We start from the raw sequence: 112,579 nt of genomic DNA, 5'->3' as shown, positions 1-112,579 counted from the left end.
CGTCCCGCCGACGAGCAGGAGGACGAAGAACACCACGGCGAGCGGGATGCGCGCCACTGTGATGGCGTTGGGGAGCTGCCGAGGGATCGCCATCAGTCGCGTCCCGTCAGGCCCCAGGCGTCTTCGTCGCCCTCCGCTTCGACGACCGGCAGGCCGTCGTACTGCGCCTCCAACGGATCCCGTTCGGCCTGCGGCACCGCCGCGGCGGCGGGCGCAGCCGGAGCCGCCGGAGCCGACGGAACGTCTTCGCCGCGGAGCTTCGCCATGACCTGCGGCAACTGCTCGGGGGTCGCGAGCACATCGCGCGCCTTCGAGCCCTCCGAGGGGCCGACGACTTCACGGGACTCGAGGAGATCCATCAGGCGTCCGGCCTTGGCGAAGCCGACCCGCAGCTTGCGCTGCAGCATCGACGTGGATCCGAACTGCGAGGAGACGATGAGCTCGGCCGCCGCGAGCAGGAGCTCGAGGTCGTCGCCGATGTCCTCGTCGACCTCCTTCTTCTTCGCCGGCTCCATCGCCTCCTGGACGTCGGCACGGTACTCGGGACGCGCCTGACGCGTGACGTGCTTGACGACCGCGTCGATCTCCTTCTCGTCGACCCACGCACCCTGCAGTCGGAACGGCTTCGACGAGCCCATGGGCGAGAAGAGCGCGTCACCCTGGCCGATGAGCTTGTCGGCGCCGGGGCTGTCGAGGATCACGCGGCTGTCGGTGACGCTCGTGACCGCGAACGCGAGACGGGACGGCACGTTCGCCTTGATGAGGCCCGTGACGACGTCGACGCTCGGGCGCTGCGTGGCGAGCACCAGGTGGATACCGGAGGCGCGAGCGAGCTGCGTGATGCGGACGATCGAGTCCTCGACGTCGCGCGGGGCGACCATCATGAGGTCCGCGAGCTCGTCGACGACGACGAGGAGGTACGGGTACGGCTTGAGAACCCGTTCGCTGCCCGGGGGCACCTCCACCTCCCCCGCACGCACGGCGCGGTTGAAGTCGTCGATGTGGCGGAAGCCGAACGACGCGAGGTCGTCGTACCGCATGTCCATCTCCTTCACGACCCATTGCAGCGCCTCGGCGGCTTTCTTCGGGTTCGTGATGATGGGAGTGATCAGGTGCGGGACACCGGCGTAGCTCGTCAGCTCGACACGCTTCGGGTCGATGAGGACCATGCGCACGTCGGACGGGCGCGCCCGCATGAGGAGGCTCGTGATCATCGAGTTCACGAAGCTGGACTTTCCGGACCCCGTCGAGCCCGCCACCAGGAGGTGCGGCATCTTCGCGAGGTTGGCGACGACGAAGTTGCCGCCGACGTCCTTGCCGACGCCGATCGTGAGCGGGTGCGTGCTCTTCTGCGCGGCCGCGGAACGCAGCACGTCGCCGAGAGCGACCGTCTCGCGGTCGGTGTTCGGGATCTCGATGCCGATCGCGCTCTTGCCGGGGATCGGCGAGAGGATGCGGACGTCGTTGGAGGCGACCGCGTAGGCGAAGTTGTTGCTGAGCTGGAGGATCTTCTCGACCTTGACGCCGTGGCCGACCTCGACCTCGTACTGCGTGACCGTCGGACCACGGGAGAACCCGGTGACCTTGGCGTCGACCTTGAACTGGTCGAGGACGCTCGTGATCTGCTCGACGATGCGGTCGTTCGCCTCGGACCGCGCGACCGAGGGCGGACCCTCGGACAGCACGCCCGGCGACGGAAGGATGTACGGGGCCACCGGCGCCTGCGGGCCGCGGTCGCCCGGGCCCTCCGTGCCGAAGCCGTCGAGTCCGGGGAGCTCCGGCATCTCGCCGGTGTCGGACTCATCGTCCAGCAGCGCGGTCGTCTGCTGCTCCGCCAGCGCGTCGGTCACCGAGCGCACGTCGCTGAGCACTTCGGTCGCCGCGTCGTACGGGTTCGCCACCGTCACGGCCTGGTCGTACGCCGGGGTGGCCTCGGTCGTGGACAACAGCGCGGTGATGTCGTCCGAGGCGAGAGTCCCCTCGTCGGGGTCTTCCTCGCGACCGGTCTTGTTGCGCCGCCACCAGGGCAGGACGTCCGGATCGTCGACCTTGTCTGCCTCGTCGACCGCGTCCGCAGCGTCCTTCGCCGGCTTCTGCGGGCGCTCGGCGTCGAACATCCACGCGTAGAGGTCTCCCAGGCGCGCACCGATGCGGTTCGGCGGGGTCTTCGTGAGGATGAGGATGCTCAGGGCGGCGAGCAGCCCGAGGATGATGTAGGCCGGGATGTCGGTCAGGTACGTCAGGGGCTGCCCCACGAGCCATCCGAGCAGACCACCCGACTCGCTCAGCGCGGGCATGCCCTGATTCGGGTGGGGGCGAGGGCCGGCGACGTGGAAGATGCCCGCCAGAGCGAGCACGAACATCCCGAAGCCGATGCCGATGCGTCCGTTGTCGTGCACGGACGACGGGTGCCGGAAGAGCCATCCCGCCAGGAAGAGCAGCAGCACCGGCATGATGAAGGCCACCCGACCGACGAAGAGCCCCACCGAGTAGGCGCTGATGTTCGCCGCGACCTCGTTGCCGATGAAGAACCACTCGTTGACGGCGCCGAGCGCCGCCAGGATCACCAGCAGGAACGGGAAGCCGTCTCTGCGGTCGTCCTTCTGCAGCGTCTCCGGCCCGAAGGCCCGGAAGAGTCCGCCGACGCCGTGCGCGAGCCCGTTCCAGGCGCGCGCGGCGACGGGCGGCTTGTCCGCCTCGTCGATGTACTTCTTCGGAGCGGGCTGCGCCTTCGGAGCCGCCTGCCGCTTGGGGCGCGACGGGGCGCTCGTCGAGGCGCGCTCGGTCTTGGTGCTGCTCCTGGCCATGCCTCCACGGTACGACCCGAGACCGACATCTCCGCGTCACCACGCGGAAATCGACGATCACGGCGCGCGAGGGCGCGCCGTGATCCGAGGGTCAGGCCTCGATGACGAGAGGGACGATCATCGGACGACGACGCAGCTTCTGGTTCACCCAGCGGCCGATCGTGCGACGCACCACCTGCGACAGCGCGTGCGTGTCGCGCACGCCGTTGCCGGACGCCTCCTTCAGGGCGGCGACGATCTTCGGAGCGACGTCGTCGAAGACCGCGTCGTCCTCGGCCACACCGCGGGCATGGATCTCCGGACCGGAGATGATGCGCCCGGTGGCGGCGTCCACCACGACGATGACCGAGATGAACCCCTCCTCACCGAGGATGCGGCGGTCCTTGAGGTCGGCGTCGGTGATCTCGCCGACGGTCGAGCCGTCGACGTAGACGAACCCGAGGTCGAGCTGCCCGGCCACCCGGGCGACTCCGTCCTTCAGGTCGATCACGGTGCCGTTGGAGGCGATGATCGTGTTCTGCTCGGGGATCCCGGTGTCCTGGGCGAGCTTGGCGTTGGCGATCAGGTGCCGGTACTCCCCGTGGACAGGGAGGACGTTCTTCGGCTTGAGGATGTTGTAGCAGTAGAGCAGCTCGCCGGCCGCGGCGTGCCCCGACACGTGCACGCGCGCGTTGGCCTTGTGCACGACGTTGGCGCCCAGCTTCGTGAGCCCGTCGATGACGCGGTAGACGGCATTCTCGTTGCCCGGGATGAGGCTCGACGCCAGGATCACGGTGTCGCCCTCGCTCACCTCGATGGCGTGGTCCATGTTGGCCATCCGGCTCAGCACGGCCATCGGCTCGCCCTGCGAACCGGTCGACATGTAGACGATCTGCTCGTCCGGGAGGTCGCGTGCCTTCTTGAAGTCGATCAGCACGCCCGCCGGCACCTTGAGGTAGCCGAGCTGCTCCGCGATCGTCATGTTGCGGACCATGCTGCGGCCGAGGAAAGCCACCCGACGTCCGTGCGCGTGCGCGGCGTCGATGACCTGCTGCACGCGGTGCACGTGGCTGGAGAAGCTCGCGACGATCACGCGCCGCGGAGCCTTGCCGATGACCTGGTCGAGGACCGGGCCGATGGAGCGCTCCGTGGGCGTGAAGCCGGGGACGTCGGCGTTGGTGGAGTCGACGAGGAAGAGATCGACGCCCTCCTCCCCCAGGCGCGAGAACGCGCGCAGATCGGTGATGCGGCCGTCCAGGGGCAACTGGTCCATCTTGAAGTCGCCGGTGGCCAGAGCCATGCCGGCGGGGGTGCGGATCGCGACCGCCAGCGCGTCCGGGATGGAGTGGTTCACCGCGACGAACTCGAGGTCGAACGGTCCGACCTTCTCCTGCTGACCTTCCTTCACGGTCAAGGTGAAGGCCTTGATGCGGTGCTCCTTCAGCTTCGCCTCGACGAGGGCGAGCGTGAGTCCGGAGCCGATCAGCGGGATGTCGCTCTTCAGCCGCAGCAGGTACGGAACGGCCCCGATGTGGTCTTCGTGCCCGTGCGTCAGCACCACGCCCACGATGTCATCGAGACGATCGCGGATCGGCTCGAAGTCGGGGAGGATCAGGTCGACACCCGGCTGGTGCTCCTCCGGGAAGAGCACCCCGCAGTCCACGATCAGGATCTTGCCCGCGTACTCGAACACGGTCATGTTGCGACCGATCTCCCCCAGGCCGCCGATCGGGATGACCCGGAGCGTCCCTTCGTCGAGAGCGGACGGTTCGGCCAGGGGAATGGACATGCTGTCTCCTCAGTCGGACACTCCACGCGTCCGTTCGTTCATGGTGACGCGGCTCAGCGCGTCGTGCCGTGCACCTTCGGCAGGGCGCCGCCCGCGGCCGCGTTGCGGTCAGGCCGGAAGTTCGAGAAGTCCGCCCCCGGCACGCCGCTGACGAGATCGAGCTCGTCCTCGATGAGGGCGGCCTCCCACTCCTCCGGGCCGACGAGGGGAAGGCGGACACGCGGGCTGGAGATGCGACCCAACCCGTGCAGGATGTACTTCGCGGCGACCGTGCCGGGGACGTGCGTCATGACGGCCCGGACCAGCGGCTCCAGTCGCTTGTGCTCGGCCGTCGCGGTGGCGAGGTCGCCCCGGTTCACCGCATCGATGATGGTCCGGTACGGAGCGGCGGCGACGTTCGCCGTCACGCCGATGAGGCCGGTCGCCCCGATCGACAGATGCGGCAGCACGTTCGCGTCGTCACCGGAGAAGTACATGAGGTCGGTCTGGTTGAGCACACGGCTCACCTCGGAGAAGTCGCCCTTGGCGTCCTTCACCGCGAGGATGTTCGGGTGCTTCGCGAGCCGGAGGATCGTCTCGTACTTGATCGGGACACCGGTCCGCCCGGGGATGTCGTACAGGATGACCGGCAGGTCGGTCGCATCGGCGACGAGCCGGAAGTGCGTGAGGATACCCGCCTGCGTCGGCTTGTTGTAGTACGGCGTGACGATCATGATGCCGTCGGCACCGGCCTTCTCGCTGGCCTTGTACAGCTCGATGGCGTGCGCGGTCTCGTTCGATCCGCCGCCGGTGATGATCTTCGCGCGGCCTGCGGAGACGGACTTGCCGACCTCGACGAGCTTGAGCTTCTCCGGGTCCGTCAGGGTCGAGGTCTCGCCGGTCGTTCCCGTCACGACGATGCCGTCCGCGCCTGCGGTGATCACGTCATCGATGTGCTTCTCGACGGCGGGCCAGTCGACTTCGCCGTCGGCCGTCATCGGAGTGACGAGCGCGACGAGAACCTGTCCGAAGGGGTTGCCCGAGTGCGTCATGCGTCCAGCGTATCGGGTCGGATGCCGCTGCCGCGGACGCGTCCGCGTGCTACTGCTCCGTCGGCCGTAAGCTCGCACGATGGGTTGGATCACGCACGCCTCGCGCACGACCTACGAGAACGCCTGGATCCGCGTGCGTGAGGATGACGTCACCGGGCCGGGCGGCCCGGGCGTCTACGGCGTGATGACGGTCAAGAACCCCGCGGTGTTCATCGTCGCGATGGACGCCGAGGACCGGGTGTGCCTGGTGACCGTCGACCGCTACACGGTGGGACCGTCCGTCGAGGTCCCCGCCGGCGGTACCGACGGCGAGGACCCGCGTGCCGCCGCGGAACGGGAGCTCCGGGAGGAGTCCGGGTACCGTGCGCACCGGTGGGAGCACCTCGGCAGCACGCACGCGCTCGACGGCATCGCGGAGGCCACGGAGCACGTCTTCCTGGCGCGGGAGATCGAGCGCATCGACGACGCGGCCGACAGCCGCGCGGAAGAGGGCATCGACACCGTCGAGTGGGTCGCGTTCGGGGACGTCCTCCGGATGATCGCCGACGGTCGGATCACCGACGGGGAGACGATCGCCGCGATCGCTCTCGCAGGGATCCGCCTCGGTCGATTCCGCTGACCGGAAGCGTCAGACCCGGCCCCGACGCGCGACAGCCGCAGTGAGGGATCGGGGCAGCACCTTCGTCACGGCGACGACGGCCTTGTAACGCAGCGAGGGGATGGACACGGCCTTACCGCGCGCCGCGTCGCGGAGCCCCTCGCGCACGACGTCTCGGGCATCGAGCCACAGGAACGGCGGCACGCCCTCCTCGCCCACCGCGAGACCCATCCGCTCGTGGAAGGACGTGTGCGTGAAACCGGGGCAGAGCGCCGTGACGCTCACGCCGTCCGGACCGTAGGCCGCGTTCGCCCATCGGCTGAAATCGATGAGCCAGGCCTTGCAGGCGGAGTACGTCGACCGCGAGATGAAACCGGCCACCGAGGCGACGTTGATGATCCGACCGCCCCGCCCCCGCATGGTCTGCAGGGCCGCGTGCATCAGGCGCATGGAGGCCTCGACGTGCACACGCAGATGCCGCACCTCGTCCTCGATGTCGTTGTCGGCGAACTGCAGCGGCAGCCCGAACCCGGCGTTGTTCACGAGCAGGTCGATCGGGTCGTCCCGATCACGGAGCCGAGCCGCGACGAGCTCGACGCCGGCCTCCTCGGACAGATCGGCCGGGAGCACCTCGACGGCCACTCCCCACTCGCCGCGCAACTCCGCCGCGAGAGCCGAGAGCGGTTCCTCCGAGCGGGCCACGAGCACGAGGTCGGCGCGTCGACGTGCCAGCTGACGGGCGAACTCGGCGCCCAGCCCCGCGCTGGCTCCGGTGATCAGTGCGGTGGGCATCAGCGCTCGTACCTCAGGAAGCGATACCGGACGCCGGTGCGGGACGTCTGCCAGTCCCCCTCGTCCACCACGCGCCACCCGGTCTTCGGCGGAGCGAACGTGTCGCCGTCGACCGTGAGGTCGAGCTCCGTGACCTCGAGCCGGTCGGCGTCGGCGATCACCTGACGGAAGATCTCCGCACCGCCGATGATCCACACCTTCTCCTGGCCGCGCACGGCCTCGGACACCGTGGCCGCACGGCGGGCGCCCTCCGCCGTCCAGTCCTGCTGTCGGGTCACGACGATGTTGTCGCGACCGGGCAGGGGACGGAATCTCTTGGGCAGCGAGTCCCAGGTCTTGCGCCCCATGACGACCGGCGCGCCCTGGGTGGTCTCCTTGAAGTGCGCCAGGTCCTCCGGCACGTACCAGGGCATGCCGCCCTCGGCGCCGATCACGCCTCCGGCGGCCTCCGCCCAGATGAGCCCCACCCAGGTCATACCGCCACCGCCGCCCTGATCGGTGCGTGGTGCTGGTAATCCTCGACGACGAAGTCGTCGAACCGATAGTCGAAGATCGAGTCCGGCTTCCGCGCGAACCGCAGCGTCGGATACGGGTAGGCCTCTCGTGTGAGCTGCTCGCGCACCTGCTCGACGTGGTTGTCGTAGACGTGGCAGTCCCCGCCGGTCCACACGAAGTCGCCCGGCTCCAGCCCCACCTGCTGCGCGATCATCATCGTCAGCAGCGCGTAGGAGGCGATGTTGAAGGGGACGCCGAGGAACATGTCCGCGCTGCGCTGGTAGAGCTGGCAGGAGAGCTTTCCGTCGGCGACGTAGAACTGGAACAGTGCGTGGCACGGTGCGAGGGCCATGTCCGGGATGTCCGCGGGATTCCAGGCGGAGACGAGGAGGCGCCGCGAGTCGGGTGAGCGCCGGATCTGCTCGATGACCTCGGTCAGCTGATCGATGCTGCCGCCGTCGGGAGTCGGCCAGGACCGCCACTGGACGCCGTACACCGGGCCGAGGTCGCCCTCCTCGTCCGCCCACTCGTCCCAGATCGAGACGCCGTTCTCCTGCAGCCAGCGGACGTTGGAGTCGCCGCGCAGGAACCAGAGCAGCTCGTACGCGATGGACTTGAAGTGCACGCGCTTCGTGGTGATGAGGGGGAAGCCCTGCGCGAGATCGAAGCGGATCTGTCGCCCGAACACGCTCGTGGTCCCGGTCCCGGTGCGATCGCTCTTGTGCGTGCCCGTCTCGAGCACGTCGCGGAGCAGGTCTTCGTACGGAGTCGGGACAGCGGCGCTCATGGTTGTCAGGATACCCGCCCCGCTCCCGGCGGGGGCGGTGGTCGTCACGCGATCCGCACGTCACGTACCGAAACATCGCGACGCTCCCGCGGCCGCGGATCTAGCCTCGAGGGATGTCCCCCGCGCTCGCTCTCGCCGCTCTGGCCGCGCTGCTGGTGCTCGCCACCGTGGTCGGGCTCGTGCTCCGCGGGAGAGAGGGCCGCCGCCGCGACGGCGGCGACCTGCGGTTCGATCCCGCTGATGCGGAGGGCGCGGCGCTGGGGGCCACGGCGACGCTCGTGCAGTTCAGCACGGAGACATGCGCCCGCTGCCCCCAGGTGCGTCGTCTTCTCGGCTCCTATGCGTCCGCGGACGCCGGCCTCGCGCACATCGAGATCGATCTCACGCACCGCCCGGATCTCTCGGCGCGCTACCGTGTGCTGCAGACACCGACCACCTTCGTGCTCGACACCACCGGGCGCGTCAGGGCCCGGTTCGCGGGCATACCCGCTCGGGAGAGCCTGACCCACGCCGTCGCCGCCGTCTCAGACCCCGTCTGGAGCAGATGATGACCCCTCCCCCCGGAATCGATCCGCGCGGGCCCCGCTTCGCCGCCGGGATCACCGCGCTCCTGCTCGCCATCGCGACGTTCCTGGCCCTCATCGGGATCTCCACCGCGCGGACCCCCGATCGCTGGTTCGCGCTCACGGCGTCGTCGGAGTTCGCGTTCATCGGAGGAGGCGGCTGGGCGGTCTCCGCCGCGGGGCCCGTCGCGCGCGTGCTCGACCCTGGCTTCCTCCTGGCCACGCTGATCGCGCTCCTGTTCCTCTGGGGCGTCGTCTCTCCCACCACCGCGCCCTGGGGCGTCCTCTACCGCCGCCTCGTCCGTCCGCGCCTCGCGCCGCCCGCAGAGCTGGAGGATCCCCGTCCCCCGCGGTTCGCCCAGGGCGTGGGTCTCGTCGTCGTGGGACTCGGCCTCCTGCTCCACCTCGCCGGGGTGCCGTGGGCCCTTCCGATCGCCACCGCCGCGGCGTTCCTCGCCGCCTTCCTCAACGCCGTGTTCGGACTGTGCCTCGGATGCCAGCTCTACCTCCTGCTGCAGCGCGTCGGGCTCACCGGACGACCGCGCCGCGCCGCCTGACGCCGGTTCCCGAAGGCCCGGTCGCTCGGTAGGCTGGCGACCAAGCGACGCCGCTCCCCCGGTGGCGTCAGAACCGGAGGAACCATGCCCGTCACCAGTGAAGCCGCCGCCACCTGGACCGGATCGCTCACGGAGGGTTCCGGCACGGTCGCCTTCTCCTCCTCACATCTGGGGACGTTCCCGATCGACTGGAAGTCCCGCAGCGAGGGCAGCGACACGACCACGACGCCGGAGGAGCTCATCGCCGCGGCCCATGCCTCCTGCTTCAGCATGGCGCTCTCGCACGCACTCGCCGAGAACGGCACCGCACCGGAGCGCGTCGACACCAGCGCCTCGGTCACCTTCAAGCCGGGCGTCGGCATCACCGGCAGCCACCTCAACGTCAACGCGACGGTGCCGGGTCTGACCGCGGAGAAGTTCCAGGAGATCGCCGAGGGGGCGAAGACCGGATGCCCGGTGTCCCAGGCTCTCGCGGGGATCGAGATCACGCTCGAGGCGACGCTCGCCTGAGCCGCGTGGACGTCAGGCGCGGGAGAGGCTGATCGCCTGTCGGATGCTCGCCCTGGCGTCCTTGCGGCGTCCCGCCGCATCCTGCACGACGCCGAGGCGATAGCGCGCCCGCCAGTCGGTCGGCGCCGCCTCCGCCTCCGCCGTGTAGCGCGCGACGAGCGCATCGGCATCCTTGCGGGCGATGCGTCCGCTGGGCGTGAGCTCGGTCTCCACGGGCGGCATGCCGCCCTCAGCGTCGAGCAGGCGCCCCAGCCGGTCGGCGCCGAAGCCGAAGAGCATCTCGCGCACCAGCGCCCACCCGCCCACGGGTGCGAGCACGAGGAGCGTGATGCCCATCCCGATGGAGACCGGCGTCCCCACGGCGAGGAACATGACGGCGAGCCAGCCGGCCACGACGAGGTAGAGCAGGAGGGCCGCGGCCATCAGCCCGACCCCGATCCGGGACATCACGAGCGGATGCCGATGTCGAGCATGTTCTCCAGGCCCACCACGACGCCGGTGGCGGTGGCCGTATAGGGCACGGCCAGGCGGATCCCCGGCGCATACGCCAGGGCCGGGTCGGTGGTGTCATGCGTGAAGGTCAGCGACTCCCCCGGTCCGGAGAGGATCACCTCCTGCTTGGCGATCACCCCGGGACGGCGGAGCGAGTGGATGGGCACGCTGCCCACCTGCTGTCCCCGCGCGCGCTGGTCTGCATGCGGCGCACTCACCGGACCCTGGGTCGCACGCGCGGCGGCGATGAGCTCCGCCGTGCGGACGGCTGTCCCGCTGGGCGAGTCCACCTTCGTATCGCGGTGCGCCTCGACGATCTCCGCCGAGCCGAAGTAGGGCGCGGCGGCCGCCGCGAGGGCCGAGCCGAGAACGGAGCCGAGGGAGAAGTTCGGGATGAACACCGCTCCGGTGTCGGCGGCCTCGACGAGCGGACGGACGAGGGCGATCCGCTCCGCCGACCAGCCGGAGGTGGCGACGAGGACGTTCAGCCCGTGCTCCACGGCCGTGCGCACCACGTCGATGCTGACCTGCGGCGTGGAGGCGTCGATCACGAGGTCGGCGCCTGCGAGCTCCGAGAGGTCACTCGCCGACGTCAGGACGCGGCTCACCTCGAAGCCGTCCAGCTCAGCGATCACGGCGCCGATGATCGTTCCGAGCTTTCCGGTCCCGCCGACGAGGGCTACCTTCGTGGTCATACGTCCAGTCTATTTCCGGGCGTCGGCCGGGGGACGCGGCGCGCGGAGGCGTCGATCAGACCAGCAGCGCGTCCGGGATCCCCGTCCGCAGCTCCATCGGTAGATGGCCGGTGTCGTTGTGCGTGAGCAGGGTCCACGGCCGTCCCTGCTTCTGTGCGATCACCGTCAACCCGCAGTGCGACTGGTTCAGGGTCATCCAGCGCCAGTCCGGTGCGGCGAGGACCTCACGCACGAACCACGAGATCACGAAGTTGTGGGTGATGAGCACCTCGTGCACGTCGCCGGTCTTCCGCACGAGGAACTCGTTGACGGCATCCGACATCTGCGCGCGGCCCGCCTCGATCTCCGCCTCGGTCACGGAGCCGAAGAAGGGCTCGAACACCGCCGGCGTCTCCTCCGTCATCCCCGTCGGCACGCAGTCGAAGAGCAGAGCGGAGGGCTCCGGATCCACGGACGGGAGTCGGCCGGCGATCGCTCTCGCCGTCTCCGCGGCCCTCAGGAGCGGCGAGTGCCAGACGGCGTCGAGCGGGAGGCCGGACAGGCGGTCCGCGATGAGCTCCGCCTGCCGCTGACCGCGCGGGGAGAGCGGTCCGTCGGCGAGGCCGTGCTCGGCATCCTGATGTTCACCGTGTCTGACCAGATATATGTAGTGCGTCACAACTCGCTCGCTCGCCTCATCGCCAGCATCCGCCGGTCTTCCTCTTCCACCCTATGTCACGGGCGCCGCGAGCTCAGGCGCCCGCGCGGGTGAGGTCGGCGACCTGCACCCGGGACAGCGTGACCCCCGCGCCCTGCATCAGCTCGTCGACGTGGTCGGTCGCGAACGTGTTCACGATCGGCGCGGCGACCGTGCGCTGTGCGAGCAGCCATGCGATGGACACGGCCGCGACAGGCACGGCGAGCTCCGCCGCGACCTGATCCAGCGCACGCAGCACCTTGGTCCCGCGGCGGTTGAGGTGACCCCGCAGCTGCTCGCCGCGGACGCCGCGCGATGCGAGGGCCTTCGTCCGGTGACGGCCGGACAGGAATCCGTGCTCCAGAGCGTGGGACGGCGTCACGGCGAGGTTCTGCGCGCCGGCGACGAGCCGCAGGTCGCCCTCGAACGGCTGCCGGCGGACGAGGTTGTACGGCGTGTCGATCACCGTGATGCGCGGATATCCCGCCGACGCGAGGATCCGCGCCTCGACGAGCCTCTCCGGCGTGAAGCCGTACGCGCCGAGCGCCCCGATCTTCCCCGCCTCGACGAGCCACTCGACCGTGGCCAGGGTGTCCTCGAGGTTGGTCGTCGCATCCAGCGTGGCGTCCAGGTACAGCACGTCGATGCGCTCGACGCCGAGCCGGGTCAGCGACCCCTCGACGGCACGGACGAGGTTGACCGATCCCAGGCCGGGGTTGTCGGCGTGGGCTCCGATGCGCACGCTCAGGACGACGCGCTCGCGCTGGTCCCGCGACCGCAGCCACTGCCCGAGGATGTGCTCGCTCCGCCCGCCGGAGAACCCGTCCGCGGTATGGATGGCGTTGCCGCCGAACTCCACGTAGCGGTCGAGGATGCCGTGGCTCGTCTCGAGATCGACGTTCCATCCGAACTCCGCGGCGCCGAGCATGAGCGGGAACGTCTCGTACCCGGTCTCGCCGAGGGCGGCGCGGATGGACTCCCCCACGCCGGGCCCGACGATGGGGATGGGAGCGGAGGGGTGGTCCTCGTGCTCCTGCGGGGCGCGTTCAGCAGGTGTTCCTGCGCCTACGCTGAACAACCGCATACTCTCACCCCCGCCGTGATCGGCCGGAGCCGATCGACATCACTGCTTCGCTGGCACCCCCCGGTGCGTACTTCGAGGGTATGCGACGTGCGCGAACGTCCCGACCAATCCGGGGAACGGCGCGCAAACTTCCCATAACGTTTCGATCACGGCACAGACGACGGAACCCGGGCCTCTCCGACGGAGAGACCCGGGTTCCGTGTCATCCGTGTCTTACTCGGCGGCGTCCTCGGCCGGAGCCTCGTCCGCAGCGGGCGCATCGTCGAGCACGGGCTCGAGCGACAGCTTGCCGCGATCGTCGATCTTCGTGATCTTCACGAGGATCTTCTGGCCGACGGAGAGCACGTCCTCGACGTTCTCCACACGCTTGCCACCGGCGAGCTTGCGCACCTCGGTGACGTGCAGCAGACCGTCCTTGCCCGGCAGCAGCGAGATGAAGGCGCCGAAGGTGGCGATCTTCACGACGGTGCCGAGGAACTGCTCGCCGACCTCCGGGTTGGTCGGGTTGGCGATCGCGTTGACCTGGGCACGGGCGGCCTCGGCCGAGGGGCCGTCGGTCGCGCCGATGTAGACGGTGCCGTCCTCCTCGATGGAGATCTGCGCGCCGGTCTCGTCCTGGATCGCGTTGATCGTCTTGCCCTTCGGGCCGATCAGCTCGCCGATCTTGTCGACCGGGATCTGGACGCTGATGACGCGCGGCGCGGTGGGTGCCATCTCGTCGGGAGCGTCGATCGCGGCGTTCAGGACGTTGAGGATCGTCAGACGAGCGTCCTTGGCCTGGGTCAGCGCGCCCGCGAGCACCGACGACGGGATGCCGTCGAGCTTCGTGTCGAGCTGGATGGCGGTGACGAACTCGCTCGTGCCGGCGACCTTGAAGTCCATGTCGCCGAGCGCGTCCTCCGCACCCAGGATGTCGGTCAGCGCCGCGTACCGCGTCTCCCCGTTGACCTCGTCGGAGACGAGGCCCATCGCGATGCCGGCGACGGGGGCGCGCAGCGGCACACCCGCGTTGAGGAGCGAGAGGGTCGACGCGCAGACGGAGCCCATCGAGGTGGAGCCGTTGGAGCTCAGCGCCTCGGACACCTGACGGATCGCGTACGGGAACTCCTCGCGGCTCGGCAGAACCGGCACCAGTGCGCGCTCGGCGAGGAAGCCGTGCCCGATCTCGCGACGCTTCGGCGAACCCACGCGGCCGGTCTCACCGGTCGAGTAGGGCGGGAAGTTGTAGTGGTGCATGTAGCGCTTGCTGGTCGTGGGCGACAGCGAGTCGATCTGCTGCTCCATCTTGAGCATGTTCAGCGTGGTGACACCCATGATCTGGGTCTCGCCGCGCTGGAAGATCGCGGAGCCGTGCACGCGCGGGATGACCTGCACCTCGGCGTCGAGCGGACGGATGTCCGCCAGCCCGCGGCCGTCGATGCGGGTGCCCTCGGTGAGGATGCGACCACGGACGATCTTCTTCGTGACGGACTTGTACGCCGCGGAGAACTCCAGCGGGGCCGCGGCCGGGAGCGAACCCGCCTCGGTGGCCTCGATGAGCTCGGCCTTGACGCGGTCCTTGATCGCGTCGTCGGCGTTCTGGCGCTCGGTCTTGTCGGCGATCTGGTAGACGTCGCTCAGCTCGGCGAACGCGCGCTCGGACACGAAGTCGTAGACCTCGTCGCTGTATGCGGGGAAGACCGGGTAGACGCCCGGCTCCTTCGACGCGGTGGCGGCGAGCTCGGCCTGGGCCTTGACGAGCTGGGCGATGAACGGCTTCGAGGCCTCGAGGCCCTGGGCCACGATGGTCTCGTCGGGCTTGGTGGCACCGGCCTTGATCAGGTTCCAGCTGCCCTCGGTCGCCTCGGCCTCGACCATCATGATCGCGACGTCCTCGGAGCCGTCGGCCTTGGTGACCACGCGGCCGGCGACGATGAGGTCGAACACGGCCTCGGAGACCTGCTCGGCGGTCGGGAACGCGACCCACTGGTCCTCGTGCTGACCGTGACCGGGGATGAACGCGAGGCGCACACCGGCGACGGGACCCGAGAACGGCAGACCCGAGATCTGGGTGGACGCGGACGCGGCGTTGATCGCGAGGGCGTCGTAGAACTCGCCCGGCGCGATCGAGAGGACCGTGATGACGATCTGGACCTCGTTGCGCAGGCCGTCGACGAACGACGGGCGCAGCGGACGGTCGATCAGACGGCAGACCAGGATCGCCTCGGTCGAGGGACGACCCTCGCGACGGAAGAACGAGCCGGGGATCTTGCCGGCGGCGTAGGAGCGCTCCTCGACGTCGACCGTCAGCGGGAAGAAGTCGAAGCCCTCTCGCGGGTGCTTGCCCGCGCTCGTGGCCGACAGGAGCATGGTCTCGTCGTCCAGGTAGGCGGCGACGGCGCCCTGAGCCTGCTGCGCGAGGCGGCCGGTCTCGAAGCGGATGGTGCGGGTGCCGAAGCGGCCGTTGTCGAGAACGGCCTCGGTGGCGGTGATTTCAGGACCTTCCAAGAGGTCTCTCCTTCTTTGTTTAGACTCGCGAATCCGTGTGACGCGCGAGCGTGTTCAAAGGAGCGGAACGGAAGGGTTCGGGCGCGCGGGCATTCCCGCGAATCTCGCCTGCGCTGGCCACCAGTAGAAAGCCACCCGACGTGCGCCGAGGAACCCACCACAGGGGACCAGCTTCTCCGCCGATCGCTCCATGAGTCGATGTGAAATTGTCGGGTGACCGGAGTCACCCTCGACCACACTACCAGCGTGTCCGTCAAGACCCGAGGGTTCCGCGCGCGGCGCGGTCCCGACACCCGACCGTCACCAGGCGTTCACCGTGCGTGCGCCGGAGCGAGAGACGGCTCGGCTGTGCTGGGCGCATGCGGATGTCAGTGATCGGATGCGGGTATCTGGGAGCGGTGCACGCTGCGGCGATGGCCTCGCTCGGTCACGATGTCGTGGGGATCGACGTGGACGAGGGCAAGGTCGCCGACCTCACCGCGGGTGCCGCGCCCTTCTTCGAGCCCGGCCTCGCCGAGCTCCTCGAGGACGGGGTGCGGTCAGGGCGGTTGCGCTTCGCCGCTGATCCGGCGGCCGCTGCCGGGGCGGAGGTGCACTTCCTCGCGGTCGGTACCCCGCAGTCCGCCTCCGGGCCCGCGGCCGACCTCCGCTTCGTCGACGCGGCGATCGACGGGCTGCTCCCCCACCTGCGACCGGGGGCGGTGGTGGCCGGGAAGTCGACGGTCCCCGTGGGCACCGCAGCCCGTCTCGCCCGTCGGATCGCGGAGACCGGCGCGACGCTCGCCTGGAACCCCGAGTTCCTCCGGGAGGGCTGGGCCGTCCACGACACCCTCCGCCCCGACCGTCTGGTGGCCGGCGTCGAGGACACCCCGCAGGGCGCCGCCGCCGTCGACCTGCTCCGCCGCGTGTACGCCGCGGCGATCGACGCGGGCGCGCCCTTCCTCGTCACCGACCTGGCCACCGCGGAGCTCGTGAAGGGCGCCGCCAACGCGTTCCTCGCGACGAAGATCTCGTTCATCAACGCCATGGCCGAGATCGCCGAGGCGGCCGGAGCGGACGTCACCCTCCTCGCCGAAGCACTCGGACACGACTCGCGCATCGGCCGTCGCTACCTCGGCTCGGGAATCGGGTTCGGGGGCGGCTGCCTGCCCAAGGACATCCGCGCGTTCGCGGCGCGCGCCGAGGAGCTCGGACGCGGGGAGGCCGTCGGGTTCCTGCACGAGGTGGACGCCATCAACCTCCGCCGACGGGATCGGGCGGTGCGCCTCGTGGTGGATGCGCTCGGCGGCCTCGTCTTCGGGCGGAGGATCGCCGTCCTCGGTGCGGCCTTCAAGCCCTTCAGCGACGACGTCCGCGACTCCCCCGCCCTGGAGATCGCCGTGCGGCTGCGGGGGCTGGGGGCCGATGTCGTGGTGACGGATCCCGCGGCGATCGAGAACGCCCGCGAACGGCATCCGCAACTCGGGTACGCCTCGTCCAGGGACGAGGCCCTGCGGGACGCGGATGCGGTCGTCGTCGTCACGGAGTGGGACGAGTACCGCCGGGAGCTCCGTCCGCAGCACGCCGGCGGGCTCGTGCGGGGCCGCATCGTGATCGACGGGCGGAACTGTCTGGATGCCGACGCGTGGCGGGCTGCCGGCTGGACCTACCTCGGGATGGGACGACGCTGAGGCCCCGTCGGTCAGACCACGCTCGCGTCCTGCCGCACGGTGGAGCGTCCGAGGTAGACGTAGTCGTCGTGCTTGGCCCGACGCCCGTCCCCCGCCGCGCGGCCGTGGAGTCGTCGCCACACCCACGGGAGCGCGTACTGCCGCCACCAGGCCGCGCGTCCGATCGGCTCGTTCTCGTGCAACGCCGCATCCAGCGCTCCCAGCGCGTCGGCGTGCGGCACCCCGAGCACCTCCGCGACGCGATAGGCGAGCACGCGGTGCCCCCGACTGCCGAGATGCACGAGGTCCTCGCCCCAGTGCTGTCGCTCCCCCAGCGCCGGGAGCAGATCGGTGTCGATGAGGATCGCACCGGTCCGCGCCGCGACCCCGGCGAGCGCCGTGGCGAAGGCGGAGAAGCGCCGCGTGTACAGCGCCGCCGCGCGACGGGCCGGCAGGAACGGCGTGACCAGGATCACGTCCGCACCGGTCGCGCGCAGCCGCCGCACCGCGGTCTCCAGACTCGCGGCGAGCGCGGGCACGTCGACGCGGTGCCTCACGAGATCGTTGGCACCCACCAGGACGGTGACCAGGTCGGGGCGGAGTTCGCGCGCCCGCTCCAGCTGCGGTCCGCACACGTCGGACACCCGCTTCGACCGGATCGCGAGGTTCGCGTAGTGGATGCCTCCCCGCGCGGCGAGGAGCAGCGCGAGCCGGTCCGCCCACCCGCGGAGCGCCCCGTCGGGTCCGGGATCGCAGAGCCCCTCGGTCACCGAGTCGCCGAGGGCGACGATCCGTCGCCAGCGGCGCGAGGGGGCGGGCGGGGCCGGCTCCGGCCGGACGAGGCGGCGAGCGCGCAGCCGACGGTCCACGGCGTGCAGCGTCCGCGCCTCCTCGAAGTGATCCAGGAGCTGATCGCCGAGGTGCGCCCAGCTCCGGCCCTGCACCGCGCTCCAGCCCGCCTCCCCGAACGCACGACGCCGGCGCTCGTCTCCGGCGAGATCGGTCACGCGACGGCGGAGGTCTGCGAGGTCTCCTGGTCGGTACAGCCATCCGTCGACGCCGGGTCGGACGAGATCGAGCGGGCCTCCTCTGCCTGTGGCGACCACGGGGACACCGCTCGCATGGGCCTCCTGGAGTGTCTGCCCGAAGGTCTCGCTCTCCCCCGGATGCACGAAGACGTCGAAGGAGGCCAGCGCCGCGGCGAGCGCCTCCCCGTCGAGCCGCCCGAGGAAGAGGGCGTCGGGAAGCTGCTCCTGCAACCGCTCCCGCCGGGGGCCGTCTCCGACGATGACGAGACGCGCGCCGGGGATGCCGTGCAGTGCGGCGAGATCCTCCACCTGCTTCTCGGGGGCGAGGCGTCCGACGTAGCCGATGACGATCTCGGCTCCCCACTCCGCCCGGAGCGCGTCGCTGCGCCGCGAGGGGTGGAAGAGCTCGGCGTCCACACCCCGCCCCCAGGACCGGATGCGGTCGATGCCGAGCCGACTCAGCTGCAGTGCCGACTCGGTGGACGGCGCGAGCGTGAGTGTCGCCCTCCGGTGCAGTCGGGCGATGTGGGCATGGGCGATCCCTGTCGTCACCGCGACGCGATACCTCTCCGTGTACGCGGCCACGTCGGTCTGGTATGCCGCGACCGTTCCGACACCCCCGCGTTCTGCAGCGAGCAGGCCCCGCCACCCGAGCGCGAACGGCGACGCGAGGTGGACGACGTCGGGACGGAAGCGGTGGAGCTCCGCGCCGATCCTCCGGGTGGTCGCCGCGCCCACGCGGACGTCCCGGTACCCCGGGAGCGGGACGCTGGGAATCGCCGTGACGGGCGCGCCGTGCAGCTCCGCCGGGATTCCGATCGCGGCCGGAGCGAGCACACAGGACTCATGCCCTCGGCGCTCCAGGTGACGGAGGATCTGCATCACGGATCCGGTCACACCGTTCATGTGCGGAAGGAAGGACTCGGTAACGATCGCGACTCTCACACCCTCAGGATGGCGGCGATCCCCGTCCCCGCCGAGGGGAATCGGCGTCGGGCACCGGATGTTCACCGGATGCTGGATCACGGGTCACCGGCTATCCGCGCGTTGGTTCCCGTTCACCGCCCCGGGGCAGAGTGACGCCCGTGTCGACAGACCTGCTCGCTGACGTCCTCGCCAGCCCCTGGAGCCTGGCCGCGATGAGCCTGCTCGTGCTCGGTGACGCGTTCTTCGTCATCATCCCCGGGGAGATCGCCGTGACCGCCCTCGGCGCCGTGGCGGTGACCACCGGAACGCCCGCGCTCTGGATGGTGGTGCTCTGCGCTGCGGGGGCAGCGGTGCTCGGCGACGCCTGTTGCTATCTGATCGGTCGTGTCGTCGGCACCGAGCGCTGGGGCTGGATGCGAGGGCACCGCGTCCGGCAGGCCCTCGCCTGGGCACGCCATCGGCTGGACCACGGCACGGCCACGGTGCTGTTCACCGCGCGCTTCGTGCCGTTCGCCCGGCTCGCCGTCAACCTCGTGGCGGGCGCCTCCCGCATCCATCCCCCTCGCTACCTGGTACTCGTGACCCTGGCCGCGCTCGGGTGGGCGGGCTACCAGGCCGCCGTCGGAGCGATGGTCGCCGCAGTACTGCCCGGGGGCCCTCTCGTCGCCGTCCCGGTGTCGGTGGCACTCGCCGTCGCCCTGGGGCTCGGGCTCGACCGACTCACACGGAGGCGGGAGCGGTGACCCTCGCCGCCCGTCCGGCCGTGCTCTAGGCTCGGGAGCATGAGCACCGAAGAAGGCGCCGGCTCCTCCTCCGAGGACATGAAGCGCAAATTCAAGGAAGCGCTCGAGAAGAAGAACGCGCACCACCGGCAGGGCGAGGCTCACCTCGACGGCGATTCCGCCGTGCACGCGGCCCACGCCCCGCAGACGCGGCGCGAGTTCCGACGCAAGAGCGGTTGATCGCGAGGATGCGGGAGCCGGTCTCCTGCTCCCGCATCCCCCTCCGCAGACACGAACGTGCCCCGCGCCGGAAGGCAGGGGGCACGTCGCTGTCAGGCCGCCGTTCGGGTCACTCTCCGGCGAGACCGCCGAGCATGTGACCGAAGGAGCGTCCCTCACCCAGGTAGGTGGCGGGGTCGTACGGGTCGACGACCGCGGCGGCATCCCGGCGCGCGACGGCCTCGGCGAGTTCCCTCGCCCCCTTCTCGACCCGCTTCGCCAGCGGCGCGACGTCGTCCCCCGCGCCGCCCCAGTCGCTCGACGCCGCGAAGACGCCCGTCGAGACGGCCTCGGCATGCAGGTAGGCGAACAGCGGTCGGATCGCGTAGTCGATCGCGAGCGAGTGCCGCGGTGTCCCCGCGTTCGCCCCGATCAGCACCGGCTTGCCGGTGAGCGCGTCCGGGTCGAGCACGTCGATGAACGACTTGAACAGCCCGGAGTAGCTCGTCGAGAAGATCGGGGTGACCGCGATCAGCGCGTCGGCCGAGACGACGGTGTTGATCGCCGTCTCGAGTGCGGGGGGCGCGAAGCCGGTGAGCATGTTGTTCGTGATGTCGTGCGCATGGTCGCGCAGCTCGATCACGTCGACGGTGGCCTCGATGTCGCGCTCCGCGAGCGCCTTCACGGTCTCCGCGGCCAGCCGGTCGGCGAGCATCCGGGTGGACGACGGGTTCGACAGCCCCGCCGAGACGACGGCGATGCGACGCGTGGTCATGTCAGGCCTCCTTCCGGCCGAGTCCGAAGGCGGCACCCGCGGGCGCCGGCGTGTCCTGGTAGGGCGAGTCCCCGGTGAGGTTGTCTCCGCGGTTCGCACCGGGGCGCGCCTGCCGCGTGGGCCCGTCGCCGTACGTCGCCTGCACGCGCGCGGCGTGGGTCGGCGCGTCGGGCACCGTGGACGGGCGGTCCTTCGCGAGCTCCTTGCGGAGCACCGGCACGACCTCGGAGCCGAGGATGTCGAGCTGCTCGAGGACCGTCTTCAACGGCAGACCCGCGTGGTCGATGAGGAACAGCTGGCGCTGGTAGTCGCCGTAGTGCTCGCGCATCGCCGCGTACCGGTCGATCACCTGCTGCGGCGATCCCACCGTCAGCGGGGTCATCTCGGTGAAGTCCTCCATGCTGGGGCCGTGACCGTAGACCGGGGCGTTGTCGAAGTACGGGCGGAACTGGTTCACCGCGTCCTGCGACTTGGCGGCCATGAACACCTGGCCGCCGAGACCGACGATCGCCTGCTCCCGCGTGCCGTGCCCGTAGTGCTCGAAGCGCTGACGGTACAGCTCGATGAGCCGCTGGTAGTGCTCCTTCGGCCAGAAGATGTTGTTCGCGAAGAAGCCGTCGCCGTAGTAGGCGGCCTGCTCCGCGATCTCCGGGGTGCGGATGGAGCCGTGCCACACGAACGGGGCGATGCCGTCGAGCGGACGGGGTGTCGAGGTGAAGCCCTGCAGCGGGGTGCGGAACTTGCCCTCCCAGTCGACGACGTCCTCACGCCACAGCTTGTGCAGCAGCGCGTAGTTCTCGATCGCGAGCGGAAGGCCCTGACGGATGTCCTGCCCGAACCACGGGTACACCGGGCCGGTGTTGCCGCGGCCCAGCATGAGGTCCATGCGGCCGTCCGAGACGTGCTGCAGCATCGCGTACTCCTCGGCGATGCGCACCGGGTCGTTCGTCGTGATCAGCGTGGTCGAGGTCGAGACGATGAGGCGTTCCGTCTGGGCGGCGAGCGCGGCGAGGAACGTCGTGGGGCTCGACGACCAGAACGGCGGGTTGTGGTGCTCGCCGATGGCGAAGACGTCGAGGCCCACCTCCTCGGCGTGGGTGGCGATGGCCAGCGTCGCCTTGATCCGCTCCTGCTCGCTGGGGGTGACTCCCGTGGTGGGGTCGCGGGTGATGTCGCTGACCGACATGATGCCGAACTGCATCGCCTGCGCGCCTGACTGCTCGCTCATGATTGCTCCGTGTTCTCCGAATCGGATGCTCGACATCCGGTTCTATTCATTTGAATGTAATTGGGTCAACGCGTGCAGGGCAACTTTATTCCCGGCCGGTAGCCTCGGAGAATGAGCACCACCGGAGTCGGGACGACGGGGCCCCACACAGGGCCGGTCGCCCGCAAACGCCGACGCGTGCCCTTCTGGGACAACGCGCGATACGCCTGCATCGTCCTCGTGGTGTTGGGTCATGCCATCCAGCGCCTCAGCTACGACTCGGACATCGCCTTCGCCTTCTATCTGGCGCTCTACGCGTTCCACATGCCGGCGTTCGCCATCATCTCGGGCTACTTCTCCAAGTCGGGCTCCCCCACCCGGACGCAGATGGCCCGCGTCATCACCGACATCATCCTGCCCTACGTCATCTTCGAGGCGCTCTGGACGCTCACGAAGTGGCTCGTGGAGGGAGAGACCACCCCGAATCCGACCCAGCCCAGCTGGACGCTCTGGTTCCTGCTCGCGCTCGGGATCTTCCGTCTCGTCCTCCCCTACCTCGCGCTGCTGCGTTGGCCGCTGCTGTGGACGATCGTGATCTCCATCGGCGCCGGCTACCTGCCGAACGTCGACAGCACGTTCTCGCTCTCCCGGACCCTGGGGCTGCTGCCGTTCTTCACCCTGGGCTGGTGGCTCCGGGAGCGGAACGTCGTCGACCGCCTCCGCCTCCTTGACGTCCGCCCGTGGTGGAGCCGCGTCCTCGCGCTCGTCGTCCTCGGCTCGGCCGGATGGGCGGCGTGGAACTGGCTGCCGCTGTGGCAGGCAGTCGACCTGCGGCACTGGCTGTTCTACGAAGACTCCTACGTCGACCTCGTCGGCGATCAGTGGTGGGCCGGCGGCATCCGCATCCTGCTCATGCTGCTGGCGGTCGTGCTGTGCGCCGCCTTCTTCGCCCTCATCCCGCGCGGAGCGTACTGGTGGACCACGTTCGGCCAGTACACGATGTACGTCTACCTCCTGCACTCCTTCGTGCTCTACCCGTTCCGCGAGAGCGGCGTGCTGCGCGACCTCGAGCCGACCTGGTTCTGGCTCCCTGCGGTCACGGCGCTGTCGGTGGTCCTCGCGCTGCTGCTCGCGACCAAGCCCGTGCGGCGGGTGTTCCGTCCGCTCGTGGAGCCGCGGCCGCGGTGGCTGTTCGCCGACCCCGAGCTCGCCTCGCGGGAAGGCCGCCGGAACGATCCGACCGGTTCCCGGCGTCCGCGATGACAGCCACCCACCCCGCATCCGAAGTCCGGGACCGGCTCGTCGCCATCGCCGACTCCCAGGGGTTCGCCGCGCACGGGCTTCACGTGCGCATCGGCGACGACACCGCGGGTCACCGCTGGACACCCGACGTCCGGGAGGACGTGCACTCGATCGCGAAGGGCGTCTGCGTGCTGGCCGCCGCGCTCGCCGCCGACGACGGACTGATCCGCCTGGACGACACCGTCGCCACCCTCCTGCCGGACCACGAACTCGGCGAGGGTGTCGCTCACATCACCCTGCGTCACCTGCTGTCGATGTCGAGCGGCATCGACCTGCCGTGGTCCGAGACGCTGATGACGGACTGGCCGGATCTGGCCCGGGAGTTCCTGCGACGGCCATCACGCGGCCGCGTGTTCCAGTACTCCAACGCGAGCACCTACACCGCCATGACCGCCCTCGCGACCCGGGTGGGCGATGTCGGCGACTACCTCTCGACCCGCCTGTTCGCCCCGCTCGGCATCGAGGACGTGGCGTGGTCCCGCTGCCCGAACGGCCGCATCGAGGCGGGGGGTGGCCTGCCGCTCCGCACCGAGGAGGTCGCGCGCCTGGGGCTGCTCATCCGCGATCGTGGGTCCTGGCAGGGACGTCGACTCGTCGCCCCGGAGTGGATCGACGCCATGCACGAGGACGGCGTCATCGCGGGCGTCAACCCGGGCTACGACCGCTATGCGCTCGCGGGCTGGCAGGGTCCGGGACGAGCGTGGCGGCTGCACGGGGCCCACGGCCAGCTGCTGCTCTTCCTCGACGACGCGGTGGTGACGGTGACCGCTCACGATCACGCCGGAGCGGATGCGTTCGCCGCGGACGCCGTCGCCGTCCTCGAAGACGTCGCCGCCGGCTGAGTGCTCAGGCGAACAGCTCCGCCCCCACGTACGAGCCCGGTCGCGCTCCCGGGGGGATGGCCCAGATGCCTGAGCCCACGTGACGGATGTACTCGTTGAGACGATCGGTCGACAGCCGGCGTTGCAGGCTGATGAACTGGGCGGGATCACGCTGGTAGGACAGGAAGAACAGCCCGGCGTCGAGTCGCCCGAGGGCGTTGTTGCCGTCGACGTAGTTGTAGCCGCGGCGCAGGATGCGGATGCCGTCGTTCTGCTCCGGATGCGCGAGCCGGACGTGACTGTTCGCATCGATCTTCGTGCCGCGGAAGTCAGGCGCCGTGAACTCGTCGCCTCCGGAGAGCGGCGCCCCGACCCCCTTGTCCCGTCCGATGATCGTGTCCTGCTCGGAGAGGCGCACCCGGTCCCAGGTCTCGATGAGCATGGCGATCTTCCGGGCGACCAGATACGAACCGCCGGCCATCCAGGACGGCTCGTCACCCTCGGCGACCCAGACGTGCTCGGCGAGCGCCGCGGTGTCGTCGGCGAGGACGTTGGCCGTGCCGTCCTTGAAGCCGAAGAGGTTCCGGGGCGTGGCCTGGCTTGCCGTCGTGCGCGAGGTCTTGCCGAATCCGAGCTGTGACCAGCGCAGGCGCGCCCGTCCGAACGCGATGCGGCTGAGGTTGCGGATCGCGTGCACGGCGACCTGGGGGTCGTCGGCACAGGCCTGGATGCACAGGTCGCCGTGCGACGCCGCGGGATCGAGGTCGTCCCCGAGGAAGGCGGGGAGGCGTTCCAGGCCGGGCGGGCGCCGCGCTGCGAGACCGTAGCGATCGCCGTCCTCGTTCTCGAACAGCCCCGGACCGAACCCGAACGTGAGGGTCAGGCCCGCGGCGGGGAGCCCCAGCGCCTCCCCCGTGTCATCCGGGGGCGATTCGGCGGGGCCGTTCACCGCGCCGCTCGCACTCACCTCCAGCCCCTGCGTCATCCGCGCCGCGGCGTACGACCAGTCCTGCAACAGGGAGATGAGATCGTCCCGGTCGGTGCGGGGCATCATGTCGAAGCTCGCGAAGTGCAGGTGGTCCTGCACCGGCGTCGTGACGCCGGCCTGGTACGCGCCGAAGAACTCGTACCGCGACTCGGCGTCCTCGGCGGCGCGCGCACGCCCGAGCGCCATGCCTCCGGCCGTCCCGGCCCCCAGGCCGACGGCCAGCCCCGCGACGCCACCGCCGACGGCCAGCCCGAGCAGCCCTCGGCGGCTGAGACCACCGCCGGAGGGCTCCGACGGCAGGGCCGCCGGCGCCTCCCGGGGGACGGATTCCGACTCGTTCACGTCCGTGCTCCTCCGTGTGCCGTCGTCAGTCGAGCACCGTGCCGGTGAGCTGCGAGAGCGGCTCGGCGAGCGCGTTGATGAGGTCGGTGAACTCCCGCTTGTCCGCTTCGGTCAGCTCGCCGTAGCCGACGAAACCCTTCGTGAGCGAGCCGTGCGCGGCGAGGGACTCCTCGAGGTCGGTGTATCCGGTCTCGATCTCGGAGACGAGGGCCTCGCCGTCGTCGCCCTGCGCCGCGGCGAAGTCCTGCACCAGTGAGAAGGCCATCTTGGATCCCTCGACGTTCGCGGCGAAGTCGAAGAGATCCGTGCCGGACCACCAGTCCTCCTCACCGGAGATCTTGCCGGTGGCCACCTCGTCGAGCAGTGCGATCGCGCCGTTCGAGATGCCGCCGATCCCCTGGTCGTCCAACGCGGTGGTGAAGTCGTCCGAGTGCACGTAGTCGTACAGCTCCTGCACGTCGGCCAGGAGCAGGTCGCCGTAATCGGCGCGCTCCGCGGGCGTGGACGGCGTCCAGTCCTGCCATGCCGGGGTCTCTCCGTCGGCGTTCAGCGCGTCCTTCGCCGGCACCCAGAGGTCCTTCTCGATGCGGTGGAATCCGGTCCAGTCCAGGCCCTCCGCCACCGCATCGACCTCTCGGTAGTCGATCCGCGGGTCGAGGTCTCCGAGCGCCTCGGCGACGGGCTCGATGCGCTCGTAGAACGCCCTCGTCTGGGGGAAGAGCGTGCGGGCGGTCTCGTCGTCGCCGGACTCATAGGCGGCCACGAGGTCTTCCACGGCCGGCACGAGCTGCCCGACCTGGTCCTTCACGAACGCCCCGTAGAGATCGACGGCCTTCTGCTTCTGCTCGGCGTCGGGGCCGTCCACCGCCACGCGGTCTCCGGTCACCGTGAACGCCGCCCGACCGACACCGTCGCCGACCATGCCCGGCTTGCAGAGCGTGAAGTACTCGCCCGGCTGGGCGACCACCGTGAGGGTGCGGGACGCGGCCGGGGCGATGTTCTCGACTTCGCCGACGATCCGCAGTCCGTCCTCCGCCAGCAGGTAGAACTCGGAGACCTGGTCGGTGTCGTTCTTCACATCGAACGTCAGCGTCCCGCTCTTCGCGGTGGACGCGGAGACGGCGCAGTCCGTGGCGGTGGACGAGACGTCGAACGCCGCCGTCGCCTGGCTATCGCTCTTCGCGACGCAGCCGCTGAGGAGGAGGACGGCGGTACCCGCGGCGGCTGCCGCAGCGAGGACCCGGTGCGAGGTGATCATGCTGCTCCTTGCTGTGTGAGGGAGGACGTCGGGGTGGCGGCGGAGGCACCGCGCATCGAAGGGCGTGCCGAGCGAAGGCCGCGGAGGTAGAGCCCGCCCACGACGAGGAGGTAGAGGCCCCAGGCGAGCACCTGCAGCCACGTCATGGCGGGCATGAAGCCGACCGTGGCCTGCAGGACGGAGGCCAGCGCGCCGCCGGGAGCGATCGCCGCCGACGCGTCGAACGCCCAGCCGAACGGGAAGCCGGCCCCGCCCACGGCGACGGCGCCGGTGACCGGGTCGAGCGGAGCGGCGGCGGTGAACGGGCCGGGAAGCGCGCCGGCCTCCTGCAGATCCATCAGCGCGTAGGCGAGGACGCCTGCCGCGACGATCACGAGGAAGCCGCCCGTCCAGGCGAAGAAGCGCCGCAGGTCCAGGCGCAGCGCCCCGCGGGAGATGAGCCAGCCGAGCACGACGGCCACGGAGAGTCCCAGGAGCGCGCCGACGAGGGCCGAGGGGGCGTCGCCGAAGGACTGCACCATCGACCACAGCAGCAGCGTGGTCTCGATCCCCTCGCGGGCGACGGAGACGAAGCCGATCGCGATGAGCGCCCAGAGACCACCCACCGTCAGCGCGCGATCGATGCCGCCCTCCAGAGTCGCCTTCATGGTGCGGCCGGCGCGCTGCATCCAGAAGATCATCCACGTCACCATCGCCACCGCGACGAGGGACAACCCGCCGCCGATCAGCTCCTGGGCCTGGAACGTCAGTTCGTAGGCTCCGAAGGTCAGGATCGCGCCGATGCCCAGAGCGAGGGCGAGCGCGAGACCGACCCCGGCCCACATCTTGGGCAGCGCGTCCCGCCGACCGAGACGGCGGAGGTAGGCGACGAGGATGCCGACGACGAGCGCGGCTTCGAGACCCTCGCGGAGTCCGATGAGGAAGGTGGCGAGCACGGGAGACACTCTCTGACTGACGACTGAGGTAAGGCATCCCTTACCACCGAGACTCTAGCACCGCGACCGGCGCCGCCCCGACACCACCGCCGGAGGTAATGGAGTGCAACAGAGCGTCCTCCGGCCACATCCCCGACATAGCCTCGGTCCATGGCTGAACTCTCGCTCCCCATCCTCGACCTGTCCCAGCTCGACGACGGCCCCGAGGCCGCGGCGCGCTTCCGCGACGACCTCCGCGCGGCCACTCACGACGTCGGCTTCTTCTACCTCACCGGCACTGGGATCTCACCGGAACTCGAGGCGCGGCTGCACCAGGCGGCCCTCGACTTCTTCGCCCTGCCGGAGGAGGACAAGCTCGCGATCGAGAACGTCAACAGCCCGCACTTCCGCGGCTACACCCGGATCGGCGGGGAACGGACGCAGGGCAAGGTCGACTGGCGCGAGCAGATCGACATCGGCCCCGAGCGCGAGCCGGTGGACGACGGCCCCGCCTTCAACCGCCTCATCGGCCCCAACCTCTGGCCGGCCGCCCAGCCCGAGCTGAAGCAGGTCGTCACCGAGTGGCACGACGCCCTGACGGAGATCGCCCGCAAGCTCCTGCGCGCCTGGGCCCTCACTCTCGGGGCCGAGGAGACCTACTTCGACGAGACGTTCCGCGATCCGTCGACCCTGATCAAGATCGTGCGGTACCCGGGCACGAACGAGCCGGAACCGCAGCAGGGCGTCGGCGCGCACAAGGACTCCGGGGTGCTGACGCTGCTCTGGGTCGAGCCCGGCAAGGGCGGGCTCCAGGTCGAGCGTGACGGCGAGTGGGTGTCGGCTCCCCCGGTGCCCGGCGCCTTCGTCGTCAACATCGGCGAGCTGCTCGAGTACGCCACCGGCGGCTACCTCAAGGCGACGAACCATCGGGTGATCTCGCCGCGGGCGCCCGAGGAGCGCATCTCGATCCCGTTCTTCTTCAACCCCGCCCTCGACCAGCAGCTGCCGTTGCTCGAGCTCCCCGCCGACCTCGCCGCCGAGGCCACCGGAATCACCGAGGACCCGAGCAATCCGATCCACGCGACCTACGGCGAGAACGCCATGAAGTCGCGACTGCGCGCGCACCCCGACGTGGCGGCCATCCACCACCCTGATCTGGTCCGGACGCCCGCCTGACAGGCTCCGCGACGCGTCATCCCGGACATGACGAAGGCCGCCCCACACCGTGGGGCGGCCTTCTCAAGAATGTTCTGCGCGATTGAACGCTGGGTCCGTGGTGCCTTATCGACGAAGACCAAGGCGTGCGATCAGCGAGCGGTACCGCTCGATGTCGACGCTCTGGAGGTAGCCGAGCAGACGACGGCGCTGACCCACGAGCAGGAACAGACCACGACGCGAGTGGTGGTCGTGCTTGTGCTCCTTCAGGTGCTCGGTGAGGTCCTTGATGCGCTGTGTCAGCATCGCGGCCTGCACCTCGGGGGATCCGGTGTCACCGGGGTGCGTCGCGTACTCTTCGATGATCGCCTTCTTGACGTCTGCTTCCAGTGCCATAGATTCGATCCCCTCTCTGCTTGTTGCGCGGCGCCCGACGCCTGATGCGTGAGCTCTCTTTATCCGCGGCCGATCGAACGGCAACCTGACGAGTCTACCAGCCCGAACGACCACGGCGGGACACGGGGTCCGGACCGGGGTCCACCGGTCAACTAGGCTCGGGATGTGCAGAAGAAGATCGCCCTGTGAGCTCCCGACGCGGCCATCTGATCGACCTCACCCCGCTGAAGGCGAGCCCGGCCTTCGCCCGGATGTGGATCGGCTCGACGCTCGCCGGCATCGGCGGTCAGCTCACCATCGTGACCGTGATGCTGCACGTGTTCGAACTGACCGAGAGCACGTTCGCCGTCTCGATGATCGCCGTCGCCGGCCTTCTCCCGATGATCCTCGCCGGTCTGTACGGCGGCATGCTCGCCGACGCGTTCGACCGCCGGCGGGTCGCGCTGATCGCGGCCACCGTGACGTTCGCCTCCACCGCGCTCCTCGCCGCGCTCACGTGGACGGGGACGGAGACGATCTGGTGGCTGTACGCGCTGAGCATCGTGAATTCGGCGGCGAACTCCGTCGGCATGGCCACCCGGACGGCGATCGTCCCCCGGCTCATCCCCCGCCGCATGCTCGCCGCCGCGTCCGCGCTCAACGGCGTCGCCTTCGGACTCACGGTCATGGCCGGCCCCGCGCTGGCCGGACTCCTCGTGGCCCTCACCGGGTACGGCTGGACGTACACGATCGACGTCGTGCTCATGCTGTCGATGTTCCTCGGACTGTGGACCCTCCCCGCCCTGCGCCCCGAAGGCGACACCGTGCGCCCCGGCTTCGCCTCACTCGTCGACGGCTGGCGCTTCCTCCGACGGGCGGGCAACATCCGGATGCAGTACGTCATGGACATCATCGCGATGACCTTCGGGCAGCCCCTCGTGCTCTTCCCGGCGCTGGGCGCCGTGATCCTCGGCGGCGGGGCGTTCACGACCGGCATCCTCACGGCCGCGGTCGCCGTCGGCACCTTCTCCTCGAGCCTGTTCTCCGGCCGCGTGGTGCAGTACCGGTGGCACGGTCGTGGGATCGCCCGTGCCATCGAGGCCTACGGCGCCGCGATCGCCCTGTTCGGCGTCGTCCTCCTGATCGGCGCGCTCTCCGCGACGCCCGCCGGTGAGGACCGGCCGCACGTCCTGCTCATCGTCGCTGCCTGCGTGGCGCTCGCGCTCTCCGGCGCCTCGGACAACATCAGCTCGATCTATCGGAACACCATGATGCAGGCCGCGGTGCCCGACGCCATGCGCGGACGCCTGCAGGGGCTCTTCGTCGTCGTGGTGACCGGCGGCCCCCGCGTCGGCGCCCTCTACGCCGGGACCCTCGCGACGCTGACGTCGCTGTGGTTCCCCCCGCTGCTCGGCGGCATCCTCGTGATCGTCCTCGTCGCCCTCCTCGCCCGTCGGCACCCGCGGTTCCGCGCCTACGACGCAGAGAACCCCGAGCCCTGACGGGCCCGGGGTTCGGAGAGGTCTGCGCGCGTCAGTCCTGCTGCAGCGCACCCTGGAGGTCGAGCGTGATCGTGACGTCCTTGCCGACGAGCACACCGCCGGTCTCCAGCGCGGCGTTCCAGGTGAGGCCGAAGTCCTCGCGGTTGATGACCGTCTTGGCGGAGGCACCGGCCTTGTAGTTGCCCCACGGGTCGCTGCCGAAGCCGCCGAAGTCGAGCTCGAAGGTGACGGGCTTGGTGATGCCGCGGATGGTGAGGTCGCCGTCCACGAGGAAGTCGCCGCCCTCGACGCGCGCGCCGGTCGAGACGAAGTCCATGGTCGGGAAGTTCTCGGTGTCGAAGAAGTCGGCGGAGCGGAGGTGCTGGTCACGGCCCTCGTCCTTCGTGTCGACGGAGGTCACGTCGACCGAGGCTTCGACCTTGGCGTCGAGGGGGTTCTCCGGGGCCACGAGCGTCGCGCTCTTCACGCCGAAGGTGCCGCGCACCTTCGAGATCATCATGTGGCGGACGCTGAAGGTCACCTCGCTGTGGGACGGGTCCAGGACCCAGGTGCCGGGGCGGTAACCGGGGATGTCGATGCTGCTCATGGTTGCTCCTCAGGAGACGTCGGCCGCGGCGGCGGCGAAGGGATGGCACCGCGATCGTCCGCGGCACCCTTCCCACAACATACATTCACTCGCATGTATTCCCGTGTCGAGCAGAAAGTCCGGAGACGTCGAAAGCGCCCCACACCACAGGGGGGCGGGGCGCTTTCGAACGAGGATGTCAGCCGACGGCGACGAGATCGATGATGAAGATCAGCGTCTTGCCGGAGAGGAAGTGTCCTCCCCCGGCCGGGCCGTAGGCGAGGTGCGGCGGGATGATCAGCTCGCGGCGGCCGCCGACCTTCATGCCGGGGATGCCGTCCTGCCAGCCCTGGATCAGGCCGCGGAGCGGGAACTGGATGGTCTCGCCGCGACCCCACGACGAGTCGAACTCCTCGCCGGACTCGAACTCCACGCCGGCGTAGTGGACGGTCACGGTGTCGCCGGGCTTGGCCTCGGCACCGTCACCCTCGATGATGTCGCGGATGACCAGTTCTGCGGGGGCAGGGCCGGTCGGGGCGTCGAACTCGGGCTTTGTGCGATCAGTCATGGCTCCATCCAACCCGACCGTCGCGCGCCCGGTCAACGCGACCGCACCTGCTCACAGCGAACACCTCGTCGAGCCGCCGTGGCTGCCCGTCACGGAGACCCTTGACACATCCCCGGGGCCGGGTGCACCCTGGTGGCAGATCAACTCAGCGCCCGGGAGACATGCAGGCATCGCCGCAGCACCGGGCGCTGAGTCTGTCTCCGGGCGTGCCGCTCAGTAGGCCAGCAGCGCGGCTCGTGCCGCCCTCGTTCGGATCAGCAGGGCACGCTCGTCCTCGACCGCGAGCGGGTCGCGACCGGTGATCGCCCGCTGGCGGACAGCCGCCAGCGCCGTCGCGTCCTTGATGAACTCACGCATCAGCGGCCGGCGGTCGCCGCGCAGCTGCGCCGCCCACGCCAGCCCGACCTTGCGCCCGGCGGGCGTGGCGAGCATCGTGACCTCCTCCGGCGTGAACCAGCCGGCGGCGGCGTACTCGGCCAGGCGCGCCCGCGTGAGCCGCGCCTCCTCTCGCCGCAGCGCGACGATCCCGAGGATGAAGCCGATGAACAGCGGCACCTGCAGGGTGAAGTAGAGCCCGAAGAAGTCGGCGAAGGTGGCCGAGCCGTTCCACAGGCCGTGCAGGAGGATCGCCCCGACCATGCCGAGCAGGCCTGCGCCGGCGGCCGCTCCCGCGGAAGCGTGCCGGCGAGCCACGAGGCCGATCGCGAACCCGGTCAGCGAGGTGAACATCGCGTGGGCGAACGGCGACAGCACCGCGCGCACGATGAAGGTCACGCCGAGCTGCTCTCCGCCGCCCTCGATCAGGCTGATGGCGAAGTACTGGATGTTCTCGGTGAACGCGAAGCCCGCGCCGACGAGCGCCCCGTACACGACGCCGTCCACCGGACCGTCGAAGGAGCGCCGCGCGAGCAGGAAGATGAGGAAGACCCCGAGGCCCTTCCAGAACTCCTCGACGATGGGAGCCTGGACCACCGCGGAGAACTCCTCGGAGCGGATGTCGAACAGCATCGTGAGGCCGATGTCGACGAGGAGCGTGAGGCCGACCGCGGCCACGGCACCCCAGGCGATGGCGAACGCCACGAGACGCTTGGGCTCCGGCTCCCACCGGTCGATCATGCGCACCCCGAGGAAGACGATCGTGAGCGGGATCAACGCCAGGACGAGCCCGATCACCGACGCGGTCGGTCCGAGCGCCCAGCCGAAGTAGCCGATGAGCGCCAGGAGGAGGAACCCGAGGAAGCCGAACAGCCACAGCGAGATCGTCCGGCCCTTCTTGTTCGGCACCGGGAGAGCCGGCAGCGACTCCGCGGGCGACGGCGCGACGGGAGCCGGCGGCGTGTAGGGCGTCGGCTGCGCGAGGGCCGACGCATAGCCGGGCTGCTGTCCGAACGACGGCGGCAGATACGGCGACTGCGCGTACTGCGCGGCGGAGTACGCACTCGGCTGCGCGGGCGGCGCGGACGGCGGCGTGTACCGGGCGGGCTGCTGGGGGTCGGACGGTCCTCCGAAGGTCATGCTCAAAGCTTATGGGGCACAAGCATCCGCGCCGGGCTCTGGGGGCTTCCTCCACCCGACCGGCCGCACGCACCCGGTAGCGTAGAACCATGCGGTTCGCTCACCTGCGCCGTCCAGACTCCTCCCAGGCGGTTCTCGCCGTGGTGGAGGACTCGGACGCCATCCTCGTCTCCGATCTCCTGTCCGACGCGCCTGCCACCCTGCAGCAGCTGATCGAGCGAGGAGACGCCGGACTCGACGAGCTCCGCGCCGCCCTGCGCGACGGCACGGCCCCGCGCCACCCGCTGACCGGCTGGGGGTTCGCCTCCGCCGTGATCGCGCCGCCGGCCGTGCTCGCCGTCGGCCTCAACTACGCCGCGCACTCCAGCGAGCTCGGACTCAAGACCGACGCCGCACCGACTGTGTTCACGCTGTGGCCGAACTCGCTGACCGGTCACGACCAGACCACGTCCTGGCCCCGGAGTCTCAGCGAGGCCGTCGACTACGAGGCCGAGCTGGGCGTGCTCATCGGCACCCCCGCGAAGGACGTCCCGGAAGCCGATGCCCTGACGCACGTGTGGGGCTACACGGTGGTCAACGACATCACCGCGCGGAACATCCAGTTCTCCGAGGCGCAGTGGTCCCGCTGCAAGTCGTTCGACGGCTTCACCCCCACCGGGCCCTTCGCGGTGACCGCCGACGAGATCGCCGACCCGCAGGACCTCCACATCTGGACCGTCGTGGACGGACACACCGTGCAGGACGCCAGCACCGACCAGATGGTGCGCTCGGTGGCGAAGCTCATCGCCCACCTCTCCCAGTCGCTCACCCTGCTCCCCGGCACCCTGATCTCCACGGGCAGCCCCGGCGGTGCCGGCTACTCGCGCGACCCGCAGATCTTCCTCCGCGACCGCTCGACCGTCACGGTCGGCATCGACGGGATCGGCGAGCTCACGACGCACTGCCGCATCCTCGACTGACCCGGATACGCGAAGGGGACGGGAGCTTCGAGCTCCCGTCCCCTTCGCATATCCGGCCGACGCTCAGATCTGGATGAGGTCGTCCGGGGTGACGATCGGGATGGCCGCCGTGACCGCCTCCAGACCCGAGAGACGGGCGGGAGAGAGCTGCTTGGTGACCTCGTCGCGCGACATGAGTCCGGCCTCGACCACCAGGTCGGCGACGTTGCGGTTGGTCAGCAGGGCCGTCTTGGCCAGGGCGGCGGCCGCCGCGTAGCCGATGAAGGGCGTGAGCGCCGTGATGACGCCGACCGACGCGCCGACCATCGCGCCCAGACGGTCACGGTTGGCGGTGATGCCCTCGACACAGTTCACGCGCAGCGTCCACATGGCCTGACGCATCCAGGTGATCGACTGGAAGATCGAGTGCGCGATGACGGGCTCGAAGGCGTTGAGCTGGAGCTGACCGCCCTCGACGGCCATGGTCACGGTCATGTCGGCGCCGACGACCGCGAACGCCACCTGGTTCACGACCTCCGGGATCACCGGGTTGACCTTGCCCGGCATGATGCTGGAGCCGGCCTGCCGTGCGGGAAGGTTGATCTCGCCCAGGCCCGCCTGCGGACCCGACGACAGCAGGCGCAGGTCGTTGCAGATCTTCGAGAGCTTGATGGCGTTCCGCTTGAGCGACGAGGAGAACGACATGAAGGCGCCCGTGTCGCTCGTGGACTCGACGAGGTCGGTCGCCGTCTCGAGGTCGAGCCCGGTGATCTCGCGCAGGTGCTTCAGCACCGCCGGCGCGTAGTCGGGGTGGGTCGTGATGCCGGTGCCGATCGCGGTCGCGCCCATGTTGATCTCGAACATGAGCGAGGCGTTCTCGGTGAGGCGGCTGTGGTCCTCGCCCAGGGTCGTGGCGAAGCCGTGGAACTCCTGACCGAGCGTCATGGGCACGGCGTCCTGGAGCTGGGTGCGGCCGACCTTGAGGATGTCGTGGAACTCCCCCGCCTTGCCGAGGAACGCCACGCGCAGGGCGTCCAGCTCGTCGAGCAGCGAACGCAGCGTCAGCGAGAGGCCGATCTTGACCGCGGTCGGGTAGACGTCGTTGGTCGACTGGCTGCGGTTCGTGTGGTCGATCGGAGAGAGGAAGGCGTAGTCGCCCTTCTCGCGTCCGGCCATCTCCAGCGCGATGTTGGTGATGACCTCGTTCGCGTTCATGTTCGTCGACGTGCCGGCGCCGCCCTGGATGACGCCGACCGTGAACTGGTCGTGGAACTCGCCGTCGATGACGCGCTGCGCCGCGCGGTCGATGAGGTCGGCCCGCTCGGCGTCGAGGACGCCGATCTCCTTGTTGGCCCTGGCGCTGGCCTGCTTCACCATCGCGAGGGCGATCACCAGTTCGGGATAGACCGAGATGGGGCGCTTCGTGATCGGGAAGTTCGCATCGGCGCGGGCGGTGTGGATCCCCCAGTACGCGTCGGCGGGAATCTCCATGCTCCCCAGCGAATCGGTCTCGGTGCGGGTATGGGCGGGCGCGGCAGAAGCCATGTCACATCCTCGTGGGTCGTGGCGAACGGAAAAGTGGGGGATGCGACCAGTCTACGCCGGTCCCTGCGGGGTTTTCCGGGAGAACACCTCCAGGCGCTCCTCCGGGGCCAGCGCCGCCATCCGCGCGATCCACTCCTCCGAGAAGTAGTCGTCGGTCGGCGCGTCGACCACGGGGACGACCGTGTGCGTGAGGGTCTCCGGCCGCACGTGCACGAGCTGGAACGCCTGGGCGGCGTCCATGCCGTTCACCTCCGCCGCCGGACGGGCGACGTTCATCGTGTAGCAGGTGGCGGATGCCACGCTCACCGGGACACCGGCGAAAAGACCGTGTGCGGAGTAATGCAGGTGGCCGGCGAGGATGCCGCGCACGTCGGTGCCGCGGATGACGGCGGCGAGCTCGTCCTGATGACGGAGCTCGAGGATGTCGAACAGCGGCAGATGGCTGGGCAGCGGCGGGTGATGCATAGCCAGGATCGTGCCGTGCGGCGCGGGCTCCGCGAGGACGTCGGCCAGCCACGCGAGCTGCGCCGGGTCGAGGTCGCCGTGGTGCCATCCCGGGACGCTCGTGTCGAGGGCCACGAGCCGCAGCCCGTCGATATCCCAGACCCCGGTGACCGGCTCTTCGGTGGGCTCGCCGTCGAGGAGCGCTTCGCGCAGCGCCGGGCGCTCGTCGTGGTTGCCCGCGACCCAGACCACGGGAGCGCCGAGCTCGGCGGCGACCGGCTCGATCGCGGCCCGGAGCCGGCGGTACGCATCCGGCTCGCCGAGGTCGGCGAGGTCCCCGGTGATCACGATGGCGGCGGGAGCGGGATGCACGGCGCGGATCGCCTCGAGCGTCCGCGCGAACGTGCGCTCGACGTCGTACCGTCCCCCCAGCGCGGCACCGCCGGCCAGGAAGTGCGGGTCACTGACATGGATCAGGACATGGGACGCGGGGGCGTACCGGCCGAAGACCGGGGGCGTTCCGTTGAGTGCGGACATGCCCTCAGCCTAGGGGCGGGCGCCGACGCTCCCCCTTGGCGCGCCGGACGCTCAGTGGCCGACGACGATGAGCAGGATGCCGGCGATGACCGCGGCCCCGCAGAGCACGAAGCAGCCGTAGGCGCCCACGAGGGCGAGGGTCTTCTGCCCTTCGGTGAGCGGGCTCTTCCTCGCTGCCTTCGCCGCCTGCTTCGCGGCCCGCTTGAGCTCCTTCTCGGAGATCACCGTGATGGCATCGGTGAACTCCGCGGGGCTGACCACGGGCGCCCGTCCGCTGCGCACGAGCAGACGCAGACCCAGGGCGTAGAAGGTGACGATGGCAGCGGCGCCGATGAGCGCGGCAGCGAACACCTGCAGGAAAGCGATCCAGTCGATCGTGACGTTCATGCCGAGTCCCCGTTCTGAGACGCGTCGGACGAGGAGACGCTGCCGGTCTTCGCGGCCTTCGCGTCGGCCTTGGCCTTGGCCTTCTTCTTCGCCTTGTCCCTGGCCTCGGCCTTCGCCTTCTCCTTGGCCTCGGCGCGGGCCTTCGCCTCCGCCTTCGCCTGGGCGATGCGCTGCTGGCGACGCGTGGGCGGCGGTGTATCCGGGACCTCGACCGCGAGGTGGGACTCGGCGACGTCGCTCATGGCGTTGGCCGGCGTGACGGCGTTGCGCCGGGAACGCATGTACAGCCCGAGGATGATCACCACGGCGAGCACGGCATCGATGGCCACACCCCAGGGACCGAGCCAGACGACGAGCAGCGCCGCCAGGGCGCCGACCCCTCCGGCCGCGGGCAGGGTCAGCAGCCAGCCGACGCCGATGCGACCGGCCGTCCGCCAGCGGACCGTCGAGCCGCGGCGACCGAGACCCGATCCGATGACCGATCCCGAGGCCACCTGCGTGGTGGAGAGGGCGAAGCCGAGGGCGCTGGAGGCGAGGATCGTGGCCGCCGTGGAGCTCTCGGCCGCGAAGCCCTGAGCCGGCTTCACGTCGGTCAGGCCCTTGCCCAGCGTACGGATGATGCGCCAGCCGCCGAGATACGTGCCGAGGGCGATCGTGAACGCACAGGCGACGATGACCCAGAGCTCGGGCTCGTGGTGCGCACCGGACTGCCAGCCGATCGTGATCATCGCGAGGGTGATGACGCCCATCGTCTTCTGTGCGTCGTTGGTGCCGTGGGCGAGCGCGACGAGGGACGAAGTGAAGATCTGACCCCAGCGGAAGCCGTCGCGCCCGTCGGGCTTGCCGTCGTAGCGCCGGGTGATCGAGTAGGCGATCTTCGTCGCGACGTACGCGATGATCCCGGCGGTGATCGGGGCGATGAGAGCGGGGAGGACGATCTTCGACAGAACGGCGCCGAAATCGATGCCGCCGAGGCCGGCGCCCACGAGCGTCGCACCGATCAGACCACCGAAGAGGGCGTGGGAGGAGCTGGACGGGAGGCCGAGCAGCCAGGTCAGCATGTTCCAGGTGATCGCGCCGATGAGTCCGGCGAAGATCAGCGAGAGGAACAACTCCGCCCCTGCGGCGATGATGGCATCCTCCTGGATGATGCCGCCGGAGATGGTCTTGGACACCTCCGTCGACAGGAAGGCGCCGACGAGGTTCAGCAGGGCGGCCAGGAGCACCGCGGTCTTGGGCTTGAGCGCTCCGGTCGCGATGGGCGTCGCCATCGCGTTCGCGGTGTCGTGAAACCCGTTCGTGAAATCGAAGAAGAGTGCCAGCGCGATGACGAGCACGACGATGAGGGCTGCGGTTTCCACCGTTCGCTTTCGGTCTTGAGGAAGAGGGAGATGTCGACGGGATCGACGTGACGAACGAAGAGTTCACCGTGGGTTTGACTTCCGTTTACCGGCCCCGGTAAATCCTGCCACCGTCCCCCCTGCCGGTCAACTCGACCTGGGATAGCGTGGGACGGTGACTGATGCCCCGATCGCCGCCCGCCGTTCCACCCTCCGCACGCACCACGGCGACACGGTCGACGACCCGTACGAGTGGCTGCGAGCCAAGGACTCCCCCGAGGTCATCGCGCACCTGGAGGCGGAGAACGCGCACACCGAAGCCGAGACCGCACACCTGGCCGATCTGCGGGAGACGCTGTTCCAGGAGATCAAGGGCCGGGTCCAGGAGACCGACCTCTCCGTGCCGACGCGACGCGGAGACTGGTGGTACTACAGCCGCACCGAGGAAGGCGCGCAGTACGGCATACACTGCCGCGCCGCCGCTCTCGAAGGCGACTGGACGCCCCCGCGGCTCGAGCCGGGGGTGCCGGTGCCCGGCGAGGTCGTCCTGCTGGACGGCAACGCCGAGGCGGAGGGGCACGAGTTCTTCTCGCTCGGCGCGTTGGACACCTCCGACGATGCGACGAAGCTGCTGTGGTCGACCGATTTCGAGGGCGACGAGCTCTACACCGTACGTGTGCGCGACCTGGAGAGGGGCGTCACCCTCGACGACGAGATCCCGAACACCGGGGGCGCGTTCTTCACCCCGGACGGCACCGGGATCCTCTACACGACCCGCGACGACGCCTGGCGTCCGGACACTCTGTGGCTGCACCGGCTCGGGACCCCGGTGTCGGACGACATCATGCTCTTCCACGAGCCCGACGAGAAGTTCTGGCTCGGCGCCGGGATCACGCGCAGCCGTCGCTACCTCGTGATCGGCGTGGGGTCCAGCATCACGAGCGAGGAGTACCTCGTCGACCTCGCGGGCGACATCACCGCGAAGCCGCGCACGGTGTGGCCGCGGCGGGAGGGCGTGGAGTACTCGCTCGAGCACGCGGTCGTGGACGGCGAGGACCGCCTGCTCATCCTGCACAACGACGACGCCCTCGACTTCGAGCTCGTCTCCGTGGCGGCGGACGACCCGCAGGGCGAGCGCCGCGTCGTCGTCGCGCATCAGCCGGGACGACGACTGCTCGGCGTGGACGCGTTCCGCGACTTCGCTACGGTCGAGTACCGCAGCGAGGGCCTCGAACGGGTCGGGCTCCTCGACTACGCGACGGACGCCGTGGAGGAGCTGCGGTTCGACGAGCCCCTCTACTCGGCGGGCGTCAGCGGCAACCCCGAGTGGCACTCCCCCTTCCTGCGTCTGGGCTACACGTCGTTCGTCACCCCAGGCACGGTCTACGAGCTCGACCTCGCGACGCGGGAGCTCGTCCTCCGCAAGCAGGTGACGGTGCTCGGCGACTACGACCCCGCCGACTACGGGCAGCGGCGGGAATGGGCCACCGCGGAGGACGGCACGCGCGTGCCGATCTCCCTCGTCTGGAAGCGCTCCTTCGGAGAGCCCGGTGCGACCGCACGTCCCGTCCACCTCTACGGCTACGGCTCGTACGAGCACTCGATCGACCCCGGCTTCTCCGTCGCCCGGCTCTCGGAGCTGGACCGCGGGGTCGTCTTCGCCGTGGCGCACGTGCGCGGCGGCGGCGAGATGGGCCGGCAGTGGTACGAGGAGGGCAAGCTCCTGCACAAGCGGAACACCTTCACGGACTTCGTCGCCTGCGCCCGGCACCTCGTCGACGAGGGCACCACGACCCCGGCCCAGCTCGTCGCGGAGGGCGGCAGCGCGGGTGGTCTGCTGATGGGCGCGGTCGCCAACCTCGCCCCGGAGCTGTTCGCCGGGATCCTCGCGGGTGTGCCGTTCGTCGACGCGTTGACCACGATCCTCGACCCCTCGCTCCCCCTCACGGTGATCGAGTGGGACGAGTGGGGCGACCCGCTGCACGACCCGGAGGTGTACGCGTACATGAAGTCGTACACGCCGTACGAGAACGTGCGCGACGGCGTGGAGTACCCGCGGATCCTCGCGGTGACCTCGCTGAACGACACCCGCGTGCTCTACGTGGAGCCCGCCAAGTGGGTCGCCCGGCTGCGGGAGGCCGGCGCGGAGGACGTGCTGCTCAAGTGCGAGATGGTCGCCGGGCACGGCGGCGTGAGCGGACGGTACAACTCCTGGCGCGAGCGGGCGTTCGAGCTCGCCTGGCTCCTGGACACCCTCCACCTCGCCTGACGGCATCAGGCCCTCGCGCGGTATCAGGCGCGAGTGACTCTCGCTGCCTGGTCTCGCGCGGAAGCCTGTGGGACCACATGCGACGACTGATCCTGCACAGGGCGAGGATCTCGCGAGCTGATTCCCCATCCCGGGTGAGGCGATGGAGAGTGCGGCGCGAGCGCTCAGGGTGGAGGGGTGGGACGCACGAGGGTCGAGGGCTGGATTCGAGAGCAGGGCGGATCGGCGCATTCGTCGCGGGTACGTGAGGGGGGTTTCACCGAGCACCAGATGCGTCGCGCGGTGCAGGAAGGCACGCTCGAGCGCGTGCGCCGGTCGTGGCTCCTCGTCCCCGATGTCGATGCGCGGCGCCGGGCGGCTGCTTCGGTCGGCGGGAGAGTCACCTGTGTGAGCGCTGCGGCTCTCGCCGGATGGTGGGATGTCGGGCCCACGAACGTGCATGTCGCCCTCCCCCGCACTGCCTCTCGGTTCGATCGCGCCGGCGTGGAGGTGCACTGTGCGCAGGGGCCTGTGCCCGTGCATCCGCGAGCGGCGGTCGACCCCGTCCTGGATGTCCTCTTCCAGGTCGCGCGATGTCGGCCGCCGGTCGAGGCCCGCGCGATCTGGGAGTCCGCCATCCGCCACGGAGCGGTGGAGCTGGATACGCTCGCGCGGGTGCGGTGGCGGTGCCTCGCCGCTGACCGCCTCGCTCGAACCGTCCGCGGCCGGTCGGACTCCGGTCCCGAGACGGTCTTCGTCGAACGGATGCGCGCGATCGGCATCGACGTGCGACAGCAGGTGTGGGTGGACGGCCATCCGCTCGACGGTGTCATCGGCGAACGGCTCGCCGTCCAGATCGACGGCTTCCGCCACCACAGCGCCGCGGGCGATCGGCGGCGAGACCTCGCAGCGGACGCGAGGCTCGTGCTCCGCGGCTACACCGTCTTGCGCTTCGATTACCACCAGGTCATGGTCGACGACAGTCATGTCGAGGACACCGTCCTGGCCGCGCTCGCGCAGGGGCTCCATCGCGCAAGCCATCGGGCGACGGGTCGGTAGCAGACCCGAGCGCAAGCCCAGGCCCTCGCGCGAGAACAGGAATGGAAGACAGCACGATGCCTGAACCCTCGCGAGGGCCTGACACCGCGCGAGGCAGTGAGAACAGGCGAGCGGACGGGCACAGGCACTCGCGCGAGAACAGGCAAGAAAGACAGCAAGATGCCTGAAGCGGCGCGAGAGCCTGAAGCCGGGCGGAGGTCAGCCGAAGAGGGCGGCGGCCTCGTCGTAGCGGTAGCGGGGCACGGTGTTCAGCTCACCGAGAGCATCGGCGAACGGGACGCGGACGATGTCGGTGCCCTGCATCGCGACCATCTGCCCCCAGGCGCCGTCGACGATCGCGTCCGCGGCGTGCAGGCCCAGCCGGGTCGCGAGGACGCGATCGAACGCCGACGGCGAGCCGCCGCGCTGGATGTGCCCGAGGATCGTGGCACGCGTCTCGATGCCCGTGATCCGCTCGATCTCGGGGGCGAGCAGGTCGCCGATGCCGCCGAGCCGCGGGCGGTTGAACGCATCCAGACCCTTGTCGCTGTAGGCCTCGTCCATACCGGCGAGCTTGAAGCCCTCGGAGACGACGACGAGCGGCGCGCGACCGCGATCGTGGGCGCTCGTGACCAGAGCGGTGATCTCGTCCAGCGACATCGGCACCTCGGGGATGCAGATGACGTGCGCGCCCGCGGCCATTCCGGCGTGGAGCGCGATCCAGCCGACGTGACGGCCCATGACCTCGGCGACCATGCAGCGCTGGTGGGAGTCTCCCGTGGTGCGGAGCCGGTCCATGGCGTCCGTGGCGATGTTCACGGCCGTATCGAAGCCGAACGAATAGTCCGTGGCACGGAGGTCGTTGTCGATCGTCTTCGGAACGCCGAGCACCTTGATGCCGTCCTTCGCGAGGCGGTCCGCCGCGGCGAGGGTGCCTTCGCCGCCGATCGCGACGATGCCGTCGATCTTGTGCCCGTAGAGAGTCTTCGCGATGTTGTCGGCGCCTCCGCGCTCCCCCTCGTAGGGGTTGGTGCGGCTGGTGCCGAGGATGGTGCCGCCTACCTTGGACAGGCCCTTCACCTCATGCCGCGTCAGGGGCATGAAGTCCCCCTCGACGACGCCGCGCCATCCGTCGCGGATGCCGACGAACTCGAGGTCGTAGGTGGTGGTGCCCTTGAGCACGATGCCGCGGATGACCGCGTTGAGTCCGGGGCAGTCGCCGCCGCTCGTCAGGATGCCGATCTTCATGCTGCTGCCTTCGGAGGTCGAGGGATGGGGGTGCGGCGACAGTGCCTGCGATCGACACTAGCGCGCCGCCCCCTCACGTGGCCATTCGAGCGCGTCGAAAATCGGGGATCTTGACGGCTGCGGCGAGCGATCACGCCGAACTTCGCGTTCCGGCAGGATAAGGCCTCGGAATCGCCGTTAAGAACCCGTGTTCTTGACGGCGTCTCAGCGCCCGCCCAGAGCCTCGCGCAGAAGATGCGTGAGCGCCGCCAGCTGCACCGACTCGCTCCCCGTCTCCTCCGTCGCCTCGCCGTCCAGAGCGCGGGCCGCGAGGCCCTGCTTCTGGTCGATGAGCTCCGCGATCTTCGTGTCGATCGTGTGGGCGGCGATGATCCGCCACGCCGTGACCGGCTCGTCCTGCCCGATGCGGTGCACGCGGTCGATGGCCTGCGTCTGCTCGGCCGCCGTCCACGACAGCTCCGCGAGGACGACGTTCGACGCCGCCTGCAGGTTGAGCCCGACGCCGGCCGCCGTGAGCGAGCACACCGCGATGCCGACCTCGGGGTCGCCGTTGAAGTCGTCGATGGCCTGCTGCCGCGCCGTGTTCGTCTGGTCACCGCGGATGGATACCGCGCGGATGCCGGCCGAGGCGAAGTGCGCCTCCGCCTGGTCCATGACGTCGATGTGCTTCGCGAAGAACACGACCTTGCCGACCGACCGCTGCAGCTGTGCGGCGTAGTCGGCCGCGAGGAGGGCCTTCGCCTGACCGATGCGGCGCACCATGGTGAAGACGTTGTCTCCCCCGGTACCGGCGGCCTTCGACTCCTCGAGCTCGTTCTGCGCCACGAGCCGGACGATGTCGTCGTCGATCTCTCCGGGCGCGAGACCGCGGTCGCCGCGTGCCTCGATGATGCGGCGGTAGCGGGCGGCCAGACGCTCTCCCAGTTCGCGCTCGGCCTGGCGGATGCTGCGACCGAACTCGTCGTCGAGCTGCACCGGCAGATCGGCGACCAGCTTGTCGGGCAGGTCGGCGGCGACATCCTTCTTCTTGCGCCGCACGATGCCCATCGAGATCACCGCGTCGCGGGCCTCCGGGTAGAAGGCCTTGTCCGCCGGCGTGAGCCCCGTCGCGTCGAGCTTCTCCATGAGCTCCGGTCCGGGCTTCTCCCCGTTCGTCCAGCCGAGGAAACGCCAGATGGCGTCGAAGTCCTCGACGTCGTTGATGAGCGGGGTACCCGTGAGGGCGAGCATGAGCGGATCGTGCCCCGGGGTGCGCTCGCGCACCTGTGCCGCGAGCGACAGCACGTTCTGCGAACGCTGCGACGAGAGGTTCTTGATGAAGTGCGCCTCGTCGACGACCATGCCGCGCAGGCCGATCGACGCGAGCCAGGACATGTGACGGTCGAGGATCTCGTAGTTCACGATGAACACGTCGGCGAAGGCGTCGATGTCGTCACCGTCGCCCTGGATGACCGTGGCACGACGCTGCGGCGTCCACCGCTCGACCTCGCGCGCCCAGTTCATCTTCACGACGTTGGGCACCACGACGAGCAGCGGATAGGCGCCGGCGACCGAGGCCGCGAGCACCGACTGCGCCGTCTTGCCGAGGCCCGGCTCGTCGGCGAGCAGGAAGCTGCGGTGCCCGGCGCGCACAGCCTCGAGGAAACGGGACTGGTGCACCATGATCTCGCGGCCCTTGGGCGAGATGTGGTCGAACTCCGGGGCCGGCGGAAGCTCCATCGAGGCCGCGGCACCGCCCGCGCCGGTCTCGAAGGCCTTGTACAGCGGCCCCATGAGCTCCCAGCCGTCGAGGCGGCGGCGGGGCGTGCTGGCCGGTCGCGGGGTCAGGTCGGGCGCGAGGAACGGGTTGGCGAGCTGACGGGCCTCCACCGAGGGCGGGGTGACCTGACGCTCCGCGATGGCCGCGGGCACCACGGGCGTCTGCACGGGCGCCGGGTCGGCGATGATGAGCTCCTCCGGCGGGAGCTCCGCGCCGGACTCGAGCAGCCAGTCGCGACGCATCCGCTTCGCGACGGGCGACGTGGCCTGGTCTGCTTCGAGCAGCTGGATGAGCGACGTGTCCCGTGCGGCCGTCTTCGCGAGGATCGTCGCGACGCCGTCGAGGCGCTTGAGCAGCTCGGCGCGGGCCGCGTCGGTGATCTCGGAATCGGCCTTCACGCGGGCGCGCTCCTCGCGCACCAGGAAGGCGATCACCTGGAACTTCGTGCGGTTCGTGGGGCCCAGCTTGCCGCGCTGGGACTTCGCCTCGATCTCGCGCACCTTGCGCGCGAGGATCGGGATGAGCGGTGCCTCGTCGTCGCGACGGGACGTCTTCTTACGCCGCGGGGCGGCGGTTGCCGTGGTCGGCATGCTCCTCCTGAGCCTGAAGGGCTCCGGCGCCTCCGGGGAGCCGCGAGCCGTTCTCGTCGTCCGCGTGTGGCGTGAGCCAGGACCGTGCGGACTGTGGATCGGTGTTCCCTCCGGAGCACGCGATGAGTGCGGGACCGGCGGGAGCCTGATCCCATTCTATGTCATCGCGAGCACCGGCCGCGGAAACACGGCGCCGTCGTGTTACGCGGACACGTCCAGAATGGTCGCGGCCTGCGTGACGTCGGCGGCCATCTGCGTCATCAGCTTCTCGATGCCCTCGAAGGCGACCATGCCGCGCAGCCGCTCGACGAACTCGACCGTCACGTCGTGACCGTAGAGATCGAGTCCGGTCTCCCCCAGCACGTGCGCCTCGACCTGCCGCACGAGCACGTCATCGAAGGTGGGGTTCGTGCCCACCGAGATCGCCGACGGGTGCCGGATGCCCGTGTCGTGGTCGACGAGCCACCCCGCGTAGACGCCGTCCGCCGGCACGAACGCATCGACGATCGTGGAGAGGTTCGCGGTCGGGAAGCCGAGCTCTCGTCCGCGCTTCAGGCCGTGGACCACCACGCCGCGCACGTCGGGATATCGGCCGAGAGCGCGAGTCGCCTCCGCGACGTCACCGGCCATCAGGAGCTCGCGGATCCAGCTCGACGAGACGCGACGGCTGGACCCCGGGAGGTAGACGTCGTCGACGACCTCGACGGTGAAGCCGTACCGGGGGCCGAGCTCCCGCAACAGGTCGGGGGTGCCCGCGCCTCGGTGCCCGAAGCGGAAGTCGGCGCCCACGAGGATGGTGGACACGTGCAGCGCGCCGACGAGGATATCGGCGACGAAGTCCTCCGCACCGACGGCCGCGAGCGTCTCGTCGAAGGTCAGCACGAGCGTCGCGTCGAGCCCGAGCTCGCCCAGGAGCTCCAGCTTGCGGTCGACGGTCACGACGTTCTCGGGGCACCGGTCGGGGCGGATCACAGCGAGAGGGTTACGGTCGAACGTCACCGCGACGGCCCGGCTCCCCGACGCCGCGGCGGCCTCTTCCAGGCGACGGATGACGGCGCGGTGCCCCTCGTGCACGCCGTCGAACTTCCCGATGGCGACGGTGCTGGGACCGTAGTTCTCCGGCACCTCGTCCGGACTCCGGAACACGATCACGCGGCGACCTCGACCGGTCGCGCGGCGTCGACGGGCCGGTGCGTGCGCAGCCACCAGATGCCGAAGATCGGGAGGACCAGGGGGATGAAGAGGTAGCCGCGGCCGAACAGCGACCACACGGTCTCGTGCTGGAACAGGTCGGGCAGGACGAGGCTGAGCACGCCGACGACCAGCACACCGGTGAGCTCGAAGACGATCGCCACCCACGCGACGGTGTACCAGCCGCGACGACGCGCGAAGACGAGCGCGAGCGTCGCCAGGACGTACACGACCGCGGCGAGCGCCGAGAGGCTGTAGGCCACCGGGGCCTCGTCGAAGCGACGGACGATCTGCACGAAGCTGCGCCCGGTGGCCGCCAGCGCCATCACGGCGTAGACGATCACCAGGACACGACCGATGCCGGTCATCCGAGTGGAGGGGGCGGTGGAGCTCATAGCGCATTCCATCCTAGAGCCGGGCGAGCCGCCCGGCGTCCGCGCCGGCTGGCGCTCAGACGACCTGGACTGTCCAGATCACCTGCATGCGCCACAGCATGATCGCGATCGCGAGGGCGGCCACACCGAGCACGACGGTGCTCCACCGGCTGCGTTCCATCAGCGCCCAGAGCACGGCGCCGATCGGAAGCAGGGCCGCCGAGACGAGGTACACCCAGAGCTCCAGCAGGTCGCCGGTGGGCGGGTTCCCCGCGAGCGGCGCGACGATGGCGACGACGATCTGCACGATCAGCAGCACCTCGACGAGAGCCAGCGCGCCGACGGAGAAGTCGCTGGGGCGACGGCCGGCGAACCCCGCGCCGAGGCAGAAGAGCCCGGCGGCGATGGCGATGACGATCTGCACGATCGTGAACCACAGGATCATCGGGAGGCCTCCGGCATGTTCATGGCGCTCTTCACATCGGCACCGCGCTTCTCGACGATCCCCACCAGGCCGCCGTCGTCTTCGATGGCGGCCGCGAGCGGGCCGTCCAGCCGCGCAGCGGCGCCCGCCACTCGCTTGCCGTGCCGCAGATCGCGTGCCTCCTCCGCCGAGACGCGGAGGACGGGGAGGACGCGGCCGGCGGCCTCCCCGGGGGTGAGCACGGGAGCGCCCTCGAGGGCGTCGATCGTCACGGCGTCGCGCACGTCGAACGGGCCGACGCGGGTGCGGCGGAGGGCGGTCAGGTGGCCGCCGACGCCGAGGGCGGCGCCCAGGTCGCGGGCCAGCGAGCGGATGTAGGTTCCGGACGAGCAGTCCACGACGACATCGAGGTCGATCGCGTGATCGTCGCGACGTCGCGCGATGACGTCGAACCGGGACACGACGACGTCTCGCGGCTGGAGGACCACCTCCTCCCCCGCACGGACGCGGTCGTAGGCGCGGCGGCCGTCGACCTTGATCGCCGAGACCGCGCTCGGGACCTGGGAGATCGCGCCCGTCAGAGCGGCCACTCCGGCATCGATAGCCGCATCCGCGATCGCCGCGAGGGCGCTCTCATCCGCGCGGTGGAGGGTCTCGCCCTCCGCGTCATCCGTCGAGGTGACGGCACCGAGCCGGATGGTCGCCTCGTAGGTCTTGTCCGCGCCCACGATGTAGGTGAGGAGGCGGGTCGCGCCCTCGATGCCGATGACGAGCAGTCCGGTGGCCATCGGGTCGAGGGTACCGGCGTGACCGACCTTGCGGGTGCCGAAGGCCCGACGAGTGCGGGCGACGACGTCGTGACTGGTCAGCCCGCCGGGCTTGTCGACGAGGAGGATGCCGGGGGTCGCCATCCCTCCAGCCTACCGAGGCAGGGAGCGGTGCCCGCTCGCCTAGGCTGGAGGGATGGCCGCGCCCGCACCGTCCCCCGCGACGATGACGCCCCTGCTCGGTTGGTACGCCTCCGCGGCGCGCGACCTTCCCTGGCGCCGTCCGGACTTCCATGCCGCCTTCGGCGCCTGGGGCGTCCTGGTGAGCGAGTTCATGCTGCAGCAGACGCCCGTGACCCGCGTGATCCCGCACCTCGACGCGTGGTTAGCGCGCTGGCCGACACCCCTGGCGATGGCGGCCGCGTCCACTGCGGACGTCGTCCAGCAGTGGGCGAACCTCGGCTATCCGCGGCGTGCCCTGTGGCTGCACCGTGCGGCCGTCGAGGTGGTCGAGCGCCACGGCGGCGTCGTGCCGCGTGACGTCGACGCCCTCCTCGCCCTCTCCGGGATCGGCGACTACACCGCCCGTGCCGTGGCCGTGTTCGCGTACGGCGACCGTCATCCCGTCGTCGACACCAACACCCGGCGCGTGCTGGCCAGGGCGGTCGAGGGACGAGCGCAACCGGGGTCCCCGTCCCGCCGCGACCTTGCGCTCATGGCGGCGCTGCTGCCCGCGGACCCCGCAGAGGCCGCCGTCCTGAACGCCGCGGCTATGGAGCTCGGCGCGACGATCTGCACGTCCCGTGCGCCCCGATGCGAACGCTGCCCGCTGGCGGACGGGTGTGCGTGGCTCGCGGCCGGCCGACCCGACACCGGGGATGAGCGACGACGACAGGCCGCGTACGAGGGTTCGGACCGCCAGGCCCGCGGCGCCGTGCTCCGGCTCCTGCGCGCCGCCGCCCCCGCCGCAGTCCCGCTTACCGCCGTCCTCCCGGACTGGCCCGACGTGCGTCAGCGGGATCGTGCGATCGACTCCCTCATCGCCGACGGGCTCGCGGAAGCCGACGGGGAGGGCCTCTCCCTGCCGCGGTGAGCGCGCCTCAGAGGTACTGTTCGGTCCTGTGCGCGAGCACCGTCAGCTCGACGCGATTGCGGACGTCCAGCTTCGCGAACACGCGTCCGAGGTGCACCTCGACCGTCCGGACGGAGATCGACAGGCGCTCCGCGATCGCGCGGTTCCCCGTGCCTTCGACGGCGAGCATGGCCACCTCCAGTTCCCGCGGTGTCAGCCGCTGCGCCCAGGCGCTCCTGCATCCACGCAGACCATCGGCCCCTTCCGCCACGCTCATCGACTCCTCGAGCCGTTCCCGACGTCGCCGCATCGCACGCTCCCAGGCGCGCGCGCCCGCGACCTCGAACAGCCGCTCGGCGTGCGCGAGGTGCGCGTGTGCCGAGGCCGCGTCTCCGTGCAGACCGGATCGGGCCCCGAGCAGCGCCTCGACCCGCCCCCGGGCGAACGGGGATCGGAGCTGGCTCGCCGCCACTCGCAGCGCTTCCTGGTCCGTGCACCACGTACCGCCTGAGGTCCCCACGACCGCCTGGCGCAACGCCGCGGCGAGTTCGCTCTCTGGCGGACGCACGGTTGCCGGTCGGTGTCTCCCCGATGAGCAGAGCAAGACCTCGGCGACTCCGGGCACCGCGAACAACGGCTGCGGGGCACCGCGGTCCCGCCACAGGCCCATGGCGCCGACGGCCGCCTCGAAGGAGCCGTCCAGGTACGCCTCGACGGCTCTGTCGACCAGGACGTCCAGCTCGACGGCAGGAGGGAGCACGTCGGTGAGAGCGCGCGCGATCGGTCCCAGGGCGCCGAGGACGGCCAGGTCGAGCCGTCGTGCCAGCACGACGCCGAGACCGGCGAACGGGATCGCGACGGGGAGCTCGACCGCCGCGTGCCTGAGCAGTCCCCTGGCCGGACCGATGTCTCCCCGCCAGACGAGGAGCAGCACCTCGGTGACAGCGCGGTAGGCCCGCACCACGGGACTGCTCTCGAACCCGGGAAAGAGCGGATCGCGCTCCGCCCCGGGAAGTCCTCCCGTCCGCAGCAGCCGCAGGCCCTCGTCGATGTCGCCCGCGCATGCCGTGTGCAGCGCCGCCGCTACGCCGCCGAGACCCCCGAGGCCCGCGGTCCCGCTCGCCGGCATGACGTCGCTGGCGAGGAGTGCGCATAGCCCCGCCACGGCATCGCGCAGCGGACGGTCCGTCCTCGCGTGGGAGGTTCCACGGACCTCGGCGAGCCAGCGCCGCTCCGCCCCGCGGTCGCGACGTTCCGCGCACAGGATCGCGACGAGTCCCGCGGATCGCTCCCACGCCGCGGCGTCGACCGCGGAGCCGGAGGCGAGCCGCCGCGGATCGACGGCGGGAACGAAGCCGTGCCGAAGGGTGCGGGCGGCGAGGTAGGGGCCGAGCGCCCGTGCCCGTCGATGCTCCGCGGCGCCCGGGAAGAGACCGCTCAGCCACGCCTCGGCATCCGCGGCGTGGCCGCAGGCGAGCGCCGCGCAGCCGGCGAGCACCCGGGCCTCCTCGCTGACGGCGCCGGTCGCGTGCGCGGCGGCCTCGCCGGCCAGGAGCAGCGCGCGCTCGGTGCGCCCCGCTTCGGCCGCGACACGGGCCCGGGCCGTCAGGACCGCTGCGGACCGACGATCCCTCACGGCGCACGACCGCGCGCGATGCCACGCCGCGCTACTCCGGTCCCCGCGTGCGACCGCGGCGTGAGCCAGCCGGGTGTGCACGCGCGCGACCTCCGCCGCCGACGCTGCCGCGTACACCTCCGCGGCCACGCGCGGGTCGGTGAGCCGGATGGAGCCCGCGTGGATCGTCAGATGCGGCGCGGCGGCGCTGGCCAGGATCTCCTCCACGCTGCGTCCGTCGGCCGCGAGGATCGGATCCAGCTCCTCTTCGAGTGCCAGCACCACCGTGAGCAGGAGTGACCGGTCGGCGCTCGCCAGCCTGCGGATGCCGGCATGGACCGCCGTGGACGGCAGCGGCCACGGGATCCGACTCAGTCCGCGGCGCTGCTCCGGTGTGAGGCGGGCCGCGACGGCGAGCACGCCATCGGCATCGCCAGGCAGCGCGGCGGCCAGCTGCGCCGCCACGTGCGGCGCGCAGCACAGATTCCGCCGTCGAAGCTCATCCAGCAGCGGCTCCACGACGACAGGCGCGACGAAGAGCCCCGCGGGCGTACTCGTCGCCTGAATGTCGATCCCCCCAGATCCACCGGTTGTCCCGCCGCGGACCTGAGGGTATCAGACGGGATCAGTCCTCGTCGTCGTCCGACCGGTAGGGGTCGGCTTCGCCGGCGTGGGTCGCGGACGAGGCCAGCTTGGCCACCTCCGCGTCGCGCTCCTGCGCCTCGCGCAGCAGAGCGGTGATGTGGTCGGCGTTCTCCGGGAGCGCGTCCGGGATGAACTCGAGCGTAGGGACGAGTCGAGTGCTGAGCTGTCGTCCGACCTCGCTGCGCAGCATGCCGGTCGCAGAGGTGAGCGCGGCACCGCTGGCGAGGCGCTCCTCTTCCGTGCCGAGCACCGTGTAGAACACGGACGCGTGCTGCAGATCGCCGCTCACGCGGACGTCGGTGATGGTCACGAAGCCCAGACGCGGGTCGCGCAGCCCCTTCTCCAAGCGCTCGGCGAGGATCACGCGGATACGATCCGCGAGTCGGGCCTGTCGTTCACCAGCCATTGTTCCTTCTCCCACCTCTGTGCATCGCGGCTCCCAGCGAACCGCGGAGGCGGCTGCCCCCTCCCCCGTCACGGGAGGAGGAGGCAGCCGCCGCAGTCGTGCGGATCAGCCGCGCGGCTTCTCCACCATCTCGGTCGTCTCGATCTCGTCGCCGACCTGGATGTCGTTGTACTTCCCGAGGCCGATACCGGCCTCGTAGTCCGTCCGCACCTCGGTGACGTCGTCCTTGAACCGGCGCAGCGACTCGATGGCCAGACCATCGGCGATGACGACGCCGTCGCGGATGACGCGGGCCTTCGCGTTCCGCGTGATCGTCCCGGACCGGACGATGACACCCGCGATGTTGCCGAACTTCGAGGAGCGGAACACCTCGCGGATCTCGGCGACACCCGACTGGACCTCTTCGTACTCCGGCTTGAGCATGCCCTTGAGCGAGCTCTCGATCTCCTCGATCGCGTTGTAGATGACGGAGTAGAAGCGGATGTCCACACCCTCACGCTGGGCGCGCTCGCGCGCCTTCGTGTCAGGGCGGACGTTGAAGCCCACGATGATCGCGTTGTCGATCGTCGCCAGGTTCACGTCGGACTCGGTGATCGCACCGACACCGCGGTGGATGATGCGCAGCTGCACCGAGTCGTCGACCTCGATCTTGAGGAGCGACTCCTCCAGCGCCTCGACGGCACCGGAGACGTCACCCTTGATGATGAGGTTGAGCGACTCGACCTTGCCCTCTTCGAGAGCACGGGTGAAGTCCTCGAGCGAGATGCGCTTGCGGGCCTTGGCCAGCTGGGCGTTGCGCTCGACGGCTTCGCGCTTCTCCGCGATCTGACGGGCCATGCGGTCTTCCTCGGTCACGATGAAGACGTCGCCGGCGCGCGGCACGGAGTTCAGACCCTGCACCTGGACCGGACGAGACGGTGCGGCCGCCTCGACGATCTCGCCGTTCTCGTCGATCATCGCGCGGACGCGGCCATAAGCGGTGCCCGCCACGATCGCATCGCCGACCCGGAGGGTTCCGGACTGGATCAGCACCGTCGCGACCGAACCGCGGCCCTTGTCGAGCTTCGCCTCGATGGCGACACCGCGAGCGGCCTTGTTCGGGTTGGCGGTCAGGTCGAGACCGGCGTCCGCCGTGAGCAGCACCGCGTCCAGGAGCTCCTGGATACCGGTGTTCGCCCGGGCCGACACGTCGACGAACATGACGTCGCCACCGTACTCCTCGGCCACCAGACCGTACTCGGTGAGCTGCTGACGCACCTTGGCCGGGTTGGCCTCAGGCTTGTCGACCTTGTTCACCGCGACCACGATCGGCACGTTCGCCGCCTGAGCGTGGTTCAGCGCCTCGACCGTCTGCGGCATGATGCCGTCGTCGGCCGCGACCACCAGGATCGCCAGGTCGGTGACCTGCGCACCACGGGCACGCATGGCGGTGAACGCCTCGTGACCGGGGGTGTCGATGAACGTGATCGCCCGCTCGATGCCCTCGTGCTCGGTCCAGACCTGGTAGGCACCGATGTGCTGGGTGATGCCGCCGGCCTCACCCTCGATGACGTTGGTCTGACGGATCGCGTCGAGAAGGCGGGTCTTACCGTGGTCCACGTGACCCATGACGGTGACCACCGGGGGACGGATCTCGAGGTCGTCCTCGCTCTCCTCCTCCAGCTCCTTCTCGAGGTCGAGACCGAAGCCCTCGAGGAGCTCCTTGTCCTCGTCCTCGGGCGAGACCATCTGGACCTTGTAGCCCAGCTCCTCACCGAGGACCTCGAACGTGGCCTCATCCAGCGACTCGGTGGCCGTGGCCATCTCGCCGAGGTTGAAGAGGATCGTGACGAGGGTGCCCGGCTGCACGGTGTAGCCGGTCAGGGACTCGATCTTGTCGGCGAAGTCCGCGATGGACGCGCCGCGACGCATGCGGATGATCTCCCCGTTGCCGCGGGTGACGTTGACGCCACCGACGACCGGGGCGCTCCGCATCTCGAACTCTTGCCGCTTCGCCCGCCGCGACTTGCGCTGCTTGCTCTTGCCGCCGCCCTTACCGAAGGCGCCTGCGGTACCACCGCCGGGACCGCGGCCACGGCCACCGCCGCCACCGGGACGGCCGGCGAAACCACCGCCGGGACGGGGACCTGCACCGGGACCGCCACCACCGCCGGGACGACCGGGGCCGCCCGTACGCTGCTGGAACGGAGCACCGGGACGTCCACCCTGACCGCCGCGGGGTGCACCGGGTCGCGGCGAGCCGGGACGAGGGGCACCCGGGCGCGGAGCGCCGGGACGGGGCGCCTGCGGGCGCGGGATGTTCCCGGGGGTCGGCCGCTGGCCCATCCCCTGCGCCGAGGCGAAGGGGTTGTTGCCGGGACGAGGACCGGCGGGACGCTGGCCCATGCCCTGAGCGGACGAGAACGGGTTGTTGCCGGGGCGGGGCGCGCCGGGCTTCGGCGCGTTGCCGTCACCCGAGGACGGTGCGGCCGGAGCCGGAGCCGACGGCTTCGCGGGCGCCGACGGCGCCGGAGCCTTCTCCGCCGCGGGGGCGGGCGCCGGGCTCGGGGCGGGTGCGGCCGGAGCGGCAGGACCCGGCTTGGGGCCGGGCTTCGGACCGGGGGTGGGCGCCGAGGACTTCGGTGCCGGCTTCGCGGCGGGCTTCGCCGCAGCGGGCTCGGAGGCCGCCTTGAGGGACGGGTCGGCCTCGATCGCGGCACGCAGCTTGCGCGCCACCGGGGGCTCGACCGTCGAGGACGGGCTCTTCACGAACTCGCCGAGTTCCTTGAGCTTCGCAAGTGCGACCTTGCTGTCGACGCCGAGTTCGGCGGCGATCTCATGTACGCGTGGTTTACCAGCCACAATTCTCCTGTCTGGGTCGGTCTGCCCAGACAGGGCAGACCACTAGTCGCGGACGGGTCTCATTTCGAGCCGTTCACTTTGTTTCCATAGCTGTTCAGCCTTTGTTTCTTGGTGGGTGCTGTTCGAAGATCCGTGTATCCAGCTGAGTGGTCACACGCAGTGCTCTTCCGAAAGCGCGACGCCGCAGAGCAGCTTCCATGCACTCGGGTGTCGGATGCACCCACGCGCCACGCCCCGGCAGGACAGCACGCTCATCGGGGACGAGGGTGTCGTTCTGGGCAACCACCCTGAGCAGAGTGGAGCGGGGAGCACGCGTGCGGCAACCGACGCACGTTCGTACGGGTTCCATCTTACACCTGCGTTCCGTCCGTCCTCGCCGCCACCGGGCGTGGCGTCGAGGACGGACAGGGATCAGTCGAGGACGCTGTCCGGCTGGATGTCGATCTTGGCGCCGGTGAGCTTGGCGGCCAGACGTGCGTTCTGACCCTCCTTGCCGATGGCGAGCGACAGCTGGTAATCCGGCACGAGGGCACGGACGGCCTTGGTGCTCGCGTCGAGGACGAACGAGCTCGTGACCTTGGCGGGCGACAGTGCGTGCGCCACGAACGTGGGCAGGTCGGCGTCGTAGTCGACGATGTCGATCTTCTCCCCCGCCAGCTCCTCCGTGACGGCCCGCACACGGCGCCCCATCTCGCCGATGCACGCGCCCTTCGCGTTGATCGCCGGGTCGTTCGCCTTGACCGCGATCTTGGTCCGGTGGCCCGCCTCGCGGGCGAGCGCCACGATCTCGACGAGCCCCGCGGCGATCTCCGGCACCTCGAGCGCGAACAGCTTGCGGACGAGCCCGGGATGCGTGCGCGAGACCGTGATCTGCGGACCCTTGAGCCCCTTGGCGACGCTGGTGACGTAGACGCGCAGCCGGGACCCGTGCGTGTACTCCTCGCCGGGCACCTGCTCCTCGGGCGGGAGGATCGCCTCGACGGAGCCGAGGTCGACGTGGATCATGCGCGGGTTCGGCCCCTGCTGGATCACGCCGGCGACGATGTCGCCCTCCTTGCCCTTGAACTCCCCGAGGACGGCGTCGTCCGCGATGTCCCGGAGGCGCTGGCTGATGACCTGCTTGGCGGCGAATGCGGCGATGCGCCCGAAGTCGTCCGGCGTCGCCTCCTCTTCGCCGATGATCGCGCCCTCGTCGTCGCGGACGACCTGGAGGACGGCGACGTGGCCGGTCTTGCGGTCGAGGTGCACGCGGACACCCTCGGGCGTGGCACCGTCGGGCGAGACGTGCTTGGAGTATGCGGTCAGGATCGCCTGCTCGATGATCGAGACGAGCTCGTCGAACGGGATCGCCTTCTCCTTCTCGATCCCTCGCAGCAGACTCAGTTCGATGTCCATGACGGCCTCCCTATTCAGCTCTCGTCGCGCCCGAATGCACGCGCGACATCCGTACAACGATACCGTGTGCCGCACCCCCGGGCCATCCAGTCCTCGCGGAGACAGGCCATCGCGCGACAGCAGGCGCTCACCGCGAGAACAGCCTGAACCCGCGTGGGAGCCTGTTGCGGGGGTCAGAGCTTCGGCGCGGACGGGAGCGCGTTGAGGGCGGCGATGAGCCGGAAGAGGTTGCCCACCTGACGCTGGTCCAGGTGCAAGGCGAGGCGCGGGAGGTCGAGCCGGTCGTCGTCGGCGACCTCCGGGGACCGGGGAGCCGTGCGCTCGATCCGCCCGGTCGACAGGAGTGCGGCGAAGGCGGTGTTGAGCTCCTCGATCTCGGCGTCCGTCGGCTCGGCCTTGAGTCGCAGCACGAGCGTGTCCCCCACCCACCGCAGCGAGTCGTAGTTGCGCCAGAACCCGGTGATCTCGGCGCGGGCCTCCTCGACCGAGTCGGTGATGACGACGCGATCGAAGTCCCCCGGGGAGATCACCCCCATCGGGGCGAGGTGCTCGTCGACGAAGCGCCGCATGCCCTGCCAGAATGATCCGCCCTTCTCATCGAGCAGCACGATCGGCGTCGGCTCGGCCTTCCCGGTCTGCTGCAGGGTGAGCAGCTCGAACATCTCGTCGAGCGTGCCGAACCCGCCGGGCAGGCAGATGAAGCCGCTCGATTCCTTGATGAGCATGAGCTTGCGGGTGAAGAAGTACTTCATCGCGACGACCTGATCGCTTCCCGCGACGAGGCTGTTCGCCTTCTCCTCGAAGGGGAGCCGGATGGAGACGCCGAGCGACAGCGCCGGCCCCGCCCCCTCGGCGGCGGCCTGCATGATCCCGGGGCCGGCGCCCGTGACGACCATCCAGCCGTCGCTCGCGAGCGCCGCGGCGACATCCCGCGCCTGCAGGTACAGCGGGTCGTCGTGGCGGGTGCGCGCGGAGCCGAAGACGGTCACCTTCGGCACCCCGCGGAACGGAGCGAAGAGGCGGAAGGCATCGCGCATCTCGGCCAGCGCGGCGGAGGCGATCTTGAGGTCGAGGCGGTCGGTGTCGTCCTCACCGAGGAGCAGCGCCGTGCGGAGCATCCGCATCACGAGCCGGCGGTCCGAGGACACCCCCGCTTCGTCCAGCACATGGTTGATCTCGTCGCTCAGAGCGGCCGGCAGCGGTTCCTCGGTCATGTCCCCAGCGTCCCACGCGGCACCCGGCCGGCGGGACGCAACGCCGAGGATCCGCACCCCCGCGCTCCGCAGCACGGGCAGGACACGGTGTCAACGCCCGTGCCCTCGGTCGGCGATGACGCCACGATGGCGACATGACAGAGATCACCGGACCCGAGGCCCTCGCCCGCATCAAAGAGCTCGTGGAGGACATCGACTTCACCATGCTCACCACCACCGACCCGGACGGGAACCTCGTCAGCCGGCCGATGTCGACCAGGCAGATGGACGACGCCGGTGCCATCTGGTTTTTCACGGCGGAGGACACGGAGAAGGTCGAGGAGGCGCGCCGTCACCACGATGTCGGTCTCGCCTACTGCGACGCCAAGGGCATGCGCTACGTGTCCGTCGCCGGCACCGCCGAGATCGTCCACGATCGCGCGAAGATGGAGGAGCTCTACTCCCCCTCCCTCGACATCTGGTTCGAGGACGGGCTGGACACCCCCGGCATCGCCCTGCTCACGGTGACCCCGGTCGTCGCCGAGTTCTGGGAACCGGCGAAGGGCAAGGTGGCGATGGCCGCCGGGGCGCTCAAGGCGCTGGTGACCCGAGACACCCCGGACGACGACATCATGAACCACGGCCGCGTCACCTGCTGAGCGACCGGGAGCGCGGGGTCAGCGTGTGGCGGAGAGCCGCTCCACGGCCTCGGCGACCGAGACCGCCTCGCGCTCGCCCGTGCGACGGTCCCAGAATTCGACCTGGCCGTCGGCGGCACCGCGACCGACGATCACGATCTTCGGGACCCCGACGAGCTCGGCGTCGCCGAACTTGACCCCCGGCGACACCTTCGGACGGTCGTCGTACAGCACGTCGAGCCCAGCGGCCTCGAGCTGAACCGAGAGGTCTTCCGCGACGTCGAAGGCGACCTGGTCGCGACCGGCGGCGACGACCTGCACGTCGAACGGCGCGACCGAGGCCGGCCAGATCAGGCCCTTGTCGTCGTTGTTCAGCTCCGCGATGATCGCCAGGATCCGCGTGACGCCGATGCCGTACGACCCCATGGTGACCGTGACGAGCTTGCCGTTCTCGTTGAGGACCTTGAGGCCGAGCGCCTCCGCGTACTTCCGTCCGAGCTGGAAGACATGACCGATCTCCATGCCGCGGGCGAGCTCGACCGGACCGGAGCCGTCGGGCGCCGGGTCGCCGGGACGCACGTTCGCGATCTCCACGATGCCGTCCGCCTCGAAGTCGCGTCCGGCGACGACCGAGTGCGCGTGCTTCTGGTCGATGTTCGCGCCGGTGATCCAGCTCGTGCCCTCGCTCACGCGGGGGTCGACGAGGTAGCGGATGCCGGTCGCGGACTCCTCGCCGAGCACGGCACCCGTGGGCGACCACGGACCGATGTAGCCCTTCACCAGGAGCGGGTTGTTCTCGAAGTCCTCGGCGGTGGCGGTCTCGACCTCGGCCGGCGCGAAGGCCACCTCTGCGCGCTTCTCGTCCACCTCGCGGTCGCCGGGGATGCCGACGATCACGAGCTCGCGGGTGCCGTCGAGGTGCTTCAGGGCGAGGACGACGTTCTTGAGCGTGTCGGCCGCGGTGTACTCGCCGTCGAGCTCGCGGTTGCAGTGCGCCACGAGCGTCTCGATGGTCGGCGTGTCCGGAGAGTCGAAGATCACGGGGGCGCCGTCGGCGTCGAACGGGACCGGAGCCGGGACGGGCGTGGTGAAGGCCTCGACGTTGGCCGCGTAGCCGCCGGCGCTGCGGACGAACGTGTCCTCGCCCACGGGGGTCGGGTGCAGGAACTCCTCGCTGCGCGAACCGCCCATGGCCCCCGCGTCGGCCTGCACGATCGCGTACTCGAGGCCCAGCCGCTGGAAGATGCGCTCGTACGCGTCCCGCTGCGCCTGGTAGCTCGCGTCCAGCCCCTCGTCGGAGGCGTCGAAGGAGTAGGCGTCCTTCATCGTGAACTCGCGACCGCGGAGGAGCCCGGCGCGCGGCCGGGCCTCGTCGCGGTACTTGTCCTGGATCTGGAAGATCGTCAGCGGCAGGTCCTTGTACGACGAGTACAGGTCCTTCACGAGCAGCGTGAACGCCTCCTCGTGCGTCGGCGCGAGCAGGTAGTCCCCGCCCTTGCGGTCCTGGAGGCGGAACAGCAGATCGCCGTACTCGTCCCAGCGCCCGGTGGCCTCGTACGCCTCCCGCGGCATCAGCGCGGGGAAGTGCACCTCCTGCGCACCCGCGGCGGCCATCTCCTCGCGGATGACGGTCTCGATCTTCGCCTTGACGCGCAGGCCGAGCGGCAGCCACGCGAAGATGCCCGCCGCCTGCGGTCGGATGTACCCGGCGCGGATCAGCAGCTTGTGACTGGTGACCTCGGCACCGGCAGGATCTTCGCGGAGCGTACGGAGGAAGAAGTTCGAAAGACGAGTGACCACGGCTCAAGTGTAGTGAGCCGTGGTCACCCTCCTCGTCGCTCAGTTGAGGGCCGGGAGTCCCTGCGGCACGACGCCGCCGCCGTAGAGGCTCTCGGCGAGCTCCTGCAGAGCCGTGAGCGCCACGCGCTGCGGCAGCGGGCCATAGGAGATGCGGGCCACGCCGAGCTTCTCGTACTCGGAGGCGGCGAGCGCGCCGGGGATGCCGATCACGCTGACCTTGCGCTCTCCGATGCCCTCGACGAGCTGTCGAGTGACGTTCGCGTCAAGGATGCCAGGGACGAACACCGCGGTGGCACCCGCATCGAGGAACGCACGCCCGCGCTGGATCGCGTCCGCGACGCTCTCCTCCACGGGGCGCGACCCGGCACGCACGAACGCATCGGTGCGGGCGTTGAGGGCGAACGGCACGCCCTCGGCCTCCGCAGCCTTCACGATCGCCTCGACGACGGCGACCGATTCGTCGAGCGGCTTGAGGCGGTCCTCGACGTTCGCGCCGACGACGCCGGCCGCGATCGCGAGCCGGGTGGTCTCCCCCGCGTCGCCGTAGCCGTCGTCCAGGTCGGCGGTGACGGGGACGGACACGGCCGCCGCGATCCGTCCGACCATGTCGATCATGACGTCGCGCGGGGTGTCGCCGTCGTCGTAGCCGAACGACGCCGCGATGCCGTGACCGGCGGTGGCGATCGCCTTCGTCTCCGGCAGCGCGGCGACGGCGCGTGCGGAGACGACATCCCACACGTTCACCACGCGGAGGATCTCCGGGGCGTCATAGAGTCCGACGAGGGTCTGGGCCTTGGCAGCAGTGGTCATGTCCCCACGCTAGCGGCCGGTGCGGGCACGCGGGCCGGCTGCAGCGGATCGTCCCGGTGCTCGACCTAGGCTGGCGGCATGCCCCAGCGCCGCTCGCATGTCGCCCCCTCCGCCGCCCAGACCGAGCTCGCCGCGGCGCTCTCCGCGCTGCGGGAGGCCCTGGACACGCCGACCGCGTTTCCCGCCGACGTGCTCGCGAAGGCGGAAGCGGCCTCGGCGACGACCCCGGAGCTCGACCTCACGGACATCGCGTTCGCGACCCTCGACCCGGCGGGCGCCCGTGACCTCGACCAGGCCTTCCACCTCGACCGGGACGGCGACGGCTATCGGGTGCGGTACGCCATCGCGGACGTGCCCGGGTTCGTCGTACCGGGAGGCGCCGTGGACGCGGAGGCGCGCCGGCGGGGACAGACGCTGTACGCCGCGGACGGCACGATCCCGCTGCATCCGCCGGTGCTGAGCGAGGACCGCGCCTCCCTGCTCCCCGATGTCAACCGTCCCGCTCTCGTGTGGACGTTCACGCTGGATGCCGCGGGCACCGTGACTGACTTCCGGTTGGAGCGCGCCCTCATCCGGTCCCGCGCGCAGCTCGACTACGTCTCCACGCAAGACGCCCTGGACCGGGGCGACGGCGGTCTCGCGGCCCTGCTGCCGGAGATCGGCGCCCTCCGCCTCGAGCAGGAGCGCCGCCGCGGGGGCGCCAGCCTCAACGTCCCGGACGAGGAGGTCGTGCGCACCGACGACGGCTCCTATGCGATCGAGCGCCGCAGCCCGCTGCCCGTCGAGGAGTGGAACGCGCAGCTCTCGCTCATGACCGGGATGGCGGCCGCGGCGCTCATGATCGACGCGGGCGTCGGTATCCTCCGCACGATGCCGGAACCCGACGAGGCGGCGTTCGCGGCCTTCCGCCACCAGACGGAGGCGCTCGGGCGCCCGTGGATCACGGGCACCTACGGCGAGTATCTGCGGGGGCTCGACCGCTCCGACCCGATGACCCTTCCCGTGCTGGAAGCCGCCGCGTCGCTGTTCCGCGGAGCCGGGTACCTCGTGTTCGACGGGGAGCCGCCCGCCGACGCCGTGCAGGCCGCGATCGGAGCCCCTTACGCGCACGCGACCGCGCCGCTCCGCCGGCTCGTCGACCGCTGGGTCCTCACCATCTGCCTCGCCGTCTCGACAGGGCAGCCCGTGCCGGAGTGGGTGCGTTCCTCGCTCGGAGACCTCCCCGCGCTCATGCAGGACTCCGGCCGACGGGCGTCGCAGCTGGACGCGGACACCGTGAACCGCGTCGAGGCCGCACTGCTCACTCCCCTGGTGGGACAGACGGTCGAGGCGACGGTCATCGAGCTCCGGGGCGAGCGGGCTGCCGTCCAGATCGCGGAGCCTGCAGTGACGACGACCGCGCCGGTGACCCCCGACACGAGACCCGGGGACGTGGTCTCGCTGCACGTCGTGCGCGTGGACATCGCGACGGGCGAGATCGAGCTCGCTGTCTGACTCCGCCGGATCAGGCGAGGACGCCGGATGAGGCGCTTCCCGGCACGAGAGCCTGTGCCGCCGCGATCGCCTGATCCCGGCCGGATACCCTGTCGAGATGGATCAGGCCGAGCGCATCGAGCGCTTCCTCGTGGAGCGGTATCCGCGCTCACGCATCGCGATCGTCGCCGGGAGCACCGCCCGCGGCGAGCGCACGCACACGAGCGACATCGACCTCCTGCTCATCGACGACGACCTGTTCGCCGACGACGCCCAGGTGAGCGAGGCCGCCACCTTCGAGTTCGAGGGCGAGACCTTCGAGGTGTTCGCCTACACGGCGGCAGGGTTCGAGACATGGGCGAACCGCGGCATTGCACAGCACCGGCCCGTCATCGTGCACATGCTCGTGGAGGGCGTGCCGGTGCGCTCCGGAACCGGGCTCGACGACCTGCGGGCCCGGTGGGGCGCCGTGCTCGCCGCCGGCCCCGTCCTGGAGGAGACGGAGTCGCGGATCCGGCGGTACGTGATCACCGATCTCCTCGACGACCTGGGCGACGCGACGGATCCTCTCGAACAGCGCGTGGTCGCAGGCCTGCTGTTCGAGCGCATGGCGGAGCTGATGCTGCTGACTGACGCGCGGTGGATCGGATCCGGGAAATGGCTCCCCCGACGTCTGCGCGCGTGGAATCCCGAGCGCGCGGATCGGCTCAGCACTCCACTGCTCGCCGGAGACATCGCCGGGTTCGCGGCGCGGGTCGGCGAGGAACTGGAACTCGCAGGTGGTCGGGTGCAGGCGGGGTTCGTGCGCTGACCTCATCGCGGGAACAGGCAGTCACGCGACAACAGGCGACACCGGGCGCTGGCGCCTGTCCTCGCGCGAACGCCTGAGCCGGGCGAGGGCTCAGGAGGCGGGAGTCGCGGTCGTCGTCATCACGAGGAGCTGGGGGTCGGACAGCTCCAGAGCCACCGTGATGGCGGCGAACGCCGCGAGGGAACGGACATGTGTGCCGCCGCAGAGGATCACGGCCTCGCCCTGGGGGAGGTCGCAGTGCCAGCGCCGTCGGTCGACGATGGTCGGCCCGTCCACCTCGATACGGCTCGCGGCAGCCGCGGAGACCCACGCGGCGAGCTGCGCGTTGATGCGCTGCTCGCGGTCCGCCAGCGTGGCCGCGAACGTCTCCGTGTCGAAGCCCGCACGGCGCAGACTCTTACCCAGGCGGTACTCGTCGACCGCACCGTCCTCGTGGATGCGGCTGGACTGGTTCGCGCGTCCCTCGAAGTCCGGATTTCCCAACGCATCGTCCCCCGGGTCCTTGCGCCAGAGGTCGGCGACCGCGAGGTCCAGGGCGAGGGAGGCGAGGTGGCACGCGGTGTGACCGCGGCTGAGGCCGACGCGATGCTCCTCGTCGACCGAGAGCACCACGCGAGCCCCCTCTGCGAGCCACGCCGGCGCCGCGCCCTCCAGCCGGTGAGCGACCAGCCACGTCCACCCCTCGGTCCCGCGCTTGACAGGAATCTCGCTGCCCACTGCGAACTCGCCGTCGTCCGATACCGCAGCCATGAGCGCCTCGGTCACGCGGACGGATCCGCCCTCGCCGGAGATCGCGCCGGTGTCGCCTGGCTGATCGGGCCAGGTGTGATCGACGGGGTGGAACGGGGTGGCGTCGACGACGATCACCGTCCCGTCCGCGTCGTCCGCCACGCGGGTCACGACGGCGTCTCCGCGGAGGGTGCCGTCCGGGAAGGTGACGATCGTGGGCGTGGTCATGGGTCTCCTCGGAAAGGGGCGGCGGAGCCGACGGGGCACCGGGTGTCAGTGGGACGGCGGGATCGTGAAGCTGACGAGCCGGTCGCCGTCGACGACGAAGATCCCCTCGGACTCGCCGTTGAAGACGCGACTGCGCCAGCCGAAGCGGATGCGCGTCGTGTCGCCGTCCGTGGCGGCCGAGAGCACGTTCATCCGCGCCCCGGCGCCGATCGCATCGCTGTCCGCCCAGCCGCGCACGCCGTCGGCACCGGTCTTCACGGTGCCCCAATCGTTCACGAAGCCGTCCGGCGTGAACGCGGCGACGAAGGCCTCGGTGTCTCCGGCGTTGATCGCGTCGATCATGGCCTGGACCGGTGCGGGCAGGAGGAAGTCGGGCATGGCGCTCCTCGGCTCAGGCGGTGACGACCTGGGCGGTGCCGAGCGGAGCGTCCGGTCCCATCTCGGCGGCGATGCGGTTCGCCTCCTCGATGAGGGTGGCGACGATGTCGGCCTCCGGGACGGTCTTGATGACCTCGCCCTTGACGAAGATCTGGCCCTTGCCGTTGCCGGATGCGACACCGAGGTCGGCCTCGCGTGCCTCACCCGGGCCGTTCACGACGCAGCCCATGACCGCGACGCGCAGCGGCACCGTCATCTCCTTGAGCCCCTCGGTGACGTCTTCCGCGAGCGTGTACACGTCGACCTGAGCCCGACCGCACGAGGGGCACGAGACGATCTCGAGCTTGCGCTCTCGGAGGTTGAGGGACTGGAGGATCTGGTGACCGACCTTGACCTCCTCGGCCGGCGGGGCGGACAGTGACACGCGGATGGTGTCGCCGATGCCCTCTCCCAGCAGGATGCCGAAGGCGGTCGCGCTCTTGATCGTGCCCTGGAAGGCCGGGCCTGCCTCGGTCACGCCGAGGTGCAACGGCCAGTCGCCCCGCTCGGCGAGCTGACGGTAGGCCTTGACCATGACGACCGGGTCGTTGTGCTTGACCGAGATCTTGAAGTCGTGGAAGTCGTGTTCCTCGAACAGCGACGCCTCCCAGACCGCGCTCTCGACGAGGGCCTCCGGCGTGGCCTTGCCGTACTTCTCGAGCAGGCGACGGTCGAGCGATCCCGCGTTCACGCCGATGCGGAGCGAGACGCCCGCGTCCTTGGCGGCCTTGGAGATCTCGCCGACCTGGTCGTCGAACTTGCGGATGTTCCCCGGGTTGACGCGCACGGCCGCGCACCCGGCGTCGATCGCCTGGAAGACGTACTTCGGCTGGAAATGGATGTCGGCGATGACCGGGATCTGGCTCTTCTTCGCGATGATGTGCAGCACATCGGCGTCGTCCTGCGAGGGAACGGCGACGCGCACGATCTCGCAGCCCGAGGCGGTGAGCTCCGCGATCTGCTGCAGCGTCCCGTTGATGTCGGTCGTCTTCGTCGTCGTCATCGACTGCACGCTGACGGGCGCATCGCCGCCGACGAGCACCTTGCCCACCTTGATCTGGCGGGACTTGCGACGCGGGGCGAGGACTTCGGGGACCTTCGGCATCCCAAGATTCACTGCTGGCACGATCCCAGCCTACGCCGCCAGGATGCAGAAGGGCTGGATGCGGGCGCTTACGCTGAGGGCATGGCGGTCATCCTCCTCACCGGCTTCGATCCGTTCGACGGCGCGGCCCGCAATCCCTCGACGGAGGCTGTGGAGACGGTCGCCACCGGATACGACGGCCCTCACGACCTGGTCGTCGCGACGCTGCCGGTGTCGTTCGCCCGATCGGCCGCGCTCCTGCGGGAGCGGATCGCCCAGCACTCCCCCGACGCGGTCGTGTGCACGGGTCTCGCCGGCGGAAGCGATCGGATCGCGGTCGAGCGGGTCGGGCTGAACCTGATCGACGCGCGGATCCCCGACAACGACGGCGCGCAGCCGGTGGACCAGCGCAGCGATCCGGACGGTCCGGCCGCCCGATTCGCCACCCTCCCCGTGAAGCGCCTCGTGCGCCTGCTCGCCGATGCGGGTCTCCCCGCACGCCTCTCGCTCTCCGCGGGCTCGTACGTGTGCAACCACGTGCTGTACACGGCGCTCTCCGCCGTTCCCGCGCCCGTGCCCGCCGGCTTCGTTCATCTGCCCTGGTCCCGCAGCACCGCGCCGGCCGGCGCTCCGCACCTGGACTACGAGGAGATCGCCCGCGGCGTGCGTCTGCTCGTGGATCACTGCCTCGACGACGAAGAAGCGGGAACCGGCGGCTCTCTCTGGTGACGTCACGCCGCCCGGCCGGCAGGGCGGGGTGTGGTAGTTTCGCCCCAATGATCGCGCACATCACCTGGTGGCCCGCCTCCTAGGCGGTGTGTTCGCGTTCCCTCGAATCCAGACCGCCTCCGGGGCGGTCTTTTCGTTGCGCCGAGCCGGAGCCCTCGCACAGGAGACATCGATGACCCTCTCTCGCCTCGACGAGCTCAGCGCCGATCCCACCGCGTCCTTCGTGCTGATCGCCCGGGACGGCACGGACACCGTGGAGCTGCTCACCGGCGACGTGACCGACGTCAAGCTGCTCGCCGACATCCCGCTGACCGTCGACGGAGAGCCGCGGGAGGTGTTCGCGCTCGTCCCGTATCGACAGGTCCGCGAGCGCGGCTTCGTGGCTCAGGACGACGGCGCCGCGCTGCGCTGCCTCGTCGTGGCGGAGCACCTCCACCTGCCGACCGCCGCCGTGCTCGACGCGCTCCCCTCGTCCCCGGTCCCCCTGCGTGACGAGGGCTTCGACATCGCGGACGAGGAGTACGCCGCGATCGTGGAGACGGTGATCGCCGACGAGATCGGCCGCGGCGAGGGCGCGAACTTCGTCATCCGCCGCGACTTCACCGCGACCGTCGACACCGATGAGCGCACCGCGGCGCTCACCTGGTTCCGAGCGCTCCTCGCCCACGAGCGCGGCGCGTATTGGACGTTCGCGGTCGTCACCCCCGGTCATATCGCGGTCGGCGCGAGCCCCGAGGCGCACGTCGTGGCCCGCGGTGGCATCGTCACCATGAATCCCATCTCGGGCACGTTCCGGCATCCGGCGGGCGGCGCGACCAAGGAGACGCTCACCGACTTCCTCACGTCGACCAAGGAGACCGAGGAGCTGTTCATGGTCGTCGACGAGGAGCTCAAGATGATGAGCGCCGTCTGCGCCGACGGCGGACGCATCACGGGTCCGCATCTGAAGGAGATGTCGCGGCTGACGCACACGGAGTACATGCTGCGCGGCCGGAGCGGGCTGGACCCGCGGGACATCCTCCGCGAGACGATGTTCGCCCCGACCGTCACCGGCTCCCCCATGCAGAACGCCTGCGCCGTGATCCGGCGGCACGAGCGCAAACCCCGGGGCTACTACTCCGGGGTGGCCGCGCTGTTCACCCCCAACGGCGACGGCGGTCACGACCTCGATGCCCCGATCCTCATCCGCACGGTGTACCTGCAGGACGGCGCGCTGAGCGTTCCGGTCGGCGCGACCCTCGTCCGGCACTCGGATCCGCACGGCGAGGTCTCCGAGACCCACGGCAAGGCCGCCGGGGTCCTGGGGGCCATCGGCGCGATCGACCGGGATCGTGTGGCCGAGGCGAGGAGCGACGCCGACGCCCCCGGTGAGTCCCGGCGTCTCGCGGACGACCCGGACGTCGCCGCGCTGCTCTCCTCGCGCAACGCCCGCCTCGCCGAGTTCTGGCTGAACCCGCAGGGCGAGGACTTCACCGGTCCGTTCTCCGGCCGCTCCGCCCTCGTCGTCGACGCCGAGGACCGCTTCACGACGATGCTCGCGCATCAGCTGCGGCACCTCGGGCTCGACGTGACCATCGCCTCCTGGGACGCAGTGGACGACGAGGCGGTCGAGACGGCCGATCTCGTCGTCGCCGGCCCCGGCCCCGGCGACCCCCGCGACGGCGCGAGCCCGCGCATCGCCCGGATGCGCGAGGTCGTGGCGGCCCGCCTGCAGGCGCATTCGCCGTTGCTCGCGGTCTGCCTGAGCCACCAGATCCTGGCGGACCGGATGGGGATCGCGTTGACGCCTCTCGACGCTCCGCACCAAGGGCTGCAGAAGGCCGTGCCGGTGTTCGGCGAGGACGCCTCGATCGGGTTCTACAACACCTTCACTGCGCGGGTCGACCCCGGAGTGACCACGGTGGGCACCGCCGAGGTCTCCGCCGATCCGGTGACCGGGGACGTCTACGCGCTTCGCGGCGACGGCTTCGCATCGGTGCAGGGCCACCTCGAATCGATCCTGTCCCGCGACGGCATCCGCACGCTGGAGCGTCTGGCCGCGCACGCCCTGGCCTGAGGCCGGGCTTCCGACAGCTCAGCCCAGGAGCTTGACCGGGTTGAACAGGTCGGCCACGAGCAGGAGCGCGCCCATCGCGATCAGCAGCGTCGCGACGACGACGGTCAGCGGCACGAGCTTGGTGGCGTCGACCGGCGCCGGCGGCGGCCGCCGGAAGAGCTTCGCCCACGCCCGCTTGACCCCCTCCCACAGCGCGACGACGATGTGCCCGCCGTCGAGCGGCAGCAGCGGGATGAGGTTGAAGACGAAGAGCGCGACGTTGAGCGAGCCGAGAAGGCCGAGCAGCACGGCGAACCGGTTGAGCACCGGGGCGTCCGTCGCGGCCACCTCGCCCGCGAGACGCCCGACGCCGACGACGCTCAGCGGTCCGTTCGGATCGCGTTCCCCTCCCGTCACGAGCGAGACCCCGACGTCCCACAGCCGCACCGGCAGCGTGACGATCAGCGAGCCGACCCGGGCGACGGTGTCCGCCGCCAGCTGGGGTCCGGCGGTCAGCGGCTGCTGTACGTAGCCCATCTGCGCGATCATCCCCGCGTAGCCGACCTCCTTCACGACGGGATCGCCGTCGTCGTCGAGCACCGGCTGCCCGCTCGCATCCGTGAGGGTGCGCTCCGCGGCGATGGGCGTGAGGGTCAGCGTCCGCTCGGAGCCGTCCCGGCGCACGACGAGGGCGAGGGGATCGCCCGGTGAGGCCTGGACGATGGCGGTGGCCTCGGCGAAGGTCGACACCGGCTTCCCGTCGATCGACACGAGGACGTCGCCGGGCTGCACATCGGCCGCAGCGGCCGGAGACTCCGGATCATCGGCCCCGCACTCGGTCGCCGTCGACGACGCGGGAACCACGCACTCGTTCACCGCCGCGACCGTCGTGGTGCCCTGCTGCACACCGATCCCGCTGACGAGGACGGTGAAGATGACCACGGCCAGCAGGAGATTCATGAGCGGCCCGCCGAGCATCACGATCACGCGCTTCCACACCGGCAGCTTGTAGAAGACCCGGTCCTCCGCGCCTTCCGCGATCGTCTCGTCGTTGGCTGAGCGCGCGTCCTGGATGAGCGTGCGGAACGCCCCGGATGCCGGCCCGCTGTCCTTCGATGACGGATACATGCCCGACATCGAGATGAAGCCGCCGAGGGGCAGCAGCTTGAAACCGTACTCCGTCTCGCCGATCCGCTTCGACCACAGGCGCGGCCCGAAGCCGATCATGTACTGGCCGACACGCACGCCGAAGAGCTTCGCGGGGACGAGGTGGCCGACCTCGTGCAGACCGATCGAGAGGCCGAGGCCGATCAGCATGAACACGATGCCGCCCAGATAGAGCAGGAATTCCACAGGCCAACGCTACTGCCCGCCGCCTAGGAATCCGCCCGGCTCGCGCAGCGTCGCTAGGCTGGCACGATGACGTCCCGGCAGCTGCGCTTCCTCCGCGCCGCCGCCGTGTCCGCGATCGCCACGCTCCTCGCGGCCGTCTCCCACACGCTCGCCGGCGGCGCCGCCCCGCACCCGCTGCTCATCGCCGCCGTCGCCGCGCTCTTCGTGCCCCTCTCCGCCGCCGTGGTCGGCGAGCGGTCGTCGCGCGCGCGGGTCGCGGTGGCCGTGGTCCTGGCGCAGGGCGCGTTCCACCTGCTCTTCCAGCTTCTGGGCGCCCCCACCGCCGGAGACGCCCCCGGCCTCGGCGCCCACTCCCACCACCTCGACCTGAGCGCACTCGGCTCGCTGTCACCGGCCCCAGGGCCGGGAGCGCTGATGCTGTCGGCCCACCTCGTCGCCGCCCTGCCGACGACGCTGCTGCTGTGGCATGGCGAGAGCGTGCTGCGCACGATCGCCCGCTGGTTCCAGGCCGCCCTCCGACGCACGGCGACGCCCGCCTCCACGCCTCCGGCACCCCCGCGTCCGCTGCGCTCCGCCCTCCTCCCTCCGCTCGACGTCGCGACGACCGCCGTGGTCTCGCGACGCGGTCCTCCGCTGCTCGTCGGCGGCTGAGCCGTCCCTTGATCCGGCCGTCGCCGTTCGACGGCCCTTCCTTCCGGGCTGCGCTGTTCCGGCGCGCCCGCACACGAGCATCTGGAGACCCCATGTCGAACACCACCATCCGTCCCCGTCGTCCGCGCCGCACCCTTCTCGGAGCCACCGGCATCGTCGGCGGACTGGCCCTCGCCCTCGCCGTCCCCGCGATGGCCGGGGCGCACGTCAGCGTCAGCCCCGACGAGCTCGCCGCGGGCGACCACGGCGTGCTGACCTTCTCGTTCTCGCACGGCTGCGGCACCTCGCCCACCACGGCCCTGCGCATCACCATGCCGGACGGCCTCGCCTCGGTCGCCCCGACGCTCGACGGCGACTGGACCATCCAGGTCGAGCGCGGCGACGACGGTCTCGTGAGCGCCGTCACGTACACCGCCCTCACCCCTGTGCCGACCGACCTGCGCGGCGCCGTGAGCATGTCGGTGGGCCTGGACGAGGACACGCCCGAGACGCTCGCCTTCCCGGTGGTCCAGCAGTGCGTGGACGGCGCGACCGAGTGGACGCAGCTCGCCGAGAAGGGTGAGGACGCGCACGACCTCGACTCCCCCGCGCCTGTCGTGACGGTCACCGACGGCACCGCGGACGGTCACGGCACGAGCGCCGCGCCGCAGCCCGCGACTGCTGATGACGGCGACGACGCGCTGGGCATCGCCCTGGGCGCCGGCGGCCTCCTCGCTGGCGTCGCGGCGCTCGTGGTCGCGGTGCTGGCGTTCCGCCGCCGCGCCTGACCCTCGGTCCGCCGCGCCCGGCTCCGGCGCGCGGCGGACCGACCCGCCCGAGCCGACACCGCCGTCGTGAGAACATGGAGACGACATGTCGATGGAACAACAGCCGACCCTGCCCCCCGTGCTCCGCCCGGCGAACCCGCCCCGGCGCGAGCTGTCCGAACTCGCCTCCCTGTTCGCCCGCTCCGTGCGTGGCGACGTGGAGGGCGTCGCTCTCAGTGGCATCACCCTCGCCACGGCGGACCTGCGTCCCGGCGAGGCGTTCGTCGCGATCCGCGGCGTGAACCGCCACGGCGCGGAGTTCGCGAAGACCGCCGCCGAGAAGGGAGCGGTCGCGGTGATCACGGACCAGGCGGGTGCCGACATCGCCGCGGACGCCGGCCTCCCGATCCTCATCGTCGACGATCCCCGCGGCGTGCTCGGCGCGCTGAGCGCCTGGGTGTACGGCACGGGCGCGGAGGACCCGCTCCCCCTCCTGTTCGCGACCACCGGGACGAACGGCAAGACGAGCGTCTCGCATCTCCTCGAGGGCATCCTCGACCAGATGGGCGTCGTCACCGGGCTCTCCTCCACCGCCGAACGACACATCGCGGGTGAGGTCATCGTCTCGCGGCTCACCACCCCCGAGGCCTCCGAGATGCACGCCCTCCTCGCGCTCATGCGCGAGCGCGAGGTCGAAGCGGTCGCGGTCGAGGTCAGCGCCCAGGCCCTGTCCCGGCACCGCGTCGACGGCATCCGATTCGACGTCGCGGGGTTCACCAACCTCAGCCACGACCACCTCGACGACTACGCCGACATGGAGGAGTACTTCGAGGCGAAGCTGCCTCTCTTCCGCCCCGACCGTGCCGTGCGCGGCGTCGTCTGCCTCGACTCCTCCTCCGGCGCCCTGGTCGTCGCACGCTCCGAGATCCCCGTCGTCACCGTCGGGACACCCTCCATCGCGGCCGACGCCGATGCTGCGGCGCAGGCCGACTGGGTGGTCGCCATCGACGACGAGCGGACGACCGGCACGACGTTCACGATGACGGGACCGGCCGGCACGCTCACCACGACCGTCCCGGTGATCGGTCCGCACATGGCGGCGAACGCGGCGCTCGCGATCGTCATGCTGCTCGAAGGCGGCTATGCCTGGGATCGCATCGTCGAAGCCCTGCAGCGCGACGGCGGCATCCACGCCTATCTGCCAGGGCGCACGCAGCTCGTCTCGGGCGCGCGGGGGCCGGCCGTCTTCGTCGACTTCGGCCACTCGCCTGATGCTTTCGAGAAGACCCTGGCGGCCGTGCGACGGGTGACTCCCGGCAAGGTGCTCATGCTCTTCGGGGCCGACGGGGACCGCGACGCCAGCAAGCGCTTCGACATGGCCCGCACCGCGGTGGAAGGCAGCGACATCCTCGTCGTGACCGATCACCACCCGCGGTTCGAGGACCCGGCGTCGATCCGCGCGACGCTCGTCGAGGGCGCCCGTCGCGCCCGTCCTGGCGCCGAGATCCACGAGTACTCCCCGCCGGAGGCCGCGATCGTCGCCGCCGTCGGACTCGTCGGCGACGGCGACGCGATCCTCTGGGCCGGCCCCGGCCACCAGGACTACCGCGACATCCGCGGAGTGCGGACGCCGTACTCCGCCCGCGAGCTCTCCCGGCGTGCGTTGAAGGCCGCCGGCTGGCCGGTGCCGGAGCCGCGCTGGCCCGTGCCGTACCCGGACGAGGACTGAGCCCGCGCCGCGTCAGGCGGCGGCGATGAGCTGGTCGGCCTTCCGCCGCGCCCAGTCCTCGGCCGCCGCGAGCGATTCCACGGTCAGCGCGTCCGGAGCGTCGTGCGCGTCGACGACCCGCTGCACGGTGTCGACGATGCCGAGGAAGGGCAGGCGCCCTTCGTGGAACGCGTCCACGGCCTGCTCGTTGGCGGCGTTGTAGACCGCGGGGAAGGTTCCTCCGGCCCTCCCGACCGCCTTCGCGAGCGTCACCGCGGGGAAGGCGATGTCGTCGAGCGGCTCGAACGTCCACGACGTGGCGGTGGTCCAGTCCAGTGGGCGGCCCACACCACCCACCCGGTCTGGCCAGTCGAGGCCCAGCGAGATGGGCAGACGCATGTCCGGCGGAGAGGCCTGCGCGATGGTGGATCCGTCGATGAACTCCACCATGGAATGGACGATCGATTGCGGGTGCACGACGACGTCGATGTCGTCGTAGGGCACGTCGAACAGCAGGTGCGCCTCGATGACCTCGAGGCCCTTGTTGACCAGGGTGGCGGAGTTCGTGGTGACCGTGCGTCCCATGTTCCACGTCGGGTGCGCGAGCGCTTCCTGCGGCGTGACAGCGCTGAGCTCGTCGCGCGACTTCCCGCGGAAGGGCCCGCCCGAGGCAGTGACCACCAGCCGACGGATCTCGTCGTGCGTACCGGAACGCAGGGCCTGCGCGAGAGCGGAGTGCTCGGAGTCCACGGGCACGATCTGACCGGGGGCTGCGGCGGCCAGCACGAGATCGCCGCCGACGATCAGCGACTCCTTGTTCGCCAGGGCGAGCGTCCGCCCCTCCTCCAGCGCAGCCAGCGTCGATCCCAGACCGATCGAGCCTGTGATCGCGTTCAGCACCACATCGGCTTCGACGTCGCGGACCAACTGCTCCGCCTCCGCCGCGCCGAGAGCGGTGTGCTCCACCTGGAACTGCGCCGCCTGCTCAGCCACCATCGCCGCGTTCGACCCGGCGGCGAGACCGACGACCTCGAAGCGTCGAGGATTGGCACGGATCACATCCAGCGCCTGGGTGCCGATGGAACCGGTGGAGCCGAGGATGATGACGCGACGCATGACGCCAGCCTAGGACACGTGCCGGCGCCGTCCGGGACGGCGGCTACTGCTGCGGCTGGACCGGAGTCGTGGCGAGGATGTCGACGACGAACACGAGGCTCTCGTCCTGCAGCTCGTGCCCCTCGCTCGCACCGTAGCCATCGGACGGCGGCATGACGACGAGAACCTGCGAACCGACCTTCTGACCCTCGAGCGCCTTCTGGAACCCGGCGACGACTCCCGTGGTCTGGAACTGCGCCGGGGCGGCGTCGCGGCTCCAGCTGGAGTCGAACTCCTCGCCGTCGGACCACTTCACGCCGAGGTACTGGACGACCACGAGGTCGCCGGACGCGACCGTCGCACCGTCGCCCTGCTTGAGGACGGAGACCTTCGTCTCGGTCGGCGCGTCGCCGTCCGGGATCGTGACGGTCGGCTTGCCGTCGTCGTCGAGCTCGACCTCGGGCATGCCGGCGGTCGGCTCGACGGGCTCACCGGTCGCGACCTCGGGGAGTCGGTCGACGGCCTCCGCGTAGACGACGATGTTGCTCTGCCCCTCACCGAGCGCGCTGCCGGGGATGGCGAGGACGACGCGGGATCCGACCGGCTCGCACTCCAGCGCGGCGACGAACAGCGACGACTGGTTCGGGTCGAGGAGCACGGGGAGCGTGCCGTCCTCGCCGCGCGCCGACGAGTCGACCACGTCGCCGCTGGCGGCATCGACGATCTGGTACTGGACGGAGACGAGGTCGTTCGCCGCGAGGTCATCCCCGTCGCCCTCGGACACGACGGTCCGCTCGACGTTCGCGAACTCCGCATCGGCGGGAACCGTGATCTTGGCGTCGAGACCCTCGCCGTCCACCTCGATGCCGTCGGAGGTGTCGCCGGCCTTCGCGTTCACGAGGCACTGGCTCGAGCCGGAGGCGTCCGGGGAGGAGGTGCTCTGCGGATCGCCGTTCCCGGAGCAGCCCGCCAGCAGCAGGGTCGCCGCAGCGACGGTGGACAGGACGAGCAGCGGACGGGTGCGCACAGGAAGACCTCACGATCGCGGGCGGGAGCTTCCATCCTGCCTCATCGCCCTTTGCTCGCGCTGGGAAGCGGCGGCGCGAGTCTTCATTCCCATGTCGGCATGGATCCGGGAGTAGCCTGCTCTGATGAGCTCTGAGCAGTCCGTGGACCCCGAAACCCCCTCAGAGGACTCCCCGAAGCCCCGGCACGCCGGCTTCACCTACACCCTGGGCCGCAGCCTCATCGCCCCGCTCGCCCGGCTCGTCTACCGGCCGCACATCGAAGGACGCGAGCACGTCCCGACCACCGGCCCGGTGATCTTCGCCAGCAACCACCTGTCGTTCATCGACTCCATCGCCATCCCCGTGGCGGCCCCGCGTCCCGTGCACTTCCTCGCCAAGTCGAGCTACTTCGAGGGCACGGGCCTGAAGGGCTGGGCGTCCAAGACGTTCTTCGAGGCGATCGGTGCGATCCCGGTCCGCCGCGGCGCCGGCCAGGCGGCTCTCGACGCTCTCGACCTGCAGCGTCAGCTCCTCGACGAGGGTCTCGCCGTCGCGCTGTACCCCGAGGGCACCCGCTCCACCGACGGCCGGCTGTACAAGGGCCGCACGGGCGTTGCGTTCCTCGCCCTGCAGACGGGCGCCCCCGTCGTCCCCGTGGGACTCATCGGCACAGACAAGGTGATGCCGGTCGGCGCCAAGATGCCCACGCTGTCCGAGCGGATCACCGTGCGCTTCGGGGAGCCCCTGGATCTGTCCTCGCACGGACCGGCCACGAGCGGCCGCGCGCGCCGACTCGCGACCGACGAGATCATGGCCGCGATCCATGCCCTCTCCGGTCAGGAGCTCGCGGGCACCTACAACGAGGCGCCGGCACAGAACACGATCGAGAAGATCAAGCAGGCGCTCCCGCACGAGCGCCGCTGAGCGACCCGTTCAGCCGGCGGCCGTCACCGTCGCCTCGTGCCGGACGGGGAAGTTGACCGAGTTGGCGATGAAGCACCACTCGTTCGCCTGGGCGTGCGCCCGCTCGGCCGCCTCGATCATCGACGGCTCGGCGACGACGACCTCGGGTCGCAGCAGCACCTCGACGAAGGACCCGCCGCCGGCGCCGTTCTCACGCATCACGCCGCTCGCGGTGTCGCGATAGGACACGACCACCACGCCGGCCGTCACGCACGCGTGCAGATAGGACAGCAGGTGGCACTCCGAGAGCGAGGCCAGCAGGAGGTCCTCCGGATTCCAGCGCGACGGATCGCCGCGGAAGGGCTTGTCGGACGACGCGAGCAGCTCGGGCTTCCCCTCGACCTCGATCGTGACGTCACGGCGGTAGTCGCGGTAACCGCTCGTGCCGGACCCGGTGTTGCCGGTCCAGGTGGAGGTGAGGGCGTAGCGGTGCTCGCCGAGGGGCCGGGGAGTCGTCTGCTCTGGCATGCGCCCAGTCTGCCAGGCGGCGCCGACACCCGGGCTCTGTGCTCGACGGAGGCGAGCCGCACCCGCCGGTAGAGTTGTCGGGTGCTGGAGACTCTCACCGTTCAGGATTCCGTCGAACTCGCCGTCGTGGAGCGGAGCGGCTTCATCGAGTCGCGTCATGCCGGGGCGGCTGTCGTGCTGTCGCCCGAGGGCGAGGTGGTCGCGCGGCATGGGAACGCGGAGGCGTTGATCCTCCCCCGCTCCAGCCTGAAGCCCCTGCAGGCGGTCGCCTGCCTCACGGCGGGCGCGGTGCTCGAGGGCGAGCAGCTGGCTCTGTCCACCGCCAGCCATTCCGGAACCGACCGGCACGCCGAGGTCGTGCGCGAGATGCTCACCGCCGGCGGCCTCAACGAGGACGACCTCGCGTGTCCTCCCGCGTGGCCGAGCGACTCCGCGACCCGCGACGAGATGGTGCGGGAACACGGCCAGGAGGCGCGCGTCCGGATGAACTGCTCCGGCAAGCACGCCGCCATGCTCCGCGCCTGCATCGCGACCGGCTGGCCGACCGACGGCTACCTCGACCCGGCGCACCCGCTCCAGGCTCACATCCGCGACGTCATCGAGCGGCTGACCGGAGAGAAGATGGCCCACACCGCGATCGACGGCTGCGGCGCCCCGGTGTACGCCCTCACCCTCACGGGCCTGGCCCGTGCCATCCATCGCATCGGAACCGCTTCCGAGCGCTCCCCCTTCGCACTGCACCGCGTGGCCGGCTCTCTGGTGAAGGCGGTACGTGAGAACCCCTGGACCATCGACGGCCCCGGGCGCCCCGACACGATCGCGATCGAACGCCTCGGCGTCTTCGCCAAGGGCGGCGCGGAGGGCGTCATGGTGATGGTGGCTCCGAACGGGACGACGGTCGCGCTCAAGATGCTGGACGGCGGCGCTCGCGCGTCGACCATCGTCGCCGCGACTCTGCTGGCGCGTGCCGGCGGCCTCAGCGAGGCCGACGTGACCGCGCTGGCCGAGGCCCTGCCGCTCGCGGTGCTCGGTGGCGGCTCCCGCGTCGGCGTCATCCGGCCGGGCGCGGGTATCTGACCGCACATCGGCGGCACGGGACCCGTGTACCGCGGTCGGGTGGTCAGCGACGCCCCAGAGCATCGATGACCACACGCCGGGGTGCGCGGTCGCCGATCACGGACCACGCGCGTCCGGCGTCGGGTCGGGCGTACGGCGGGCGAGCGCGGATGCCGACGAGCTGACGCAGCTCGCTGGGCCGCTCCGCCCGGATGAGCACCTCCCCGTGCGACCGCACCCGCTGCCACAGCGCCCAGTGACGTTGCCAGCCCTCGGCATCGGCGACGAGCACGAGCGGCTTGCCGTTCCCACCCGTCTCGGGACCCGCGGCCTGCACGTCCCACTCCGGGTGCGCCGAGGCCAGCGTCTCGACGACCGACGCCGCGCCCGGGGTGACCAACGCCGTCACCTCCCCGGCCGGCGCCCAGGCCGGCACCCCCTCTCGAAGCGTGTGCACCGGCCGCACGGGCATGCGCTCGGTATCGACCCACGCGAACTGCATCTCCCGCTCCTCGAGCACTGCCCGCCCCGGCGGACGGTCGCGTCGGAAGGCCGCCAGCTCGCCACCGGCGGCGAGGTGCTCGACCCGGGTGGGCATCCGGAGCACCGCCCGTCGCGGAAGCGCATCGAACACGCGCGCCAGGGGGCCCACGGCCCGACTCGCCGCCAGCACCCAGGTGACGGCCACCTTCGACCGCACGAGGTGCTCCCAGCGCTGGACGAAGTCCTGACCGTCTTCGAGAGGCAGCGCCGCATGGAGAGCGTCGAGGTCGTCGGCGAGCACGACGTCGGACGGAGCGGCGTCCCCCTCCGTCCACGCGAGGAGCTGATCGACGGCGCTCTCGAGGTCATCAGGGAACCACGTGCATTGCGAATACTGCGCGGCGATCACGCGCAGCGCTGCCGTCCTGCCGGTCCCCGGAGCGCCGAGCACGGCGATGCCGCGCTCGCGCCCCGGACGCAGGACCTCCAGCGGCTGTGCCTGGTGGTCGGGGTCGTCGGCGCGTCCGAGCACGATCAGGGGCCCCTCCTCGGTTCTCCTGTCGCCCGTCCTCGACCCGGCTCGCAGCGTCCCGAGCGGCAGGCACGTGGGGAGGGCCGGGCGCCACGGCGGTGCGGACGGGGTCGTTCCGGACCATCGCTCCTCGATGCGACGGATGTGCTCGTCATCCGCGAGCGCTGTGCGCACGGGGTGGGGCTCCTCGTCCTGGGGGCGTCGGAGCAGCGCCCGACCGCGCCCGTCCGCGCCTCCGGGCAGATCCGCCGCTCCCCCGGTCCCGATCACCGCTCGGCTGTCGGCGGCCTCCGCGACGCGGAGGCTGATCCGCAGCGGGCAGTTCGTCGCAAGAGCGTCACGGATGACGCCGGCGGCACGCTGGGTGCCCAGGATCAGGTGCATGCCCAGCGCACGCCCCCGCGCCGCGACATCGGTGAAGACCGCCGCCAGCTCCGCGTGATCCTGTAGCAAGGCGGCGAACTCGTCGACGACGATGACCAGACGGGGCAGGTCGGTCTCGCGCACGTCCCGGGCGCCCATCGCGGCAAGGGCTGCCTCGCGACGCCGCATCTCGGCGGCGAGGCTGGCGACCCCGCGTCGCGCCTCCGTCTCGTCGAGGTCGGTGATGACACCGACCACCTGCGGCAGACCGCGCAACCGGTCGAAAGCCGTTCCTCCTTTGAAGTCCGCGAGGAGGAAGCTCACCCGGTCAGGGCCGTGTCCCGCGCAGACCGCGACGACCCAGCTGACGAGGAGCTCGCTCTTGCCCGTGCCCGTCATCCCCGTCACGATGGCATGCGGACCGTCCTCGACGATGTCGGCTCCCACGGGCGCGCCATCCCTCCCGGTGCCCAGCGCGACGCGGAGGCCCGGCCCCGCCGGCGGCTGCGGAAGGTCTCGCAGGGCTGTCGCGGTGACGGCGGGTCCCTCCCCGTCCCCCGCGCCGCACAGCTCCGCCGCGGCCGATGCCTGGGCGGACGAGAGGAACTCCACGGCGAGGTCGGCCTGGCCGTCCGCCGTCCGCAGCGTGGCCGCGCCCGGTTCCTCGATGTCGATCACCGTCGTGATGCCCTCCGGGACCTCGGCGCCGGACGGAACGGTCCAGATCACGGCATCCGCACCTGCCCCCGCCCCGCCGGCCGAACCGGAGGCGAGAGCGAGACGGAATCCGCCGCGTCGGGCCCGCTGCGCATGCGGAAGCGCTCGGAGCGCCCGGTCGCACCCCTCGTCGCCGACGAGGGACAGCACGCTCGGCGAGAAGCGCAGGCAGAGCTGGATCACGAGAGCGCGAGCTGCGGCCTGCACGAGCGGCTCCCGGCCGCGGAGACACACCCCGCGGCCGAGGGCGACGACCCACGGCGCGTCCTCCAACACCGCGCAGCGGCGGCGGAAGGACTGAGCACGGGCGTCGTCACCGCCTTCGCAACGCACCCCGCTCGCCCGGGATCCGCGTCCCACCACGAGCGAGGTGTCGTCGCCCGGTGGTCGGGCATCCCGCAACGGTCGGTCGCGGATGCAGGATGCCGCATCCGGATGACGGCGCTCCACCTGCGCCCGCTCCTGCGCGTGGCGACGATGCAACTCGGCCTCGATGTCGGCCCACGCGGTGCTCACCCTGAGCGCGTCGGCCTTCCGTTCCCGGCGGCGCCCCCGGGCCGTGTCGAGGAGAGAAGCGCCCAGCATCAGGGGACCGAGAGCCGCGAACCACAGCGCGTGCACCGCCCCCGTGGTGATCCAGAGCGCGAGGCCGGCCGCCACGGGGACGACCGCGGCGACGAGGGGAAGCGGGCGGCGGCGGAGCGGTGCCGATGCGGACGGCAGGAGGAGGGGCGAAGGGTCCATGCCCCCAGTGCATCCCGCCCCCGGTGCCGATGCGGCCTCTCCACAGGCTGCGCGGCGCTACTCCGCGGAGTCGTCGGATGGGGAGGAGGAGTCGTCGGGTTCGTCGACCTGCAGGACGATCACCGTGACGTTGTCGCGGCCCCCGTTGTCGAGTGCCGCGGCGAGCATCGCGTCGACGCTCTCGGCCGGGTCGGCGTGGGCCCGGAGGAAGTGCTGGATGCCATAGTCCGTGAGCTCTTTCGTGAGACCGTCGGAGCAGATGACGAACCGGTCTCCCGGGCGCACGTCGATGGTGATGTAGTCCGGCGCCGTGAGTTCGCTCGCGCCCACGGCACGGGTGATCACGTTGCTGTAGGGGTGTCCCTCGGCTTCTTCCGGGCTGAGCTTGCCGGCGGCGATGAGCTCCTGCACGACGGAGTGATCGGTCGTGACCTGCAGCAGCCGATCGTCGCGCAGGAGGTAGACGCGGGAATCGCCGATGTTCAGCGCCACCCAGTGCGGTTCGCCGTCGCGCTCTTCCAGGTACACACCGGTGAGCGTGGTACCCGTGCCCTCATCGGTGGTGTCGGGGTGCCCGGCGATGTCGTCCACGGCGAGAGCGAGCGCCTTCTCGATCGAAGACGGAGAGACCTCGTCGGCGTCCACCACCGCACGCAGTCGGGTGACCGTGCTCTGACTGGCGATCTCGCCACCGGCGTGGCCACCCATGCCGTCCGCGACGATGAACAGCGGGTACTCGGCGAGCAGAGCGTCCTGATTCGTCTCCCGGCGTCGCCCCTGGTCGGTGACCCCGGCCCAGGACAGCAGCAACGGACGATGCGCAACCGTGACGGTGTGCGTCTTGGTCTCAGCCACGAACTGCCTCCGATGGACCTGCGGCGAATGGGGCGGGCGCAGGATACTCACACATCGTAGTGGAACTCGCTCTCCTGCTCCGCACCGGCGTCTCTGTGAACGGGGCGCGGGACGAAAGGAGGAGAGTGAACGGCCCTCCGGTGCGACGAGTCCATGCCTCCACGTTAGCGGCATGTCGGGGCGTGCCGGCACCACGGACGCGAAGAACCCCCGGTCCGGAGACCGGGGGTTCTTCCACCGTCGTCACGCAGGAGGCTGCGTGGGATCGTTCGGCGTGGTCGGCGGAGCCGGAGGCGCCGCGGGCGGAGCCGTCGGAGGCGCGGGAGGCGTGGTGGGCGGAGCCGCGGGCGGAGCCGGCGGAGTGGTGGGCGGCACCGGAGGGATCGGCGCTCCCGTCGCCGGAGCGGTCGGCGCGGCCGGCGGTGCGTAGCCCGGAGCGGCGGGCGGGGTGTACGGCTGCGTCGGAGGCGCGTACCCCTGCGGAGGGGTGCCGTAGCCCTGCGGAGCACCGTACCCCTGGGGCGCGCCGTAGCCCTGCTGCGGCGCGGCCGCGGCGGGCTGGACGGGGATGCCGTCCCAGACCGTGCGGTCGCCGAGGAAGCCGTTGCCCGCCCAGGACGCCGGCTGGATGTTCGGGTTCCAGCGCGACTTGTCGAAGGCGTTGATGCCGAGCCAGACGACGGCGAGGAAGACGTAGAGGACGACCCAGACGGCGTCCTTCTGGAGCTTGAGACCGACGCGCCACGCGGCGATGGCCGAGAGCACCCCGAGGGCGAGCGAGAACAGGAAGCCGATGCCGATCCAGCTCAGCAGCGCGGCACCCGCGATGCCGTAGAGGACCAGCCACGGGCTCAGGTCGCCGAGCTTGAAGAAGATCATGGAGTTGTAGACCGGCACCCAGGCGCGCCAGTTCCCCTGGACTCCGGCCTTCTGGAAGATCTTCATGTAGAAGAGCGACACCAGGACGTATCCGGCGACCGCGATCAGCAGAATGACGAAGAAGTAGGCGAAGAGCAGGCCGAGATAGCCCGCTCCGTAGTCGTCGTAACCCATGAGGCTCACATTCTCTGGTCAGGGGAGACGGCTTTCGTCCCCCACCACGAGACTCCCCGCCTCGCATTGGACATGGTAGCGGTGCACTCAGGGGGCAGCAACGACCGCCGGAGGCGATTCGCCGGGCTCGGGGCGACCGTCAGTCGGCGACGACCAGCTCGACCTCGCCGGGCACCGCACCGTCCCGGAGCACGAAGTCATGCGCCTGGGCCCACCGCTGCAGGGCGCGAAGCGAACCCAGCCGCGGACGCTCCTCCGCCAGCGCCCGCACGAGCAGGCCCTTGCTCTTCTTGTTGAAGTGGTTCAGGGCTCTCCCCTGCTCCGTGACGACCCGCACGTACGCCGACGACACCGCGCTCGGAACCGGACCGAGCGCCGCGTAGGCCTCGCTGCGCAGATCGAGGACGAACGCCGGGGCGTCGGCCGCGATCGCCGCCGTCGTCGGATCGGCCCAGTGGCGGCGGAGCGGCGCCACTCCGGGCAGCGCCGTGCCGGCGGCGAGCCGATACGTCGGAATCCCGTCCAAGGCGGCGACGGGGCCGAACGGGGCGCTGTGGATCCACACATGGGCATCCAGCCAGCGCCGAGACGCGGTGGACAGCGACGCCGCGTCGAGGGCGTCGAACAGCACCCCGGTGTAGCGGTCCACCGCGGGCATCGTGGAGGAGGTCCGCAGGGCCCGGTTGTGCGCGACGTCTCCCCGCTGCCGCTCGCTGAGCTTGAGCACCCGCCGGGCGGCGTCCTCGTCGTCCGCGAGAGCGACGAGGGCGTCGATCACGGCATCCCGTTGGGGGGCGAGGCCGGGAAGAGCCAGCGCCGACACGTCCAGCGGCCCGCCGTCACCGCCCTCGCGCTTGGTCTCGGACGGCGGAAGCAGGATCTTCATAGCACCTCGGGGAAAAGAGACGCGTCCGCCTCGGCACCCGGGCAGGGTGTCGAGGCGGACGCGATGTACAGGAGTGTCAGGAGATGAGTGCCGCGTTGCCGGCCACGATCGTCAAGACGTCGCCCTCCATGGAGAGGAATCCGTCCTGCGCGTTCGCCAGCACCTTGGCGCCATCCGTCTGGGTGATCCGGACCTGGCCCTCGGCGAGGATGGCCAGCACCGGCTCGTGACCGGACATGAAGCCGATCTCGCCCTCGACGGTCTTGGCGACCACGAGGCTCGCCTCTCCCGTCCAGACCTCCGCGTCGGCGGAGACGAGGCTGACGTGCAGCGCCATGGTCAGGCGTTCTCCTTCTGGATCTGCGCCCAGCGCTCCTCCACGTCGGAGATGCCACCGACGTTGAAGAAGGCCTGCTCGGCGACGTGGTCGAAGTCACCGCGGGTGATCGCATCGAACGACTCGATGGTCTCCTTCAGCGGCACGGTCGAGCCCTCGACGCCCGTGAACTTCTTCGCCATGTAGGTGTTCTGCGAGAGGAACTGCTGGATGCGACGTGCACGCGACACGACGATCTTGTCTTCCTCGGAGAGCTCGTCGACACCGAGGATGGCGATGATCTCCTGCAGCTCCTTGTTCTTCTGGAGGATCTGCTTGACCGTGGTGGCCACGCGGTAGTGGTCCTCGCCCAAGTAGCGGGGGTCCATGATGCGGGACGTCGAGGTCAGCGGGTCGATGGCCGGGTACAGACCCTTCGACGCGATCTCACGCGAGAGCTCGGTCGTCGCGTCGAGGTGCGCGAAGGTCGTGGCCGGAGCCGGGTCGGTGTAGTCGTCGGCCGGCACGTAGATCGCCTGCAGCGAGGTGATCGAGTGACCGCGCGTCGAGGTGATGCGCTCCTGGAGGAGGCCCATCTCGTCGGCGAGGTTCGGCTGGTACCCCACGGCGGAGGGCATGCGGCCCAGCAGCGTGGAGACCTCGGAACCTGCCTGCGTGAAGCGGAAGATGTTGTCGATGAAGAGCAGCACGTCCTGCTTCTGCACGTCACGGAAGTACTCCGCCATCGTCAGAGCCGACAGGGCGACGCGCAGACGCGTCCCCGGCGGCTCGTCCATCTGGCCGAAGACGAGGGCGGTCTTGTCGAAGACGCCCGCCTCCTCCATCTCGTGGATGAGGTCGTTGCCCTCACGGGTGCGCTCACCGACACCGGCGAACACCGACACACCACCGTGGTCCTGCGCGACGCGCTGGATCATCTCCTGGATGAGGACGGTCTTGCCGACGCCGGCACCACCGAAGAGACCGATCTTTCCACCCTGCACGTACGGGGTGAGGAGGTCGATCGACTTGATGCCCGTCTCGAACATCGTGGTCTTCGACTCGAGCTGGTCGAAGTTCGGGGCCTTGCGGTGGATGGGCCAGCGCTCCGTGACCTCGATGGTCTCACCGGGCTCGCCGTTGAGGACCTCGCCGATCACGTTGAAGACCTTGCCCTTGGTGATGTCACCGACGGGGACCGAGATGGCCTCACCGGTGTCACGCACCTCCTGACCGCGGACGATGCCGTCGGTCGGCTTCAGGGCGATGGCGCGGACCAGGTCGTCGCCGAGGTGCTGCGCGACCTCGAGCGTGATCTCGGTGGACTCCTCGCCGATCGTGATCGTCGTCTTCAGCGCGTTGTAGATGTCGGGGATCGAGTCGTGCGGGAACTCGATGTCGACAACCGGACCGTTGACGCGGGCGACGCGCCCGACGACCGCGGTCGCCGGCTGCTCAGCCGTGGCGGTGGTGGTCATTTCTTCGTCTCTTTCCTGAGGGTCTGTCAGCTCGATGCGAGAGCGTCGGCGCCACCGACGATCTCGGCGATCTGCTGGGTGATCTCGGCCTGACGCGCGTTGTTGCGCAGGCGGGTGTAGTCGGTGATGAGCTTGTCGGCGTTGTCGCTGGCCGACTTCATCGCCTTCTGCGTCGCGGCCTGCTTGGCGGCGGACGACTGCAGGAGGGCGTTGAAGACGCGGCTCTGGATGTACACCGGCAGGATCGCGTCGAGCACCGTCTCGGCGTCGGGCTCGAACTCGTACAGCGGGTAGACGGTGCTGCCCGCCTCCGAGTCGTCGGCCTCCGCGATCTCCAGCGGCAGCAGGCGCACGGACTCCGGCGACTGCGTCATCATGCTGACGAAGCGGTTGTACACGAGGTGGATCTCGTCGACGCCGCCGTCCTCTCCCCCACGGTTGAAGGCCTCGAGAAGCGTCTGCGAGATCTCCTCCGCCGTGTGGAATGAGGGGGTGTCGGTGTCGCCGGTCCACTCTGCAGCGGCCTCGATACGACGGAACTGGAAGTACCCGACGGCCTTGCGGCCCACGAGGTAGAACACCGGCTCCTTGCCCTGCTCGCGCAGGAGCTCCGCGACCTCGAGACCCTCACGGAGGATCTGCGAGTTGAAGGCTCCGGCGAGGCCGCGGTCCGACGAGAAGATCACGACCGCGGAGCGGCGGATCGTCTCGGGCTCGCGGGTGAGCGGGTGGTCGACGTTCGAGTGCGTCGCGACGGCGGACACAGCCCTCGTCACGGCCCGCGCGAAGGGGGTGGACGCCTTGACGCGTGCCATCGCCTTCTGGATGCGCGAAGCCGCGATGAGTTCCATCGCCTTCGTGATCTTCTTGGTCGTCTGAGCAGAAGAGATCTTCTGCTTGTAGACCCTGAGTTGAGCGCCCATGAATCAGTACCTCACGCGATTACGCGCGACGACCCTTGACGATCTTCTCCTGGTTGACGTCCTCGGCCTCGGCCGCAGCGTGCTCCTCGTGACCAGGGGCGCCGATGGCGTGGCCCTTGCCGCCCTGGAACTCCAGGAGGAAGTTGTCGGTCTGCTTGTCGAGCTCGGCGACGGTGGCGTCGTCCAGCACGTTCGTCTCCCGAAGCGTGTCGAGCACCTTGGTGTTGCGACGCAGGTAGTCGAGCAGCTCGCGCTCGAAGCGGAGCACGTCCTCGACCTCGATCGAGTCGAGCTTGCCGTTGGTGCCGGCCCAGATCGAGACGACCTGCTCCTCCACCGGGTACGGCGAGTACTGCGGCTGCTTGAGCAGCTCGGTCAGACGGGCACCGCGCGAGAGCTGACGGCGCGACGCGGCGTCGAGGTCCGAGGCGAACATCGCGAACGCCTCGAGCGAGCGGTACTGCGCCAGCTCCAGCTTCAACGTTCCGGAGACCTTCTTGATCGACTTCACCTGGGCGTCACCACCGACACGCGACACCGAGATACCCACGTCGACCGCGGGACGCTGGTTGGCGTTGAAGAGGTCGGACTGGAGGAAGATCTGGCCGTCGGTGATCGAGATCACGTTGGTCGGGATGTACGCCGAGACGTCGTTCGCCTTGGTCTCGATGATCGGGAGACCCGTCATCGAGCCGGCACCGAGCTCGTCGGACAGCTTCGCGCACCGCTCGAGCAGACGCGAGTGCAGGTAGAAGACGTCGCCAGGGTAGGCCTCGCGGCCCGGCGGGCGGCGGAGCAGCAGGGAGACGGCACGGTAGGCCTCGGCCTGCTTCGACAGGTCGTCGAAGATGATCAGGACGTGCTTGCCGCCGTACATCCAGTGCTGGCCGATGGCCGAACCGGTGTACGGAGCGAGGTACTTGAAGCCGGCGGGGTCGGACGCCGGAGCCGCCACGATGGTGGTGTACTCCAGAGCGCCGGCCTCTTCGAGCGCGCCCTTCACCGAAGCGATGGTCGAGCCCTTCTGACCGATGGCGACGTAGATGCAGCGGACCTGCTTGTTGACGTCGCCGGACTCCCAGTTGGCCTTCTGGTTGATGATCGTGTCGATCGCGATGGCCGTCTTGCCGGTCTGACGGTCGCCGATGATGAGCTGGCGCTGGCCGCGGCCGACCGGGATCATCGCGTCGATGGCCTTGATACCGGTCTGCATGGGCTCGTGGACCGACTTGCGCTGCATGACGCCGGGGGCCTGGAGCTCGAGCTCGCGGACTCCCTCGGTCGCGATCGCGCCGAGGCCGTCGATCGGGTTGCCGAGCGGGTCGACGACGCGGCCGAGGTAGCCGTCACCGACCGGGACGGAGAGGACCTCACCCGTGCGGGTGACTTCCTGACCGGCCTCGATGCCGGTGAAGTCGCCGAGGACGACGACGCCGATCTCGTGCTCGTCGAGGTTCAGCGCGAGACCCTTGGTGCCGTCGGCGAAGGTCACGAGCTCGTTCGCCATGACGCCGGGAAGTCCCTCGACGTGAGCGATGCCGTCGGCGGCGTCGATGACGGTGCCGACCTCGGTCGCCGCGGCCCCGGTGGGCTCGTACGCGGCGGCGAAATCCTTCAGCGCGTCACGGATGACGTCGGGGCTGATCGATAGTTCTGCCATTGTCTTCCCTTTGTATCTGGGTGCGCGGTTCCCCGCGCGAAGTCGTGTTAGCCCGCGAGCTTCTGGCGAAGGTCGGCGAGTCGTGCGGAGATGCTGCCGTCGATGACGTCATCGGCGATCTGCACGCGCAGGCCTCCGACGACGGTGGGGTCGATGACGACATTGAGGGACACCTGGCCGCCGTATCGCTGCGAGAGCGTCTGGCCGAGTCGCGTGCGCTGGGCGTCGCTGAGCTCGGTCGCGGTGTGCACCGTGGCCACGAGGCGGCCGCGCTGGCTCGAGACGATGCGCATCGCCCGGCTCAGCAGCTGCCGCACCCGGCGCTCGCGCGGCTGACGCACGAGGGACGTGACGATGAGGGCCGTCGGAGCGCTGGCGGAGGCGTCGGCGAGGAGACGCTCGACCAGGGTGGCCTTCGCGTCCTCTCCCCCGAGCCGGCTGCCGAGAGCGAGTTCGAGCTCCGGGTTCGCCGCGATCACGCGCGAGAAGCCGAAGAGCTCTCCCTCGATGTCCGCGCCGGGCTCGGCGATGGTCGCCGCCCGGATCGCGAGCTCTTCGAGGCCGTCGATCAGCTCGGACGCGTTCGACCAGCGCTCGGCGACCGCGGTGCGCAGGATGCCCTGCGTCGCGGAGCCGTACTGCCCGAACACGGCGGACACGACGTTCTGCCGCGCCGTGGCCGGAGCCGAGGGGTCAGCCAGCGCGCCGCTCAGCTGAGACGATTCGCCCACGGCCCGCGCGGCCGCGAACAGCTCGCGCGCGGTCTCGAGGGTGATGTCCTTCGCTGCGGCAAGCGCCTGAGTGGATGCCGCGAGTGCCTGAGCGGTCGCGCTGCCCATTACGACTGCCCGCCCGGTACCTGAGCCTGTCGAAGGTCGGATGCTTCGAGATCGGCGAGGAAGCGGTCGACCACGGCGGCCGCGCGAGCGTCGTCGGAGAGCGTCTCGCCGACCACGCCGCCGGCGAGGTCGAGAGCGAGCGAGCCGACCTCGCTGCGCAGCGAGACGAGAGCCGTCTGGCGCTCGGCCTCGATCTGCGTGTGCGCGGTGGCGGTCAGACGCGCGGCCTCGCTGGCTGCGGTCTCCTTCGCCTCGGCGATGATCTTCTTGCCGTCCTCACGGGCGGCCTCACGGATCTCACCGGCCTCGGTGCGTGCCTCGGCGAGCTGCCGGGTGTACTCCTCGAGAGCCGCTTCCGCCTGCTTCTGCGCCTCATCGGCCTTGGCGATGTTGCCCTCGATGGCGGCGGACCGCTCGTCGAGCATCTTCGTCAGACGGGGAAGGGCGACCTTCCACACGACGGCGAGGATGATGAGGAACCAGAAGCCCGACCAGATGATGTCGTACCACGCGGGGATCAGCGGGTTGTTCGCCGCCTCACCCTCAGCCGCGAGGTTCGTGACAAGAGCGTTCAGCATCCTGTCTCCTTCAGAAGTCGGTGGGGATTACGGGAAGGGGATGAATCCGACGGCGATGCCGACGAACGCAAGCGCCTCGGTGAAGGCGATACCGATCCACATGAGGACCTGCAGGCGACCGGCCAGCTCGGGCTGACGGGCGACGCCCTCGATGGTCTTGCCGACCACGATGCCCACACCGATGGCCGGGCCGATGGCCGCGAGGCCGTAGCCGACCGCCGCGAGGTGGCCGTTGATTTCAGCGAGAACCGTAGTTGCGTCCACGGGTTTTTCCTTTCGTTGGGTGGGTGGGCTGTTGCCCGCCCGCTCAGTGCTCTTCTGCGACCGCGAGCTGGATGTAGACCGCGGTGAGGACGGTGAAGACGTAGGCCTGCAGGACGGCGACCAGGATCTCGAAGAGAGTGAAGGCGCCGCCGAAGGCGAGGGTTCCGATACCGAGGGCAGCCCAGCCGCCACCCGCGGTGAAGAAGAAGAACTGGGTCGCCGCGAAGCAGAGGACCAGGATCATGTGGCCGACGACGAGGTTCATCAGCAGTCGCAGGGTGAGGGTCACCGGGCGGATGATGAACGTCGAGATGAGCTCGATCGGCGTGACGATGAAGTAGACCGGCCACGGCACGCCCGACGGGAAGAGCGCGTTCTTGAAGAAGTTCTTCGGGCTCTTCTTGATGCCGGCGTAGATGAACGTGACGTAGCTGACCACGGCGAGCGTGAGCGGCACCGCGATGATCGCCGTTCCCGGCATGTTCAGGAACGGGATGATGCCCGTGATGTTCATGAACAGCACCATGAAGAAGATCGTGGTGAGGATCGGCAGGAAGCGGTCGCCGTCCTTGCGGCCCAGCAGGTCGTGGGCGATGCCGCCGCGGACGAAGCCGAGGCCCATCTCGACGAGGCTCTGGAAGCGGCCGGGCACGACCTTCATACGGCGGGTGCCGAGCCAGAGGATCAGGACGACGGCGATCACCGAGAGCAACTGGATCAGGTGGATCCGGTTGACCGGGATGGGTCCGACGTGGAAGAGGATCTCCGGGAAGAACTCATCGATCGAAGGGCCGTGGAACTCGCCATCCGAGGACGCGAGTCGGGGGGTCAGGGTCGCAGCAAGATTAAACAGCGCGGGCTCCAGCTTCGGGGCACCGGTCAGAACCGGGGCGACGATGGTCGGTGTGCTACACAGCGCAAGCGCTCGCGGGCGAGCGGCGGGCACTCCTCAACACTATCAGAATCCAAGGGTGCCCTAAGACCGCGGGGCGGTGTCCGCCGGGCCGTCCGGGGCGTCGTTCACCGCTCCCGGGGCGCGGTCCTCCGGCACCTCGGTGGGCAGCGTGGTGTCGCTGACGTTCGGCAGCCGCATCTGGGTGAGGACGACGACATCGATGATGAGGGACATCAGCACCCCGGCGACGATCGACAGGAAGAACACCATCGGCTCGATCCACGGCTGTCCGGCGAGCAGGATCATCACGACGACGAAGACCCCGAGCTTCAGCAGCCAGCCGCCGAGGACGATCGCGAAGAAGAGCTGCACATAGAGCGGGTCGCCATACCACCGGTTGGCGATCAGGATGCTCAGCCCGGTGATGCCGAGGAACAGCGCGGCCAGGAGCACGCCGAGAAGGCCGCTCACGAGCCCCTCCCCCTGCGCGACCGCGAAGCCGATCCCGCCGGCGACGAGAGCCAGCACGACGGTTGCCACCGCCGACCAGACGAGCGTGCGACGCAGGATCGGGGTGCTGGAAACGGGGCTGGGACTCATCGGGGCTCCAGGGGGATCGGGTCGGGCGCAGCGCCCGCGGCGGTCTTGCGTCGGCGGGTGGGGCTCAGGGTGATGACGAGGCACGCGGCGATGCCGACGACCCCGAAGGCGACCCCGGGGAGGTACTGGCCAGGCCAGTCCTCACGGGCGCCGACGTACATCAGGAGGACGGCGAGGGAGATGACGGCCGTCCAGGCGTAGAAGATGAGGACCGCATCGCGGTCGCGGTGCCCGAGGTCGAGCATCCGGTGGTGCAGGTGCTTCCGGTCCGGGGAGAACGGCGAGCGGCCTGCGCTCATCCGACGCAGCACGGCGAGCCCGAAGTCGAGCAGCGGGAGGAGCACGACGAGCAGCGGAAGCAGGATGGGCAGGAAGGCGCCGATGAGCTGCGAGCGCCCGAGGCGCTCCGGATCCAGGGCGGACGGATCCATCTGCCCGGTGATCGCGATGGCCGAGGTCGCCATGAGCAGACCGATCACGAGCGCACCCGAGTCGCCCATGAAGAGCTTCGCCGGACTCCAGTTCAACGGCAGGAATCCGAGGCACGCGCCGATGAGGACCGCAGCGAGGAAGGTGGAGAGGTTGAAGTAGCTCGACGCGCCGGAGTCGCGCGTGAAGATGTACGAATAGGCGAAGAAGACCCCGTTGGAGATCAGGCAGACGCCGGCGACGAGGCCGTCCAGCCCGTCGATGAAGTTCACGGCGTTCATGACGATCACGATCGCGAACATCGTGATCGTGATGCTCAGCCAGCTCGACACCACGATGAGGTCGCCGAACGGCAGGGAGAGGATCTGCAGACCGCCGCCGACCGTGATGATGCCTGCGGCGAGGAACTGCGCGCCGAGCTTGATCATCCAGTCGATGTCCCAGAGATCGTCCATCACCCCGATCACGGCGATGAGGAGCGCGGCGGCGAGGATGGACCACATGGTCTGCGGGGGCGTCCAGATGCTCTGGAAGAAGGGGTTGGCTGCCGAGACCGCGAAGGCGGCCACGATGCCGAGGAAGATCGCGACGCCGCCGAGGCGGGGTGTCGGCGTGGTGTGCACGTCGCGCTCGCGGATGCCGGGATACAGCTTGAAGCGCAGGCTCAACCGCCACACCGCCCACGTCAGCACGAAGGTGATCGCGGCGGTGACGATGATCGTGAAGAGGTACTGCTTCACGAATCCCCGTCCTGCGGCTCCGGCTCGAGCAGGTCGCCCAGGACCTCGCGCAGCTGCTCCCTGGTCACGACGCCGTCCCGCAGGATCCGGACGACGCCCTCCTCGGTATCGGGGCCGCGGCGCACGAGAGAGGTCGCGTCGACGATCGTGGAGGCGACGCCGTTCCTGCTCATGCCGTCGTCCAGGTACACCGCGACGCTGTCGCCCAGCATCTTCTCCGCGTCGAGCGCGGAGATCGCCGCCGCCTTGCCGGTGAGGTTGGCGCTGGACACCGCGAGCGGTCCGGTCTCGGCCAACAGCTCGAGCACCACCCGGCCCTCGGGCATGCGGACGGCGACCGTGCCCTGGGTCTCCCCCAGATCCCACACCAGCGAGGGCTGCGCCGGCAGCACGATCGTGAGTCCCCCGGGCCAGAACGCGTCGACGAGACGCTGGACGGGCTCCGGAACAGCCTCCGCGAGGGCCGTCAGCGTCTCCTTCGTGCCGACGAGCACGGGCGGCGGCTGATTGCGGCCGCGACCCTTGGCATCCAGGAGACGCTGCACCGCGGGCGGCGAGAAAGCGTCGGCGGCGACGCCGTAGACGGTGTCGGTGGGGATGACGATGAGGTCGCCGCGGCCGATCGCCTGACGCGCATTGCGCATTCCGGCGAGCAGCTGCGCCTCGTCGCTGCAGTCGAAGATGGGGGACATGACGGTTCGATTCTACGCGGGGCGGGTTCGGGACGAGCTCGACGACTGCTGATCAGGGACGAACGGCGGTGGTGGCGCGATCGCGCAGCGTCAGATCGCGATGGGTGGCCGCGGCCCGCCAGCCGTCCGCCGCGAGCAGCTCCCGGATCGGAGCGCCCTGCAGTTCTCCGTGCTCGATCACGAGGGTTCCGCCGGATCTCAGCAGGCGCAGAGCCCTGGTGCTGAGCACCCGGACGACATCGAGCCCGTCCTCTCCGCCGTAGAGCGCGAGGGCGGGGTCGAACAGCCGGACCTCGGGGTCACGGGGGATCGCCTGTGCCGGCACGTAGGGCGGGTTCGAGATGACGACTGCTGCCGTACCGTCCAGTTCCGGGAACGCCTCCGCGAGGTCCGACAGCACGAGCGTGAGGTTCTCGACGCCCTCGACGTTGCGGCGGGCCCAGGCGTGCGCCTCCGGAGAGAGTTCTGCGGCGTAGACCCGCGCATGCGGCACCTCGGTCGCCATCGCGAGCGCGATCGCACCGCTCCCGGTGCCGAGATCGACGCCGATCGGGGAAGGATCGCCCGATCCCAGGAGAGCGTCGATCGCATACTGCACCACCGTCTCCGTCTCGGGACGCGGGACGAAGACGCCGGGACCGACCGCGAGCTCCAGGTGCCGGAACGGTGCCGTTCCCGTGAGATGCTGCAGCGGCTCCCTGCGCGCGCGGCGGGCGACGAGGGCGTCCAGCGCCGCCGCGTCGTCATCGTCGAGCCGGTCACCGCGGATCACCGCCGCCTGCACCTCTCCCCGGCGCTGTCCCCGGACGTGCCCGGCGAGCAGCTCCGCGTCGACGAGGGGGTCGGGCACGCCGGCGTCGGCGAGACGCTGCGCGGCGGCGCGCACGGCGGCGGCGAGGGAGAGGTCGGGCATGGCTCCAGCGTAGAGTGCGCGGCCGTCACAATGCCCCGTGCCCCATCGCGCTCGCCTAGGCTGGAGCGGCAGCGCACCCGCACAGGAAGGCTCCCCCATGTCCGGCATCCACCCCGACATCACCACCGCTTTCGGGAACACCCCGCTCGTCCGCCTCAACCGCGTGACCGAGGGCCTCGGCGCCACCGTGCTCGCGAAGCTCGAGTACTACAACCCGGCGTCGAGCGTGAAGGACCGCATCGGCATCGCCATGATCAACGCGGCCGAGGCGGCCGGCGAGCTCTCCCCCGGCGGCACCATCGTGGAGTCGACGAGCGGCAACACCGGTATCGCCCTCGCCATGGTCGGCGCCGCCCGCGGCTACCGCGTCATCCTCACCATGCCCGCCTCGATGTCGAAGGAGCGCCGTGTGCTGCTCAAGGCCTTCGGCGCGGAGATCGTCCTCACCGACCCCACCAAGGGCATGAAGGGGGCCATCGAGGAGGTCAAGCGGATCGTCGACGAGACCCCTGGCGCCGTCTGGATCCGCCAGTTCGAGAACGCGGCGAACCCGCAGATCCACCGCGAGACCACGGCGCAGGAGGTCCTCCGGGACACCGACGGCGCAGTCGACATCTTCATCGCCGGCGTCGGCACGGGTGGCACCGTCACGGGCACCGGGCAGGCGCTGAAGGCGGCGAAGCCCGAGGTCCAGGTCATCGCCGTGGAGCCCAAGGACTCCCCCGTCCTGACCGAGGGGCACCCCGGACCGCACAAGATCCAGGGCATCGGCCCGAACTTCGTGCCCGATGTGCTCGACCGCGACGTGCTCGACGAGATCATCACGGCGGAGTTCGAGGACTCCCTGCGCGTGGCCCGAGAGCTCGCCGCGAAGGAGGGACTGCTGGTCGGCATGTCCTCCGGCGCCGCCGTCTCGGCCGCGCTGACCGTCGCCGCGCGCCCGGAGAACGCCGGCAAGACCATCGTCGTGATCATCCCGGACACCGGCGAGCGGTACCTCTCCACCGCCCTGTTCGAGGATCTTCGCGAGGACTGAGGTCGTCGATGGGCATGATCGGGCGAATGCGCGAGGACATCGCCGCCGCGCGCCTTCGCGATCCGGCCGCGCGCAGCGCGCTCGAGGTGGCTCTGCTCTACCCCGGCCTGCATGCTGTCTGGGCGCACCGCGTCTCCCACGCGCTGTGGCGGCGACGCTTCCGACTCCTCGCCCGTGCCGGGTCACAGGTGTCCCGCTGGCTGACCGGCGTCGAGATCCACCCGGGAGCCCGGATCGGCCGGCGCTTCTTCATCGACCACGGCATGGGCGTCGTGATCGGCGAGACCGCGGAGATCGGCGATGACGTCCTCATGTACCACGGTGTGACCCTCGGCGGTCGGACACGGGACGTCGGCAAGCGGCACCCCACCTTGCAGGACGGCGTCGCCGTGGGCGCGGGGGCGAAGATCCTCGGCCCCGTCACGGTCGGCGCCCGCTCGGTGGTGGGTGCCAACGCCGTGGTCACGAAGGACGCACCCGCCGACAGCGTGCTCGTGGGCGTGCCGGCGAAGCCGCGCCAGCGGAGCGCTGGTGAGGACACCAGAGCCCTGCTGACCGCCCCGGACTACTCCATCTGACGCGCCGCCCGGCGACCGGCGTTCTTCGTCACTGCGCGACGAAGAACGGGACGGCGCCGACCAGGATGCCGATCCCCAGCATCACGAGCGACACGATGACCGCGCGCCACAGCACCTTGCGGTGATGGTCTCCGAGGTTCACTCCGGCGAGGGAGACGAGCAGCAGGATCGCGGGCACGAGCGGGCTCTGCAGGTGCACCGGCTGTCCGGTGATCGAGGCCCTGGCCATCTCGACGGGGTCGATGCCGAAGTTCGCGGCACTCTGGGCGAGCACCGGGAGGATCCCGAAGTAGAAGGCGTCGTTCGACATGAAGAACGTGAACGGGATCGACAGCACGCCCGTGATCGGAGCGAGGAAGGGCCCGAGCGCGGGCGGCAGCACGTTCGTGATCCAGGTCGCCATGGCGTCGACCATGCCGGTGCCGGAGAGGACTCCCACGAGGACTCCGGCCGCGATGACCATCGACACGACGCCGACGATGCTCGGGGCGTGCGCGACGATCTCGGCCGCCTGCTCCTTGATGCCGCGGAAGTTGACGACGAGGGCGATGCCCGCGCCGACCATGAACACGTAGGGCAACGGCAGGATGTCGATCACCAGGAGCACCATGACCGCGACGGTCAGGAGGAGGTTGAACCAGATCAGCCGCGGACGCAGGGTCGGCCGGGCCGGGTCCAGCATGGTGTCGGCCATCGCCGTGTCCGCGGGGTCGACGCTCCCGGCGGCGACCGGAGCGTGTCCGCCGGCGACGACGACGAGGTTGCCGGTGCGCAGCGAGGCGCGCGCGCCCGGCTTGAGCTCGGCGCCGCGGAAGATCCGGGGCACCGAGGAGAGGACGCCGCCGTCGGCTCCGGTGAGCCGGCCGTCCGCGTCGATCCGTCCCAGGCGCCGCCGCTCCCCCAGGCCGAGGAGCCAGGCGAAGCCGAGCGTCACGACGATGCCTGCGCCCAGAGCGGGGAGCATCGGCACGAAGATCTCCGTCGGCTGCACACCGAGCGCGGTCGCGGCGCGCACGGTCGGGCCGCCCCACGGGACGATGTTGAGCGTGCCGTTCATGAGTCCGGCGACGCAGGTGAGGACGACGGGGCTCATGCCGAGGCGCAGGTAGATGGGCAGCATCGCGGAGGTCGTTATGATGAACGTCGTCGAGCCGTCGCCGTCGAGGGACACCGCGCCCGCGAGGATCGCCGTCCCGAGCACCACCTTTGCGGGGTCGTCACCGAGCACCCGCGTGATCAGCCGGATGAGAGGGTCGAAGAGTCCGACGTCAATCATGATGCCGAAGAACATGATCGCGAACATCAGCAGCGCCGCCGTGGGCGCCATGGTGCCGATCGAGTCGAGGATCATGTCGCCGAGCCCGAGCCCCGCTCCCGCGAAGAGCCCGAAGGCGGTCGGCACCAGGATCAGGGCCACCATCGGGGTGAGGCGCTTGGTCATGATCAGCGTCATGAACACGAGGACCATCGTGAAGCCGAGGATGACGAGCACGCCCTCCGGCGGCACGAAGGCCACGTCGTAGGTCGGTGCCTCCTCCTCGGCGGCAGCGATCAGCGCGGTCGATGCGTGGAACATGCGTGACTCCTTCGTCGTCGCTCCGTCATCGCTGACGGATCCTGACGAGGCTAGGGAATCCGGGGACGCGGAGCGCGGTATGCCGCATAACCGCGCCTTGTGCGCGTACCGTGACTTCTGCGCATATTGCGCGATGGGAGGAGGTGGCGATGGCCCCGCGGAGACGGGTCCGGTTCGCGACCCGCGCGCTGCTGCTCCACCTCGCCGCCGTCGCCCTGGTCGTGACGCTGTGCACGGGCGTGTACCTCGCCCTCGCGGTTCAGCAGTTGCGCGCCGAGGCGGAGTCGACCGCGCTCGGCATCGCGAGGACCCTGGCCGAGGATGCGCAGGTGCGGGCGGCGGTCGCCACCATCTCCGCCTCGGACGACGAGCCGGACGCGGAGGCGCTGCGCGACGGAGACCTGCAGCAGATCGCCACGGACGTCATGGCCCGCACCGGGGCCCTGTTCGTCGTCATCACGGACGATGAAGGCATCCGTCTTGCTCATCCCCTGCCGTCCCGGATCGGCGAGGTGGTGAGCACCCCCTTCGCCGCGGTGCTGGCGGGCCACGAGGTGGTCGACTGGCAGACCGGCACGCTCGGCGAGTCCGCCCGCGCGAAGGTGCCGGTGCGCGACGACTCCGGCACGCCGGTCGGCGAGATCAGCGTCGGGTTCGAGCGCGCGGGTGTGTTCGACGACCTGCCTCCCCTACTCGCCGCTCTCGGTCTCACCGCCGCCGGCGCGCTCGCCCTAGCCCTCCTGACCTTCCTCCTCCTGCGCCGCCGCTGGGAACGGTTGACCATCGGCGTGCAGCCCGAGGAGCTGGTCGCCCTCGTGCAGAATCAGACGGCGGTGCTCGACGGCGTCGGCGACGGCGTGCTCGCGGTCGATCAGGACGGTGTCGTGCGCGTGAGCAATGCGGCGGCGGACCGGCTCCTCGGGCTTCACGATCCGGTCGGCCACACCGTGGACGCGCTCCCGCTCCCGCCGGTCGTGCGGGATACCGCCACCGGGGCTCGCGACCGTGCGGAGGCCGTCGTCGGCGACCGGATGCTGTACCTCGAGTCGCGCGCGGTGCGACGCGACGGGCGCGCGCTCGGCGAGGTGCTGATCGTGCGCGACCGCACCGACCTCATCGCCCTGACCGAGCGGTTGGAAGCCGTCCGGACGATGACCTCCGCGCTGCGTGTCCAGCGCCACGAGTTCGCGAACCGCCTTCATGTGGCCGCGGGCCTCATCGACGCCGGTCGTGTCGACGACGCCAGGGCATTCCTCGACGAGCTGGTGAGCCGCGGTCCGGTGGCGTTCCCCGTCACCGGACTCGACCTCGTGCGCGACCCGTTCCTGCACGCCTTCCTCGGAGCCAAGGGCGTCGAGGCCGCCGAACGGGGCGTCGCCCTGCGGATCGGAGACGAGACTCAGCTGATCGGCACCGTCCGCCGGGCCGAGGACGTGGCGAGCGTGCTCGGCAACCTCGTCGACAACGCGGTCGTGGCCGCCGTCGCGGGCACGCGGGAGCCGCGGTGGGTGGACGTCTCCGTGCTGAGCGACGGTGACGCGCTCATCGTCACCGTGGCCGACTCCGGCGACGGTCTGCGCGAGCCCGACCCGCGGACGAGCACCGTCGAGGACGGAAGCGACGACCCGGTGCACGGGCACGGCATCGGTCTGCCGCTCGCGACGGAGATCGCTCGCCGCAGCGGAGGCGACCTCTGGATCATCGACCCCGGCGGTCCCGGCCACGGCGCGGTGTTCGCCGCCCGCCTCGGGGATGCCGTCGACCCCGCTCCGCGTGTCCCGAAGGAGGACCCATGACCGAACCGCTGCGCGCGCTCATCCTCGACGACGACTTCCGGGTGGCCGATCTGCACCGGACGATCGTGGACGACCACCCCGGGTACGCCGTGACCGGGACCGCGCGGTCCTGCGCCGAGGCACGCGACCTCGTGCGCTCGACACGCCCCGATGTCCTGCTCGCCGACGTCTATCTCCCCGACGGCGACGGCATCGGGCTCGTCCGCGAGGCCGGCGTCGACGCGATCCTCATCTCCGCCGCGGACGACGCCCCCACGGTACGACGGGCGCTGCGGACCGGCGCCGTAGGCTACCTCGTGAAGCCCTTCGAGCGCCGTGCCCTCACCGGGCTCCTCGACCGATACACCCGCTACCGCAATCTGCTCGCGGGCGATCGTGCGCTCACGCAGGAGGACGTGGACCGCGCGCTGGCGATCCTGCACGGGGGCGGCGAGCCGGTCTCCCTGTCGCGTTCGGCAACCGAGCAGCGCGTGCTCGAGGCGCTCGGGGCCGACGAGGCCTCCGCCGCGGAGGTCGCCGAACGGGTCGGCATCTCCCGCGCCACGGCGCAACGGCACCTCGCCGCTCTCGCCGCGCGGACCATCGTCGAGGTGCGGTTGCAGTACGGGTCGACCGGGCGTCCCGAGCACCGGTACGCCGCGCGCACCTGACGCCGTCGCGGCGGCCGCTCAGCCCTCGGAGCCGACGGCGGCGAGACGCGCCTCCTCGTCGGCGGCGATGGCGCTCTCGATGATGGGGTCGAGCGCACCGTCCATGACCTGATCGAGGTTGTACGCCTTGAACCCGGTGCGGTGATCCGCGATCCGGTTCTCGGGGAAGTTGTACGTGCGGATGCGCTCCGAACGGTCCATGCCGCGGATCTGCGACTTGCGTGCGTCGGAGGCCGCCGCATCGAGCTCCTCCTGCTGCTTGGCGAGCAGTCGGGCGCGCAGCACGCGCATCGCCGCCTCGCGGTTCTGCAGCTGTGACTTCTCGTTCTGCATCGACACGACGATCCCGGTGGGCACGTGCGTGATGCGGACAGCGGAGTCGGTGGTGTTCACCGACTGCCCGCCGGGTCCCGATGAGCGGAACACGTCGATCTTCAGATCGTTCTGATCGATCTGGATCTCCTCGGGCTCGTCCACCTCGGGGAACACGAGCACGCCGGTCGTCGAGGTGTGGATGCGCCCCTGCGACTCCGTCGCGGGAACCCGCTGCACGCGGTGCACACCGCCCTCGTACTTTAGATGCGCCCAGACGCCCTGCGCGGGGTCGGACGACGAGCCCTTGATCGCGACCTGCACGTCCTTGTAGCCGCCGAGGTCGGACTCGTTGCGCTCGAGCAGCTCGGTCTTCCACCCCTTCGACGCGGCGTACTGCACGTACATGCGCAGCAGATCCGCGGCGAACAGGGCCGACTCCGCGCCGCCCTCCCCCGCCTTGATCTCCATGATCACGTCGCGGGCGTCGTCCGGGTCGCGCGGGATGAGAAGGCGCCGCAGACGCTCCTGCGCCGCCTGCACGCCCTCTTCGAGGGCGGGGATCTCCGCGGCGAACGCTTCGTCCTCACGGGCCAGTTCCCGCGCCGCCTCGAGATCGTCGACGGCCCCCGTCCACGCCTCGTGCGCCGCGACGATGCGCGACAGTTCGGCGTACCGACGGTTGACGCGCTTGGCGCGCGCCGCGTCGGCGTGCACCGCCGGGTCGGAGAGCTCCTCCTGGACCCGGCGATGCTCGTCGATCAGAGTCTGGACGGACTCGAACACGTCGGACCTCAGCGGATGTTGTTGTCGTGCCCGTGGGCGCCCGAGGGCAGCGTCGGGATCGACTTCTGCATCTGCACGAGGAACTCCACGTTGGAGTGGGTCTCCTTGAGCTTGCCGAGCACGACCTCCAGGGCCTGCTGCGGGTCGAGGCCGGCGAGAGCGCGGCGCAGCTTCCAGGTGATCTTGACCTCGTCGGCCGAGAGCAGCATCTCCTCGCGGCGGGTGCTGGACGCGTTGACGTCCACCGCCGGGAAGATGCGCTTGTCGGCGAGCTGACGGGACAGCCGCAGCTCGCTGTTGCCGGTGCCCTTGAACTCCTCGAAGATGACCTCGTCCATCTTGGAGCCGGTCTCGACGAGCGCGGTGGCGAGGATCGTGAGGGATCCGCCGTTCTCGATGTTACGGGCGGCACCGAAGAAGCGCTTCGGCGGGTAGAGCGCGGACGCGTCGACGCCACCGGTGAGGACGCGGCCCGACGCCGGAGCGGCCAGGTTGTACGCGCGTCCGAGGCGGGTGATCGAGTCGAGGAGCACGACCACGTCGCGGCCCAGCTCGACGAGGCGCTTGGCCCGCTCGATCGCGAGCTCGGCGACCGTCGTGTGGTCTTCCGCGGGGCGGTCGAAGGTCGAGGCGATGACCTCGCCCTTCACGGTGCGCTCCATGTCGGTGACCTCTTCGGGGCGCTCGTCGACGAGCACGACCATGAGGTGGACCTCGGGGTTGTTCTGCGCGATCGCGTTGGCGATCTGCTGCAGGACGATCGTCTTGCCGGCCTTCGGCGGCGCGACGATGAGGCCGCGCTGGCCCTTGCCGATCGGCGCGACGAGGTCGATGATCCGCTGCGTGAGCTTCTCCGGAGCCGTCTCCAGGCGCAGACGCTCCTGCGGGTAGAGCGGGGTGAGCTTGCCGAACTCCACGCGGGTGGCCGCGTCGTCGACGGAGAGGCCGTTGATCGAGTCGACCTTGACCAGCGCGTTGTACTTCTGGCGGCCCTGCTGCTCGCCCTCGCGCGGCTGCTTGATGGAGCCGACGACGGCGTCGCCCTTGCGGAGGTTGTACTTCTTGACCTGGCCGAGCGAGACGTAGACATCGCTGGGGCCGGCGAGGTAGCCGGTCGTGCGCACGAAGGCGTAGTTGTCGAGCACGTCGAGGATGCCGGCGATCGGGATGAGGACGTCGTCCTCGGTGATCTCCGTCTCGAACTCGTCGACCTGGCCGCCGCTGCGACGCTTGTTGCGCTGACGGTTGCGGCCGTTGCCGTTACCCGACTGGTCGTCGTCGGCCGGCGCGTTCTGTGCCTGCTCCTGGCCGCCGCCCTGACCACGGCCACGGTTGCGGTTGCGGTTGCGGTTGCGGCCCCGACCGCCCTGCTCCTCGCCGTTGTCCGCCTCGCCGGATGCATCCTTCGCCGGAGCGTCCGCCTCGGCCTCGTTCTTCGCGGCAGCGCTGTCGTTCTTCGACTCGCTCTTCGCCGCATCGTTCTTGGCGCGGCCGCCCTGAGCAGTGCCCGCCTCGGCGGTCTCCGCCGTGCTGTCGGCCGGTGCGGCCTCGGCCTTCTCGGTCTTCGCCTGCGGGGCCTCGGCGTCCGCCTTCTTCGTACGACGCCCGCGGGCGGACTTGGGGGCCTCGGCGGGCGCCTCGGTGGTCTCGGCGCCCGGTGCCGCTTCCGCCGGTGCGGCCTCGGCCGGAGCCTCGGCGTCCGCCTTCTTCGCCCGCGTGCGGCGCGGAGCCTTCGCCTTCGGGGCCGCCTCCGCCGCCTCGGCGGAGTCGCCGGCAGCCGCAGGGGCCTCCGCCGAACCGGACTCCTCCGCGGCCTTGGCCGCCTTGGCCGCAGCCGTGGCGGTGTTCGCCCGGCGCGGCGCGCGCTTCTTGGCCGGAGCCGACTCGGTCGCCTGCTCGGCGACGGGGGCGTCGGCGGTCGGAGCCGCCTGATCGTTCTGGGTCTCGGAGAGGTTCTCCACGAGTACTCCCTTATAGGTCATGGGAAATGAGCGTGAACGCGCACAACGGGTGCTGCGCACGATCGCACGGGCTGACGCTCGGCGTCAGCCAGCCTCGGCACTTGTGCCTCAGGGGTTCGCGTGCGGGTCTTGCAAGAGATGCAATGGGGCCAGATTCACGAATGCTACGTGGAGCCCTCCGCTCGATCCCCCACTGTACCACCACGGACGTCGACGGCGAGCAGGAGCGCCTCCCACGGGGTGTCGGTCACCCTGTTGGCCACCTCCACCGCATCCAGCCGACTGCCGGGACCGTCGGCGAGCACGAGCACGCTGGGCCCGGCACCGGAGACGACGGCCGCGAATCCCGCGGCGCGCAGCGCCTGCACGAGGCGCTGCGTCTCGGGCATGGCGCCGGCGCGGTAATCCTGGTGCAGCCGGTCCGCGGTCGCGTCCAGCAGCAGCTCCGGGCTCTGCATCAGCGCCGCGATGAGCAGCGCCGACCGGGACACGTTGAACACCGCGTCGGCCGTGGAGACGTGCGGCGGCTGCAGGGAACGGGCCTGCGAGGTGGACATCGTGTAGGCCGGGACGAGGACGAGCGGGGAGACGCCGCGGTGCACGAGGAGCTTCTTGTGCTGCGGGCCGCGCTCCCCCATCCACGCGATCGTGAGTCCGCCGAACAGTGCGGGCGCCACGTTGTCCGGGTGGCCCTCCAGCTCGGTCGCCAGGCGCAGCAGATCGGTGTCGGAGATGTCGACGTCGCCGGCCAGCAGCCCCTTCGCCGCGAGCACGCCGGCGGCGACGGCCGCACCGGAGGACCCGAGACCGCGGCCGTGCGGGACGGCGTTCTCGGCCACGATGCGCAGACCGGGCATCGACCGACCGACGTCGGCGAACACGTGGGCGATCGTCCGGACGATGAGGTTGGACGCATCCTGCGGGATGTCCTCGGCGCCGGAGCCGGAGACCTCGATCTCGAGCTGCCCTGCGGGAAGCGCCGTCACCTCGAGACGGTCGTAGATGCTGAGCGCCAGGCCGAGCGTGTCGAAGCCGGGGCCCAGGTTGGCGCTCGTCGCCGGCACCGTCACCTCGACCGTGCGGCCCACGCGCGCACCGTGCTCCTCGGGGGCGGGAGCCGTGGCCGTCACCGTGGTCACTCGCCTTCCACCCGGAGGACGGACACCACACGAGCGACGACGTCGCTGCCCGCGAGCACGTCCACCGTGTCGCTGAGGGCCTGCTCCGTTGCGCGGTGCGTGCCAATGATGAGGCGCGCGGTCGGCTCGTCCTCCCCCTCGACGGTCTGCACGACGGTCGCGACGGACACCCCGCCGTCGCTGAGGATCCCGGCGACGGTCGCCAGCACGCCGGGGGCGTCGGAGACCTCGAGGGTGATCTGGTACCGCGTCGTGACGTGGCCGATGGGCACGACGGGGAGGTTCGCCCGGGTCGACTCGCCCACGCCGACGCCGCCGGCGATATGCCGACGAGCGGCGGAGACCACGTCGCCGAGCACGGCCGAGGCCGTCTGGATGCCGCCCGCGCCGGCACCGTAGAACATCAGGGAGCCCGCCGCCTCGGCCTCGACGAAGACGGCGTTGTTGGCGCCGTGCACGGAGGCGAGAGGGTGTGCGACCGGCACGAGAGCCGGGTAGACCCGCACCGAGATGGACTCGGCGCCGTCGGCCTCGATGCGCTCGCAGACGGCGAGCAGCTTGATCACGAAGCCCGCCGCGCGGGCCTCCTCGATCATCGACGCCGTGATGGCGGTGATCCCCTCGCGGTGCACCGCATCCAGCGGCACCGCGGTGTGGAAGGCGAGGCTGGCGAGGATCGCGGCCTTCTGCGCGGCGTCGTAGCCTTCGACGTCCGCGGTGGGGTCGGCCTCCGCGTATCCGAGGCGCTGCGCGTCCGCCAGCACGTCGGCGAAGTCGGCGCCCTCGGTGTCCATCCGGTCGAGGATGTAGTTCGTGGTGCCGTTGACGATGCCCATGATCCGCACGACGCGGTCACCCGCGAGCGAGTCGCGCAGCGGACGGATGATCGGGATGGCACCCGCGGCCGCCGCCTCGTAGTACACCGAGGCGCCGACGCGATCGGCCGCCTCGAACAGCTCCGGCCCGTGGGTGGCCAACAGCGCCTTGTTGGCCGTGACCACGTCGGCTCCGGAGCCGATCGCCTGGAGGATGTTCGTGCGGGCGGGCTCGATGCCGCCGATGAGCTCGATCACGATGTCGGCGCCGAGGATGAGCGACTCGGCGTCGGTCGTGAAGAGCTCCTTCGGGAGGTCGACGTCGCGGGGCGCGTCGAGGTTGCGCACCGCGATGCCCGCCAGGTCCAGCGCGGCACCCGCGCGGTCGGCCAGCTCGTCGCCGTGGCGGAGCAGGAGGGCCGCCACCTGGGAGCCGACGGCTCCGGCGCCCAGCAGCGCCACGCGAAGTCGTCTGTAGTCAGTCATGGATGCTCCTTCGGTGGTGGGTCATCGTGCTCCCTCAGGGGCGTGCGCCCCGTCGATGCCCGCGTCGCGGGCCAGCAGGTCGTGGACGGTCTCGCCGCGGACGATCACCCGCGAGCGCCCCTCGCGCACGGCGACGATCGGCGGCCGCGGGACGTGGTTGTAGTTGCTCGCGAGCGAGGCGCAGTAGGCGCCGGTCGCCGGGACGGCCAGCAGATCGCCCGGTGTCACGTCTCCGGGGAGGTACTCGTGGTCGACGACGATGTCGCCGGACTCGCAGTGTTTGCCGACCACTCGGCTCAGCTGAGGCTCGGCCGTCCCCGTCCGCGAGGCGAGGCGGGCGGAGTAGCTGGCGCCGTAAAGGGCCGTGCGGGCGTTGTCGCTCATCCCGCCGTCGACGCTGACGTAACGCCTGGTAGCTCCCGAGGCGACCGTGACGTCCTTCGTCGTCCCGACCTCGTAGAGGGTCACACCCGCCGTGCCGACGATCGCGCGCCCGGGCTCGAACGAGAGCGCGGGCACCGCGATGCCCCGCGCCGCGCAGCCCTCGGCGACCGCCGCCACGATGCCGTCGGCCAGCTCGTCGATCGGCGTGGGGTCGTCGACGCGGGTGTAGGCGATGCCGAAGCCGCCACCGAGGTTCAGCTGCGGCACCGGTCCGTCCTCGAGGAGGGCGGCGTGCAGTTCGAGCACGCGCGACGCGGATTCGCGGAAGCCGGCCACGCCGAAGATCTGGGAGCCGATGTGGCAGTGCAGGCCGGCGAACTCCAGCCCCGGGATCTCGCGGATGCGCGCCACGGCGACCTCGGCTTCGGCGAGCGGGAAGCCGAACTTCTGGTCCTCGTGGGCCGTGGCGAGGAAGTCGTGGGTCTCGGCGTGGACGCCGCTGATGACCCGGACCATGACGCGCTGCATGGTGTCCGTACGCGCCGTGATGGCGGCGAGGCGCTCGATCTCGATCGCGCTGTCGACGACGATCGTGCCGACGCCGAGAGCGACCGCGCGCTCCAGCTCGGCGACCGACTTGTTGTTGCCGTGGAACCCCAGCGAGGCCGGCGCGACCCCCGCGGCGAGGGCGACTTCGAGCTCACCGCCGGTGCACACGTCGACGCGGAGCCCCTCGTCGACGACCCAACGGGCGACCGTCGTGCACAGGAACGCCTTGCCGGCGTAGTACACCTGCGCGGTAGTGCCGTGCGCGGACGCGGCGCGGTCGAAAGCGTCGCGGAAGGCCCGGGCGCGGCGACGCACCTCGTCCTCGTCGAGCACGAGGAGCGGCGTGCCGTAGGTGCGGGCGAGCTCGGGCGCCGGCACTCCGGCGAGCACGAGACTGCCGTCCTCGTCGCGCGTGGCCGACGATGGCCAGACACCCGGTGCGAGATCGTTCGGATCCTCGGGGACGACGAGCCAGTCCGGAGCGAGCGTGGCGGCAGAGTCGAGCACGGAACACCAATCGTGGGACGGATCTCGGGCGGAGGCGCACATCGAGTTGCCCCGATTCTAGGGCACCCTCTGTCCCGGCCTGGCCATGGTGACACGCCGCGTCAACCCCCTGGGGAGCGGTACCGCCCGGCTCATAGGGTGGGCATGTGGCAGACACCGACAACCGAGACTCCGAGAACCGCTCCGCAGCCCCGGCCCGCCCCGGGCTCGTCGCCCGCATCACGAGCCCGGTGATCGCCTGGGCCCTGGCTCGGCGACCGGTGAGGGCGGTGCTGCTGTACTCCGAACGACGCGGTCCGATGCTCGCCGACAGCGTGACCTATCGCGCCCTGTTCAGCGTGTTCGCGGGCGTGCTCCTCGGATTCTCCCTCGCGGCCCTCTGGCTCTCCGGCAACCCGGAGGCCTGGCGCGCGATCATCGACGCCGTGCAGTCCGCGGTCCCGGGGCTCATCGGAGAAGGCGGCGTCATCGACACGAAGGACCTCCGGACTCCGGCGTCGTTCTCGATCGCCGGCATCATCTCCCTCGTCGCCCTGATCGGTGCCGCCCTCGGCGCCATCGGCTCGCTCCGCACGGCCATCCGGACCATCGCCGGCACGATCCAGGCGGACATCCTGTGGATCTGGGTCATCGTCCGCAACCTGCTCCTCGCCGCCGGCATCGGGATCGCGTTCGTGCTCGCCGCCGGGATCACGTTCATCGGTCAGCTCGGGGTGACCTGGATCGGCGACCTGCTCGGGGTGCCGTCGGATTCACCTCTGCTCGCCTGGACGGTCCGGATCCTGTCGCTTCTCGTGGTCTTCATCCTCGATGCCGCCCTGATCGTCGGCGCCTTCCTCCTGCTCTCCGGCGTCCGGCCGGCCGCCCGTTCCCTGTGGAGCGGCGCCTTCCTCGGCGCCTTCGGCCTCATCGTGCTGCAGCAGCTCTCCGGACTGTTCGTGGGCGGAGCGACGAGCAATCCCCTGCTCGCCTCGTTCGCTTCCCTCCTCGCCCTCCTGATCTGGCTCCAGCTCTCCACGCAGGTCATCCTCGTCGCGTGCGCCTACATCGTCACGGCCGAAGAGGAGCGCGGCGACCGCCTGCACGAACGGTTCGGCGCGCGGACGTTCGTCCAGCGACGGCTGCAGCGCGCCGAGGTCGACGTCAAGATCGCCACGGCCGAGCTGCGCGACGCCCAGCGTGCGGCGGCCGAGGAGAACGGCACCGCCGCCCCGGAGTGATGCCCTCGTTGTGACCGGAATCGATAGGATGGTCACAACGAGAGGGGACGCATGTCCGCACCACGACGGCACACCGTGACCGTTCCCGGCGCGGCGGTGTCGGTCCTGGAATGGCGCCCGCCCGGGGAGATGCAGCCGCCCGTGCTGCTGCTGCACGGCGGCGGGGCCGACAGTGCGGAGCTCTCCTGGGGCGAGGTCGGGCCGGCGCTGGCGGCGGCCGGGCACCGCGTCGTCGCGCCGGACCACCCGGGCTTCGGACGCAGTTCACACCTCGATGCACCGCTGACGCAAGAGCGCCTGGTGCAGTATGTCGGCGACCTCGTCGATGCCCTCGGGCTGCACGCCTACGCCATCGGGGGCCTGTCGATGGGCGCGGGGATGGCGCTGGGCCATCTGCTCGACCGCCCGGACGGAGCGCACGCCGCCGCCCTCCTCGGCAGCTATGGTCTGATGCCGCGCCTGACGGACGGCGCCTTCGGGCCCCTCTCCCACCTGTCGACGTTCCTGCTCCTGCGTTCGGGCCTGCTCGGTGCGATGACACGCGTCTACGCACGCGACCGCAAGGCGATGACGCGAGGCCTTCAGGATCTCGTGCGCTCCCCCGACGCCCGCACCCCTGCTCTCGTCGACGCGGTGCTCGCCGAGGCTGCGACCGGCTCCGGTCTCAGGACCTTCGGCGGCTGGCAGCGCGACCAGGTGCGGCCGCTGCGGCTCCGCACCGACTACCGTGATCGACTCGCCGAGATCCGCGTCCCCGTCCTCCTCGTGCACGGCGACCGCGACTCCGGCGTCCCGCTCCGACGGGTCGAGGCGGCCGCGGAGAGCCTGCCGGACGGGCAGCTCTTCGTGGCCCCCGGCGCCGGGCACTGGGTGCAACGGGACCGTCCCGACCTCGTGATCCCCGCCCTGCGCGAGTGGTTCGCACGAGGCTCCGATGCCTAGGCCGCTCGTCCCGGACCGCCGGGCACGCATCCTCGACGCGGCGGAGGGGATGGTCCTCGCGGAGGGGTTCGACACGATGAGCGTCGCGGCGATCGCCCGCGTGGCCGGTATCGGCAAAGGCGCCGTCTATCTGGAGTTCGCCGCGAAGCGCGACATCCTCGACGCCCTGCTCCAGCGCGGAACCGCTCGGATCACCGACGCCGTCGCCCGCACCGCCGGACCGCAGCCCTCGCTCAGCGCCCTCTACCGCGCCACGGCGGCCGCGCTGCTCGACGACGAGCTCATGACGGCAGCGTTCCTCGACGATGCGGGAGTGCTCGGCGCGCACGTCGCCACGCAACCGACCTCCCGGTACCGGACACGTCACGAGCGGGTCGTCACCGGGATCCGTGACCTCCAGCGTCAGGGCCGTATCGTGCCGGACGTGGAGCCCGAAGCCCTCGCCCTCGTGCTCTCCAGCGCCACCCTCGGACTGCTCTCCGCGGCCCGAACGCTGGGACCGCTCGACCGGGGCACGCTGAAGAGCGCCATCGACACGGTCGGCCGCATGGCCGCGAGCTTCGAGACGGAGTGACATGCATCACGAGACATCGGGTCCCCCGGGAACACCACCGCTTCTGCTCCTGCACGGCGGCGGCGTCGCCGGCTGGATGTGGGAGCCGCTGCGCACGCACCTCGATCCTGCGCGGCGGGTCATCGTCCCTGATCTTCCCGGTCACGGCCGCAGCGCGACCGAGGACTACGCGTCGCACGAGGAGACGGTGGCGGCGCTCGTCCCCCTGCTGGAGCAGGAGACGGGACCGGCCACGGTCGTCGGATTCTCCCTCGGCGCGCAGCTCGCCGTCCTGCTCGCGGCACGACGCCCGGACCTCGTCGCCGACGCCGTCGTCATCAGCGCCCAGGCAGAACCGCTGCGCGCCATCCGACCGACCCTCGCGCTGCTCCGCCTCACGGCCGGGCTCGCCAGGAACGAGCGCTTCGCCCGTCTGCAGGCGCGCGAGCTGTTCATCCCGGACGCGCTGCTTCCCCGCTATCTGGAGACCTCCGCCGCCATCTCACGCACGACCCTGCTGCGCGCCGTCGAGGAGAACCTGCGTTTCACGCCCCCGCCCGCGTGGAGCACGCACCCCGGCTCGGCACTGGTCCTCGTCGGAGGCGACGAGAAGCCGCTCATGCGCCGTTCCGCCGCGCTGCTGAACCGTGTCCATCCCCGCAGCACCCTCGAGGTCCTCCGTGGTTGCGGACACGGCATCCCCCTGCAGCGGCCGACGGAGCTCGCCGCACGGCTGCAGGAGCGCCTGCCCGATTGAAGCGGGGTCCGGTCAGCGGTCGCAGGACCCCTTCTCCTGGAGCGCCTCATCCGTGACGATCGCCCCGTCCACGTCGATGTCGATCACGGCCTGATCGTCGACGATCTCGACCCCCGTCAGCGTGAGACCGGCCGGGAGCTGGTCCGCGATGCACACCCGCCGCGGCTGCGTGATCCCGTGACCGAGGGAGCCGAGCGACGACCCGACGCTGTCGAGATCGATGTCGACGCCGCCGATGCTCGCCGCCACCGGGGTGAGTTCGAGGTCGCCCTCGACAGCCCCCGGAGTGAGGGTGACGGAGACCGGGACCGCGGTGCCGAGCACGTCGAACGAGCCTCCGAGGGTCGCGTTCGGTGCCGCGAACTCCACGGTGTCGACCGGGAGCTCCGAGTCGGCGAGCAGAGCGGTGAACTGCTCCTGGTCGATGCGGATGGTGCCGTCGGCGCCGTCGAGGTCGCCGCCCCGCAGCGGAACGCCGGTCGCCGTGACGTCAGCCGCACCGGTGATGCCCTGCAGCGTGACGGCGTCCGTCGACAGCCGCAGGGTGTCGAGACGACCGGCGAGCAGCTGTGGGAGGAGGACCCCCTCGGTCTCGACGTCCAGCTGCTGGTCGGCAGGGAGGTCGAGCTGCTCGATGACGATCGAACGCACGACGCCGGGCAGTACCGCACGGGCGACGAGCTCCGACGCGACCACGAGGGCCGCGACCACCACCACGACGATGAGGACGACCCACGGCCACCGGCGCCGCCGCGGCGCTGAGCCCTTCCGCTCGCGACCGTCCGCCGGGTCCGGGACCACGAGCGTCGGGTGCTCGTCCGAGGGCTTCGGGTACGGGAGGGTCGGGTTGTCGTCGCTCATGGCGCTCCCTACATGCGCTCGGGCGCGGAGACGCCGAGCAGGTCGAGCCCATTGCGGAAGACCTGGCCGGCGGCGTCGTTCAGCCACAGGCGCGTGCGGTGCACGTCCTCCACCGGGGCGTCGCTGAGCGGGATCACCCGGCAGTTGTCGTACCAGCGGTGGTACAGCCCGGCGAGCTCCTCCAGGTAGCGCGCGACGCGGTGCGGCTCGCGCACCTCGGCGGCGAACGCGACGATGCGCGGGAACTCCTGGAGCGCGCCCAGCAGCGCCGCCTCGGTCTCGTGCGTGAGGGTCTCCGGGGCGAAGACCGAGCGGTCGATGCCGGAGTCGGCGGCGTTGCGCGCGACGTTGTGGGTGCGGGCGTGTGCGTACTGCACGTAGAACACCGGGTTGTCGTTCGTGCGCTTCTGCAGCAGCTCCGGGTCGAGGTCGAGCGGCGAGTCGGCGGGCGAGCGCTCCAGCGAGTAGCGCAGCGCGTCCGTGCCGAGCCAGTCGAGCAGGTCGTCCATCTCGATGATGTTGCCGGCGCGCTTGCTGAGGCGGGCGCCGTTGATCGAGACCATCTGGCCGATCAGCACCTGGATGTTCTTCGCGGGGTCGTCGCCCGCCGCCCCCGCGACCGCCTTGAGACGGTGCACGTAGCCGTGGTGGTCGGCGCCGAGCAGGTAGATCTTGTCGCGGAAGCCGCGGTCGCCCTTGTTCAGGTAGTAGGCGGCGTCGGCGGCGAAGTAGGTGTACTCGCCGTTCGAGCGGCGGATGACGCGGTCCTTGTCGTCGCCGAAGTCGGTGGTGCGCACCCAGACGGCGCCGTCCTCGTCGAACACGTGGCCCTGCTCGCGCAGACGGTCGACGGCCTGGTCGATGAGGCTGGTGCCCGAGGCGTCCTTCGCGTGGAGGGTGCGCTCGGAGAACCACACGTCGAAAGGCACGTTGAAGCGCTCGAGGGAGTTCTTGATCTCGGCGAGCTGGTACTCGTAGCCGAGCTCGCGGGCGACGGTGAGCTGGTCCTCCTCGGGGAGGTCGAGCAGGTCGGGACGGGCCTCGAGAACGCGACCGGCGAGCGTCGCGATGTACTCCCCCGGGTAGCCGCCCTCCGGCGTGGGCTCCCCCTTCGCCGCGGCCAGCACGGACGCGGCGAAACGGTCCATCTGCACGCCCGCGTCATTGATGTAGTACTCGCGCACCGCACGGGCGCCGCTCGCGAGGAGCAGGCGGACGATCGCGTCGCCGAGGGCCGCCCAGCGCGTGTGCGCGATGTGCAGCGGTCCGGTGGGGTTCGCCGAGACGAACTCCACGTTGACGCTCACGCCCTCCTGCGAGGAGTTCGTCCCGTAGGCGGGACCGGCGTCGACGATGACCTTCGCGAGCGCACCGGCGGCCGCCGCGTCGAGGCGGATGTTGAGGAAGCCGGGGCCCGCGACCTCCACGCTCGCGATGCCGTCCACATCGGCCAGTCCGTCGGCGATCTGCTGGGCGAGCTCGCGCGGGTTCGTGCCGAAGGGCTTGGCCAGGCGCATGGCGATGTTCGAGGCCCAGTCGCCGTGGTCGCGGTTGCGCGGGCGCTCCAGCACGATGTCGGCGGCGGAGAGGTCGAACGGCTCGCCCGGACGTCGTTCCTCGGCGATGGGGGCGAGGACGGCGAGGAGGGCGTGGGCGAGCGTTTCAGGATTCATAGATCCCCCAGTTTACGGGGGTGCGCAGGCCCGTTCCGTCGCCCCGTGTCCCGCGGAGTTTGCGATCCGTCCTCCGTGATCTACTCTCACACCATGAACGCCCCCGCCGCCCCTCGTCGACTGCGCATCGCGGGCATCGGCGCCGCCCTCCTCGTCGCCGTCGCCGCGGGCGTTCTCGGAGTCTGGCGGCCCTGGGTTCCGGCGCCGTCATCCCTCCCGGTCGGCGCCGCCGCCGGAGACGAGTCCGCCGCGGTCATCGCCCCCGCGCCGCTCGTGCTCCCCGACGAGCCGACCGTCCTCGTGTTCGGTGATTCCTGGACCTACGGTTCGGCCGCCTCCGACCCCACGCTGGGCTACGCGTACGTGCTCGCCGACCTCCTGCACGGCTCGACCATCGTCGACGGCGTCCGCGGCAGCGGCTACCTCAAGCCCGGGATCGACGGCCCCGACTTCGGCGACCGCATCGCGGCGCTGGACCCGACCCTCGATCCAGACCTCGTCATCATCCAGGGCTCCATCAACGACCGGGCGCAGGGCGAGGCCGGCTACCGCGAGGCCGTGACCGCCGCGTGGGACGCGCTGACGGCGCTTTATCCGGAGGCGGCGATCGTGGTCCTCGGTCCCGCGCCGCACGAGCTGCCGGTGGGCGCGCAGACCGCACGGATCGACCGGGATCTCGCAGCTCTCGCCTCGGCCCGCGGTTGGTGGTACATCTCCCCGATCGAGCGGGACTGGATCACCGAGGACAACTACCTCGCCGTCATCGACGTGGAGGTAGGACGCAAGCATCCGTCCACCGACGGCCACCGCTATCTCGCCGAAAGGCTCGCCGCGGCGCTCGACGAACTGCGCGCCGCGCCGGTCACGGAGGCCGGTGGGTCGGAGACCACCCCCGACGAGTGATATTGTCGATCGGTACGCCTCCGTAGCTCAGTGGATAGAGCGCCGGTTTCCGGTACCGTAGGTCGCAGGTTCGACTCCTGTCGGGGGCACTAGAAAACACTGGGCGAGCTAGGAAAACCCCGGCTCGCCAGTAGCCAAAACTGTAGCCACCTCGATTTTCGAG

The 112,579-nt window shown here is 70.5% G+C and carries 105 protein-coding genes and 1 tRNA gene (1 of these 106 cut by a window edge); 35 read left to right on the top strand and 71 right to left on the bottom strand.

The genetic code is table 11. The features are described from left to right. From pgsA to dapA, 4 genes are all read right to left on the bottom strand, one after another. Positions 1-93: the start of a CDP-diacylglycerol--glycerol-3-phosphate 3-phosphatidyltransferase gene (pgsA, locus tag KZC57_RS00530; protein ID WP_060921074.1), read on the bottom strand. Its footprint begins 483 nt before the window's first position; the window shows 93 of its 576 coding nt (coding positions 1-93); its start codon is at positions 91-93; the stop codon falls past the left edge of the window. After that, positions 93-2,807, bottom strand: a complete 2,715-nt coding sequence (locus KZC57_RS00525; RefSeq protein ID WP_060921075.1) for a DNA translocase FtsK — start codon at positions 2,805-2,807, stop codon at positions 93-95. Before KZC57_RS00525 ends, pgsA begins: the two co-directional genes overlap by 1 nt. A gap of 91 nt (positions 2,808-2,898) precedes the next feature. Further along, positions 2,899-4,575 carry a ribonuclease J gene (locus tag KZC57_RS00520; protein ID WP_105949656.1) on the bottom strand — a complete coding sequence of 559 codons (1,677 nt, stop codon included), beginning with the start codon at positions 4,573-4,575 and terminating at the stop codon, positions 2,899-2,901. A 53-nt stretch (positions 4,576-4,628) separates the two neighbouring features. Then, positions 4,629-5,606 carry a 4-hydroxy-tetrahydrodipicolinate synthase gene (gene dapA, locus KZC57_RS00515; RefSeq protein ID WP_025103222.1) on the bottom strand — a complete coding sequence of 326 codons (978 nt, stop codon included), beginning with the start codon at positions 5,604-5,606 and terminating at the stop codon, positions 4,629-4,631. A gap of 79 nt (positions 5,607-5,685) precedes the next feature. Between dapA and KZC57_RS00510 the strand changes: the two genes are divergently transcribed. Next, positions 5,686-6,225 (top strand): NUDIX domain-containing protein, encoded by a 540-nt coding sequence (locus KZC57_RS00510; protein ID WP_247640814.1) that lies wholly within the window; start codon positions 5,686-5,688, stop codon positions 6,223-6,225. Between the two features lie 9 nt (positions 6,226-6,234). Here the strand turns inward: KZC57_RS00510 and KZC57_RS00505 are convergent, their stop codons facing one another. The 3 genes from KZC57_RS00505 to KZC57_RS00495 are packed head-to-tail and all read right to left on the bottom strand — an operon-like array spanning position 6,235 to position 8,278. After that, a complete protein-coding gene (locus KZC57_RS00505) occupies positions 6,235-6,996 on the bottom strand; it encodes an SDR family oxidoreductase (RefSeq protein ID WP_060921078.1) in 762 nt (253 codons plus the stop codon). Further along, positions 6,996-7,472, bottom strand: coding sequence for a dihydrofolate reductase (locus KZC57_RS00500; protein WP_060921079.1), 477 nt, complete (start codon positions 7,470-7,472; stop codon positions 6,996-6,998). Before KZC57_RS00500 ends, KZC57_RS00505 begins: the two co-directional genes overlap by 1 nt. After that, on the bottom strand, positions 7,469-8,278 hold the full coding sequence (locus KZC57_RS00495) for a thymidylate synthase (RefSeq protein ID WP_060921080.1): 810 nt from the start codon (positions 8,276-8,278) through the stop codon (positions 7,469-7,471). Before KZC57_RS00495 ends, KZC57_RS00500 begins: the two co-directional genes overlap by 4 nt. A 113-nt stretch (positions 8,279-8,391) precedes the next feature. Between KZC57_RS00495 and KZC57_RS00490 the strand changes: the two genes are divergently transcribed. The 3 genes from KZC57_RS00490 to KZC57_RS00480 all read left to right on the top strand — a co-directional run bounded on the left by KZC57_RS00490 (position 8,392) and on the right by KZC57_RS00480 (position 9,908). Next, positions 8,392-8,826 (top strand): thioredoxin family protein, encoded by a 435-nt coding sequence (locus KZC57_RS00490; protein WP_060921081.1) that lies wholly within the window; start codon positions 8,392-8,394, stop codon positions 8,824-8,826. Then, positions 8,826-9,398, top strand: coding sequence for a DUF4395 domain-containing protein (locus KZC57_RS00485; protein WP_060921082.1), 573 nt, complete (start codon positions 8,826-8,828; stop codon positions 9,396-9,398). The genes KZC57_RS00490 and KZC57_RS00485 overlap by 1 nt, the downstream gene beginning before the upstream one ends. Before the next feature lie 84 nt (positions 9,399-9,482). Beyond that, positions 9,483-9,908 (top strand): OsmC family peroxiredoxin, encoded by a 426-nt coding sequence (locus KZC57_RS00480; protein ID WP_060921083.1) that lies wholly within the window; start codon positions 9,483-9,485, stop codon positions 9,906-9,908. Positions 9,909-9,920: 12 nt separating this feature from the next. Here the strand turns inward: KZC57_RS00480 and KZC57_RS00475 are convergent, their stop codons facing one another. From KZC57_RS00475 to KZC57_RS00455, 5 genes are all read right to left on the bottom strand, one after another. Next, a complete protein-coding gene (locus tag KZC57_RS00475; RefSeq protein WP_082749918.1) occupies positions 9,921-10,355 on the bottom strand; it encodes a hypothetical protein in 435 nt (144 codons plus the stop codon). After that, on the bottom strand, positions 10,355-11,095 hold the full coding sequence (gene dapB / locus KZC57_RS00470) for a 4-hydroxy-tetrahydrodipicolinate reductase (protein WP_060921085.1): 741 nt from the start codon (positions 11,093-11,095) through the stop codon (positions 10,355-10,357). The genes KZC57_RS00475 and dapB overlap by 1 nt, the downstream gene beginning before the upstream one ends. A 55-nt stretch (positions 11,096-11,150) precedes the next feature. Continuing rightward, complete coding sequence (locus KZC57_RS00465; RefSeq protein ID WP_025103212.1) at positions 11,151-11,753, bottom strand: histidine phosphatase family protein; 603 nt, start codon at positions 11,751-11,753, stop codon at positions 11,151-11,153. 73 nt (positions 11,754-11,826) lie between these two features. Continuing rightward, a complete protein-coding gene (locus KZC57_RS00460; protein ID WP_060921086.1) occupies positions 11,827-12,855 on the bottom strand; it encodes an aldo/keto reductase in 1,029 nt (342 codons plus the stop codon). A gap of 213 nt (positions 12,856-13,068) precedes the next feature. Continuing rightward, positions 13,069-15,342, bottom strand: coding sequence for a polyribonucleotide nucleotidyltransferase (locus KZC57_RS00455; protein WP_247640813.1), 2,274 nt, complete (start codon positions 15,340-15,342; stop codon positions 13,069-13,071). A gap of 359 nt (positions 15,343-15,701) precedes the next feature. On the opposite strand from KZC57_RS00455, the gene KZC57_RS00450 reads away from it, so the two are divergent. Further along, on the top strand, positions 15,702-17,012 hold the full coding sequence (locus KZC57_RS00450) for a UDP-glucose/GDP-mannose dehydrogenase family protein (RefSeq protein WP_247640812.1): 1,311 nt from the start codon (positions 15,702-15,704) through the stop codon (positions 17,010-17,012). 11 nt (positions 17,013-17,023) lie between these two features. Here KZC57_RS00450 and KZC57_RS00445 read toward each other — a convergent pair whose 3' ends face one another. Further along, the gene (locus KZC57_RS00445; protein ID WP_247640811.1) at positions 17,024-18,925 is read right to left on the bottom strand and encodes a glycosyltransferase; all 1,902 of its coding nucleotides are present in this window, start codon (positions 18,923-18,925) and stop codon (positions 17,024-17,026) included. 179 nt (positions 18,926-19,104) lie between these two features. Between KZC57_RS00445 and KZC57_RS00440 the strand changes: the two genes are divergently transcribed. Together KZC57_RS00440 and KZC57_RS00435 are read left to right on the top strand one after the other, a co-directional pair. Further along, positions 19,105-19,689: a DedA family protein gene (locus tag KZC57_RS00440; RefSeq protein ID WP_157547078.1), complete on the top strand. Its 585-nt coding sequence runs from the start codon at positions 19,105-19,107 to the stop codon at positions 19,687-19,689. A 39-nt stretch (positions 19,690-19,728) separates the two neighbouring features. Further along, positions 19,729-19,908: a DUF5302 domain-containing protein gene (locus KZC57_RS00435; RefSeq protein ID WP_025103207.1), complete on the top strand. Its 180-nt coding sequence runs from the start codon at positions 19,729-19,731 to the stop codon at positions 19,906-19,908. A 109-nt stretch (positions 19,909-20,017) separates the two neighbouring features. Here the strand turns inward: KZC57_RS00435 and KZC57_RS00430 are convergent, their stop codons facing one another. Both KZC57_RS00430 and KZC57_RS00425 read right to left on the bottom strand, forming a co-directional pair. Beyond that, positions 20,018-20,662: an FMN reductase gene (locus KZC57_RS00430; protein ID WP_025103206.1), complete on the bottom strand. Its 645-nt coding sequence runs from the start codon at positions 20,660-20,662 to the stop codon at positions 20,018-20,020. Between the two features lies 1 nt (position 20,663). Continuing rightward, positions 20,664-21,890 carry an LLM class flavin-dependent oxidoreductase gene (locus KZC57_RS00425; RefSeq protein ID WP_025103205.1) on the bottom strand — a complete coding sequence of 409 codons (1,227 nt, stop codon included), beginning with the start codon at positions 21,888-21,890 and terminating at the stop codon, positions 20,664-20,666. 111 nt (positions 21,891-22,001) lie between these two features. On the opposite strand from KZC57_RS00425, the gene KZC57_RS00420 reads away from it, so the two are divergent. Further along, positions 22,002-23,132: an acyltransferase family protein gene (locus KZC57_RS00420; RefSeq protein WP_060923353.1), complete on the top strand. Its 1,131-nt coding sequence runs from the start codon at positions 22,002-22,004 to the stop codon at positions 23,130-23,132. Continuing rightward, the gene (locus KZC57_RS00415; protein ID WP_217584479.1) at positions 23,129-24,013 is read left to right on the top strand and encodes a serine hydrolase; all 885 of its coding nucleotides are present in this window, start codon (positions 23,129-23,131) and stop codon (positions 24,011-24,013) included. Before KZC57_RS00420 ends, KZC57_RS00415 begins: the two co-directional genes overlap by 4 nt. 4 nt (positions 24,014-24,017) lie before the next feature. Here KZC57_RS00415 and efeB read toward each other — a convergent pair whose 3' ends face one another. Genes efeB through efeU form a run of 3 tightly spaced genes read right to left on the bottom strand, consistent with a single transcriptional unit; the run spans position 24,018 to position 27,515 of the window. After that, a complete protein-coding gene (gene efeB / locus KZC57_RS00410; RefSeq protein WP_247640810.1) occupies positions 24,018-25,322 on the bottom strand; it encodes an iron uptake transporter deferrochelatase/peroxidase subunit in 1,305 nt (434 codons plus the stop codon). 25 nt (positions 25,323-25,347) lie between these two features. Then, positions 25,348-26,580: an iron uptake system protein EfeO gene (gene efeO, locus KZC57_RS00405; protein WP_247640809.1), complete on the bottom strand. Its 1,233-nt coding sequence runs from the start codon at positions 26,578-26,580 to the stop codon at positions 25,348-25,350. Beyond that, a complete protein-coding gene (gene efeU / locus KZC57_RS00400; protein ID WP_247640808.1) occupies positions 26,577-27,515 on the bottom strand; it encodes an iron uptake transporter permease EfeU in 939 nt (312 codons plus the stop codon). Before efeU ends, efeO begins: the two co-directional genes overlap by 4 nt. A gap of 150 nt (positions 27,516-27,665) precedes the next feature. Here efeU and KZC57_RS00395 point away from each other — a divergent pair, with 150 nt between their 5' ends. Beyond that, positions 27,666-28,670: an isopenicillin N synthase family oxygenase gene (locus KZC57_RS00395; protein ID WP_247640807.1), complete on the top strand. Its 1,005-nt coding sequence runs from the start codon at positions 27,666-27,668 to the stop codon at positions 28,668-28,670. A gap of 105 nt (positions 28,671-28,775) precedes the next feature. Here the strand turns inward: KZC57_RS00395 and rpsO are convergent, their stop codons facing one another. Next, the gene (gene rpsO / locus KZC57_RS00390; RefSeq protein ID WP_017203073.1) at positions 28,776-29,045 is read right to left on the bottom strand and encodes a 30S ribosomal protein S15; all 270 of its coding nucleotides are present in this window, start codon (positions 29,043-29,045) and stop codon (positions 28,776-28,778) included. Between the two features lie 185 nt (positions 29,046-29,230). Here rpsO and KZC57_RS00385 point away from each other — a divergent pair, with 185 nt between their 5' ends. Beyond that, positions 29,231-30,526, top strand: coding sequence for an MFS transporter (locus KZC57_RS00385; RefSeq protein ID WP_247640806.1), 1,296 nt, complete (start codon positions 29,231-29,233; stop codon positions 30,524-30,526). 31 nt (positions 30,527-30,557) lie between these two features. Here the strand turns inward: KZC57_RS00385 and KZC57_RS00380 are convergent, their stop codons facing one another. From KZC57_RS00380 to KZC57_RS00370, 3 genes are all read right to left on the bottom strand, one after another. Continuing rightward, positions 30,558-31,112 (bottom strand): YceI family protein, encoded by a 555-nt coding sequence (locus KZC57_RS00380; RefSeq protein ID WP_025103197.1) that lies wholly within the window; start codon positions 31,110-31,112, stop codon positions 30,558-30,560. Positions 31,113-31,290: 178 nt separating this feature from the next. After that, the gene (locus KZC57_RS00375; RefSeq protein ID WP_025103196.1) at positions 31,291-31,659 is read right to left on the bottom strand and encodes an FKBP-type peptidyl-prolyl cis-trans isomerase; all 369 of its coding nucleotides are present in this window, start codon (positions 31,657-31,659) and stop codon (positions 31,291-31,293) included. Positions 31,660-31,872: 213 nt separating this feature from the next. Then, positions 31,873-33,174: a PrsW family intramembrane metalloprotease gene (locus tag KZC57_RS00370; protein WP_105949638.1), complete on the bottom strand. Its 1,302-nt coding sequence runs from the start codon at positions 33,172-33,174 to the stop codon at positions 31,873-31,875. An 89-nt stretch (positions 33,175-33,263) separates the two neighbouring features. Between KZC57_RS00370 and KZC57_RS00365 the strand changes: the two genes are divergently transcribed. Next, positions 33,264-34,133: a fumarylacetoacetate hydrolase family protein gene (locus KZC57_RS00365; RefSeq protein ID WP_144880958.1), complete on the top strand. Its 870-nt coding sequence runs from the start codon at positions 33,264-33,266 to the stop codon at positions 34,131-34,133. Between the two features lie 63 nt (positions 34,134-34,196). Here KZC57_RS00365 and KZC57_RS00360 read toward each other — a convergent pair whose 3' ends face one another. Genes KZC57_RS00360 through KZC57_RS00345 form a run of 4 tightly spaced genes read right to left on the bottom strand, consistent with a single transcriptional unit; the run spans position 34,197 to position 38,386 of the window. Then, on the bottom strand, positions 34,197-35,657 hold the full coding sequence (locus tag KZC57_RS00360) for an aspartate ammonia-lyase (protein ID WP_025103193.1): 1,461 nt from the start codon (positions 35,655-35,657) through the stop codon (positions 34,197-34,199). Positions 35,658-35,708: 51 nt separating this feature from the next. Then, positions 35,709-36,638 (bottom strand): phosphodiesterase, encoded by a 930-nt coding sequence (locus KZC57_RS00355; RefSeq protein WP_060922643.1) that lies wholly within the window; start codon positions 36,636-36,638, stop codon positions 35,709-35,711. Positions 36,639-36,689: 51 nt separating this feature from the next. Further along, a complete protein-coding gene (locus KZC57_RS00350; RefSeq protein ID WP_025103191.1) occupies positions 36,690-37,025 on the bottom strand; it encodes a hypothetical protein in 336 nt (111 codons plus the stop codon). After that, positions 37,022-38,386: an inorganic phosphate transporter gene (locus tag KZC57_RS00345; protein ID WP_247640805.1), complete on the bottom strand. Its 1,365-nt coding sequence runs from the start codon at positions 38,384-38,386 to the stop codon at positions 37,022-37,024. The genes KZC57_RS00350 and KZC57_RS00345 overlap by 4 nt, the downstream gene beginning before the upstream one ends. A 154-nt stretch (positions 38,387-38,540) precedes the next feature. Here KZC57_RS00345 and KZC57_RS00340 point away from each other — a divergent pair, with 154 nt between their 5' ends. Beyond that, a complete protein-coding gene (locus KZC57_RS00340; protein ID WP_247640804.1) occupies positions 38,541-40,634 on the top strand; it encodes a S9 family peptidase in 2,094 nt (697 codons plus the stop codon). Positions 40,635-40,811: 177 nt separating this feature from the next. Then, on the top strand, positions 40,812-41,672 hold the full coding sequence (locus tag KZC57_RS16485) for a DUF559 domain-containing protein (protein ID WP_247640803.1): 861 nt from the start codon (positions 40,812-40,814) through the stop codon (positions 41,670-41,672). A gap of 198 nt (positions 41,673-41,870) precedes the next feature. Here KZC57_RS16485 and KZC57_RS00330 read toward each other — a convergent pair whose 3' ends face one another. The 6 genes from KZC57_RS00330 to truB all read right to left on the bottom strand — a co-directional run bounded on the left by KZC57_RS00330 (position 41,871) and on the right by truB (position 48,148). Beyond that, positions 41,871-42,899, bottom strand: coding sequence for a 6-phosphofructokinase (locus KZC57_RS00330; protein ID WP_025103187.1), 1,029 nt, complete (start codon positions 42,897-42,899; stop codon positions 41,871-41,873). Positions 42,900-43,103: 204 nt separating this feature from the next. Beyond that, positions 43,104-45,248: a DEAD/DEAH box helicase gene (locus KZC57_RS00325; protein WP_144880954.1), complete on the bottom strand. Its 2,145-nt coding sequence runs from the start codon at positions 45,246-45,248 to the stop codon at positions 43,104-43,106. Positions 45,249-45,449: 201 nt separating this feature from the next. After that, positions 45,450-46,400 (bottom strand): bifunctional riboflavin kinase/FAD synthetase, encoded by a 951-nt coding sequence (locus KZC57_RS00320; RefSeq protein WP_105949634.1) that lies wholly within the window; start codon positions 46,398-46,400, stop codon positions 45,450-45,452. After that, positions 46,397-46,834, bottom strand: a complete 438-nt coding sequence (locus KZC57_RS00315) for a hypothetical protein (RefSeq protein ID WP_247640802.1) — start codon at positions 46,832-46,834, stop codon at positions 46,397-46,399. Before KZC57_RS00315 ends, KZC57_RS00320 begins: the two co-directional genes overlap by 4 nt. Positions 46,835-46,889: 55 nt before the next feature. Beyond that, on the bottom strand, positions 46,890-47,258 hold the full coding sequence (locus KZC57_RS00310) for a hypothetical protein (protein ID WP_217584474.1): 369 nt from the start codon (positions 47,256-47,258) through the stop codon (positions 46,890-46,892). Further along, on the bottom strand, positions 47,255-48,148 hold the full coding sequence (gene truB / locus KZC57_RS00305) for a tRNA pseudouridine(55) synthase TruB (protein WP_247640801.1): 894 nt from the start codon (positions 48,146-48,148) through the stop codon (positions 47,255-47,257). Before truB ends, KZC57_RS00310 begins: the two co-directional genes overlap by 4 nt. 52 nt (positions 48,149-48,200) lie before the next feature. Here truB and KZC57_RS00300 point away from each other — a divergent pair, with 52 nt between their 5' ends. Next, positions 48,201-49,097 carry an A/G-specific adenine glycosylase gene (locus tag KZC57_RS00300; protein ID WP_231919605.1) on the top strand — a complete coding sequence of 299 codons (897 nt, stop codon included), beginning with the start codon at positions 48,201-48,203 and terminating at the stop codon, positions 49,095-49,097. Between the two features lie 7 nt (positions 49,098-49,104). On the opposite strand, the gene KZC57_RS16480 is transcribed toward KZC57_RS00300, so the two are convergent. The 6 genes from KZC57_RS16480 to KZC57_RS00270 all read right to left on the bottom strand — a co-directional run bounded on the left by KZC57_RS16480 (position 49,105) and on the right by KZC57_RS00270 (position 57,192). Next, positions 49,105-51,156 carry a helix-turn-helix transcriptional regulator gene (locus KZC57_RS16480; protein WP_247640800.1) on the bottom strand — a complete coding sequence of 684 codons (2,052 nt, stop codon included), beginning with the start codon at positions 51,154-51,156 and terminating at the stop codon, positions 49,105-49,107. A gap of 160 nt (positions 51,157-51,316) precedes the next feature. Continuing rightward, positions 51,317-51,742 carry a 30S ribosome-binding factor RbfA gene (gene rbfA / locus KZC57_RS00290; RefSeq protein ID WP_060923633.1) on the bottom strand — a complete coding sequence of 142 codons (426 nt, stop codon included), beginning with the start codon at positions 51,740-51,742 and terminating at the stop codon, positions 51,317-51,319. 105 nt (positions 51,743-51,847) lie between these two features. Next, on the bottom strand, positions 51,848-54,583 hold the full coding sequence (gene infB / locus KZC57_RS00285; protein WP_083371063.1) for a translation initiation factor IF-2: 2,736 nt from the start codon (positions 54,581-54,583) through the stop codon (positions 51,848-51,850). A gap of 94 nt (positions 54,584-54,677) precedes the next feature. Next, entirely contained in the window at positions 54,678-54,932 is a 255-nt protein-coding gene (locus KZC57_RS00280) for a YlxR family protein (protein ID WP_082750046.1), read from the bottom strand. A gap of 62 nt (positions 54,933-54,994) precedes the next feature. Then, positions 54,995-55,978: a transcription termination factor NusA gene (nusA, locus tag KZC57_RS00275; RefSeq protein ID WP_025103177.1), complete on the bottom strand. Its 984-nt coding sequence runs from the start codon at positions 55,976-55,978 to the stop codon at positions 54,995-54,997. Between the two features lie 173 nt (positions 55,979-56,151). Further along, on the bottom strand, positions 56,152-57,192 hold the full coding sequence (locus KZC57_RS00270; protein ID WP_105949630.1) for a TIGR00730 family Rossman fold protein: 1,041 nt from the start codon (positions 57,190-57,192) through the stop codon (positions 56,152-56,154). Between the two features lie 134 nt (positions 57,193-57,326). On the opposite strand from KZC57_RS00270, the gene KZC57_RS00265 reads away from it, so the two are divergent. Continuing rightward, entirely contained in the window at positions 57,327-57,830 is a 504-nt protein-coding gene (locus KZC57_RS00265) for a pyridoxamine 5'-phosphate oxidase family protein (RefSeq protein WP_060922121.1), read from the top strand. An 18-nt stretch (positions 57,831-57,848) separates the two neighbouring features. Here the strand turns inward: KZC57_RS00265 and KZC57_RS00260 are convergent, their stop codons facing one another. Beyond that, on the bottom strand, positions 57,849-59,609 hold the full coding sequence (locus tag KZC57_RS00260) for a proline--tRNA ligase (RefSeq protein ID WP_247640799.1): 1,761 nt from the start codon (positions 59,607-59,609) through the stop codon (positions 57,849-57,851). A 39-nt stretch (positions 59,610-59,648) separates the two neighbouring features. Beyond that, on the bottom strand, positions 59,649-60,419 hold the full coding sequence (locus tag KZC57_RS00255; protein WP_247640798.1) for an isocitrate lyase/phosphoenolpyruvate mutase family protein: 771 nt from the start codon (positions 60,417-60,419) through the stop codon (positions 59,649-59,651). Between the two features lie 78 nt (positions 60,420-60,497). Here KZC57_RS00255 and KZC57_RS00250 point away from each other — a divergent pair, with 78 nt between their 5' ends. Together KZC57_RS00250 and KZC57_RS00245 are read left to right on the top strand one after the other, a co-directional pair. Further along, positions 60,498-61,913 carry an RNB domain-containing ribonuclease gene (locus KZC57_RS00250; protein WP_247640797.1) on the top strand — a complete coding sequence of 472 codons (1,416 nt, stop codon included), beginning with the start codon at positions 60,498-60,500 and terminating at the stop codon, positions 61,911-61,913. Between the two features lie 97 nt (positions 61,914-62,010). Beyond that, entirely contained in the window at positions 62,011-62,703 is a 693-nt protein-coding gene (locus tag KZC57_RS00245) for a nucleotidyltransferase domain-containing protein (protein ID WP_247640796.1), read from the top strand. A gap of 90 nt (positions 62,704-62,793) precedes the next feature. Here KZC57_RS00245 and KZC57_RS00240 read toward each other — a convergent pair whose 3' ends face one another. From KZC57_RS00240 to ispG, 3 genes are read right to left on the bottom strand one after another with little or no spacing between them, the layout of a single operon-like run. Next, positions 62,794-63,660: a hypothetical protein gene (locus KZC57_RS00240; RefSeq protein WP_060922116.1), complete on the bottom strand. Its 867-nt coding sequence runs from the start codon at positions 63,658-63,660 to the stop codon at positions 62,794-62,796. A 45-nt stretch (positions 63,661-63,705) separates the two neighbouring features. Then, the gene (locus KZC57_RS00235; protein ID WP_060922115.1) at positions 63,706-64,038 is read right to left on the bottom strand and encodes a nuclear transport factor 2 family protein; all 333 of its coding nucleotides are present in this window, start codon (positions 64,036-64,038) and stop codon (positions 63,706-63,708) included. A gap of 13 nt (positions 64,039-64,051) precedes the next feature. Then, entirely contained in the window at positions 64,052-65,182 is a 1,131-nt protein-coding gene (ispG, locus tag KZC57_RS00230) for a flavodoxin-dependent (E)-4-hydroxy-3-methylbut-2-enyl-diphosphate synthase (RefSeq protein WP_247640795.1), read from the bottom strand. 81 nt (positions 65,183-65,263) lie between these two features. On the opposite strand from ispG, the gene KZC57_RS00225 reads away from it, so the two are divergent. Together KZC57_RS00225 and KZC57_RS00220 are read left to right on the top strand one after the other, a co-directional pair. Further along, complete coding sequence (locus tag KZC57_RS00225; protein WP_247640794.1) at positions 65,264-65,890, top strand: pyroglutamyl-peptidase I; 627 nt, start codon at positions 65,264-65,266, stop codon at positions 65,888-65,890. 172 nt (positions 65,891-66,062) lie between these two features. Next, positions 66,063-67,946, top strand: a complete 1,884-nt coding sequence (locus KZC57_RS00220) for a chorismate-binding protein (protein WP_247640793.1) — start codon at positions 66,063-66,065, stop codon at positions 67,944-67,946. 18 nt (positions 67,947-67,964) lie between these two features. Here KZC57_RS00220 and KZC57_RS00215 read toward each other — a convergent pair whose 3' ends face one another. Beyond that, positions 67,965-69,278, bottom strand: coding sequence for an RIP metalloprotease (locus KZC57_RS00215; RefSeq protein WP_105949623.1), 1,314 nt, complete (start codon positions 69,276-69,278; stop codon positions 67,965-67,967). A 66-nt stretch (positions 69,279-69,344) separates the two neighbouring features. Here KZC57_RS00215 and KZC57_RS00210 point away from each other — a divergent pair, with 66 nt between their 5' ends. The 3 genes from KZC57_RS00210 (at position 69,345) to KZC57_RS00200 (ending at position 72,404) form a co-directional block, all read left to right on the top strand. Next, the gene (locus KZC57_RS00210) at positions 69,345-69,929 is read left to right on the top strand and encodes a hypothetical protein (RefSeq protein ID WP_247640792.1); all 585 of its coding nucleotides are present in this window, start codon (positions 69,345-69,347) and stop codon (positions 69,927-69,929) included. Between the two features lie 92 nt (positions 69,930-70,021). Next, positions 70,022-70,696 (top strand): YcnI family protein, encoded by a 675-nt coding sequence (locus KZC57_RS00205; protein WP_105949621.1) that lies wholly within the window; start codon positions 70,022-70,024, stop codon positions 70,694-70,696. Between the two features lie 91 nt (positions 70,697-70,787). Further along, positions 70,788-72,404: a Mur ligase family protein gene (locus KZC57_RS00200; RefSeq protein ID WP_217584526.1), complete on the top strand. Its 1,617-nt coding sequence runs from the start codon at positions 70,788-70,790 to the stop codon at positions 72,402-72,404. A gap of 12 nt (positions 72,405-72,416) precedes the next feature. On the opposite strand, the gene dxr is transcribed toward KZC57_RS00200, so the two are convergent. Both dxr and KZC57_RS00190 read right to left on the bottom strand, forming a co-directional pair. Further along, on the bottom strand, positions 72,417-73,499 hold the full coding sequence (gene dxr / locus KZC57_RS00195; RefSeq protein WP_105949620.1) for a 1-deoxy-D-xylulose-5-phosphate reductoisomerase: 1,083 nt from the start codon (positions 73,497-73,499) through the stop codon (positions 72,417-72,419). 43 nt (positions 73,500-73,542) lie between these two features. After that, entirely contained in the window at positions 73,543-74,505 is a 963-nt protein-coding gene (locus KZC57_RS00190) for an FKBP-type peptidyl-prolyl cis-trans isomerase (protein ID WP_144880938.1), read from the bottom strand. A gap of 124 nt (positions 74,506-74,629) precedes the next feature. On the opposite strand from KZC57_RS00190, the gene KZC57_RS00185 reads away from it, so the two are divergent. Then, entirely contained in the window at positions 74,630-75,409 is a 780-nt protein-coding gene (locus tag KZC57_RS00185) for a 1-acyl-sn-glycerol-3-phosphate acyltransferase (protein ID WP_217584462.1), read from the top strand. Positions 75,410-75,418: 9 nt separating this feature from the next. Here the strand turns inward: KZC57_RS00185 and KZC57_RS00180 are convergent, their stop codons facing one another. Beyond that, on the bottom strand, positions 75,419-75,916 hold the full coding sequence (locus KZC57_RS00180; protein WP_060922123.1) for an OsmC family protein: 498 nt from the start codon (positions 75,914-75,916) through the stop codon (positions 75,419-75,421). Positions 75,917-75,997: 81 nt separating this feature from the next. Here KZC57_RS00180 and KZC57_RS00175 point away from each other — a divergent pair, with 81 nt between their 5' ends. Then, positions 75,998-76,993: an asparaginase gene (locus tag KZC57_RS00175; RefSeq protein ID WP_217584461.1), complete on the top strand. Its 996-nt coding sequence runs from the start codon at positions 75,998-76,000 to the stop codon at positions 76,991-76,993. 43 nt (positions 76,994-77,036) lie between these two features. Here KZC57_RS00175 and KZC57_RS00170 read toward each other — a convergent pair whose 3' ends face one another. The 16 genes from KZC57_RS00170 to prmC form a co-directional block, all read right to left on the bottom strand. Then, a complete protein-coding gene (locus KZC57_RS00170) occupies positions 77,037-79,811 on the bottom strand; it encodes an FtsK/SpoIIIE domain-containing protein (RefSeq protein WP_247640791.1) in 2,775 nt (924 codons plus the stop codon). Positions 79,812-79,868: 57 nt separating this feature from the next. Beyond that, positions 79,869-80,666, bottom strand: a complete 798-nt coding sequence (locus tag KZC57_RS00165) for a PP2C family serine/threonine-protein phosphatase (RefSeq protein WP_060922105.1) — start codon at positions 80,664-80,666, stop codon at positions 79,869-79,871. 243 nt (positions 80,667-80,909) lie between these two features. Then, the gene (locus KZC57_RS00160; RefSeq protein ID WP_105949615.1) at positions 80,910-81,719 is read right to left on the bottom strand and encodes a DUF4794 domain-containing protein; all 810 of its coding nucleotides are present in this window, start codon (positions 81,717-81,719) and stop codon (positions 80,910-80,912) included. Positions 81,720-81,858: 139 nt separating this feature from the next. Continuing rightward, complete coding sequence (locus KZC57_RS00155; protein WP_105949614.1) at positions 81,859-82,605, bottom strand: YaaA family protein; 747 nt, start codon at positions 82,603-82,605, stop codon at positions 81,859-81,861. 76 nt (positions 82,606-82,681) lie between these two features. Further along, the gene (locus KZC57_RS00150) at positions 82,682-82,942 is read right to left on the bottom strand and encodes a F0F1 ATP synthase subunit epsilon (RefSeq protein ID WP_025103153.1); all 261 of its coding nucleotides are present in this window, start codon (positions 82,940-82,942) and stop codon (positions 82,682-82,684) included. Between the two features lie 2 nt (positions 82,943-82,944). Then, a complete protein-coding gene (gene atpD, locus KZC57_RS00145) occupies positions 82,945-84,399 on the bottom strand; it encodes a F0F1 ATP synthase subunit beta (RefSeq protein ID WP_025103152.1) in 1,455 nt (484 codons plus the stop codon). A gap of 26 nt (positions 84,400-84,425) precedes the next feature. Beyond that, entirely contained in the window at positions 84,426-85,322 is an 897-nt protein-coding gene (locus KZC57_RS00140; RefSeq protein ID WP_025103151.1) for a F0F1 ATP synthase subunit gamma, read from the bottom strand. A 19-nt stretch (positions 85,323-85,341) separates the two neighbouring features. Beyond that, complete coding sequence (gene atpA / locus KZC57_RS00135; protein WP_062634989.1) at positions 85,342-86,982, bottom strand: F0F1 ATP synthase subunit alpha; 1,641 nt, start codon at positions 86,980-86,982, stop codon at positions 85,342-85,344. Positions 86,983-87,029: 47 nt separating this feature from the next. Next, positions 87,030-87,821 carry a F0F1 ATP synthase subunit delta gene (locus KZC57_RS00130; protein ID WP_105949613.1) on the bottom strand — a complete coding sequence of 264 codons (792 nt, stop codon included), beginning with the start codon at positions 87,819-87,821 and terminating at the stop codon, positions 87,030-87,032. Continuing rightward, complete coding sequence (locus tag KZC57_RS00125; RefSeq protein WP_060922506.1) at positions 87,821-88,399, bottom strand: F0F1 ATP synthase subunit B; 579 nt, start codon at positions 88,397-88,399, stop codon at positions 87,821-87,823. The genes KZC57_RS00130 and KZC57_RS00125 overlap by 1 nt, the downstream gene beginning before the upstream one ends. 27 nt (positions 88,400-88,426) lie before the next feature. Next, on the bottom strand, positions 88,427-88,663 hold the full coding sequence (gene atpE, locus KZC57_RS00120; RefSeq protein WP_025103147.1) for an ATP synthase F0 subunit C: 237 nt from the start codon (positions 88,661-88,663) through the stop codon (positions 88,427-88,429). Positions 88,664-88,706: 43 nt separating this feature from the next. Further along, positions 88,707-89,495, bottom strand: coding sequence for a F0F1 ATP synthase subunit A (atpB, locus tag KZC57_RS00115; protein ID WP_036292497.1), 789 nt, complete (start codon positions 89,493-89,495; stop codon positions 88,707-88,709). A gap of 144 nt (positions 89,496-89,639) precedes the next feature. Beyond that, positions 89,640-90,158 (bottom strand): hypothetical protein, encoded by a 519-nt coding sequence (locus KZC57_RS00110; protein WP_105949612.1) that lies wholly within the window; start codon positions 90,156-90,158, stop codon positions 89,640-89,642. Next, positions 90,155-91,327 (bottom strand): MraY family glycosyltransferase, encoded by a 1,173-nt coding sequence (locus tag KZC57_RS00105; RefSeq protein WP_071328370.1) that lies wholly within the window; start codon positions 91,325-91,327, stop codon positions 90,155-90,157. Before KZC57_RS00105 ends, KZC57_RS00110 begins: the two co-directional genes overlap by 4 nt. Next, the gene (locus tag KZC57_RS00100) at positions 91,324-92,019 is read right to left on the bottom strand and encodes an L-threonylcarbamoyladenylate synthase (protein ID WP_105949611.1); all 696 of its coding nucleotides are present in this window, start codon (positions 92,017-92,019) and stop codon (positions 91,324-91,326) included. Before KZC57_RS00100 ends, KZC57_RS00105 begins: the two co-directional genes overlap by 4 nt. 52 nt (positions 92,020-92,071) lie before the next feature. Then, a complete protein-coding gene (gene prmC, locus KZC57_RS00095; RefSeq protein WP_060922510.1) occupies positions 92,072-92,932 on the bottom strand; it encodes a peptide chain release factor N(5)-glutamine methyltransferase in 861 nt (286 codons plus the stop codon). Positions 92,933-93,029: 97 nt separating this feature from the next. Between prmC and cysK the strand changes: the two genes are divergently transcribed. Together cysK and epsC are read left to right on the top strand one after the other, a co-directional pair. Next, complete coding sequence (gene cysK, locus KZC57_RS00090; protein WP_247640790.1) at positions 93,030-93,968, top strand: cysteine synthase A; 939 nt, start codon at positions 93,030-93,032, stop codon at positions 93,966-93,968. Between the two features lie 8 nt (positions 93,969-93,976). Continuing rightward, positions 93,977-94,546 carry a serine O-acetyltransferase EpsC gene (gene epsC / locus KZC57_RS00085; protein WP_144880929.1) on the top strand — a complete coding sequence of 190 codons (570 nt, stop codon included), beginning with the start codon at positions 93,977-93,979 and terminating at the stop codon, positions 94,544-94,546. A gap of 28 nt (positions 94,547-94,574) precedes the next feature. Here epsC and KZC57_RS00080 read toward each other — a convergent pair whose 3' ends face one another. Next, entirely contained in the window at positions 94,575-96,122 is a 1,548-nt protein-coding gene (locus KZC57_RS00080) for a CitMHS family transporter (protein ID WP_060922513.1), read from the bottom strand. Positions 96,123-96,271: 149 nt separating this feature from the next. Here KZC57_RS00080 and KZC57_RS00075 point away from each other — a divergent pair, with 149 nt between their 5' ends. Beyond that, the gene (locus KZC57_RS00075; RefSeq protein ID WP_247640789.1) at positions 96,272-97,918 is read left to right on the top strand and encodes a sensor histidine kinase; all 1,647 of its coding nucleotides are present in this window, start codon (positions 96,272-96,274) and stop codon (positions 97,916-97,918) included. Then, positions 97,915-98,568 carry a response regulator gene (locus KZC57_RS00070; protein WP_144880928.1) on the top strand — a complete coding sequence of 218 codons (654 nt, stop codon included), beginning with the start codon at positions 97,915-97,917 and terminating at the stop codon, positions 98,566-98,568. The genes KZC57_RS00075 and KZC57_RS00070 overlap by 4 nt, the downstream gene beginning before the upstream one ends. An 18-nt stretch (positions 98,569-98,586) precedes the next feature. Here the strand turns inward: KZC57_RS00070 and prfA are convergent, their stop codons facing one another. The 5 genes from prfA to lysA form a co-directional block, all read right to left on the bottom strand. Beyond that, entirely contained in the window at positions 98,587-99,666 is a 1,080-nt protein-coding gene (gene prfA, locus KZC57_RS00065; protein WP_071328361.1) for a peptide chain release factor 1, read from the bottom strand. A gap of 8 nt (positions 99,667-99,674) precedes the next feature. Next, a complete protein-coding gene (gene rho / locus KZC57_RS00060) occupies positions 99,675-101,627 on the bottom strand; it encodes a transcription termination factor Rho (RefSeq protein WP_374206605.1) in 1,953 nt (650 codons plus the stop codon). Positions 101,628-101,791: 164 nt separating this feature from the next. Then, entirely contained in the window at positions 101,792-102,757 is a 966-nt protein-coding gene (gene thrB / locus KZC57_RS00055; protein WP_234024239.1) for a homoserine kinase, read from the bottom strand. Between the two features lie 5 nt (positions 102,758-102,762). Further along, positions 102,763-104,067, bottom strand: coding sequence for a homoserine dehydrogenase (locus KZC57_RS00050; protein ID WP_105949605.1), 1,305 nt, complete (start codon positions 104,065-104,067; stop codon positions 102,763-102,765). Between the two features lie 21 nt (positions 104,068-104,088). Next, positions 104,089-105,507: a diaminopimelate decarboxylase gene (lysA, locus tag KZC57_RS00045; protein WP_231919604.1), complete on the bottom strand. Its 1,419-nt coding sequence runs from the start codon at positions 105,505-105,507 to the stop codon at positions 104,089-104,091. A gap of 146 nt (positions 105,508-105,653) precedes the next feature. Between lysA and KZC57_RS00040 the strand changes: the two genes are divergently transcribed. From KZC57_RS00040 to KZC57_RS00025, 4 genes are read left to right on the top strand one after another with little or no spacing between them, the layout of a single operon-like run. Beyond that, positions 105,654-106,727: a YihY/virulence factor BrkB family protein gene (locus KZC57_RS00040; protein ID WP_247640787.1), complete on the top strand. Its 1,074-nt coding sequence runs from the start codon at positions 105,654-105,656 to the stop codon at positions 106,725-106,727. 51 nt (positions 106,728-106,778) lie between these two features. Next, positions 106,779-107,669, top strand: coding sequence for an alpha/beta fold hydrolase (locus KZC57_RS00035; RefSeq protein WP_247640786.1), 891 nt, complete (start codon positions 106,779-106,781; stop codon positions 107,667-107,669). Beyond that, positions 107,662-108,243 (top strand): TetR/AcrR family transcriptional regulator, encoded by a 582-nt coding sequence (locus KZC57_RS00030; protein WP_060922233.1) that lies wholly within the window; start codon positions 107,662-107,664, stop codon positions 108,241-108,243. The genes KZC57_RS00035 and KZC57_RS00030 overlap by 8 nt, the downstream gene beginning before the upstream one ends. Before the next feature lies 1 nt (position 108,244). Further along, positions 108,245-108,979: an alpha/beta fold hydrolase gene (locus KZC57_RS00025; protein ID WP_247640785.1), complete on the top strand. Its 735-nt coding sequence runs from the start codon at positions 108,245-108,247 to the stop codon at positions 108,977-108,979. A gap of 12 nt (positions 108,980-108,991) precedes the next feature. Here KZC57_RS00025 and KZC57_RS00020 read toward each other — a convergent pair whose 3' ends face one another. Beyond that, positions 108,992-109,840: a DUF2993 domain-containing protein gene (locus KZC57_RS00020; RefSeq protein ID WP_247640784.1), complete on the bottom strand. Its 849-nt coding sequence runs from the start codon at positions 109,838-109,840 to the stop codon at positions 108,992-108,994. A gap of 8 nt (positions 109,841-109,848) precedes the next feature. After that, complete coding sequence (argS, locus tag KZC57_RS00015) at positions 109,849-111,513, bottom strand: arginine--tRNA ligase (RefSeq protein ID WP_060922230.1); 1,665 nt, start codon at positions 111,511-111,513, stop codon at positions 109,849-109,851. A gap of 93 nt (positions 111,514-111,606) precedes the next feature. Here argS and KZC57_RS00010 point away from each other — a divergent pair, with 93 nt between their 5' ends. Beyond that, on the top strand, positions 111,607-112,416 hold the full coding sequence (locus tag KZC57_RS00010; protein ID WP_247640783.1) for an SGNH/GDSL hydrolase family protein: 810 nt from the start codon (positions 111,607-111,609) through the stop codon (positions 112,414-112,416). 16 nt (positions 112,417-112,432) lie between these two features. Further along, positions 112,433-112,505, top strand: a tRNA-Arg gene (locus tag KZC57_RS00005). The last annotated feature ends 74 nt before the right edge of the window (positions 112,506-112,579 follow it).

It is taken from the genome of Microbacterium sp. KSW4-4 (genome assembly GCF_023091185.1).
In the GTDB taxonomy this organism is placed as follows: domain Bacteria; phylum Actinomycetota; class Actinomycetes; order Actinomycetales; family Microbacteriaceae; genus Microbacterium; species Microbacterium paraoxydans.
The sequence above is the reverse complement of the archived record's forward strand: the minus strand, read 5'-3'. Positions and strand labels throughout refer to the sequence as shown.

What these genes read in the sequence shown, in the direction of transcription:
- KZC57_RS00525 (WP_060921075.1), bottom strand. Translation starts at nt 2,807, where the DNA reads ATGGCCAGGAGCAGCACCAAGACCGAGCGCGCCTCGACGAGCGCCCCG.
- KZC57_RS00520 (WP_105949656.1), bottom strand. Translation starts at nt 4,575, where the DNA reads ATGTCCATTCCCCTGGCCGAACCGTCCGCTCTCGACGAAGGGACGCTC.
- dapA (WP_025103222.1), bottom strand. Translation starts at nt 5,606, where the DNA reads ATGACGCACTCGGGCAACCCCTTCGGACAGGTTCTCGTCGCGCTCGTC.
- KZC57_RS00510 (WP_247640814.1), top strand. Translation starts at nt 5,686, where the DNA reads ATGGGTTGGATCACGCACGCCTCGCGCACGACCTACGAGAACGCCTGG.
- KZC57_RS00505 (WP_060921078.1), bottom strand. Translation starts at nt 6,996, where the DNA reads ATGCCCACCGCACTGATCACCGGAGCCAGCGCGGGGCTGGGCGCCGAG.
- KZC57_RS00500 (WP_060921079.1), bottom strand. Translation starts at nt 7,472, where the DNA reads ATGACCTGGGTGGGGCTCATCTGGGCGGAGGCCGCCGGAGGCGTGATC.
- KZC57_RS00495 (WP_060921080.1), bottom strand. Translation starts at nt 8,278, where the DNA reads ATGAGCGCCGCTGTCCCGACTCCGTACGAAGACCTGCTCCGCGACGTG.
- KZC57_RS00490 (WP_060921081.1), top strand. Translation starts at nt 8,392, where the DNA reads ATGTCCCCCGCGCTCGCTCTCGCCGCTCTGGCCGCGCTGCTGGTGCTC.
- KZC57_RS00485 (WP_060921082.1), top strand. Translation starts at nt 8,826, where the DNA reads ATGACCCCTCCCCCCGGAATCGATCCGCGCGGGCCCCGCTTCGCCGCC.
- KZC57_RS00480 (WP_060921083.1), top strand. Translation starts at nt 9,483, where the DNA reads ATGCCCGTCACCAGTGAAGCCGCCGCCACCTGGACCGGATCGCTCACG.
- KZC57_RS00475 (WP_082749918.1), bottom strand. Translation starts at nt 10,355, where the DNA reads ATGTCCCGGATCGGGGTCGGGCTGATGGCCGCGGCCCTCCTGCTCTAC.
- dapB (WP_060921085.1), bottom strand. Translation starts at nt 11,095, where the DNA reads ATGACCACGAAGGTAGCCCTCGTCGGCGGGACCGGAAAGCTCGGAACG.
- KZC57_RS00460 (WP_060921086.1), bottom strand. Translation starts at nt 12,855, where the DNA reads ATGCGGTTGTTCAGCGTAGGCGCAGGAACACCTGCTGAACGCGCCCCG.
- KZC57_RS00450 (WP_247640812.1), top strand. Translation starts at nt 15,702, where the DNA reads ATGCGGATGTCAGTGATCGGATGCGGGTATCTGGGAGCGGTGCACGCT.
- KZC57_RS00445 (WP_247640811.1), bottom strand. Translation starts at nt 18,925, where the DNA reads ATGAACGGTGTGACCGGATCCGTGATGCAGATCCTCCGTCACCTGGAG.
- KZC57_RS00435 (WP_025103207.1), top strand. Translation starts at nt 19,729, where the DNA reads ATGAGCACCGAAGAAGGCGCCGGCTCCTCCTCCGAGGACATGAAGCGC.
- KZC57_RS00430 (WP_025103206.1), bottom strand. Translation starts at nt 20,662, where the DNA reads ATGACCACGCGTCGCATCGCCGTCGTCTCGGCGGGGCTGTCGAACCCG.
- KZC57_RS00425 (WP_025103205.1), bottom strand. Translation starts at nt 21,890, where the DNA reads ATGAGCGAGCAGTCAGGCGCGCAGGCGATGCAGTTCGGCATCATGTCG.
- KZC57_RS00420 (WP_060923353.1), top strand. Translation starts at nt 22,002, where the DNA reads ATGAGCACCACCGGAGTCGGGACGACGGGGCCCCACACAGGGCCGGTC.
- KZC57_RS00415 (WP_217584479.1), top strand. Translation starts at nt 23,129, where the DNA reads ATGACAGCCACCCACCCCGCATCCGAAGTCCGGGACCGGCTCGTCGCC.
- efeO (WP_247640809.1), bottom strand. Translation starts at nt 26,580, where the DNA reads ATGATCACCTCGCACCGGGTCCTCGCTGCGGCAGCCGCCGCGGGTACC.
- KZC57_RS00395 (WP_247640807.1), top strand. Translation starts at nt 27,666, where the DNA reads ATGGCTGAACTCTCGCTCCCCATCCTCGACCTGTCCCAGCTCGACGAC.
- rpsO (WP_017203073.1), bottom strand. Translation starts at nt 29,045, where the DNA reads ATGGCACTGGAAGCAGACGTCAAGAAGGCGATCATCGAAGAGTACGCG.
- KZC57_RS00380 (WP_025103197.1), bottom strand. Translation starts at nt 31,112, where the DNA reads ATGAGCAGCATCGACATCCCCGGTTACCGCCCCGGCACCTGGGTCCTG.
- KZC57_RS00375 (WP_025103196.1), bottom strand. Translation starts at nt 31,659, where the DNA reads ATGACTGATCGCACAAAGCCCGAGTTCGACGCCCCGACCGGCCCTGCC.
- KZC57_RS00370 (WP_105949638.1), bottom strand. Translation starts at nt 33,174, where the DNA reads ATGACCTTCGGAGGACCGTCCGACCCCCAGCAGCCCGCCCGGTACACG.
- KZC57_RS00365 (WP_144880958.1), top strand. Translation starts at nt 33,264, where the DNA reads ATGCGGTTCGCTCACCTGCGCCGTCCAGACTCCTCCCAGGCGGTTCTC.
- KZC57_RS00360 (WP_025103193.1), bottom strand. Translation starts at nt 35,657, where the DNA reads ATGGCTTCTGCCGCGCCCGCCCATACCCGCACCGAGACCGATTCGCTG.
- KZC57_RS00355 (WP_060922643.1), bottom strand. Translation starts at nt 36,638, where the DNA reads ATGTCCGCACTCAACGGAACGCCCCCGGTCTTCGGCCGGTACGCCCCC.
- KZC57_RS00350 (WP_025103191.1), bottom strand. Translation starts at nt 37,025, where the DNA reads ATGAACGTCACGATCGACTGGATCGCTTTCCTGCAGGTGTTCGCTGCC.
- KZC57_RS00330 (WP_025103187.1), bottom strand. Translation starts at nt 42,899, where the DNA reads ATGAAGATCGGCATCCTGACGAGCGGCGGCGACTGCCCCGGACTCAAC.
- KZC57_RS00325 (WP_144880954.1), bottom strand. Translation starts at nt 45,248, where the DNA reads ATGCCGACCACGGCAACCGCCGCCCCGCGGCGTAAGAAGACGTCCCGT.
- KZC57_RS00315 (WP_247640802.1), bottom strand. Translation starts at nt 46,834, where the DNA reads ATGAGCTCCACCGCCCCCTCCACTCGGATGACCGGCATCGGTCGTGTC.
- KZC57_RS00310 (WP_217584474.1), bottom strand. Translation starts at nt 47,258, where the DNA reads ATGATCCTGTGGTTCACGATCGTGCAGATCGTCATCGCCATCGCCGCC.
- truB (WP_247640801.1), bottom strand. Translation starts at nt 48,148, where the DNA reads ATGGCGACCCCCGGCATCCTCCTCGTCGACAAGCCCGGCGGGCTGACC.
- KZC57_RS00300 (WP_231919605.1), top strand. Translation starts at nt 48,201, where the DNA reads ATGGCCGCGCCCGCACCGTCCCCCGCGACGATGACGCCCCTGCTCGGT.
- rbfA (WP_060923633.1), bottom strand. Translation starts at nt 51,742, where the DNA reads ATGGCTGGTGAACGACAGGCCCGACTCGCGGATCGTATCCGCGTGATC.
- KZC57_RS00280 (WP_082750046.1), bottom strand. Translation starts at nt 54,932, where the DNA reads ATGGAACCCGTACGAACGTGCGTCGGTTGCCGCACGCGTGCTCCCCGC.
- nusA (WP_025103177.1), bottom strand. Translation starts at nt 55,978, where the DNA reads ATGGACATCGAACTGAGTCTGCTGCGAGGGATCGAGAAGGAGAAGGCG.
- KZC57_RS00270 (WP_105949630.1), bottom strand. Translation starts at nt 57,192, where the DNA reads ATGACCGAGGAACCGCTGCCGGCCGCTCTGAGCGACGAGATCAACCAT.
- KZC57_RS00265 (WP_060922121.1), top strand. Translation starts at nt 57,327, where the DNA reads ATGACAGAGATCACCGGACCCGAGGCCCTCGCCCGCATCAAAGAGCTC.
- KZC57_RS00255 (WP_247640798.1), bottom strand. Translation starts at nt 60,419, where the DNA reads ATGACCACTGCTGCCAAGGCCCAGACCCTCGTCGGACTCTATGACGCC.
- KZC57_RS00250 (WP_247640797.1), top strand. Translation starts at nt 60,498, where the DNA reads ATGCCCCAGCGCCGCTCGCATGTCGCCCCCTCCGCCGCCCAGACCGAG.
- KZC57_RS00245 (WP_247640796.1), top strand. Translation starts at nt 62,011, where the DNA reads ATGGATCAGGCCGAGCGCATCGAGCGCTTCCTCGTGGAGCGGTATCCG.
- KZC57_RS00240 (WP_060922116.1), bottom strand. Translation starts at nt 63,660, where the DNA reads ATGACCACGCCCACGATCGTCACCTTCCCGGACGGCACCCTCCGCGGA.
- KZC57_RS00235 (WP_060922115.1), bottom strand. Translation starts at nt 64,038, where the DNA reads ATGCCCGACTTCCTCCTGCCCGCACCGGTCCAGGCCATGATCGACGCG.
- ispG (WP_247640795.1), bottom strand. Translation starts at nt 65,182, where the DNA reads ATGCCGAAGGTCCCCGAAGTCCTCGCCCCGCGTCGCAAGTCCCGCCAG.
- KZC57_RS00225 (WP_247640794.1), top strand. Translation starts at nt 65,264, where the DNA reads ATGGCGGTCATCCTCCTCACCGGCTTCGATCCGTTCGACGGCGCGGCC.
- KZC57_RS00220 (WP_247640793.1), top strand. Translation starts at nt 66,063, where the DNA reads ATGACCCTCTCTCGCCTCGACGAGCTCAGCGCCGATCCCACCGCGTCC.
- KZC57_RS00210 (WP_247640792.1), top strand. Translation starts at nt 69,345, where the DNA reads ATGACGTCCCGGCAGCTGCGCTTCCTCCGCGCCGCCGCCGTGTCCGCG.
- KZC57_RS00205 (WP_105949621.1), top strand. Translation starts at nt 70,022, where the DNA reads ATGTCGAACACCACCATCCGTCCCCGTCGTCCGCGCCGCACCCTTCTC.
- KZC57_RS00200 (WP_217584526.1), top strand. Translation starts at nt 70,788, where the DNA reads ATGGAACAACAGCCGACCCTGCCCCCCGTGCTCCGCCCGGCGAACCCG.
- dxr (WP_105949620.1), bottom strand. Translation starts at nt 73,499, where the DNA reads ATGCGTCGCGTCATCATCCTCGGCTCCACCGGTTCCATCGGCACCCAG.
- KZC57_RS00185 (WP_217584462.1), top strand. Translation starts at nt 74,630, where the DNA reads ATGAGCTCTGAGCAGTCCGTGGACCCCGAAACCCCCTCAGAGGACTCC.
- KZC57_RS00180 (WP_060922123.1), bottom strand. Translation starts at nt 75,916, where the DNA reads ATGCCAGAGCAGACGACTCCCCGGCCCCTCGGCGAGCACCGCTACGCC.
- KZC57_RS00170 (WP_247640791.1), bottom strand. Translation starts at nt 79,811, where the DNA reads ATGGACCCTTCGCCCCTCCTCCTGCCGTCCGCATCGGCACCGCTCCGC.
- KZC57_RS00160 (WP_105949615.1), bottom strand. Translation starts at nt 81,719, where the DNA reads ATGGGTTACGACGACTACGGAGCGGGCTATCTCGGCCTGCTCTTCGCC.
- KZC57_RS00155 (WP_105949614.1), bottom strand. Translation starts at nt 82,605, where the DNA reads ATGAAGATCCTGCTTCCGCCGTCCGAGACCAAGCGCGAGGGCGGTGAC.
- KZC57_RS00150 (WP_025103153.1), bottom strand. Translation starts at nt 82,942, where the DNA reads ATGGCGCTGCACGTCAGCCTCGTCTCCGCCGACGCGGAGGTCTGGACG.
- atpD (WP_025103152.1), bottom strand. Translation starts at nt 84,399, where the DNA reads ATGACCACCACCGCCACGGCTGAGCAGCCGGCGACCGCGGTCGTCGGG.
- KZC57_RS00140 (WP_025103151.1), bottom strand. Translation starts at nt 85,322, where the DNA reads ATGGGCGCTCAACTCAGGGTCTACAAGCAGAAGATCTCTTCTGCTCAG.
- atpA (WP_062634989.1), bottom strand. Translation starts at nt 86,982, where the DNA reads ATGGCAGAACTATCGATCAGCCCCGACGTCATCCGTGACGCGCTGAAG.
- KZC57_RS00130 (WP_105949613.1), bottom strand. Translation starts at nt 87,821, where the DNA reads ATGGGCAGCGCGACCGCTCAGGCACTCGCGGCATCCACTCAGGCGCTT.
- KZC57_RS00125 (WP_060922506.1), bottom strand. Translation starts at nt 88,399, where the DNA reads ATGCTGAACGCTCTTGTCACGAACCTCGCGGCTGAGGGTGAGGCGGCG.
- KZC57_RS00110 (WP_105949612.1), bottom strand. Translation starts at nt 90,158, where the DNA reads ATGAGTCCCAGCCCCGTTTCCAGCACCCCGATCCTGCGTCGCACGCTC.
- KZC57_RS00100 (WP_105949611.1), bottom strand. Translation starts at nt 92,019, where the DNA reads ATGTCCCCCATCTTCGACTGCAGCGACGAGGCGCAGCTGCTCGCCGGA.
- prmC (WP_060922510.1), bottom strand. Translation starts at nt 92,932, where the DNA reads ATGCCCGACCTCTCCCTCGCCGCCGCCGTGCGCGCCGCCGCGCAGCGT.
- cysK (WP_247640790.1), top strand. Translation starts at nt 93,030, where the DNA reads ATGTCCGGCATCCACCCCGACATCACCACCGCTTTCGGGAACACCCCG.
- epsC (WP_144880929.1), top strand. Translation starts at nt 93,977, where the DNA reads ATGGGCATGATCGGGCGAATGCGCGAGGACATCGCCGCCGCGCGCCTT.
- KZC57_RS00080 (WP_060922513.1), bottom strand. Translation starts at nt 96,122, where the DNA reads ATGTTCCACGCATCGACCGCGCTGATCGCTGCCGCCGAGGAGGAGGCA.
- KZC57_RS00075 (WP_247640789.1), top strand. Translation starts at nt 96,272, where the DNA reads ATGGCCCCGCGGAGACGGGTCCGGTTCGCGACCCGCGCGCTGCTGCTC.
- KZC57_RS00070 (WP_144880928.1), top strand. Translation starts at nt 97,915, where the DNA reads ATGACCGAACCGCTGCGCGCGCTCATCCTCGACGACGACTTCCGGGTG.
- KZC57_RS00050 (WP_105949605.1), bottom strand. Translation starts at nt 104,067, where the DNA reads ATGACTGACTACAGACGACTTCGCGTGGCGCTGCTGGGCGCCGGAGCC.
- KZC57_RS00035 (WP_247640786.1), top strand. Translation starts at nt 106,779, where the DNA reads ATGTCCGCACCACGACGGCACACCGTGACCGTTCCCGGCGCGGCGGTG.
- KZC57_RS00030 (WP_060922233.1), top strand. Translation starts at nt 107,662, where the DNA reads ATGCCTAGGCCGCTCGTCCCGGACCGCCGGGCACGCATCCTCGACGCG.
- KZC57_RS00025 (WP_247640785.1), top strand. Translation starts at nt 108,245, where the DNA reads ATGCATCACGAGACATCGGGTCCCCCGGGAACACCACCGCTTCTGCTC.
- KZC57_RS00020 (WP_247640784.1), bottom strand. Translation starts at nt 109,840, where the DNA reads ATGAGCGACGACAACCCGACCCTCCCGTACCCGAAGCCCTCGGACGAG.
- argS (WP_060922230.1), bottom strand. Translation starts at nt 111,513, where the DNA reads ATGAATCCTGAAACGCTCGCCCACGCCCTCCTCGCCGTCCTCGCCCCC.
- KZC57_RS00010 (WP_247640783.1), top strand. Translation starts at nt 111,607, where the DNA reads ATGAACGCCCCCGCCGCCCCTCGTCGACTGCGCATCGCGGGCATCGGC.